This is a genomic window from Pseudomonas sp. W2-17 (genome assembly GCF_041060445.1).
Lineage (GTDB): Bacteria > Pseudomonadota > Gammaproteobacteria > Pseudomonadales > Pseudomonadaceae > Aquipseudomonas.
In genome coordinates this window covers 1-115343 of sequence record NZ_JAUFNS010000011.1, presented here as the reverse complement: position 1 = coordinate 115343, position 115343 = coordinate 1, and the positions used below count along the sequence as shown (strand labels likewise).

The window sequence follows — 115343 nt, the reverse complement described above, 5'->3', positions numbered from 1 at the left end:
CTGCGCGGCTGCGGATCAGTCCGATGATCATCGGCAGCAGCGAGATCAGAATGATCGCCAGCACCAGCAGCGTCAGGTTCTTCTTGATGAACGGGATGTTGCCGAAGAAGAAGCCCAGGGTCACCAGCCCGCCCACCCACAGCACAGAGCCCAGTACGCTGAAGCCGAGAAAGCGCAGGTAAGGCATGCGGCCAAGACCGGCCACGAAGGGTGCGAAGGTGCGAATGATCGGCAGGAAGCGCGCGAGGGTGACGGTCTTGCCGCCGTGGCGACCATAGAATTCCTGGGTTTTGGTCAGGTAATCGCGACGGAAGATTTTCGAATTCGGGTTGCTGAACAGCTTGTCGCCGGCTGTGCGGCCGATGATGTAGTTGGTGCTGTCGCCGAGGATCGCCGCTGCCATCAGCAGGCACGCCAGCAACACCGGGTCCATGGCGCCACCGGCCGCCACGGCGCCCGCGATGAACAGCAGCGAATCGCCGGGCAGGAAAGGCATCACCACCAGGCCGGTTTCGCAAAAGATCACCAGAAACAGAATCGCGTAAACCCAGGTGCCGTATTGGGTCACAAGCAGGTCGAGGTAAACGTCGAGGTGAAGAATCAGATCAAGCGGATTGAAATCCATGTAGGCACCTGGTTTTGAGACCCGATCCGGGTCGTGCGGGGCGAAGAGGGGAAATGTGGGCGCCATTATAGAAGGAAGCGTCGCGATTATGGCGGCCGATATGCCGTCTTCGTGAGCAAGCTCACTCCCACAGGGGTAGCGTCTGTTGCTCGCCATTGCGGCGTCTGGACGGAGGCGTGCCCTATTGAAAGCCCATCGCCACCAACAAAAACGGCCTCCGAAGAGGCCGTTACGTGTCGCCCGATTACGCTAAATCAAAAGAAGCCCAGCGGATTGATGTCGTAGCTCACCAGCAGGTTTTTCGTCTGCTGATAGTGCTCGAGCGCGACCTTGTGGGTTTCGCGGCCGACGCCGGATTTCTTGTAACCGCCAAACGCGGCATGGGCCGGGTACAGGTGGTAGCAGTTGGTCCACACGCGACCGGCCTTGATTGCCCGGCCCACGCGATACGCGCGATTGATGTCGCGGGTCCAGACGCCAGCGCCCAGGCCGAACTCGGTGTCGTTGGCGATGGCCAGGGCTTCAGCTTCGTCCTTGAAGGTGGTCACGCTCACCACCGGGCCGAAGATTTCTTCCTGGAAGACGCGCATCTTGTTGTTGCCTTTGAGCAGCGTCGGCTGGATGTAATAACCAGTCGCCAGCGAGCCTTCGAGCTTCTCGACCTTGCCGCCGGTCAGCAGCTCGGCGCCTTCGCCCTGGGCGATTTCAAGGTACGAAAGAATCTTGTCGAACTGCTGCTGCGACGCCTGCGCACCGACCATGGTGTCGGTGTCCAGCGGATCGCCGCGCTGGATCTTCAGGATCTTCTTCATCACCACTTCCATGAACTGCGGGTAGATCGACTCCTGAACCAGGCAGCGGGACGGGCAGGTGCAGACTTCGCCCTGGTTGAAGAACGCCAGCACCACGCCTTCAGCGGCTTTGTCGATGAACTCCGGCTCGGCCTGCATGATGTCTTCGAAGAAGATGTTCGGCGACTTGCCGCCCAGTTCCACGGTGGACGGGATGATGCTGTCGGCGGCCAGTTTCATGATGTGCGAACCCACCGGCGTCGAACCGGTGAAGGCGATCTTGGCGATGCGTTTGCTGCTGGCCAGCGCTTCACCCGCTTCGCGGCCATAACCCTGCACCACGTTGAGCACGCCTTTCGGCAACAGATCGCCGATCAGCTCCATCAGCACGGTAATACCCAGCGGCGTTTGCTCGGCAGGTTTGAGAACGATGCAGTTACCGGCGGCGAGGGCGGGCGCAAGTTTCCAGGCGGCCATCAGCAGTGGGAAGTTCCACGGGATGATCTGCCCGACCACGCCCAGCGGCTCGTGAATGTGATACGCCACGGTGTTGCCGTCGATCTCCGCAGCCGAGCCTTCCTGGGCACGCAGCACGCCGGCGAAATAACGGAAGTGATCGACGGCGAGGGGGATGTCCGCGTTGAGGGTTTCGCGCACGGCTTTGCCGTTGTCCCAAGTCTCGGTGACCGCCAGCAATTCCAGATTCTGTTCGATACGGTCAGCGATTTTCAGCAGGGTCAGCGAGCGTTCCTGCACCGAGGTTTTGCCCCACGCATCGGCCGCGGAATGGGCGGCGTCGAGGGCTTTATCGATGTCTTCGGCGGTCGAGCGAGGGAATGTTGCGATCAGCTTGCCGGTGATCGGCGAGGTGTTTTCGAAGTACTGGCCTTTGACCGGCGGCACGAATTCGCCACCGATGTAATTGCCGTACTGGGTCTTGAAGGTAACGATTGAGCCTTCAGTACCGGGGTGGGCATAACGCATGGTGAATATCTCCTTGCTCTTGTGATTGTCTGGGGATAACGCGTTGCGGCACATGACTAGGTCGCATGGCTAGAGCGTAGAGCAAAGCGCGGGCCACTGCCGTCTGGTGCCCGTTTTACGGGGACTTTGTGGATGGATCGTCTGGTCCTGGCCGAGTGGTGTATCAACGGCGGGGCGGCGGGAGTGACACTTTGTACCCCCGGCGTGACAGTTTGGCGGCCCCCGCCTTTCGCAGCATTGCAATGAATCCGGGCGAGGAGGATGCTGAGTCGCAAATCCTCCGCAGAGCCCCGGCTCAGGATGAAGAATAAAAATGCACAGCAATCACCTGACGCGCCACGCCGAACAAGTGCTGACCGTTACCCAAGGCAAAACACCCCATCACCTTGCTACCGACCCCTCCATTGCCCGGTCATGGTTGCGGTGTCTGGAGGACTATCACCTCGACCCCGCGCAAGCCATGGCGCCGACCGTGCTTGAGCACGCGCGGGTGCTGGAAAGTCGCGAGCAGTTGCAGCAGGTCCTGACCATCGCCGGCGACGAGATGAACAGCTTGCACCGCCAGCTTGCCGGTGGCAGCGCGGTGCTGCTGACGGATGCCCGCGGGATCATCCTCAACTGCGTGACCGAGCCGGGCGATCGTCGGATTTTCGAGCGCGCCGGTCTGTGGCTGGGCGCCGACTGGAGCGAGGCGCGGGAGGGCACCAACGGCATCGGCACCTGCCTGGTCGAGCGTCAGTCGGTGACGATCCATCGCGATGAGCATTTTCGCGGGCGCCACACCGGGCTGACCTGTTCGGCGAGCCCGGTGTTCGATCCCCATGGCGATCTGCTTGCGGTGCTGGACGTGTCGTCGGCCCGTCACGACGTGTCCCGGCAGAGCCAGTTTCACACCATGGCCCTGGTGAATCTGTCGGCGAAGATGATCGAAAGCAGTTATTTCCTGCGCCATTTCGATGACCAGTGGCTGCTGCGTTTTCACCTTCAGGCCGGCGCGGTCGGTTTGTTCAGCGAAGGGCTGCTGGCGTTCGACGGCGAGGGCCGCGTCAGTGCGCTGAACCAGAGCGCGCTGAATCTGCTCGGCTTGAGCCGTGGCGATCTGGTCGGGCAGGGCGTGGAAACGTTGTTTGACTGCTCGCTGGATGAACTGCTGAGCCGCGCTTCGCCGGACGCCGCCGCCAGTTGGCCGCTGCGCACGCGTGACGGACGGGGATTCTTCGCCGTGCTGCGTGGGCAATCCCGCGCCGAGTTGAAGGGCCTTGCTACGCCGGTGGTCAGCAAGAAGGCGGTGCCGCTCGCCTCGAGTGATATCTGCCTGGGCGATGCGTCGCTGCAAACTGATTTCCGTCGCGCGCTGAAGGTATTCGAGCGCGACGTGCCGTTGCTGATCAACGGTGAAACGGGCTCTGGCAAGGAGGCGTTTGCCAAGGCAGTGCATCAGGCGAGTCAGCGCTCCACCAAGCCATTCGTGGCGCTGAACTGCGCGGCCATTCCGGAAAGCCTGATCGAGAGCGAGCTGTTCGGTTATCGCGGCGGCAGCTTTACCGGCGCGCGTAAAGAAGGCATGCGCGGCAAGCTGCAACAGGCCGATGGCGGCACGTTGTTTCTGGATGAGATCGGCGACATGCCGGTGGCGTTGCAGACCCGTTTACTGCGAGTGCTGGAAGACCGGCTGGTGGTACCGATTGGCGGCGAGCCGCAAGCGGTGGATGTACGACTGATCAGCGCGACCCACCGGAATCTGCTGGAGCGGGTGGAGGACGGCAGCTTTCGCGAGGATTTGTTTTATCGGCTCAACGGGCTGGAAATCGCTTTGCCGCCATTGAGAGAGCGGAGTGATAGGGCGCAGTTGCTGGAGTTGTTGCTGAAGCAGGAGGCGGGTGGGCTTCCGATTGTGATTGAAACGAAGGCGAGGCAAGCGCTGCTCGACTTCAGCTGGCCCGGCAACGTGCGGCAGATGCGCAACGTGCTGCGTACTTTGGCGGCACTGTGTGATGAAGGGCGAATTGGTTTTGATGACCTGCCGGTGACGATTCGGCAGGGGAGTGCGCAGACCAATTCCGATGTGGCCCATTCCCCATTGGACGACGCCGAACGCGCAGCGCTCATCGCCACCCTGGAAACCCAGCGCTGGCACATGACCCACGCCGCCCGGGAGCTGGGGGTGAGCCGGAATACGCTGTACAGAAAGCTGCGCAAGCATGGGATTAATCGCTAAGGCCCCTCGGTGGATGAAGCCGGTGTGAGTTCTCTTGATACTGCGGCGTGGCACCTGACGCCTTCCCGGCTAAAGCCGGTCCCACTAGGGCGTCGCGTTCAGCCAGTATGACCGGCTTTAGCCGGGAAGAGGCCGGCATGAACACCATCAATTCTGCAGTGTGCACGCGGTCTTTTAGTGGGACCGGCTTCAGCCGGGAAGGGGCCGGTGGGAGCACCAGCAATTCCCCCGTGCGCATCCACTGCCTTCTACGCTAACCTGCGGCCCATGTTCTAAGAGGTCGGTCATGCACATTCATATTCTGGGTATCTGCGGCACATTCATGGGTTCGCTGGCGGTGCTCGCCAAGGATCTGGGCCATAAAGTCACGGGCTCCGATGCCAACGTCTACCCGCCGATGAGCACACAGCTCGAAGCGCAGGGCATTCAGTTGATGCAGGGTTACGACCCTTCGCACCTCGAACCGGCACCGGATCTGGTGGTGGTCGGCAACGCCATGTCGCGCGGCAATCCGGCGGTCGAGTATGTCCTGAACAAGGGCCTGCCCTACGTTTCCGGGCCGCAGTGGCTGGCCGATCACGTCCTGCGCGGTCGTTGGGTGCTCGCCGTCGCAGGCACCCACGGCAAAACCACCACCAGCAGCATGCTCGCCTGGGTGCTGGAACACGCCGGAATGGCCCCGGGCTTCCTGATCGGCGGCGTGCCGCAGAACTTCGATGTCTCGGCGCGTCTCGGTGATACCCCGTTCTTCGTCGTCGAGGCGGATGAATACGACAGCGCCTTCTTCGACAAGCGCTCCAAGTTCGTCCATTACGGCCCGCGCACCGCCATCCTCAACAACCTGGAATTCGATCACGCCGACATCTTCCCCGATCTCCCGGCCATTGAACGACAGTTCCACCACCTCGTGCGCACCATTCCGAGCGAAGGCCTGGTCATTCACCCGACCACCGAGCCCGCACTGGAGCGCGTGATTCAAATGGGCTGCTGGACGCCGGTGCAAACCACGGGCGAGGGCGGTCAATGGCAGGCGAACCTGCTCAGCGAGGACGGCTCGACATTCGAAGTGCTGTTCGAAGGTGCGGTCCAGGGCGTCGTCGATTGGGGCATGACCGGCCAGCACAACGTTGCGAATGCCTTGGCGACCCTCGCCGCCGCCCGCCACGTTGGCGTTGTGCCGCAGCAGGGCGTTGAAGCGCTGAGTGCGTTCAAGAGCGTGAAGCGGCGCATGGAAAAGGTCGCCGACGTGCGCGGTATCACCATCTACGATGACTTCGCCCACCACCCGACCGCCATCGCTACCACGCTGGACGGTCTGCGCAAGAAGGTCGGCGATGCGCCGATCATCGCCATCGTCGAGCCGCGGTCCAACTCCATGAAGCTCGGCGCCCACCGCGACGGTCTGCCGGAAAGCGTTGTTCAGGCCGATCAGGTGGTCTGGTATGCGCCGGCCAATCTGGGCTGGGATCTGGCGGCAACAGCGGCCCAGTGCACCATTCCATCGTTGGTCTGCGACAGCCTCGACGGCATCATCGAGTGTGTGAAAAATCAGGCTGTGCCCGGCACCCACGTGGTGATCATGAGCAACGGCGGCTTCGGCGGCCTGCACGGCAAACTCGCGGAGGCTCTGAAATGAGCGGCCCGGAACGCATCACCCTGGCGATGACCGGCGCGTCCGGCGCGCAATACGGCCTGCGCCTGCTGGACTGCCTGGTACGCGAAGACCGCGAAGTGCATTTCCTCATCTCCAAGGCCGCGCAGTTGGTCATGGCCACGGAAACCGACGTCAACCTGCCGCCCAAACCGCAGATGATGCAGGCGTTCCTAAACGAATACACCGGCGCGACCGCAGGCCAGATTCGCGTGTACGGCAAGGAAGACTGGATGTCGCCGGTGGCGTCCGGTTCCGGTTCGCCGAGTGCGATGGTCGTGGTGCCGTGTTCGACCGGGACGCTGTCGGCAATCGCCACGGGCGCCTGCAACAACCTGATCGAGCGCGCCGCGGACGTGACGTTGAAGGAGCGTCGGCAGTTGATTCTGGTGCCCCGCGAGGCGCCGTTTTCCAGCATTCATCTGGAGAACATGCTCAAGCTGTCGAACATGGGCGCGGTGATTCTGCCGGCATCGCCTGGTTTCTATCACCAGCCGCAGACGATCGACGATCTGGTGGATTTCGTCGTCGCGCGGATTCTCAATCTGCTTAACATCCCCCAGGACATGCTGCCGCGCTGGGGCGAGCATCACTTTGGTGCTGATGAATAAGCTCGTCGTCATTGCCCTGGGCCTGTTGCTGACGACGGGCTGCTCGACCGTGCGCACCCTCGACGCCAATCAGCCCGGCGCGCCGGTGGTTTACGCCGGTACGCGACTGGATCTGTACGCCATTGAAGGCGGCTGCTGCGAGAAGGATCGCTTCGGCACCGAGGCGCCGAAATACCCGATGCTTGACCTGCCCGGCAGCGCGCTGCTCGACACGCTGCTGCTGCCGCTGTCGATCCTCACCGCGCTGGGTGTGGGATTTCAGGCTACGGGCGGGATGTAACTCAGAACGGCGATCCCTGTAGGAGTGAGCTTGCTCGCGAAAGCGGTCTATGTCCTGTCGGAGATACGTCGGATGTGATGGCCTCTTCGCGAGCAAGCTCACTCCTACAATATGCTGCGGTGTCCGGGCCGAATGCATTCCATGTAGGAGTGAGCTTGCTCGCGATTGCAGTGTTACCGGCCCTTTAAGGGTGACTGTCAGAGCGCGTTCGTGAGCAAGCTCACGCCTACACAGTTTTTGCTGTCAGCTTGAGCAGTGCTCAGTCATTTCCCCAACCGCCGCAAATCATCCGACTCAACCACCCGCACCCCCTCCTGCTCTTCCAGCGCCAGGCGCCACAACGCGCGGGCGAGGTTGCAGGCTTCGATGCCGCCATATTTGCCGGGAATCAGCTTGGCAATCGGCGCGGCCAGCTGTTCCACAAATCGCTGATCCTGCCGCTCGCCAATCAACAACGACGGCTGGGCGATGGTCAGTTGTGGCCAGCCCTGAAGCTTCAGCGCTTCTTCCATCTCGCCTTTGACGCGGCTATAAAAGATGCTCGATTGCGGGTCGGCGTTTACCGCGCTGATCACCAGCAGATGACGCGCACCCAACTCGCGGGCGCGTTTGCCGAACGCGACGACCATGTCCAGATCGACGGCCCGGAACGCTTCCTGGGAACCGGCCTGTTTGATCGTGGTGCCCAGGCAGCAGAAAGCGATGTCGACAGGACCTTCTAGGGTGGGCAGCAAACTCTGGAGATCGCCGACCGGGTTTTCCAGCCGTGGATGTTCAGCCAGAGGACGACGGCTGGGGGCGAGGAGGCGGGTGACAGTGGGTTCGTTAAGCAGGCGGTCGAGCAAGTGCTCGCCAGTCAATCCGGTAGCTCCGGCAAGCAAAATGTGCTGAGGCGTCAAGTACATGATCTTTCTCCCTTGATACGCCACAAGCATAGGCGCTGTACCGGAACAGACTGCGAGCGAAGCGGGAGGGTTTCACAAAAACACATGAAATGTTCGCGCATCCCGCATTTGAGCTTGGATCAATCTGTGGGAGCCGGTTTGCAGGCGAACCCGCCCGGCCCCTTCCCGGCTGAAGCCGGTCCTACATTGGGTGCGATGGCACTCAGCGCCGCACCGTATTCAACGCGCGCTCCGCCTGGCTCTTGCGCAGCTGCCGCCAGTGGGCGACCACGCCTTTCGGCGCCCACATCTGCGGCTCGGAGGCTTCGAAGCTTTCGTCCGTCTCACGCTGGGCGACGATGTCTTTTGCCTCATTGAACGCTTGCACCAGGTCGTCGGTTTCCACCAGCGCCTTGCCGAACAGCGCCTCGCCGAAGTAGGTGAAATCAGCTTCCTCGGAGCAGCCAAACGACACTCGATCTTCACGTGAAGCGGTAATCACCATCGTCCGCTCGTCCTTGATCGCCGGAATGAAACCGCCCGAATAGCACGCGGATATCACCACCACCTTGTCGCGATTCTTCAGCGGCGCCAGCACGCCGGCCATCTCGTTGGCGGGCAAGTCGGACAGCTCCAGACGCGGCTGATCCAGCACCAGCTCGTGTTCATGGGTGCCGTGGCTGGTCAGGTAAATGAAGATCAAATCTTCCGGACCACTGCGTTTGGCCAATGTCTGCACGGCGCGGCTGATGGTCTCGCGGGTTGCCATCGGGCGATCAGCCATGTGATCGCGGTGATTGACCAGCGTGATCTGGCCGAACGCACCGAAGCGCGTCGCGAGCAGTTTGTTGACGTAATCGGCCTCGCGCAGAAAAACGCTCTGCTTGCCATCGCCGCCCACGACGAGGCTGTAGAGCTCAATGGCCGGCGTGGAGGCAGGCACGGCGGCGAGGGCTTTATCAACAAGGGCACCCTGGGCGAGCAGGCCGATTTCCAAGGGATCGGGCAGCAGTTTGCCGGCGGCGTCGCGCACCCGCTGGCCGTTCGACCAGGTGCCGCTCTGTACTTCGCCTTCCGCCGTGGTCAGCACGCCGCTGCCTTGATAGTTGTCGTTCTCGAACTGCCCGATGTACACGCTGCCGTCCGGGAGCTTCAGGCTGCCTGATCCGGAGAAGCGCCAGTTCTTGAAGTCGCCTTGGTAGCGCGTGCCGTCGGCGCCGATCAACTCGCCCTTGCCGGTGAACGCGCCATCCTTGAACTGCCCCGACCAGACATCGCCATCGGCGTTTTCGTAGCGACCACGACCGTTGAGCTGATTGTTGTGAAAGCCGCCGACATATTGATCGCCATCGGCGCTGTTGAAATTGCCCGTGCCTTCAAGCTGCCCGTCGACGAACTTGCCGCTGAACTGGTTGCCCGCCGAATCGTTGCGCTGGCCTTCGCCGTTGGGTTTGCCGTGGGCGAACTGGCCTTGATACTCGCTGCCGTCGTCCAGTTCCAGATGCCCGGCGCCGTCGTACAGGTCGGCCTTGAACTCGCCGCGATAACTCATGCCGTGCTCTTTCAGCGTGCCTTCGCCGTCGCGCCGCCCCAGCTTGTAGCCGCCGACGTAACTGCCGGCGCTGGTGGTCAGCGAGCCCTGCCCATGGAAAAGCCCGTCCTGAAAACCGCCCTTGTACACGTCGCCATTGCTGGCGTGCCACTCGCCCTGGCCGTTCCATTGACCGTTCTTGAATTCCCCGGCGTACCAGCTGCCATTGGGGTAATCGATCCGGCCCTTGCCTTGCAGCACGCCATTGATCACGTCGCCGCGATAGCGTCCGCCGTCGGGCAGGCGAGCGTCCGGGGGCAACAGCGATTCGCCGTCGCCGCAAGCGGTAAGAAGGAGGGTCAGGGCCAAAGGAGCAAACGCGCGCATGGTAAATCCCGAAAAAAAGATGTTTCGGCGTGATCTGATCGCGTACGTGTATCGAGTCGCTCACACAGCCGCAGCGAGTATGCCGCAGCGAGGAACGCTCATGAAACAGTCTGTTACGACTGTTTCATGTTTCTGGAAGGTTTGCGCAGGCGTTATGGAGGGGCGGCGGGGGTTACACGAAGCACAGCGAAAGCGGTTCAGCAACGAACGCAGGCTTGTCCTGGCCTTCGATTTCAAGGGTCGCGGTGGCCTTGAGCAGCCACTGGCCGGGCTTCTTTTCGCTGACCTCTGCCAGCGTGACTTTTAGACGAACGCGCGAATTCACTTTCACCGGCTGAATGAATCGCACGCTGTCCAGGCCGTAGTTGATCGCCATCGTCATACCTTCGGGCACGACCAGCAGAGACTCCATGAGCTTGGGCATCAGCGACAGCGACAGAAAGCCATGGGCGATGGTCGAACCGAACGGGGTTTGCGCTGCTTTGACCGGATCGACGTGGATGAACTGGAAGTCGCCGGTGGCTTCGGCGAACAGATTAATGCGTGCCTGATCAATGGTCAGCCACTCGGAGCATCCCAGGTCCTTGCCTTCATAGCTCTTGAGTTCTGCAACGGGTACGTGGGGCATCGCTACTCTCCTTGTGGGTGATTGTTTTCGCGCGGGATCTTCGCAGGCGCATTGGCGTCGGCGCTGTTATTGCTTGGCATTAAAGATCAGCACGCTGCACTGCGCGGGTCAACGTGACCTCAACTGGCGAATACCGCCCCATAGGCAGCGCGGGTGGCGTGCCTATAATGTCGCCGCGAATCTGCTGGAGTTTTCTATGTTGCTAAGAGGCCTGACCTGGCTTGTGCTGTTCCAACTGATCGGAACCGCGCTCAATCACCTGTTTCTGTCGATCCTGCCCGGCCCGATCATCGGGCTGGTGCTGCTGATGATTTACCTGATGACCCGCGGCGAAGTCAGCGAACCCATCAGCCTGGCGGCCAGCAGTCTGCTGCGTTATCTGCCGCTGCTGCTGGTGCCGCCCGCCGTCGGTGTGATGGTGTATGCCGACCAGATCGCCGAGGACTTCTGGGCGATTGTCGGCTCGCTGGTGATTTCCCTGATGGTCTCGCTGACCTTCGCCGGCTGGCTGATGCAGAAACTCATCGACCGTCAGGCCAATCGCCGGGAGCCCTCATGAGTCTGGACTGGCACGGCGCCTGGCTGTCGGTGATTCATCACCCCTTGTTCGGTATCGCCATCACGCTGGGCGCGTATCAACTGGTGCTGGCCGGTTACGAGAAAACCCGCTGGGTGTTTTTGCAACCGGTGCTGATTTCCATGCTGGTGGTGATAGGCGTACTGGTGAGCTGCGGGCTGTCCTACGTTGAGTACCGCAAAAGCACCGAGATCCTCAGCATTCTGTTGGGCCCGGCAACGGTTGCGCTGGCCGTGCCGCTTTATCTGAACCTGCGGCGCATCCGGCAGCTGTTCTGGCCGGTATTGACTACGCTGGTGGTGGGCGGCGTGCTGGCCACCGGGCTGTGCGTCGGGCTGGGGTGGATGCTCGGCGCCGATCACATGATCCTGATGACCATGGCGCCCAAGTCCGTGACCTCGCCGATCGCCATGCTGGTCGCCGAGCAGATTGGCGGTGTGGCGGCGCTGGCCGCCGTGTTTGTGTTGATAACCGGGGTGATCGGCGGCATATTCGGCCCCGGCCTGCTGACGCTGGCGCGGGTCACCAGCCCGGAAGCCCGCGGCATGGCCCTGGGGCTGACGGCCCACGCGGTGGGTACGTCGGCGGCCCTGCAGGAAAGTGAGGAATGCGGCGCCTTTGCGGCGTTGGCGATGAGTTTGATGGGTGTCGCCACGGCCTTGTTCCTGCCGTTGGCGGTGTCTCTGGTTGCTTGAGGATAGGTTTATGTCGTTGCCGTTGTTTACGCTGCCGCTGTTTCCACTGAACGCCGTGCTGTTCCCGGGGTGCGTGCTCGATCTGCAGCTATTCGAGGCGCGCTACCTCGACATGATTAGCCGCTGCATGAAGCAGGGCGAAGGCTTTGGCGTCGTCTGCATCACTGAAGGCAGTGAGACGGGCGAGGTGCCGGACGGTTTCTCGATGATCGGCTGCGAAGCGCGGGTCACCGATTTCCAGAAGCAGGACAACGGCCTGCTGGGCATTCGGGTAGTGGGCGCCCGACGCTTTCGGGTGAAGGACTACAGCACCCAGCGCGACAACCTGTTGGTCGGCGAGGTCGAGTGGCTCGACGATCCCGAGGAACAACCGCTGCAAGAGGAGGACGACGACCTGGTCGCGTTACTCGCCGCGCTGGCCGAGCACCCGATGGTGGCCGCGCTGAACATGGGCCTCACCGCCAGCGGTCAGCACTCGCTGGCCAATCAACTGGCCTACCTCTTGCCGTTCGCCGAAGAAGACAAGATCGAGCTGCTGGAAATCGAAGACGCCGAACAACGGCTCGATGCGATTCAGGACCTGCTCGACGAAATGCAGGGCGACATGCAGGCCTGAATGCTGCTGTTTTGCGCGGCGCGGGCCGGGTCGTTCTTCCGGCAGGCCGCGCCTGAGCTGTTTCAGTACTGGTAGCGGATCAAACCGTGGGGGAACGAATGCAGCCCGAATCCGCCGAACAGCGCCACCATCGCCGGCAGCACCAGCCACCACACCTTGATCGGCAGTGCCTCCAGCGGCTTTTTGTTCTGCACGAACGCTAGGCTCGCGGCACAGGTGAAAAACGCCAGCAGCATCCCCGCGGTGACATCCGTTGGCCAATGCACGCCCAGATACACCCGTGACATTGCGATCGCCAGCGCCGGAATCCCGCCCAGCAGCAGCCAGGTCAGTCGCAGCCTCACCGGCTGACCGCGGCCGGCAAGCACCGCCAGCGACATGAACAGCGCAAACGAGGCAGACGCATGTCCGCTCGGCATGCTGTAAGTCCCCAGGGCCTCCGTCAGTACCTCAGGCCGTGCGCGAGCGAAGGTGTATTTCATGCTCTGATTGATCAGCGCCGCGCCCAGGGTGGTGCCGATCACGAAGATCGCATGGCGCCATTTGCGCGTGACGATCAGCAGAATGGTCAGCAGGGCGGCGGCGCAGAACTGAGTCCGGAAATCCCCCAGCCCCGTCACCATCACCACGAAGTCTTCGGCCGCAGCACTTCGGCTGGCCTGCACCACGGTCATGATGCCCTGATCGAAATCGGCCAGGTACGGCCAGCCGAGAAACACACTGCCCAGCAGAATGAAGCAGGTCAGGGCGATGACCTTGGTCGCGTAAGGCTTTTGCCGAAGGCTGCTCTGGACGCTGATGCCCAGCAAAAGCGCCAGCCCGCCGCCCACCACGGCGGCCTGGGGCCAGAAGTTTTCCGGCAGCGGCAGGCGGATGGCCGCACCGGTTGCCCAGCCCGGCAGTATGTAGGCCACTGACCAGCCGGCAGCGGCAATCAAGCTGACACCGGCAAAGCGCACGAACGGCATGTCGCACATCCCGGCCACCATCGGCAGCATCGGGCGCAGCGGGCCGATGAAGCGGCCGACCAGCAGGCTGGCGATGCCGTAGCGCTGGAAGTAGGTCTCGGCGCCGCCGATCCACTCCGGGTGATTGCGCAGGCCGGGCAATTGACGAATCTTCTGATGAAAGCGCCGGCCGAGGAAGTACGAGACCAGATCGCCCACTATCCCTCCGAGGAAACCCAGCAAAAGCGCTTCACTCAACGGGAGTATGCCGCTGCCGGCCAGTGCGGCAATCGCGAACAGCACAACGGTGCCGGGGACGACGATGCCGGCTATCGCCAGGCACTCGATGAACGCGACGATGAAAATCGCCGCGCCGAGCCAGGAGGGGTTGGCGCTTAGCCAGGAGGTGATGCTGTCGAGCCACGCGCCCATGGGTTCAGTTTCCTTGCTCGATGAAAATATAGTCGCGTCCTTCGACTTGCCCGCGTCTGACCGGGTTCCGTGTGCAGAAGCGGGCATAGGCGGCGTCAACGAACCGGTACATCAGGTGCTCGTCGCGTCCGGTGGGGATGCCGAGGCGCGTCGTTTGGATAATGCGCGGCGGTCGTTGGCCCACGTCCTCGACGAGAAGCTGTTCTTCATCGAAGCGCTTGGCGTCCCACATCGGCACTTTCAGGCCCAGCGCCTTGCACAGCAACGTCTGCCCGGCGCACAGCCGCTCTGGCGTGCGCACGCTTCCACTGGCGTCGGGGTTGTTGAGCAGCATGCGGGCGAGGGCGTTCTCATCGGACACCGCATCGACCCACGGATAGGCCGATTTGATCAACACGGCATTGCCCGGGCCCTCCGCACTGAAGTTCAACGAGTCACCGCCACGGGCGTAGTACATATATATGTGCCCGCCTTCCAGAAACAAAGCCTTACGTTTTTCTGTGTAACCGAGGGACGCATGACTGCCTTTCTCGGCCACGTAGTACGCCTCCGTCTCAATAATCCGCGCCGACAACCACAACCCGTCGACCTTGTGACGGATCACCTTGCCCAGCAAATCCCGGGCAAGCGTCTGAGCATCGCGATGAAAGAAACTGTCCGGCAGGGCGCGTGGCGATTGGTCAGGCATAAACAACGGCAGTCAGAGAATGGACCGCGATCATATCAACATCGGGCTTAATTGGAGCTGAATGGGTGAGAGCGGCCGCGAAGCCGGGGACAGATTTATTTACGGTGAAGCGTTGTAAATAAATCAGTCCCCTACCAACACCAGCGCCCACACGGACGCCTTCCCGGCTAAAGCCGGTCCCACTGAAAAGCACGACCGCCGCTCCGCTCCGAGAACAACAAAACCCCCTTATTCTGACCATCCGCCCGTCGCCGCTGTCGTTCAGCACGCCCGACAGCTATAATCCGCCGCTTTCCCATTTGCCAAGACCCCCGAGACCATGACTGAGTCCGTTCTTGACTACATGACCCGCCTGGGTCGCGCCGCCCGCGAAGCCTCCCGCGTGATCGGCCGTGCCAGCACCGCACAGAAGAACCGCGCCCTTGCAGCCACCGCTGCCGCGCTGGACGCTTCCCGTGCCGAGCTGACCGCCGCCAACGAACAAGACCTCGCTGCTGGCCGCGCCAATGGACTCGAACCCGCTCTGCTCGAACGCCTCTCCCTGACCCCGGCCCGCATCGACAGCATGATCGCCGGCCTGCGTCAGGTCGCCAGCCTGCCAGACCCCATCGGCACCCTGCGTGACATGAACTTCCAGCCGTCCGGCATACAAGTCGGCAAAATGCGCGTGCCACTCGGCGTCGTCGGCATCATCTACGAGTCGCGCCCCAACGTAACCATCGACGCCGCCAGCCTCTGCCTCAAATCCGGCAACGCCACCATCCTCCGTGGCGGTTCCGAAGCCATCAATTCCAACCGCGCCATCGCCGCCTGCATCCAGCGCGGCCTCGACGAAGCCGGCTTGCCTGCGGCCGTCGTACAAGTCGTCGAAACCACCGACCGCGCCGCCGTGGGTGCGTTGATCACTATGCCCGAGTACGTGGACGTCATCGTTCCCCGTGGCGGCAAGGGCCTGATCGAGCGCGTCAGCCGCGACGCCAAAGTCCCGGTCATCAAACATCTGGACGGCATCTGCCACGTCTACGTCAGTGCCCACGCCGACCTGGCCGCCGCCCAACGCATCAGCTTCAACGCCAAGACCTATCGGTATGGCATCTGCGGCGCGATGGAAACCCTGCTGGTCGATCAAACCATCGCCGCAGACTTCCTGCCGCCCATGGCCGCCCAGTTCCGCGAAAAAGGCGTCGAACTGCGCGGCTGCGAGCGCACCCGCGACCTGATCGACGTCTTGCCGGCCACCGAAGAGGACTGGCACACCGAGTACCTCGCGCCGATCCTGTCGATCCGCATCGTGACCGGTCTGGATCAAGCCATCGAACACATCAATCATTACGGCTCGCATCACAGCGACGCCATCATCTCCGACTCGCAAGCCCAGACTCGCCGCTTCATGGCTGAAGTCGACTCGAGTTCGGTGATGGTCAACGCGCCCACCAGCTTTGCCGACGGATTCGAATACGGCCTGGGTGCGGAAATCGGCATTTCGACCGACAAGATTCACGCGCGGGGTCCCGTGGGGCTCGAAGGCCTGACCTGCGAGAAATACATCGTCGTCGGCGATGGCACACAATTGCGCGGGCAGGGGCCGGTCTGACTTGGCCGACGTCGGTCAGGCTTCAGTGAGCGGCGCCCAGGCAGTGGCCGATCCGATTGCGGTTCCACTTAACACTGCCCGGGTGCCCCAGCGCATCGGCATACTCGGCGGCACGTTCGACCCGGTGCACATTGGCCATTTGCGTGGCGCACTGGAAGTCGCCGAGCTGCTGAAACTCGATGAGCTGCGTCTGACGCCCAGCGCCCGACCGCCTCATCGCGACACGCCGAGCGTGTCGGCGCAGGACCGTCTGGCGATGGTCCAGTGCGCGGTGGCCGGTGTGCCGCCATTGACGGTGGATGATCGCGAGCTGTTGCGCGACAAGCCGTCTTACACGATCGACACGCTGGAATCGATGCGCGCGGAACTCGCCGCCGATGACCAGCTATTTTTATTGCTGGGTTGGGACGCCTTTTGCGGGCTGCCTTCCTGGCATCGGTGGGAAGAGTTGCTGGAGCACTGCCATATTGTGGTGCTGCAACGCCCGGACGCCGACAGCGAGTCCCCTGATGCGATGCGAAATCTGCTCGCGGGACGTGCCGTCAGTGATCCGAAGGCCCTTAAAGGGCCCGGCGGAAAGATTACGTTCGTCTGGCAGACGCCGCTTTCGGTGTCTGCCACCCAGATCCGTCAACTGCTGGCCAGCGGTAAGTCGGTACGTTTTCTGGTGCCAGACGCGGTACTGGCCTATATCGATACGCACGGGCTGTACCGTGCGTCGAACTGAAGGTGTGTTGCTACGCAGCCAAGTGCGCGAAGAAACGCCCAAACATACGAGTTGAAAGAGTTTTTTATGACTGACAAACGCGCTGTAAACCCAATCATCGAAGTGATCAGGGCTGCCCTGGAAGACGTCAAGGCCCAAGATATCCAGGTGCTGGACGTTCGTGACAAACAAAGCATCACCGACTACATGGTCATCGCGACCGGTACGTCCAATCGCCAGATCAACGCGATGCTCGACAAGGTCCGCGAAGAAGTCAAAAAGCAGGGTCTCAAGCCGCTGGGCGAAGAAGGCAAGGGCGACAGCGACTGGGTGCTGCTGGACCTGGACATCGCCATCGTCCACATGATGACCGCCTCCGCTCGCCAGTTTTACGACCTCGAGCGTCTGTGGGCCGGTGCCGAGCAGAGCCGTTCGGCCAGCGCTGCACACCACAGCCCGGAAAACGCTCACGAGCATTTCGACAAGCTGAACAAAGACCAGGCCTAAGGCTTCGTCGTGCGTCTGCGTCTGATCGCCGTTGGTTCCCGGATGCCCAAGTGGGTGGAAGAAGGTTGGCATGAATATGCCAAGCGTCTGCCGTCCGAACTGGCGCTGGAACTGGTGGAAATTCCGCTCAACACTCGTGGCAAGAACGCCGACGTGGCACGCCTCATCCGTCAGGAAGGCGAGGCCATGCTGGCGAAAGTGCAGCCGGGCGAGCGGATCGTCACGCTTGAAGTGCATGGCAAGCCATGGAGCACCGAGCAACTGGCGGGCGAGCTTGATCGCTGGCGCCTGGATTCGCGCACGGTCAACCTGATGGTCGGCGGCCCGGAAGGGCTGGCGCCGGAAGTCTGTGCCCGGGCCGAGCAGCGTTGGTCGTTGTCGCCGCTGACGTTGCCGCACCCGCTGGTGCGCATTCTCATCGGTGAGCAGATTTATCGTGCCTGGACCGTGCTGTCCGGTCACCCTTATCACAAGTAGCGCCGCTGCCTTCACTGTGAACCTGCCCTAAATGTCTCAGCCGATTCGCCTGAAAGACCACGAAAAGGACGCACGCCTGGTGCGCAGCCGAGTCGTGGTCGGCGCAGTCGCGGTCGTCGTGCTGATCTGCGTGCTGGTCGCGCGGCTGTATTTCCTGCAGGTCATCCAGTACGAGTACCACTCGACGCTGTCCGAGAACAATCGCGTTCACGTGCAGCCGATCCCGCCGAGTCGCGGGCTGATCTACGACCGTAACGGCGTGGTCATTGCCGACAACCGGCCCAGTTTCAGCCTGAGCATGACCCGCGAACGCTCGGGTGACTGGACCCAGGTGTTGGACACCATCGTCCAGGTCCTTGAGTTGACGCCTGACGACCGGATCATCTTCGAAAAACGCATGAAGCAGGGCCGTCGGCCGTTTGAGCCGGTGCCCATCCTGTTCGAACTCACCGAAGAACAGATCGCCCGCATCGCCGTCAACCAGTTCCGCCTGCCGGGGGTTGAAGTGGTGGCGCAGCTGGTTCGCCACTACCCACAGGGCGAGCACTTCGCCCACTCGGTGGGTTACATGGGGCGGATCAACGAGAAAGAGCTGAAAAGCCTCGATCCCGTGAACTACAGCGGCACCCACCACATGGGCAAAACCGGGATCGAACGTTTCTACGAGCCCGAGTTGCACGGTCAGGTCGGTTACGAAGAAGTCGAAACCAATGCCCGCGGCCGCGTGCTGCGCGTGCTCAAACGAACCGATCCGGTGCCCGGCAAGGACATCGTCCTGAGCCTCGACATCCAGCTGCAGGAAGCCGCCGAAGCCGCGCTGGCCGGGCGTCGCGGCGCGGTGGTGGCGCTGGACCCGAGCACTGGCGAGGTGCTGGCGATGGTCAGTCAGCCGAGCTTCGACCCGAACCTGTTCGTCACCGGCATCAGCTTCAAGGCGTACTCCGAGCTGCGCGATTCGGTCGACCGCCCTCTGTTCAACCGCATTCTGCGGGGCCTGTATCCACCGGGTTCGACCATTAAACCGGCCGTGGCGATTGCCGGCCTCGACACCGGCGTGATCACCGCCAGCACGCGGGTCTTCGACCCCGGCTACTACATGCTGCCGAACTACGACCACAAATACCGTAACTGGAACCGCACCGGCGATGGCTGGGTGGATCTGGACACAGCGATCATGCGTTCCAACGACACCTACTTTTATGATCTGGCCCACAAGGTCGGGATCGATCGGCTGTCGGCGTACCTGAACAAGTTCGGCATCGGCCAGAAAGTCTCGCTGGACATGTTTGAAGAATCCCCCGGTCTGATGCCGTCCCGTGACTGGAAGCGCGTGACCCGGCGGCAGGCGTGGTTCCCGGGCGAAACACTGATTTTGGGGATCGGTCAGGGCTACATGCAGGCCACCCCGTTGCAGTTGGCCCAGGCCACGGCGCTGGTGGCGAACAAGGGCAAGTGGAACCGTCCGCACCTGGCCAAGACCGTCGAAGGGCAGAAGCCGGTGGACGAAAACCCGATGCCGGACATTGTCCTGCGTGATCCGTCGGACTGGGGCAAGGTCAACCACGGCATGCAGCAAGTGATGCACGGCGCTCGCGGCACCGCGCGCAAAGCCGCCATTGGTGCCCAATACAGAATCGCCGGCAAGAGTGGTACGGCGCAGGTCGTGGCCATTCGGCAGGGCGAGAAATACGACCGCTCGAAAGTCCAGGAACGCCACCGCGACCACGCTTTGTTCGTTGGCTTCGCGCCGGCCGACAGCCCGAAGATCGTCGTCGCGGTGATGATCGAAAACGGCGAGTCCGGGTCGGGCGTGGCCGCGCCGGTGGTGCGGCAGGTCATGGACGCTTGGCTGCTTGATCCGCAGGGCCATCTGAAACCCGAATACGCCAGCAATGCACAGCCTCCGGAGACCGCGGCCCGTGAAGAGTAATTTCGACCGCATCCTGTCCAGCGAAGATGTGATGCGCCGTCGCGCCACGTTCCTGCAGAAAATCCACGTTGATGGCCCGCTGCTGATCCTGCTGCTGACGCTCGCGGCGGGCAGTCTGTTTGTCTTGTATTCGGCCAGCGGCAAGAGCTGGGACCTGCTGATCAAGCAAGCGACCTCCTTCGGTATCGGTCTGGTGTCGATGTTCGTCATCGCCCAGCTCGAACCCAGGTTCATGGCCCGCTGGGTGCCTGCCGCCTACGTGATCGGGGTTTTGTTGCTGGTGGCGGTGGACGTCATGGGCCATAACGCCATGGGCGCCACGCGCTGGATCAACATTCCCGGGGTCATCCGCTTTCAGCCCTCGGAATTCATGAAGATCATCATGCCGGCGACCATCGCCTGGTACTTGTCCAAACGCACGCTGCCGCCGCACCTCAAGCACGTCGCGGTGAGCCTCGGGTTGATTGGTCTGCCGTTCATTCTGATCGTGCGTCAGCCGGACCTCGGCACCTCGCTGCTGATTCTGGCGTCCGGGACCTTCGTGCTGTTCATGGCCGGCTTGCGCTGGCGCTGGATTATCAGCGTGGTGGCGGCCGCAGTGCCGGTGGCGGTCGGCATGTGGTTCTTCTTCATGCACGACTACCAGAAGCAGCGGATCCTGACCTTCCTCGACCCGGAAAGCGATCCGCTCGGCACCGGCTGGAACATCATTCAGTCCAAGGCAGCGATCGGTTCAGGCGGCGTGTTTGGCAAAGGCTGGCTCATGGGCACGCAGTCGCACCTGGACTTCCTGCCGGAAAGCCATACCGACTTCATCATCGCGGTGCTCGGCGAAGAATTCGGGCTGGTGGGAATTTGCGCGCTGCTGCTGATCTACCTGCTGCTGATTGGCCGCGGGCTGGTGATCACTGCCCAGGCGCAGACGCTCTACGGCAAGCTGCTCGCGGGCAGCCTGACCATGACCTTTTTTGTTTACGTTTTCGTCAATATCGGTATGGTCAGCGGTCTGCTGCCGGTCGTAGGCGTGCCGTTGCCCTTCATTAGCTACGGCGGAACTTCGCTGGTGACGCTGCTGTCAGCGTTTGGTGTTTTGATGTCGATCCACACGCATCGCAAGTGGATCGCTCAGGTTTGATTAAGGTGAAGAACTCAATGCAAGTAGTGCGTGGCTGGGCTGCTCGATATGCGCCGCTGGTCGGTCTGATGGGCATCTTCGGCTCAGTGCAGGAATCACTTGCCGGTGACTATGACGGCTCTCCTCAAGTCGCCCAGTTCGTCAGCGAAATGACCCGCGATTATGGTTTTGCGGGCGAGCAACTGATTGATGTGTTCCGCGATGTGCAGCGCAAGCAGGCGATTCTCGATGCTATTTCGAAGCCTGCCGAGCGTGTGAAACCGTGGAAGGACTATCGCCCGATGTTCCTCACCGACGCGCGTGTTGCCCGCGGTGTCGACTTCTGGCGTCAGCACGAGGCCGCCCTGGCGCGCGCAGAGAAAGAGTATGGCGTGCCTGCTCAGGTCATCGTTTCGATTATCGGCGTCGAGACGTTTTTCGGCCGCAACACCGGGAATTACCGGGTGATGGACGCATTGTCGACGCTGGCGTTCGACTATCCCCAGCGCGCTGATTTCTTCCGCAAGGAGCTCCGTGAATTCCTGCTCCTGTCCCGCGAACAGCAGGTCGATCCGCTGACGCTCAAAGGCTCCTACGCCGGCGCCATGGGTTTGCCCCAGTTCATGCCGAGCAGCTTTCGCGCCTATGCAGTGGATTTCGACGGCGACGGCCACATCAATATCTGGAACGACCCGGACGACGCAATCGGCAGCGTTGCCAGCTACTTTCAGCGTCACGGCTGGGTAGCCGGTCAGCCGGTTGTCAGCCGCGCGGACGTTCGCGGTGACCGTGTTGACGAGGGCTTGAGCCCCGGCATCGATCCGGTGAAAAACGTTGGGGAGTTGCGAGCGTTGGGCTGGGCGAGTCATGATGCGCTGCGCGACGACATGCCGGTCACGGCGTTTCGCCTCGATGGCGACAAAGGCCCTGAATACTGGATGGGTCTGAAAAATTTTTACGCAATCACGCGATACAACCGCAGCGTGATGTACGCCATGGCCGTGCATCAGCTGTCTGAAATGCTTGTTCAAGCCCGGGACGTCAAGTAATGCGGCCACTGCCGATGCAACAACCATTGAAACTGATGGCCTTCACGGCGCTGACTTTGCTGATCGTCAGTTGCTCGACCAGCCGCCCGACGACCACGACGCAGCGGCAGCAGGGCAACATCATTCGCTCGCAGCCCGGGCTGGACATCAACAGGGCGCACAAAGACGGCGCGCCCTGGTGGGACGTTGACGTTTCGCGCATCCCTGACGCCATTCCGACCCTGCACACCGGCCCGTATAAAGCCAACCCGTACACCGTGCTGGGCAAGACCTATTTCCCGCTCAGCGATTCCAAGACCTATTCCCAGACGGGAACGGCGTCCTGGTACGGCACCAAATTCCATGGCCAGAACACCGCCAACGGCGAGGTCTATGACCTGTACGGCATGAGCGCGGCGCACAAGACCTTGCCGCTGCCCAGCTATGTTCGCGTGACCAATCTGGACAACAACCGCACGGTGATCCTGCGGGTCAACGACCGCGGCCCGTTCTATTCCGATCGCATCATCGACCTTTCCTACGCTGCGGCGAAGAAACTCGGTTATGCCGAATCCGGTACGGCACGGGTAAAAGTCGAAGGCATCGACCCTTCTCAGTATTGGGCTCAGCGCGGCAAGCCGGCGCCGCTGATGCTGGATCAGCCTCAAGTGGCCACCAACACGCCCGCGCGTCAGCCGCAACCGAGCGCTCCGGTGATTACCGCATCAGCGGGTACGATCGAACAATGGACGCCGCCGCCGCAGCAACACGCCGCCCCGGTCACGCCCGTGCCGATCGACGCAAAAAAAAACGCTTCCGGACAAGCGTCTGGGCTGTTTCTCCAAGTGGGAGCCTTCGCCAACCCGGACGCTGCGGAACTCCTGAGGTCGAAATTGAGCGGGATGGTCCGGGCGCCGGTGTTCGTGAGTTCGATCGCACGCAATCAACAGACGCTCTATCGGGTGCGGATGGGACCGGTCGACACGCCGGGTGAAGCCCAGCAACTGCAAAACAGCGTAAGGTCGGCCAATCTCGGCTCGCCAAGCGTCGTCACGTCAGACCAGTAACGCTTTTATCAGCGATACCCGCCCCGGAAACGGAGGCGAGTTTCGCTGCCTGACCGACGACGTGCCGACCGGGTGTGTCGTTGTCAGCAGCTTTTCACGGCACGTTCTGTAGAATGTGAGCCCGTTTGCCGGGGTAGCCCGGCACCCGCTTTGCCCGCAAGGGCATGTTTGCCCATTAGCATTTTCGAGAGACGGATGAACATCACCAGCTTTGCAAAACGCCTTTGCCTGCTAATCCCGCTATTCACCGCGCCTGCCGTGTTTGCGGCAGAACAGATGACGCCATCGCCACCGCAACTGGCTGCCAAGGCTTATGTGCTGATGGACGCCAACAGCGGCAACGTTCTGGTCGAAAACAATGGCGACCAGCGTCTGCCACCGGCCAGTCTGACCAAGCTGATGACCGCCTACATCGCCACGCTGGAAATACGTCGCGGCCAGATTGGCGAAAACGACCCTGTGACCGTCAGCGAAAACGCCTGGCGCACCGGCGGTTCGCGGATGTTCATCAAGGTGGGCAGCCAGGTCACCGTCAGCGATCTGCTGCACGGCATCATCATTCAGTCGGGTAACGACGCCAGCGTTGCGCTTTCCGAGCACATCGCCGGCAGCGAAGACGCCTTCGCCGACCTGATGAACAAGACCGCTGCCGACCTGGGCATGGTCAACAGCCACTTCATGAACCCGACCGGCCTGCCGAACCCTGATCACTACGCCACGGCCCATGACATGGCCCTGCTGGCGCGCGCGATCATCCACGAAGACCCGGCTCACTACGCGATTTACTCGCAGAAAGAGTTCTTCTGGAACGGCATCAAACAGCCGAACCGCAACCTGCTGCTGTGGCGTGACAAGACCGTTGACGGTCTGAAAACCGGTCACACCGAAGAAGCCGGGTACTGCATGGTGTCCTCGGCCGTTCGTGATGGCATGCGTCTGATTGCGGTGGTGTTCGGCACCAACAGCGAGCAAGCTCGTGCTGCCGAGACCCAAAAGCTGCTGACCTACGGTTTCCGCTTCTTCGAAACCCAGACCTTCTATCAGAAGGGCACCGAGCTGGCTCAGGCGCCGGTCTGGAAAGGCACCGAGCGTCAAGTCAAAGCCGGTCTGGCTGAAGACCTGACCATGACCATGCCAAAGGGCGAGCTGAAGAAGCTGGCTGCCAGCATGACCATGAACCCGCAACTGGTTGCACCGATCGCCAAAGGCGACGTCATCGGCAAGGTCGAGGTCAAACTGGACGACAAGGTCGTGCACAGCGCCAACCTGATCGCCCTGGACGCCGTCGACGAAGGTGGTATCTTCCGCCGCCTGTGGGATAGCATCCGCCTGTTCTTCTACGGTCTGTTCAACTGATCAACGATTGATCAAAAACTGACCGTTGCTCCGTACGCCCCCGTCGCTGAACGCGCCGGGGGCCTGTCCGTTTTCCGGCTTACGAGGCCGTTACTGCCATGACAGATACCGAAGTAAAAGCGCCAAAAATCGAATTTCCCTGCGCCGACTATCCCATCAAGATCATCGGCGACACGGGCGTGGGCTTCAAAGACAGGGTCATCGAGATTCTCGAGAAGCACGCCACCGTTGACATGAAAACCCTGGCGGAGCGCCAGAGCAGCAACGGTAAATACACCACTGTTCAGCTGCACATCATCGCCACCGGTCAAGACCAGCTGTACGACATCAACAGCGAACTGCGGGCCACCGGCTTCGTGCACATGGTGCTGTGATGGGCGCGGTATTGGGCTTTCGTGAACTCGGGCTGACCGACTACGAGCCCACCTGGCAGGCCATGAAACGCTTCACCGACGGCCGCGACCGCGAAACCGTCGATGAGGTCTGGCTTGTGCAGCATCCGCCCGTCTTCACCCAGGGCCAGTCCGGCAAGCCCGAGCATTTGCTGCTGCCGGGGGATATCCCGGTGGTGCAGGTCGATCGTGGCGGCCAAGTGACTTATCATGGCCCCGGTCAACTGGTCGCTTACTTGCTGCTGGACGTGCGCCGTCTGGGCTTTGGCGTTCGCGAGCTGGTCACCCGGATCGAGCGCAGCCTTATCGATCTGCTGGCCGGTTACAGTGTCGAGGCCGCAGCCAAGGCTGACGCGCCGGGGGTTTACGTCGATGGCGCCAAGATCGCCTCGCTGGGGCTGCGCATCCGCAACGGCTGTTCGTTTCATGGCCTTGCGTTGAACGTCGATATGGATCTGGACCCTTTTAAACGGATTAATCCCTGCGGGTACGCGGGGCTGGCGATGACCCAGCTGCGCGAACAGGCAGGTCCGATTGAATTTGCCGAGGTTAGTGCCCGGCTGCGTGCGCAGCTCGTTAACCACCTCGACTACGCTGAGCAGACGACCCTAACGGGCGGAATCGATTGATATGACTACTGCGTATGAGGCAGCTGACACTGTCGTGAATACAGAGAATGCCGTACAGACCCTGATCCCGACAGTGAGCGTGACCACGCCCGAGCGTGTAGCGCGTCCCAAAGTGGAGGCCGGCGTGAAGCTGCGCGGCGCGGAAAAAGTCGCGCGCATCCCGGTGAAGATCATTCCGACAGTCGATCTGCCGAAGAAACCGGACTGGATTCGCGTGCGCATCCCGGTCTCGCCGGAAGTCGACCGCATCAAAGCGCTGCTGCGCAAACACAAGCTGCACAGTGTGTGCGAAGAGGCGTCTTGCCCGAACCTGGGCGAGTGCTTCTCCGGCGGCACCGCGACCTTCATGATCATGGGTGACATCTGCACCCGTCGCTGCCCGTTCTGCGACGTCGGTCATGGCCGTCCGAAAGCGCTGGACACCGATGAGCCGAAGAACCTGGCCGTCGCCATCGCCGACCTGAAACTCAAGTACGTCGTGATCACTTCCGTGGACCGTGACGACCTGCGTGACGGCGGTGCCCAGCACTTCGCCGACTGCATTCGCGAGATTCGCCTGCTGTCGCCAAACGTGCAGCTGGAGACCCTGGTCCCGGATTACCGTGGCCGCATGGACATCGCGCTGGAAATCACCGCCGCGACGCCGCCAGACGTCTTCAACCACAACCTGGAAACCGTGCCGCGCCTGTACAAGGCTGCGCGCCCGGGTTCGGATTACCAGTGGTCGCTCACCCTGCTCAAGCGCTTCAAGGAAATGGTCCCTCACGTCCCGACCAAATCCGGGCTGATGCTGGGGTTGGGCGAGACCGACGAAGAAGTCATCGAAGTCATGCAGCGCATGCGCGAGCACAACATCGACATGCTGACCCTGGGTCAGTACCTGCAACCGTCGCGTAACCACTTGCCGGTCCAGCGCTTCGTCCACCCGGACGTCTTCGACTGGTTCGCCGAAGAAGGTTACAAGATGGGCTTCAAGAACGTCGCCTCTGGCCCGCTGGTTCGGTCCTCGTACCACGCGGATGAACAAGCCAAGCTGGTCAAGTCGCTGCTCACGGCGGGTTGATCACAGCGTCGTTGATGCAGAAAGCAAAACGGGCCGGATAGAAATATCCGGCCCGTTTTTTTGCGTTGCGTTTAGCTGTGCCGGAATTTACGGCTGGCGCAGCTGCTGCAGCAGCTCTTGCGTCGGATACCCGTCTGCCGGCCAGCCAAAGGATTGCTGTGCGCTGCGAATCGCCTTACGCGTGTTGGCGCCGATGATTCCGTCCGGTGCGCCTGCGTCGTACTGTCGGGCCGAGAGCAGTGTCTGCAACTCGATGCGCTCGGAGCGGCTCAGCGGACGATCACCCCGTGGCCAGCTGCCCTGCACATAACCGCCGCCACTGAACCGCTCGGACAGCAAACCGATGGCCAGTGCATAGGACGACGAGTTGTTGTACTTGAGGATGGCGCGGAAGTTGTCCATCACTAGAAAGGCCGGGCCCTTGTAGCCCGCAGGCAGCAGCAAGGCCGCCTGCTGTTGCAGCAAGTTGGCCGGCAACGCTGAACCGTTTGGCAGCTTCAGCCCCAGCTGTTGCCATTCGCTGATGGGTTTACGGGTTGAAGCGTCGGCCAGCGCGTAGTCGAAACCCTGAACCAATTGCACTTCAAAGCCCCACGGCTGGCCTTTCTGCCAGCCGGAGCTTTGCAGGTAGTGGGCGGTGGAGGCGAGGGCGTCGGTGGGGGAGTTCCAGATATCACGGCGACCGTCGCCGTCGAAATCCACCGCGTGGGTGTCGTAGGTCGTCGGTATGAACTGCGTCTGGCCCATGGCGCCGGCCCACGAGCCCAGCATGCTCGGCGCATCGATATCGCCGTGCTGGATGATCTGCAGCGCGGCAATCAGCTGGTCCTGGGCAAACTGCGGTCGGCGCCCTTCATAGGCGAGGGTCGCCAGTGAGCGAATCACCGATTGCGTACCCTGGAACTGGCCGAAGCTGCTCTCCATACCCCACACGGCGACCAGTGCCTGGCGATCGACGCCATAACGCTGCTCGATGGCGCTCAGCGCGTCGGCGTATTGGTTGAGCAGGGCCTGACCCTTGCGCACGCGTACAGCCGACATGGCGCCATCGAGGTATTCCCACACAGGGCGGCTGAATTCTGGCTGGCTGCGATCGGCCTTGACCACGCTCATGTCCGGCGTGACGCCGGCAAACGCGCTATCGAACACATCGGGACGCACACCCGCATTCAGCGCCAGAGCCCGAAACTGGCTCTGCCACTCGCTGAAGGTCATTGCAGGCTGGATTTCAAAGTTGCCGTCGTCGGGTTGCGCAACAGCGCCTGAAGGCGTGGGCAGGTTCTTGACGACTTGCGCCGCGGGTGCGGACTGGAGAGGGGTGGCAACGGCAGCGGTAGGCTGCTCGGCACAGGCAACCAGCGCGAAGAGGCTGGAAGCGGCGATCAACTGGCGAAGGTGCCAGCGACGGGGAAAGCTTGGGGGCATTCTGGGGTCCACAGGGCTAAACCGGAAGGTGCAGACCTTAACATGCCGGCCCTGTTGGTGGGGCGTCAGTCAGTAACCTGAGGTTTTCAAGCCGCCATAACGGAAGAAGCCTCCCAGCTTTTAGACTGGAAGGCTTCGCGGCGGTAACTGCCTTTGCCTTTGCCGGGTTGTTCCTGACGGCTGCGGAACAGTGGCTGGGCGATGATGGATTTGGCCTTGTTCGGCCGCTTTTTGGCTTTGCTCATGGCGTTCTCGCTCAAGTGGTGGGATGGAGCAGCGGTGATATTCGGCCACTTCGGCGCCGCTGTCCAATAAACCTGAGCTATCGAAAGGTTACAGATTATTCCGCCGGCAATGCCAGTCGTTGTCCCGCCATCAGCAACGTCAGTCGACTCAGGCTGCTCCAGACCGATCCTTGCGCCTGGCCTTTGATTTGCGCGTCGATGTGTTGGGCGTCCATCAACAGCTGGCCCCAGCGTCGCGCAGAGTGGCGTTGCAGGGCTTTGCTCATCAGCGGTTTGCGCTTGTCCCAGATGGGCGGGCGCGCCTGGCTGAAAGCTTTGTCCAGCGGGATGCCCTGACTGAACTGCAACGCCAGATTGGCCAGCACACGCAGCTCGCGGGACAGCGCCCAGAGAATGACCGGAGGCTCAACGCCTTCGCCGCGCAGGCCTTCAAGCATTCGCAGCGCATGGGCCGCTTCGCCGTTGAGGATGGCGTCAGTCAGACCGAAAACATCGAAGCGCGCGCTGTCAGCCACCGCCGCCTGCACGGTTTCGACCGTGATTTGGCCTTCCTCGGCCATCAGCTTGAGCTTTTCGATTTCCTGCGCAGCGGCGAGCAAGTTGCCTTCCACCCGCGCAGCAATCAGTTCGATGGCGTCCGGCGTTGCTGCCAGACCGGCTTGTGACAGGCGCTGACGAATCCATTGCGGCAGCTGGCTGGCGTCCACCGGCCAGATCTGCACGAACTGGGTCTGCGGCCCTTCAACCAGCGCCTTGCCCCATTTGGTTTTCTGCGCCGAGCCGTCGAGCTTGGGCAGGCTGATCAGCAGCAGCGTGTCTTCGGCGGGACGGCCGCAGTATTCCAGCAGCGCGGCGGCGCCTTTGTCGCCGGGCTTACCAGACGGCAGGCGCAACTCCAGCAGCCGGCGCTCTGCGAACAGCGACATGCTCGCGCCCGCCTGGAGCAGGGTGCCCCAGTCGAAGCTCGAATCGGCGCTGAACACCTGACGCTCGTCATAGCCCTGCTGGCGCGCAGCCGCACGGATGGCATCGCAGGCCTCCTGACACTGCAGCGGATCATCGCCGCTGACGATGTAGACAGGCGCAAGGGTGCCTTGCAGGTGTTTGGAAAGCTGGGCGGGGGCGAGTTTCATGGGTCAGAAAAGGTCAGGGCCGGCGAACCGGCCCCGATGCCGTCACTTGGACGGGATTTCGATAGGCGACTGCTGTGGCGTCTCGTCGCGAATCCGCTGAGCAGCGGCTTCGGCGTCAGCCTGGGCACGGGCGGCGGCGTCGGCTTTGGCTTGCAGCTCGTCAAGGCGCTGAGGTGTCAGTTGCTGCAGACGGGCCAGCACTTTTTGCACGAGGTCGCTTTGCATTTCCTTGCGGATCTGCGCGGCTTCCTGGTCAGAGCCGATCAGGTTGTTGCCGTCATGGACGAAGACTTTCTGCGACTGCACGGAGTCATCGATCAGCAGGACGTCTTTGCTGCCGTGAATTTCGTACTTCAGCACGTTGGTCAGCTCGTATTCGGCGGAGCGGCCGGAACCTGCGTAGCTGGCTGTGCGCTGGGTTTCGTCTTCACGGGCAATGAACAGCTTGTACTGCGCGCCGGTGTAGACGTGGACGCCGCTGCTGGTCAGGGTCTGACGCAGCTGGGTGACGACGTCGCCGTAAGCATCGCGCGCGCTCACGTCCAGTTCCTTGATCGACAGGGCGTTGGTGCCGGTGCCGCGCAGCTGGAAACCGCAGGCGCTCAGCAGAACCGCGAGTCCCATTACCAGCAGATTGCGTTTGATCATCTTGTTGCTCCCTTGAATCCGTTAGAACCCGGCATCCCGGGTTCTTGAAATTGATGCGGCGCCTGCATACAGGCGCCCGATGATTGCGTCAGCTGGCGACGATGTTAACCAGTTTGCCCGGCACCACGATCACTTTGCGGATGGTCAGGCCGTCGATGAAGCGCAGCACGTTTTCGTTGATCCGTGCGGCCGCCTCGACTTCCTCGCGGGTGGCGCTGGCCGGCATCTCGATATGACCACGCAGTTTGCCGTTGACCTGAATCACCAGCTGCAACGTGTCCTGCACCAGTGCCGAGTCATCGACCACAGGCCAGCCGGCGTCGATGATCGGATCGGAGTGGCCCAGTGCCGCCCACAGCTCGTGGCTGATGTGCGGGGTGATCGGCGCCAGCAACAGCGCGACCGTCTCCAGACCTTCCTGCAGCAGCGCGCGGTCCTGAGCCGAGACCTGCGGCGCTTTTTCCAGCACGTTCATCAGCGTCATCACTTGCGCGATAGCGGTGTTGAATTTGTGGTGCTGCCCAACGTCCTGACCGGCCTGCTTGATGGCCAGATGAATCGAGCGGCGAATGACCTTCTGGTCGTCGTTCAGCGCGCTCTTGTCGAGTGCGCTTACAGCGCCCGCCGTCACGTGGGCCTGAGCCAGGCGCCAGACGCGCTTGAGAAAGCGGTGCGAGCCTTCAACGCCGGAGTCAGACCATTCCAGGCTCATGTCAGGTGGCGAGGCAAACATCATGAACAGGCGGCAGGTGTCGGCGCCGTACTGGTCGATCATCGACTGAGGGTCGACGCCGTTGTTTTTTGATTTCGCCATCTTTTCGATGCCGCCGATTTCAACCGGCTGTCCATCGGCAATCAGCTTGGCGCCGATGATCTTGGCCTTGCTGTCACGTTCGAACTCAACGTCCGCCGGGTTGAACCAGGTTTTGCTGCCGTTGGCTTCCAGACGGTAGAACGTCTCGGCCACGACCATGCCTTGGGTGAGCAGGTTCTTGAACGGCTCGTTGGAGCTGACCAGGCCTTCGTCGCGCATCAGTTTGTGGAAGAAGCGCGCGTACAGCAGGTGCAGGATCGCGTGTTCGATACCGCCGATGTATTGATCGACCGGCAGCCAGTGATTCGCGGCCTTCGGGTCGACCATGCCGCCTTCGTAGTGAGGCGAGGCGTAGCGGGCGAAGTACCACGAGGACTCGACGAAGGTGTCCATGGTGTCGGTTTCGCGCTTGGCCGGCGCGCCGCAGGTCGGGCAGCTGCACTCGTAGAACTCGGGCATGCGCGCCAGCGGTGAGCCCGCGCCGTCCGGTACCACGTCTTCAGGCAGCTTGACCGGCAGTTGATCTTCCGGGACAGGCACATCGCCGCACGTGTCGCAGTGGATGATCGGGATCGGGCAGCCCCAGTAGCGCTGGCGGCTGATGCCCCAGTCGCGCAGGCGGAACTGGGTGCGTGACTTGCCCAGTTCTTTCTTCAGCAGCGCGGCTTCCATGGCGTCGAATGCGCCGGCGAAATCCAGGCCGTCGAACTCACCGGAGTTGATCAGTTGACCGTGCTCGCCGTATGCGTCCTGCCAGGGCGCAGGGGTTTCATCGCCCGCGCTGGTGCGCACAACGGCTTTGATCGGCAGGCTGTACTTGGTCGCGAACTCGAAATCGCGTTCGTCGTGGGCCGGAACGGCCATAACCGCGCCGTCGCCGTAATGCATCAGCACGTAGTTGGCGACCCACACCGGCAGCTTCTCGCCGGTCAGCGGGTGCTCGACGAACAGCGAGGTCGGCAGGCCTTTCTTTTCCTGAGTGGCGACGTCGGCTTCGGCGACGCTGCCGCTTTTGCATTCGTTAATGAACGCTTGCAGCTCGGGATTGTTCTGCGCAGCCAGGGTCGCCAGCGGGTGCTCGGCGGCAACGGCCACGTAGGTCGCGCCCATCAGGGTATCGGGGCGGGTGGTGAAGACTTTCAGGGTGCCGGCTTCGCCGATGGACGCCTGGTCGTACGGGAACTGCACTTCCATGCCGCGGGATTTGCCGATCCAGTTGCGCTGCATGGTCTTGACCTGTTCAGGCCAGCCCGGCAACTCGTCGAGGCTCTCCAGCAGCTCATCCGCGTAGGCGGTGATCTTGAAGTAATACATCGGAATTTCGCGTTTTTCGATCACCGCGCCCGAACGCCAGCCGCGCCCGTCGATGACTTGCTCGTTGGCCAGAACGGTCTGGTCGACCGGGTCCCAGTTCACGGTGCCGTTCTTGCGGTAGATCACGCCTTTTTCGAACAGGCGAGTGAACAGCCATTGTTCCCAGCGGTAGTAATCGGGTTTGCAGGTGGTGATTTCGCGGGACCAGTCGATCGCCAGACCCAGGCTCTTGAGCTGGTTCTTCATGTAGGCGATGTTTTCGTAGGTCCACTTGGCAGGGGCGACGTTGTTCTTCATCGCGGCGTTTTCCGCCGGCATGCCGAACGCGTCCCAGCCCATCGGCTGCAGCACGTTTTTGCCTTGCATGCGCTGGTAGCGGGCGATCACGTCGCCGATGGTGTAGTTGCGCACGTGACCCATGTGTAGCTTGCCGCTGGGGTAAGGGAACATCGACAGGCAGTAGAAGGTGTCCTTGCCTGGCTGTTCACTGACTTCAAAAGACTTTTGCTCGTCCCAGAAGGTCTGGGCGGCGGCTTCGATTTCGCGGGGCTGGTAGAGTTCGTGCATGGCTACTTTTGGCTGAAATGAGTGACCCTTGACCGCTTCTCGGCGTGACCGGATCAAGAAGCCTTCGCATGCCAGACGAGGCCGTCCGCATTGCGATGCATCCATGCCCGGTTGGGCGGAAGTGGATTTACAGGAAGCGCCGTAGCATACATGAGGCTACCAAGCCGAGGGAAACCCTGATTGCGTGCTCAAGACTCGGCATCTGCGGCATCCGCCGTTGGTCGCGGCACCGCGCCGGTTTTTGCAGTGGCGCTAAGCTCACTGACGGGGGTAAGTGTTTATCTTCAGTGAGGTGAGCGGATGGCAGAGCTGCAGCATGAAGTAGAGCAACCTGATGTGTATGACCGTTTGATCGATCGTCTGGGCCTGGCTCTGGACACAGCAAAAACGGCGGTGCGGCTTCGAAACGAATCCCCCGCCGAGCTTGAGTTGCGTGGATTGAGTCACGCCGAGTTTCAGTTGATCGAGGCTTATCTGGGCAGGACCGAAGTCGTTATCAAGGAAGATTCTTCGATCATTACGAGGGGAAATTCCAGCACCTCACGGGAGCCTTCCGAGTCGATGCGAGCGCCGCATCCTCAAGCCAATGTCATCTGGCTCAAGGATCAGCGCCGAGCCAAGGTGTCGGCAAAGTTGAGTCGCTACAGTTCCACCAAACATTTCAAGCGTTAACTTCTGCGGGGGCTGACCCCGGCCAATCGAGCATTGCTGCTTAGCGTCATTGCTTCTAGGCTTCGGGCATCTTTGGAGATGCCCGATGCCCTTTCGTTATTTCATCAAAAACCTGCTACTGCCTCCGGGCCTTTTCCTGCTGTTGTTGGTGCTCGCCTGGTGGTTGAAAAATCGCCGGCCGGTGTTGGCGCGGGTGCTGTTCGTGATCGGCGTTGGCGGCATGACCGCAATGAGTCTGCCCATTGTGGTGGAGTGGTCGGCGAAGGGCATCGAAAGTGTCCCGCCGCTGCCGCAAAGCGAGTGGGCGACGTTGGCTCAACGTGCGGACGCGATCGTGATTCTGGGCTCGGGCCGCGAGCGCAATGACCCCAGCTGGGGCACTGACATCCCGACGGGCGTGGCGCTGGAGCGGATGCGATACGCCGCGCGTTTGTCGAAGGCGTCCGGTTTGCCGATCCTCACCACCGGCGGGCTGCATTACGGCGAGCCGCCAAGCGAGGCGGCGATCATGGCCGACTCCCTGCGTGACGACTTTGGCGTGACTGTCCGTTGGCAGGAAGGGGAAAGCCGCACGACATGGGAAAACGCCAACATGACCGCCGCGATCTTATTGCCCCAGGGCATCAAGCGCGTGGTCGTGGTCACCCAGGCGTGGCACATGCCGCGTTCGGTCTGGAGTTTCGAGAAGGCCGGATTTGATGTGGTTCCGGCGCCGGTCGGATTCCTCAGCGTGGACAACGCCCGCCCGTTCGGAGGCTGGACGCCGGAGGCGAGGGCGGTGTGGCAGAACGGGCAATTGATCAACGAAGCGGCGGGACTGGTGGGCTATCGGTTGTTTTACCGGTGACCTGAGCAGCAGGCGCCTCGCGGCCCAACTGTGGAACCGTACGCAGTCAGCGAGACTGGCTGCGGTTTAATGTGGGACCGGCTTTAGCCGGGAAGGCGTCGGGTGTCACACCGCATATTTGATGGTGTTCATGCGGGCCTCTTCCCGGCTGAAGCCGGTCCCACTAATGGACCGCATGCGTTCAGTTGGGCTGGTGCAGCCCAATTGTTGGACCGTACACAGTCATCGGGACTGGCCGCGATTTATTGTGGGACCGGCTTTAGCCGGGAAGGCGTCGGGTGTCACACCGCATATTTGATGGTGTTCATGCGGGCCTCTTACCGGCTGAGAGCCGGTCCCACTAATAGACCGCATGCACCCAGTCAGGCTGGTGCCCAATTGTAAGATCGTGCGCAGTCAGCGGGACTGGCTGCGATTTATTGTGGGACCGGCTTTAGCCGGGAAGGCGTCGGGCGTCACACCACATATTTGATGGTGTTCATGCGGGCCTCTTCCCGGCTGAAGCCGGTCCCATAGGGATGTCATCATCTATCAGAAATCTCTCGATACCCACTCGCTATAGGTAAAGGGGTTCACTGCTTTTACTGTTCGCCTTCACAACGACGGAGAGCGGCAGGATGCATGGAAGCAAACATGAACGGTCTTTGCGTATCGGTCGTTATTCCCAACAGGGGAACGCCTATCTCGTAACCTCCGTGGTGAAGGATCGCGCCCCTCTGTTCAGTAATATTCAAATAGGCCGCCTGGCGGTTCAGGAAATGAAACGTTTGCACGACTCTGGCGTTGTGCACTCATTCGCATGGGTGATTATGCCTGATCATCTGCATTGGCTGCTTGAACTCAAGTCAGGATCACTGCCTGCGCTCATGCAAGCGCTGAAGGGCAGAACCGCTTTTGCAGTGAACAAGGCACATGGCGCAAAAAAAATGACATGGCAGAAGGGTTATCACGATCACGGGGTTAGGGCCGATGAGGATCTCGTTGAAATAGCTCGCTATGTCATTAACAACCCAATCCGGGCAGGGCTGGTGATGCACCGGGGTGACTATCCACTGTGGGACTGCGAATGGATGCTTGGGTGGGACTGCCTCTAGCTGTCCCACTGCACGCCTCGTGCTCTTAGTTGGACCCGTTTTAGCCGGGGAAGCGTCGGGTGTCACACCGCAAATCTGATGGTGCGCAAGCTGGCGTCTTCCCGGCTGAAGCCGGTCCCACTAATGGATTGCATGCATTCAGTCAGGCTGGTGCTGCCCAATTGTAGGATCGTCCGCAGTCAGCGGGACTGGCTGCGATTTATTGTGGGACCGGCTTTAGCCGGGAAGGCGTCGGGCGTAACACTGCAGATCTGATGGTGCGCAAGCTGGCGTCTTCCCGGCTGAAGCCGGTCCCACTAATGGACCGCATGCGTTCAGTTGGGCTGGTGCTGCCCAATTGTAGGATCGTCCGCAGTCAGCGGGACTGGCTGCGATTTATTGTGGGACCGGCTTTAGCCGGGAAGGCGTCGGGCAGTAACACTGCAGATCTGATGGTGCGCAAACTGACCTCTTCCCGGCTGAAGCCGGTCCCACTAGTGGACCGCATGCATTCAGTTGGGCTGGTGCAGCCCAATTGTAGGGTCGTGCGCAGTCAGCGGGACTGGCGATGGCTCAATTGTGGGACCGGCTTTAGCCGGGAAGGCGTCGGGTGTCACACCGCAAATCTGATGGTGCGCAAACTGGCCTCTTCCCGGCTGAAGCCGGTCCCACTAATGACCGCATGCATTCAGTCAGGCTGGTGGAGGCCAATTGTGATCGAGCGCAGTCAGCGGGGCTGGCTGCGCTCGAGGGCTCACACCGCCTTCGCTATCCTGCCCGCGAAGAACGCCCAGCCGATCAGCAGCAGCGACAACACGATCAGCGGCCATGAGCGCCAGTGCAGGTAGGGCGTGAGGTTTTGCATCGGGGTGACTTCGCCGTACATCACGGCGCGCTCGAACTGCGGCACGGTGGTGGTGATTTCGCCGAACGGGTTGATCAGCGCGCTGACGCCGTTGTTGGTGGCGCGGATCATCCAGCGGCCGGCTTCCAGTGCGCGCATCTGTGCCATCTGCAAATGCTGCAGCGGACCGATCGAGGTGCCGAACCAGGTGTCGTTGCTCACCGTCAGCAGCAGATCGCTTTGCGCGGACAGACCGGCGGCGAACTCCGGATACACCACTTCGTAACAAATGAACGGCGCGATCTCATAACCCTTCGCCTGCAACAACGACTGCCCGGACGGGCCGCGCGCAAAGTCAGACATCGGCAGGTTGAAGAAGGTAATCAGCCCACGCAGCAGGTCCTGCAACGGCACGTACTCACCAAATGGCACGAGCTTCTGCTTGAGGTAAGTGCCGTCGCCTTCGCCCGTTACGGTAATGGCGTTGTAGTAACGATATTCCCCATGGGTGCCTTTCTCACGCAGCGGCACGCCGGTGATCAGCGCCGAGTCGCGCTCGGCCGCAAACTTGCCCATCACCGACAGGTAGCCTTCAACCGACTCCTTAAGCACCGGCACCGCCGTTTCCGGCCAGATGATCAGGTCCGCTTTTTTCGAGGTGAAGGTCATGTCGCGGTACAGCGCGAGTTGCGCGTTGAGCGCCGCCGGGTCCCACTTCATGCTCTGCTCGACGTTGCCCTGCATGGCTGCGACGCTCAGCGGCTTGCCCGAAGGCTCGGTCCAGGCGTGATGCTTCAGCGCCAGCCCGGCAACCCATGGCGCCAGCAGCAACACAATGCCAGCCGCCAACTTCGGCGCGCGTGTCCGTAAACGGGGCAGGTTGCACAGCAACGCAGCACTCAGCGCGAGGACAAAAGAGATCAGCCACATGCCGCCCAATGGCGCGAGCCCTTTGAGGGGGCCGTCCAATTGGCTGTAGCCGGAATACAGCCAGGGGAAGCCGGTGAGGAACCAGCCGCGAAACATCTCCTGGCCGAACCACAGCGCTGCGAAGGCCAGTGAGTCTGCCAGCGGGGCTTCGTTGCGACGGATCCAGCGGGCCCAGATCCACGCCGGAAGGGCGAAAAAGAACGCCACCGCCGCGCAGAACAGCACCATCAGGAACGCCGCCAGCCACACCGGCGCCTCGCCGTAGGTGTGAATGCTGACGTAAATCCAGCTGGTGCCGCCGCCGAACAGGCCAAACCCGTAGGACCAGCCGCGCCAGAGGGCCTGGCGGGGTGTGAGGTCACGCAGACCGAGATAGAAAACCACCAGCGCGACAATCGCCAGCGGCCAGATATCGAAGGGTGCCAGGGCCAGGGTAATCAACGCGCCGGCCACCATGGCCAGCAGGTTACCGGGCCAGCCGGGGCGGGTGATCCAGCGCATTTACATTCCTTAAAGCGGTAGGGCCTTACGAGCGGTTGATCGGGCTCAGGCGCAGCAAGTGAATACGACGGCTGTCGGCATTCAGGATGCGGAAACGGTACGCGCCGATTTCGGTGATTTCATTACGCTTGGGCAGGTGCCCGAACGCGTTCATCACCAGACCGCCGACGGTGTCGAATTCGTCATCGGAGAACCCGCTGTCGAAAAACTCGTTGAAGCTCTCGATCGGGGTCAGCGCCTTGACCAGGAAGTCGCCACTGGGCAGCGGCTTGATGTAGCTGTCTTCCTCGACGTCGTGCTCGTCTTCGATGTCGCCGACGATTTGTTCGAGCACGTCTTCGATGGTCACAAGGCCCGCTACGCCGCCGTATTCGTCGATGACGATGGCCATGTGATTGTGGTTGGCGCGGAATTCCCGCAGCAGCACGTTCAAACGCTTGGATTCAGGGACGAAGGTCGCCGGGCGCAGCAGGCTTTTCACGTCACCGCTGCCACCGTCTTCCTTGAGGATCAGCGGCAGCAGGTCCTTGGCGAGCAAGACGCCCAGCACGTCATCGTGGCTTTCACCGATGACCGGGTAGCGCGAGTGCGCCGAATCGATCACGGCAGGCAGGAATTCGCGTGGGGTCTGGCTGGCCTTGATGCTGATCATCTGCGAGCGCGGCACCATGATGTCGCGGACCTGCAGGTCGGCGACCTGAATGGCGCCTTCGACGATGGCCAGCGCTTCACTGTCCAACAGCTTGTTCTGATGGGCTTCGCGCAGCAGCTCCAGCAGCTCCTGGCGGTTTTTCGGCTCATGGGCAAATGCCTGGGTCAGTTTGCCCAACCATGACTTTTGCCCGTTGCTCGATCGGTCTTCGCTCATAGCCCTTACTCGTGGTCCTTGGCTGATGTTTCTAAATGGGGTGTGTCGGAATGCGGACTGTCGTCGGATTCGTCGTCGGCGTAGGGATCCGCATAGCCAAGCTCTGCAAGCAACTCCCGTTCCAGCGCTTCCATCTCTTCGGCTTCGTCGTCATCGATGTGATCGTAGCCCAACAGATGCAGACAGCCATGAATCACCAGATGCGCCCAATGAGCGTCCGATGACTTGCCCTGTTCAGCGGCTTCACGGGTGACGACCGGCACGCAGATGACCAGATCGCCCAGCAGCGGAATGTCCAGCATCTCGTCGGGGACGTCGGCAGGAAACGACAACACATTGGTGGCGTAATCCTTGTGCCGCCAGGTGTTGTTCAGCTCTCGGCCTTCGGCTTCGTCGACGAGGCGAATGGTCAGTTCCGAGTCAGCCGAACGCTGGCGCAGGCCCATTTCACACCAGAGGCGGAACTGGGCTTCGCTCGGCGCACTGGCCTGACTCGCAAGTTGCAGATCCAGCTCAAGCATCGCGGCGAATGTCCCGTGAACCCTGTGGAACGGCCGCGTTGTCGTTGCGTTCTTCGTAGCGCTCGTAGGCTTCGACGATGCGCTGCACCAGCGGATGGCGCACGACGTCCTTGGGCTTGAAGTGGGTGAAGCTGATGCCCGGCACATCCTTGAGCACTTCGATGACGTGGTTCAAACCGGATTTAGTGCCCTTGGGCAAGTCGATCTGGGTGACGTCACCGGTGATCACGGCGGTGGAGCCGAAGCCGATACGGGTCAGGAACATTTTCATCTGCTCGACGGTGGTGTTCTGACTCTCGTCGAGAATGATGAAGCTGTTATTAAGGGTACGACCGCGCATGTACGCCAGAGGCGCGACTTCGATCACCTGCTTCTCGATCAGCTTGGCGACGTATTCGAAGCCGAGCATCTCGTACAACGCGTCATACAGCGGGCGCAGGTACGGGTCGATCTTCTGGGAAAGGTCACCGGGCAGGAAACCGAGCTTTTCGCCCGCTTCTACGGCAGGACGCACCAGCAGGATGCGGCGGATGGTCTCGCGCTCAAGGGCATCGACCGCTGCGGCCACGGCCAGATAAGTCTTGCCGGTACCGGCCGGACCGATACCGAAGTTGATGTCGTTGGCGAGGATTTCCTTCACGTACCGCTGCTGATTCAAGCCACGGGGGCGAATCATGCCTTTCTTGGTACGCAGAGCGACGCCGACTTCGGCAGCAGGGTGGTTATCCAACTCTTCAACGCCGGATTCCTGCAGGAACAGATGAACCATGTCCGGTGACAGTTCGGTCGCTTTCGTTTCCCGATACAGCCGGCGCAGCAGGTTCTCTGCCGAGGTGGTTTGTTTGCGCTCGCCGATCATCTCGAACTGGCCTCCGCGATTGCGGATCTCGATGTCCAGGCGCTGTTCGATCAAGCGCAGATGCTCGTCGAATTGCCCGCACAGATTGGCGAAGCGGTGAGCCTCGATAGGTTCGAGGCTGAAGCGATGTGGTTCGATAGGTGCGTTCAAAGTGGTTTTGGGCCGCCCGACGGCAATGTGAAGTGACGTGAAGGATAACCCCTGCAGGCAGTGTCAGGAAGGGTTCACTCACGAATGGATAAATGAGCTGCGCCGACGCCCGGCGGGGCAGCCGATAACAGACAGCCCGCCGTGCCTGCGAGCGGAATCGTGCGCCGGTGCAGCCGACGTATGGCGGCCGTCCGACAGCAGATTCAGCGCCCGGTCCTGCGCATAAACATCATGCGTGGCGATTAGATTGGGGCGCTTCGGCTTATTGCAACAATGACCCGCGCAGGGAGTGGGGTTGGGCGCTGTCGATATAGACATCGGCGAACTGGCCGATCAGTCGGGGGTTGTCGCAGCGGAAATTGACGATCCGGTTATTCTCGGTGCGGCCCTGCAGTTCACCGGGGTCCTTCTTCGAATAGTCGGTCACCAGAATGCGCTGCACGGTGCCGGCCATCTTGCGGCTGATGTCCAGGCCCTGGCGGTTGATCAGGTCCTGCAGCTGTTTCAGGCGTTCTTTCTTCACTTCTTCCGCCGTGTCGTCGGGCAAATCGGCTGCGGGTGTGCCAGGACGCGCGCTGTAGACGAAGGAGTAGGAGAAATCCATGCCGACGTCTTCCACCAGTTTCATGGTTTGCAGGTGATCCTTCTCGGTTTCGCCCGGGAAGCCGACGATGAAGTCGGAGCTGATGCAGATGTCCGGCACCGCCGCGCGCAGCTTGCGCAGGCGTGACTTGTATTCGAGCACCGTGTGATTGCGTTTCATCGCCGCGAGAATCCGGTCGGAACCTGATTGCACGGGCAGGTGCAGATGCTTCACCAGCTCCGGGACTTCGGCATGGGCCTGAATCAGGCTGTCGGAGAACTCCAGCGGGTGCGAAGTGGTGTAGCGAATGCGGTCGATGCCGTCGATGGCGGCAACGACGCGGATCAGTTCGGCCAGGTCAGCGAGCCGCCCGTCGTGGGTGGTGCCGCGATAACCGTTGACGTTCTGGCCCAGCAGGGTCACTTCACGCACGCCGTTCTCGGCCAGATGAAGCACCTCATTGATGACATCGTCGAACGGCCGGCTGACTTCTTCGCCACGAGTGTAAGGCACCACGCAGAACGTGCAGTACTTGCTGCAGCCTTCCATGACCGACACATAAGCGCTCGGGCCATCGACACGGGGCTCGGGCAGGTGATCGAATTTTTCGATTTCGGGGAACGAGACGTCGACCTGGGGCAGGCGGGTGATGCGCGCGGCGTCGATCATTTCCGGCAGACGGTGCAGGGTCTGCGGGCCGAACACGACATCGACGTACGGCGCGCGATCGCGGATGGCGGCGCCTTCCTGACTCGCCACGCAGCCGCCGACGGCGATGACCATTTCCGGATTTGCCAGCTTCAATTCGCGCCAGCGGCCAAGCTGGGAGTACACCCGATCCTGCGCCCGCTCGCGGATCGAGCAGGTGTTGAGCAGGATGACGTCAGCGTCTTCCGCCCGTGCGGTGACTTCCAGTGCTTGATGTTCGCCCAGCAGATCGACCATGCGCGAGCTGTCGTACTCGTTCATCTGGCAGCCGTGGGTTTCGATGTAAAGCTTCTTGGCCATGCGGGGGTTCATCAGGTGATTCAAAGAACCGCGCATTATAAGGATGCGGGCCCCGGCTTCCTAGCGTCGTCTAACCAGCGGCATGCTATAGTTCGCGCCCTTTTCAAAACGCTGATCACTGCCTGCCTGTTATGACCAAACGCGAAGCTCCAATCTACAAGGTGATTTTTCTCAACCAGGGACAGGTGTTCGAGATGTACGCCAAACAGATCTATCAGAGTGATCTGTGGGGTTTTCTGGAAGTGGAAGAATTCGTCTTCGGCGAGCGCACCACCGTTGTGGTCGACCCCAGCGAAGAGAAGCTCAAGGCGCAGTTCGATGGCGTAGTGCGCAGCTTCGTGCCGATGCACTCGATCGTGCGAATCGATGAAGTGGAGCGGATGGGCACAGCGAAGATCACCGAGGCGCGTCACACCGGCAACGTCATGCCGTTTCCAATGCCCATGCCGGACAAGTAATTCCGGTCAAGGCTTGTCGCTGTCGGCAGGGAAGGGCGCAAACGGCGTGCGTCCTTCAGCGGTCTGCAGCTCCAGCAGGTATTTGCGGAAGATCTGCCCGAGCACTTGGGTGGCCACTTCGAGGTCTTCGCGCTTCATTTGCGCGGACACTTCGTCCGCTTGATCCAGCGCATCTTCCGAACCGTTGACCGCCGCCATCTTCAGCACGATGTACGCCTGAATGTTGTTGGCCTGCACCCCTTCGCCACGAAAGAACATCAAGCCCAGTTGGTACTGCGCCTGGGCGTGCCCCTGCAACGAAGCTTTTTCGAAGTAATTGAGTGCCTGGGTCAAGTCACGTGGCGCACTTTTGCCCTCGTAGTAGAACTCCCCCAACTCGTATTGCGCCTGCGCATCCCCATCCTGAGCCGCCTGCTGACAAGCGGACAACGCTGCTGGCAGGTTGTCTGGCTGGGTATTGAGGGTGCAACGACCCACCGCCGGGATCAACAACGAGTTGCCACCTGCATTAGCCAGCAGGGGATGAAGAAGCAACAGGCAGCCCAATGCAAGGGTGCGGCCGGTGCGATTCATGGAAGTCGACTTACCTCTGAAAAAGGTGCGGGCATGCCCGTCCAGCGAAACGTGCTGGCTGCGCATTATGAAATAAGCGAGGGCAACCTTACAAAGTCTTTACTGATTTTCTGCTGCGCGGGCTTGATTGGCCTGAATTCAGGGAGGTTGAACGAGCTATGGATACGCGGGCGGATTCCGTTCCGCCCGGTCTGCCCGTCATTTCAGTTGGGCGAATGCCTTTTCCGCCGCGTCCAGCGTCTGTTGCAGCTCTGCGTCGCCGTGGGCGATCGAGGTGAAGCCGGCTTCGAACGCGCTCGGCGCCAGGTACACGCCGCCTTCCAGCATCAGGTGGAAGAACTGTTTGAAGCGATTGGCGTCGCTGGTCATTACGTCCTGGAAGGTGACGATTTCCCTGGCGTCGCTGAAGTACAGGCCGAACATGCCGCCGGCCTGGGTGGTCACGAACGGGATGCCGGCGGCGTCGGCGCGCTGTTGCAGGCCTTCCAGCAGGCGCGTGGTGAACGCACTCAGTTCGTCGTGAAAACCCGGGCGGCTGATCAGGCGCAGGGTGGTCAGACCCGCCGCCATCGCCAACGGGTTACCCGACAGCGTGCCGGCCTGATACACCGGGCCCAGCGGTGCGATGTGCGACATGATTTCGCGCTTGCCGCCGAAACAGCCGACCGGCATGCCACCGCCGATGATCTTGCCGAACGTGCTCAGGTCCGGTTTCACGCCGTAGTACGCCTGCGCCCCACCGAGGGCGACGCGGAAACCGGTCATCACTTCGTCGAAAATCAGCACCACGCCGTGCTCGTCGCAGGCCTCGCGCAGGCCTTGCAGGAAGCCCGGCGCAGGCGGCACGCAATTCATGTTGCCGGCCACCGGCTCGACGATGATGCACGCCACTTCCTGACCGACGTCAGCGAGCATCGTCTTGACCGCGTCGATGTCGTTGAACGGCAGGGTCAGCGTGTGCTTGGCGAACGCCGCCGGCACGCCGGGCGAACTCGGTACGCCCAGGGTCAGTGCGCCCGAACCGGCTTTCACCAGCAGGCTGTCGGAGTGGCCGTGGTAGCAGCCTTCGAACTTGATGATGCTGTCCCGGCCAGTGAAACCGCGCGCCAGACGGATCGCGCTCATGGTTGCCTCAGTGCCGGAACTGACCATGCGCACCATTTCCATCGACGGCACAATCGAGCAGACCAGATCGGCCATCTCGGTTTCCATCGCGGTCGGTGCGCCGTACGACAGCCCGTGTTCCAGCTGCTTGCGCACGGCATCCAGCACGTCCGGATGACTGTGGCCCAGAATCATCGGGCCCCACGAGCCAACGTAATCGACGTAACGCTTGTCGTCTTCATCGGTGACGTAGGCGCCGACGGCGTGTTTGAAGAACAGCGGCGTGCCACCGACGCTTTTGAACGCGCGGACCGGCGAGTTGACGCCGCCGGGGATGTGTTTCTGGGCGTTGGCGAACAGGGTTTCAGAACGGGACATGATGAGGTCTCTGTTTGAATCGGGAATGAATGAGTGCGTAACCGGCCTGATGCAGAATCAGGCGGGCTTGAACAAATCGTTGAAAGCCCGGGCGCGGCGCGTGACTTCCTGAGTGGTTTCAGCGCCGAACAGCCCGTGCACGACGGCCAGCAGATCGGCGCCGTGGGCCACCAGCGGCGCGGCGTTTTCCAGGGTGATGCCGCCGATCACCGCAATGGGCAGCTTGATGCGTTTGCGCGCCTGGCTGAGCAGGTCGAGGCTGCAGGTTGGCGCGCCGGGTTTGGTCTGGGAATTGAAGAAGCGTCCGAAGGCGACATAAGAGGCGCCGTCGGTCTTGGCCTTGTCGGCCAGTTCCAGCTGTGCGTGGCAGGTCGCGCCGACAATGGCTTTGTGACCAAGCAGGGCGCGGGCGTCCGGCAGCGAGCCGTCGGTTTGCCCCAGATGCACGCCAACGCCCAGGCGCGCGGCCACTTCGGCGTCGTCGTTGATGATCAGGCGGGTCTTGTAGCGCTCGCACAGCTTGAGCAGCGCCGAGGCTTCGCGCAGGCGGCGGGTCTCGTCGCCGGATTTGTCGCGGTATTGCAGCAGGGTCACGCCGCCATCGAGGGCGGCTTCGACGTAAGACAGGAATTTGCCGGCCAACAGCTGGCTGTCGGTCACGGCATACAAGCCACGTAATCTCATCAGGGTGCCTCTTTTTCGTGGCTTTACGAGCAGAAATCCAGCGGCAGGCGGCGCGGTACGAACTGTCCCCGGCCCAGCTGTTCGGCATCGCGCAGCGTGCGCCAAGTGTAGTCCAGCGCCATTTGCACAGCGCCGATCAGGTCCTGGCCCTGCGCCAGTCTTCCCGCCAGGGCGCTGGCCAGTGTGCAGCCGGAGCCGTGATAGCTGCCCGGCAAACGCTGACAGGTGAAGGTGCGTGACTGACCGCCGCGGATGTACAGACGGTTGTGAACTTCGTGCTCATCGCCATGGCCGCCGGTGATCAACAGGTGCTCACAGAACGGCAGCAGCTTTTCGGCACATTCATCGGCGGTGCCTTCAGGCAGTTCGGCGAGGATACGGGCTTCCGGCAGGTTTGGCGTGGCGATGGTGGCCAGTGGCAACAGACGCTCGCGCATGGCGTAACCCACTTCGTCCTTGCCCAGCCGACCGCCGCCACCGGCACGCAACACCGGATCGCAGACCATGGGCAGATGCGGATGCGCGGCCAGCAGTTCAACGACGGTGTCGACCATCTCCAGCGAACCCAACATCCCCAGCTTCACTGCCGCGACGGTGGAATCGTTGAGCACGGCATTGGCTTGCGCCAGCACCCACTCGCGGTCCAGCACGCGAAAGTCAGTGACATTCACGGTGTCCTGAACGGTCAGGGCGGTGACAGCGGGAGCGGCGTGGCAACCCTGGGCGAGCAGGGCTTCGATATCTGCCTGCAAGCCGGCGCCGCCACTGGGGTCGTGACCGGAGAGACAGAGGACAACAGGGCGGGAGCTATAGATATTCATGGTGCGCGAGCTTACCACTAAACTTTTTGCCAGTGGGACCGGCTTCAGCCCGGAAGGGGTCGGTGCAAACACCATCATTTCTGCGGCAGGACGCCTGCTGTTAGTGGGACCGGCTTTAGCCGGGAAGAGGCCAGTGCGTACGCCATCAATTTAGCGGTGAGACATCCGACGCCTTCCCGGCTAAAGCCGGTCCCACTAGGTGCATTGCGATCAGCCTGTACTGCTTGGCAATCTGGCCAAAGCCACTCCTGCATGTGAACGAACCCGTCTCACCCAATGCACAGATTTAGATGGTGTCATCGAGCTATCGGTCGCTATCCTGTGGCGCTTCATCTGTTCCGCCAAAAGAGTAAATGCAAGTGCGTTGCCCGCTGACCGTTTCGACCCATACAGCGATCGCTCGCAGAATTGCGAAGCCGTCCCACGATTTCACGGCGGCTTGTGCCCGTCACCAGTGCCAAGGCGGTGCCCCATGCGTCTGGTGCTGATTGCGCTGTTCTGCCTGTTTCCTGTGTTCGCCAGCGCCGTGGATTTCGACGAAAACACCCGCACCCTTGCATTGGGGCGCGACACCCAGGTGTTCGAAGACCCCACCGGCGATGCGACCATCCAGCAAGTCTCATCCCCCGAGGGCGCTGCTCGCTTCCAACCGCTTGCCGGTCCGTCGCTCAACGCCGGGTATTCGCGCTCGGCGTTCTGGCTGAAGGTGCGTCTGACCTATCGTCCCGCCAACCCGCTGGCGTCCGCCGACTGGTTGCTCGAACTCGCTTATCCGCCGATGGACCACGTCGATCTGTACCTCGGCAACGGCGACGCGCGCCCCAGTCTGGCCTGGCAGACCGGCGACATGCTGCCATTTGCCAGCCGGCAGATTAAGCAGAACAACTACTTATTCGATCTCAACCTGAACGCCCACGAGACCAAGACCGTTTACCTGCGCGTCGCCAGTCACGGCTCGGTGCAGGCGCCGCTCAATCTGTGGGCCAGTCATGCGTATATAGAAGAGCAGCCGTCGCGGCTGTACATCCTCGGCATGATTTACGGCGTGCTGGCGGTGATGCTGGTCTACAACCTGTTCATCTACCTGAGCGTGCGCGACACCGCGTATTTGCATTACATCCTCTACATCACCTTCTTCGGCCTCTACCAGGTGTCGGTCAACGGCGCGGCGATCGAGTATTTCTGGCCCGACAACCCGTGGTGGGCCAATACCTCGACCACTTTCCTGATTGCTGCCGCAATCCTGTTTGCCAGCCAGTTCACCCGTAAATTCCTGCAGACGCCGAGCCTCGGTCGCTGGCTGGATGTGCCATTGCTGGTGATGATGGTCTGCGCGGCGGTGATCATGGCCCTCGCGTTGAGCATGGATTACGGCGTTGCCCTGCGCCTGGTGACCGGGCTGGTCTTGCTGTTCACGCCGGTAGTGCTGCTGATCGGTCTGGCGGCGTGGTTCAAGGGCCGGCGGGTCGCGCGGTATTTCATTATCGGCTGGTCGGCGTTTCTGATCGGCGGAGTGGTCAACGCGACCATGCTCCTCGGGCATCTGCCCAACAACTTCTGGACCATGTACGCCAGCCAGATCGGTTCTGTAATCGAGGTGGCGTTGCTCTCGCTGGCGCTGGCCGACCGCATCAATGCCATGCGTGAGCGCGAGGCGCAGATCATGGCGGAATCGCAGCAGGGGCTTGAAACCCTTAACCAGCAATTGGCCGTGAGCAACCGGTTGAAGGACGAGTTTCTCGCCACGCTGACCCATGAACTGCGCACGCCCATGAACGGCGTGATCGGTTCGCTGGAGTTGATGCAGATGGACGTGGCCGACAGCGAGATCGAACTGTATCGCCAGACCGCCGCCGACTCGGCGCAAAATATGATGGGCATCGTCAACGGCATCCTCACGCTGACTGAACTGCAAGCGGGCCGCATCACCGTGCGCCACGAGCCATTCAGCCTGCGGCATGTGCTGTTTCAGCTGCGCAGTGGCTTCGAACCGCTCGCCCGCCGCAAGGCGCTGGCACTCAGTGTGGAACTGGACGAAACACTGCCGGACAGCCTCGAAGGGGATGGCGTGAAATTGCGCCAGTGCCTGGAGTGCCTGCTGGACAACGCGATCAAGTTCACCAAGACCGGTTCGATCAGGATCCGCATCAACGGCCAGCGCCCAGACGCCGAACACGTGCGGCTGGTAATCGACGTCATCGACACCGGCATCGGCTTCAGCCGTCTTGATGAAGAAACGCTGTACGCCAACTTCTTCCAGGTGGATGGCTCGACGACGCGGGAATACGGCGGGCTGGGCATCGGCCTGGCGATTTGCCGACAGTTGATTGAATTGCAGGGCGGGCGCCTGAGCCACCAATCCGAGCCGGGCAATGGCAGCCAGTTCCGCCTGAGCTTGGATGTGAAGATCGCGACGCAAATGGTGTAGGAGTGACCGGGGTGGTGCTCCACCTTGCTCGCGATTGCGGTGTGTCAGACCACATATCCGTCACAGGTCCACCGCGTTCGCGAGCAAGCTCACTCCTACAGTTAATCTGCGTTTGTTCAGGTAGATCCGGGGCAGGTCGCGGCACTTTATGCTTCAACACGCTGGCACTATGACGGCTGATCCTTGTAGGAGTGAGCTTGCTCGCGATTGCGGTGTGTCTGTGGCGGATGTGCCAGTTGACCTACCGCAATCGCGAGCAAGGTGGAGCGCCACCCCGGTCACTCCTACATGGGCCGTGCATCCCGCGGGATGTGCATCAACTCTGATGCCAGCCATCGACAAGGCAAAACCGCCGTGATTTCGTCTTTTATGGCGCTGTCGCCGGAGCGGGGTGCGTGATTCACTAGGTCATCTGCACGACCGCCGCGTGCTGCCCGGACCGGAGTCGCCTCATGGACCAGCGCATCAATCTGCATCAGTTCGCCGAGACCCACGAGGTCACCAATCAGCCGCCTTCCCTGGACGGCACTAACCTGTACCGCATCGACCTGCCGCTGCAAGAGTGGTCGCAGCGTTTCGGCGCGGGCTGGGCAAAGGACCGAATCGACGTCTATGGCGCCCTCGCTGGCGGCCCGTTGATGGAAGCGGGTTTCCTCGCCAATCAGAACAAACCAGTGTTCGCCAGCCACGATCGCTACGGCCATCGCATCGATCTGGTGGAATTTCATCCTGCGTATCACCAACTGATGCAGACGGCGGTCGAGCACGGCATCCCGTCGCTGCCGTGGACCGATCCCCGGGAAGGCGCCCATGTCGCCCGCGCGGCGATGAGCTATCTGCACACCCAGGCCGAAGCGGGCAGCGGTTGTCCGCTGACCATGACCTTCGCCAGCGTGCCGGTCCTGCGTCTGCAACCGGACTTGGCCAAAACCTGGCTGCCGAAGATCCTCGCCACCCACTACGACCCGCGCAACGTCGGCATCGCGCATAAGGCCGGCGCGACCATCGGCATGGCCATGACCGAGAAGCAGGGCGGCACCGACGTGCGCGCTAACACCACCCGGGCCTATCCGGTCGGTCAGCCCGGGCCCGGTCAGGCCTATGAGCTGGTCGGGCACAAATGGTTCTGTTCGGCGCCCATGTGCGACGCCTTTCTCACCCTGGCGCAGACCGACAAGGGCCTGACCTGTTTCCTGCTGCCGCGCCATCGCCCGGACGACACCCGCAACGCGTTCTACATACAGCGGCTGAAGAACAAACTCGGCAACTGGTCCAACGCCTCCAGCGAAGTGGAATTCCGCGGCGCCCTGGCCTGGATGGTGGGCGAGGAGGGTCGCGGCGTGCCGACCATCATCGAAATGGTGGGCATGACTCGCTTCGACTGCATGACCGGTTCCAGCGCGCTGATGCGTCAGGCCCTGACCCAGGCCGCGCACCATTGCGCCCACCGCAGCGTCAGCGGTCGTGTGCTGAGCGAGCAGCCGCTCATGCAAAACGTGCTCGCCGATCTGGCGCTGGAAAGCGAAGCGGCCCTCGCACTGACCTTGCGCATGGGACGCTCGCTGGAGCGTCTGGATGACGGCCACGAAGCCCGTTTCGCACGACTCGTAACGGCGGTGGGCAAGTACTGGATCTGCAAGCGCGCGCCGGCCATGATCAACGAAGCGGCGGAATGCATGGGTGGCGCAGGCTATGTCGAGGACAGCATCCTGCCGCGCCTTTATCGTGAGGCGCCGGTCAATTCGACGTGGGAAGGTTCCGGCAATGTGCAGTGCCTCGACGTCCTGCGGGCGTTGTCCAAAGAGCCCGGCGTGCTGGATGCTTTGTTCGATGAGCTGGGCGACGGTCGTGGCGACACGCGTCTGGCCGCGCATATTCATGGCTTGAAGGAGGCGTTTCAGGACACCGCTGACATCCAGTACCGCGCCCGGCAGCTGACCGAAGACATCGCCGTGGCGCTGCAGGCAAAACTGCTGCTGGAAGCGGGCAATGCCGTGGTCAGCGACGGGTTTATCGCCGGGCGGCTGGACCGGCCGGGGCGCGTCTACGGCGCCTTGCCGCGCGGGGTGGATGTTCAGGCGCTGGTTGCGCGGTCGTCGCCGCAGGTATAACGCGTCCATTGCCGCGTCGGCCGCAGGCAAATCGTGCCTTCGTCATCTGTTGCAGGCAAGATATGCGCTTGCAAGATAAGAAGGATATGCATCGTGACCGAAGCTTTCATTGTCGTAGAAACTGCCGAACACGCCGTTGACCGGCTCGCTGAGCTGCACGCACGGGCAACCACTGCCTTGAGCCAGGCGCTCAAGCGCTACCTGAAAGACCGCGTCGAACCTACTGCCGCCGAGCGTCTGACGTTCCGCTACCCCGAGCTGCGCCTGACCTACCACTGTCAGGGCGAAGTGCCGCTGACCACCCGCGCCTACGCCAAGGTTCAGTTGCCGGGCACTTACAGTGTCACCGTCACCCACCCGGCGGCGTTCCGCAAATACCTGCTCGAACAACTTGTGCCGTTGATGAACGACTTCACCGTGACGGTGGAAGTGGGCGTCAGCGAGCAGAACATTCCGTACCCTTACGTGGTCGAGCAGGGCGATGAACTGGCCGGGACCGGCGTGACCGCTGCGACCCTGGCCCGCGTCTTCCCGAGCACGGATTTGTCGGCCGCCACCGATGGCATCGCCGACGGTCTGTACGACTGGGCCAACACCGATCCGCTGCCGCTCGCGTTGTTCGACGCCGCCCGTGTGGATTTCTCGCTGCGCCGTCTGGTGCATTACACCGGCAGCGACTGGCGCCATGTCCAGCCGTGGATCCTGCTAACCAACTACCACCGCTATGTCGACCAGTTCATCGTGCATGGCCTGGAAAAACTGCGCGATGACCCGCGCTTCGTGAAGATGGTCCTGCCCGGCAATGTCGTCGTCGACAAGAGTATGGATTACGGCGAAGCCCAGGCCATTGTCTCCGGCGTGGTCTGGCACCGCTACCAGATGCCGGCCTATCACCTGATTGCCGAAGACGGCCATGGCGTGACATTGGTCAACATCGGCGTCGGCCCGTCCAACGCCAAGAACATCACCGACCACCTCGCGGTATTGCGTCCGCATTGCTGGTTGATGATCGGGCACTGCGGCGGTTTGCGTCAGTCCCAGACCATCGGCGACTACGTGCTCGCCCACGCCTACATGCGCCGCGACGGTATTCTTGATCGCGTGCTGCCGCCGAACATTCCGATCCCGGCGCTGGCCGAAGTGCAGCTGGCGCTGCAGGAATCAGCCGCTCAGGTCACCGGCGAGCGCGGCGACGACCTGAAGAAGCGCCTGCGCACCGGCACGGTCCTGACCTACGACGATCGCAACTGGGAACTGCGCTGGGCTCAGGAACGGCCGCTGATCAACCTGTCTCGCGCCGTGGCGGTGGACATGGAAAGCGGCACCATCGCCGCTCAGGGTTATCGCCTTCGGGTGCCCTACGGGACCTTGCTCTGCGTGTCGGACAAACCGCTGCACAGCGAGATCAAGCTGCCGGGTTCGGCCAACGCGTTTTACGAGCGGGCGGTCACCCAGCACTTGAAGATCGGCATCGCCGCGCTGGACCTGATGCGCACGCAGCTCAACTCGCTGCATTCGCGCAAACTGCGCAGCTTCGACGAGCCGCCGTTCCGATAAGGGCTCCGCTAAGGCGCTAGGCGTTCAACGAAAGGGCCACTAGAGTGGCCCTTTCTGTCTCTGTCATTTTTCTACCGGTTTCCCATGCCCCGCAACCAACGTCCCGATTCCCGCCGTCCTCCGCCTGATCGCACGGGCGCCCCCCGGCGTGTCACCAAAGTGCCGCCTGCCGAACCTCGGTTGGTTCTGTTCAACAAACCCTTCGACGTGCTGACCCAGTTCAGTGATGGCGAAGGCCGGGCGACGCTCAAGGATTTCATCGACATCCCCGGCATCTACCCGGCCGGGCGCCTGGACCGCGACAGCGAGGGCTTGCTGCTGCTGACCAACGACGGCCAATTGCAGGCGCGCATCGCCGACCCCAAGCACAAGCTGGCGAAAACCTACTGGGTGCAGGTTGAGGGTGAGCCGACGGAAGAGCAACTGCAGAAGCTGCGCAACGGCGTCGAATTGAACGACGGCCCGACATTGCCCGCACAGGCCCGGCAACTGGACGAACCGGAACTGTGGCCGCGCAACCCGCCGGTGCGGTTTCGCAAAAGCGTGCCGACGAGCTGGCTGGAGCTGGTGATCAAGGAAGGCCGAAACCGCCAGGTGCGCAGAATGACCGCGGCAGTCGGCCTGCCGACGTTGCGACTGGTGCGCGTGCGGATCGGCGACTGGAGCCTTGAAGGGTTGGATCAGGGGCAGTGGCGGGAAGTGCCGGCGAAGCTTTGAGTAAAAACGACAGGCCGTCGCGAAGCAAACGCAACCCCTGTGGGAGTCGAGCTTGCTCGCGAAGACTGCGTTGCAGCCGCTGAAGACTTAGCGGCTGTACCGCCTCTTCGCGAGCAAGGTGGATCGCCACCCCGGTCGCTCCCACAAAAACCCTGTACCTGCGCGGACGCGCTTCACCCACGCAAATGCACCAGCGGCAGTTCGGTGCTCGCCAGTACCTGATTGAGCACGAAGCTGGAGCGCACGCTGGTCACGCCGTCGATGCGGGTCAGATGGCCAAGCAGAAATTTCTGATAGTGATCCATGTCCGGGACGACGACCTTCAGTTGGTAATCGGCGTCGATGCCGGTCACCAGGCTGCATTCCAGCACCTGCGGCAGGTTTCGGATGTGCTGCTCGAAATTCTCGAAGCGGTCGGGCGTGTGGCGATCCATGCCGATCAGCACGTAGGCCGTCAGGCTAAGGCCCAGTTTTTTACGGTCCAGCAGCGCGACCTGGCCCACGATATAACCGTCGTCTTCCAGCTGTTTGACGCGGCGCGAGCAGGGTGAAGGCGACAGGCCAATGCGCTCGGCCAGCTCCTGATTGGAGATGCGCGCGTCCTTTTGCAGTTCGGCCAAAATACTCAAGTCATATCTGTCGAGCTTGCTCACGATAAGCGCCTTTATTGATTGGATTGCGCAGGATTATTTATCTGAAGTGAATTATTGCGCAAGTGGTGTTTTCACCAGCAACATTCGCAATCCTCTGTCGTCCGGTAAGGCCTATTCTTTTAACCAGAATCACTGCCCGGACACAGCGTCCAGCGCGGCCCGCCGAATCAGGCCAGCCGCGGCCTCCAGCCCGACAGGGTTGAGCAGGCCACCGGGCTACGCACTGTCCAGAAGACGATGCGAGGTGAGCCGATGCCACAAGCGTCGAGCCAGGACGAAGTATTCCAGAGAGGGCCATCGAGCCCTCTTTTTTTGTGCCCGGCTTTTGTCCAGCGCCGTAGCAAGCGCTTCTATAGTTTCATCTGCCACGCTGATAGAGTGCGGCGAACGGCGCACCCGACTCGCAGTCCTATCCCATAGGTATCCGCGCCGCAGTGAGGAAAGCATGAACACGCGCATCTGGCGTTTGGCAGGTGTCAGTCTCTTGGCCTTGAGCATCAGTGCTCAGGTGTTGGCCGACGACAATAATCAACAGCAGCAACAGCAGCGCAACGAGCAGCAGCAGCGCCAACAGCAGCAACGTGGGTTCGAGATGCAGCGCCAGCAGCAGGAAAACCAGCGCGGCTTCAACGACAACCAGCAGCGTGAACAGCAGCAACAACGCCAGCAACAGCAGAATCAGCAACAACAGCAGCGCCAGCAGGAACAGGTGCAGCAACAGCGCCAGATCCAGCAGAACCAGCAGGAGCGCGCCAATCAGCAGCGCCAGCAACAGGATCGCGAGCGCAATCAGCAGCGTGACGATCAGCGCCAGCAGCAACGCCAGCAACAGCAGGATCAGCAACGACGCCAGCAAGAACAGCAGCAACAACAGCGTCAGTTGCAAGACCGTCAGGGCGGTCTGCCGATTCAGGGACGGCCGGACACGGTGGTTCAGACCCAGGAGCCGCGTCAGGGCTTCTACCGCGACCAGCCCCGAGACAACCGCTGGCGCGACGGCGACCGTCGTCCCGATAACGGCAACTGGCAGGCCGGCCGCCCCGGTGGTCATGGCGACGGCTGGGGATCGGGCCCGCGCTATCGGCCGGGTTACGAGATCGATCGCATGCCGGGTGGTTACTCGCGGGTGCCTTATCGCGGCGGGGATTACTTCTACTCCGGCGGTTACTGGTATCGCCCACAGGGCCCGCGTTATGTGGTCGTCCAGCCTCCACGGGGCGTTCGTGTCCGCTATCTGCCCGACTACGCGCAACAGGTCTGGCTCGGCAGCGCGCTGTTTTTTGTCGCCGCCGGGACCTATTACACCTACGAGCAGAACACCCAGGAATACGTAGTCGCCGAGCCTCCTCAGAACGTCGAGCCGGTGTATTCGCCTCAGCAGCCGCAACCCGTTCAGCAGGCAGCGAATCCCTACGATGTTGTTGCCTACCCGCCTGAAGGCAAGCCGCAACAGGAAATCGAACAGGACCGCTACGACTGCTACCGCTACGCCGTGCAGCAAAGCAATTTCGACCCGGCAGGCGCAGCGTATCAGCCGGCACCGGAAGTGCTCGGCGTGTACCGTCAGGCGATGGCCAGTTGTTATGCAGGGCGGGGATATAGCATTCAGCAGTAAAGGCGCGGGCACGCAGGCCGGAATGCGGAATGCCTTAGTGGGACCGGCTTCAGCCGGGAAGAGGCCGGTGTGTACGCCATCAGATTTGCGGTGTGACAACCGACGCCTTCCCGGCTAAAGCCAGTCCCACTAAGCGCACGCCGATAGTAGGACCGGCTTCAGCCGGGAAGAGGCCGGTGTGAACGCCATCAGATTTGCGGCGTGACACCCGACGCCTTCCCGGCTAAAGCCGGTCCTACCGAGCGCACGTGGTGTGTCAGTGGGACCGGCTTCAGCCGGGAAGGGGCCGGTTTGGGCGCCATCAGATTCGCGGCGTGACACCCGACGCCTTCAATTCAAAACCGGTCCATCCCCACGACCCACCACTTCCTGCGGATCTGCGTGCACCAGCACTTCGGCCTTGGGGAATTCGTCCTGAATCGCCGCTTCCACCCGCTCGCACAAATCATGGGCCACCGACAGCGTCAGCGTGCCCGGCAGTTCCAGGTGCAACTGCACAAACCAATGATTGCCCGAAATCCGCGTGCGCAGGTCGTGTGCGCCCAGTACGCCGGGCACGCCTTCTGCCAGTTCGAGCATCTTGGCGCTGACATCCACAGGCAGTTCAGCGTCCATCAGCACCGACACTGTCTCCCGGGCGATGGAAATCGCGCTCCACAAAATGTAGAACGCGATCGCCAGACCAAAATAAGCGTCCAGCTGGGAGTAGCCGAAATAGGCTAGCCCCAGCGCCAGCATGATGCTGAAGTTGAGCAGCAGGTCAGAGCGGTAATGCAGGGAATCCGCGCGAATCGCCGCTGAACCCGTTGCCTTCACCACGCGGTGCTGCAACATCAGCAACGCGATCGTCAGGCCAATCGACAACACCATTACCAGCAAGCCCAGTCCTGGATCGCCGAGGGGTTGCGGGTGTTGGATGCGGTCGACCGCCTGAAAACCAATCAGAAACGCACTCACCGCGATGAACAACGCCTGGGCCATGCCTGACAACGCCTCGGCTTTACCGTGGCCATAGCGATGATCGTCATCGGCCGGGCGTAGCGCGTAATGCACGGCCAGCAGATTAAGGAACGATGCGGCGCCATCGAGCATTGAGTCCGTCAGGCCGGCCAGCAGACTCACCGAGCCGCTGAGCCACCACGCGACGGCTTTGGCAACAATCAAAATGCTCGCCACGGCAAGTGAGGCGCGGGTTGCCAGACGCAATAAGCGGGCGTGTTCGGGGCTGGTGCTCATGGCGCTTCCTTTAGATCATGAATCTCAAGCGGACGGGACAAGGCCCAGAGCAGCGAGCTGCTGCACGCTGCCTTTGTGCTGGATCAGACGTGGGTCATCCAGCGGCAATGTGCGGCCGAGCTCGGTCTGAATGATGGCTTGCAGCTTGAGGTTGTCGACCGTGCCGTCAGCGCGCACCGCCGGTTCAAGTTTCTGCGGATCGATCTGCGCCTGATTGCCGCTTGGCAAGTAAATCGCGCCTGTGGCGAAGTCCACGCCGAACGCGATCACGCCAGGGATGATGTAGAACAACAGGCCGATGGCGTCGAGTATCACGATGGCCGGGTCCATTCGACCGCTGCCCTGAATCTGGCCACGACGATCCGGGTAAAAAATACTGCCGCACGCCGTGAGCTGCGTCAGCAGCGTGGCAACCAGAACACCGCCAATCAAACGGGATGGAATGCGCATGGGGATCTCCTCATAAGAAGTCGCAACTATACAAGGCAAATGCCTAATCAATAAGAGTATCCGTGGGGGAAGACAGTTCGTTGGCAGGGTGAACAAAGCCGCAGCGGCTCGCCGTATAATCGTCGCCCTGTTTCTGGAGCTCTCATGAATTCGCTGCCCATCGACGCCGTTCTCCCCGCCCTGCGCCAGGCCCTTGCCGATCGGGACGAGGCCGTGCTCGAAGCGCCGCCGGGCGCGGGCAAGACCACCCGTGTGCCGCTGGCGCTTTTGCACGAGTCGTGGCTCGCAGGGCAGACGATCCTGATGCTCGAGCCCCGGCGTCTGGCTGCTCGCGCTGCTGCCGAACGATTGGCGAGCGAGTTGGGGGAGGGCGTCGGCGAGACGGTGGGTTATCGGATTCGTCTGGACAGCAAGGTCGGTCCCAACACGCGCATTGAAGTGGTCACCGAAGGCATTCTCACCCGGCGCTTGCAGGAAGACCCTTCGCTGGAAGGTGTCGGTCTGCTGATCTTCGACGAATTTCATGAGCGGAGCCTCGACGCTGATCTCGCACTGGCCCTGAGCCTCAACGGTCGCGCGCTGTTTCGTGACGAGCAGCCGCTGAAAATTTTGCTGATGTCGGCGACGCTCGAAGGCGCGCGGCTGTCGAGCTTGCTCAACGACGCGCCGGTCATCAGCAGCGAAGGGCGCATGTTCCCGGTATCGATGCAGTGGGGGCGGCCGTTTCAGCCGGGGGAATTCATCGAGCCGCGCGTCGTGCAGACCGTGCTCGACGCGCTGGGCAACGAGTCCGGCAGCGTGCTGGTTTTTCTGCCGGGGCAGGCTGAAATCCGTAGGGTGAATCAGCAGTTGGCCGATGCCATTGGTGATCGCGCCGACGTGCTGCTGTGCCCGCTGCATGGCGAGCTCGACCTGAGCGCCCAGCGCGCGGCGATCGAACCCTCGCCCAAGGGCAAACGCAAAGTGGTGCTGGCCACCAATATCGCGGAGACCAGCCTGACAATCGATGGCGTGCGGGTGGTCATCGACGCGGGGCTGTCGCGGGTGCCGCGTTTCGATCCCGGCAGTGGCATGACACGCCTCGACACCCAGCGGATTTCCCGGGCCAGCGCGACTCAGCGGGCCGGTCGGGCAGGGCGGCTCGAGCCGGGCGTGTGTTATCGACTGTGGTCCGAAGCGCAGCACGATCAATTGGGGGCGTACGGCGCGGCGGAGATTCTTCAGGCCGACCTTGCCGGCCTGGCACTGCAACTGGCGCGTTGGGGCGTCGAACCGGCGCAACTGACCTGGCTGGATCTGCCGCCCGCCGCCGCATATGCCCAGGCACAGGACCTGCTGGCGCGGCTGGGCGCTCTGACGCGCACACCGGGCGAAGCCTGGAAACTCACGGCTCACGGCCAATCGATGGCAGAGGTGCCCGCCCATCCCCGCATCGCTCATCTGCTGCTGCGCGGTCATGAACTGGGTCTGGGCCCGCTGGCCTGCGACGTCGCAGCGTTGCTGGGCGAGCGCGATATTCTGCGCGGCGCCGGTGCCGATCTGCACAGCAGGGTCACATTGCTGGCAGGCGCTGAGCGCGCAGCCAAAGGCGCGCAGGGCAGCGTGCAGCGAGCGCGGCAATTGTCGCGGCAATATCGTGGTTATTTGCGTGGCACGGCCCGGAAACCGGTCGCCGATCCAGATCACCCCCGCTGGCTAGGCGCGCTGCTGGCGCTGGCTTATCCCGATCGCGTCGCGCAACAACGCCGTGCCGGCGGAGCGGAGTATCGACTCGCCAACGGCCGCGCTGCCCTTTTCGCCGAGCCTGACGCGCTGATGAAACAGCCGTGGCTAGTGGTGGCCGATTTGGGCAGCCGCCAGGGCCAGCGCGAGGAGCGTGTTTATCTGGCCGCCGAGTTCGATCCCGAGCTGTTCGACTCGGTACTCGCCGAACAGGTGACGCAGTTCGATCAACTGGATTGGGACGAGCGCGAAGGCGTGTTCCGCGCCGAACGTCAGCGCAAGGCCGGGGAGCTGATCATCAGCCGCGAGCCGCTCACCGGGCTGGACGATTCCGCACGAGGTCAGGCGCTGCTGGCGCTGGTGCGGCGCAAGGGGCTGGAACTGCTGCCATGGACGCCCGAGCTGCGCCAGTGGCAGGCGAGAGTCGGTTTGCTGCGTCAGATGGAGCTGCAAACGCTGAGCGAAAGCCAGTGGCCGGATGTGAGCAACGACGGGTTGCTGACGACGCTGGAGCACTGGCTGCTGCCGTATCTGGGCAAGGTCACGCGACTGAGCCACTTCGGCAATCTGGACCTGTCATCAATCCTCCACAACGTGCTGCCATGGCCCTTGCCCCAGCGGCTGGACGAGCTGGCGCCGCATCACCTGACTGTGCCGTCGGGTTCGTGGGTGCGCCTGGATTACAGCGAATCGCCGCCCATTCTCGCGGTGCGGCTACAGGAACTCTTCGGCCTGGCCGACACCCCGCGCATCGCCAACGGCCGGCAGATCGTCAAGCTGCACCTGCTGTCCCCCGCACGCCGCCCGGTGCAAGTCACCCAAGACCTCGCCAACTTCTGGCGCAGCACCTATGCCGAGGTGAAGAAGGATCTGAAGGGGCGGTATCCGAAGCACTATTGGCCGGACGATCCGTTGATTGCCGAGCCGACTGCGAGGGTGAAGCCGAGGAAGTGATGGGCAGCCGTATGGGGTTGCAGGTCGCTTGTGCGCGCCTAGTGGGGTTCGGGCGATACGATGCATCAGATGTCCTGGGCATCCGTTCCCTATATGGTTCAGACCAACATGCCTGCGCGAAATTTGCATCCAGTTATGTCTGGTTGATCAGCCGACACGGCCCTTGATTCTGGTCACCACCCGTGGGCGTTGGGTTTGCTCGGGACCTAGCGCGAATCGGCAGCCAACCGGACGTTTTCACCATACCGGTCAGGCTCCTCGTGTTCGCTTCGAGGGGTGGCATAATACGGCTCGGCCTGTCACTGCCTCGGCTCGGGATTTCGGTTGTCAGAACTGCTCAAACTAAAAAAGAATGCATTGATACTCCACCCCTCGGGGTCAGAAAGCTTCGGCACCATCCCAGATATGCCTAATTTCGATCTGCCCGGCGGGGAGATTTATCTGCGGATGGGCGAGCATTTTAGAGATAACAGCGGTTTTGGAGTTCGACACATTTGGGACGCTCACAAGGCCGATCTTGCAAAGTTTGGGTGCCTTGCCATTGAGCAAGTCGCTCGTCACATTGCGAGCATGATTGTGAATAGGGCGTCTATCTATTGCGAGTTTCGCGCTATGCGGGGAAACCACAGGTTGGCAGTGATGAAGACCCCGGCGGGCTCACTGATTCTTGAACCGAGGCAAGAGCGCCGTGGTTTTGGTTATTACGTGGTGACTTGGTATCCAAAGCGCAGTCCTAGCGGGACGCTTGTTGGCCAAGTGGTGAGAGTACCTGCGCGGGCACTTGCACCGACATCAGGCTCATCGCAGGTTTGAGGGGCTGGGGCGAGATTCAAATCGCGGAAACCTGAACGAAAAAGGCGCCCAATGGGCGCCTTTTTATTGTCATTAGAGGAGTAGTCGCAGCAATTCTTTAGCTCCAGGTTTCTCAACCTTGGGTTCAGAATCCGACGGCGAAGCCGTCGTCACTACTTCAGAGATTGCCAGCTTCTCTGCTGCCTCAATTGCGGGGGGGCGAACACTGGAGCCCAAGCCCGACGAATGCGCATTGCAGCCCTCTGTGGTCCATTTTTGAGCAAGGCGTTACGTGCGTCAACCACTAAAAATGTAACTCCCGTCGGCTTAGCGATTACTCACCGGCACCAAAAAACGCGCAATCACCGGCATGTGATCAGAAATCAACAACGTATCCGCCTGCCTCACCCGTGCCTCGAGCCGTTTCAGCTTCGGGCTGTAGAACAGGAAATCCTGCGTCCGGTCCGGGCCGCTGATGCGGGGATCGTTAGGGAAGCGGGTGTACCACGTGCGACGGTCCTCACCGGCTACGTCTTCATTGCTCGGAATCATCGGGAAGCTTTCCCACAGGCTTTGGAGCTCACTCTCTGCCGCAAACGGCGCGCGCTGTTCGGCGGGTAGCCGCTGATATTGCCCCTGTGGCAGCAGATTGAAATCTCCGCCGGTTATCCACAGCGTGCCGTTTTGCTCGAAGGTTTGTTGCAACTGACGAACCGACGCCACTTGCCGCTTTCGCAGGTCGCCGCCCGGCTCCGAGTCGCCCAAGTGCGTGTTTGTCATCGCCAGATGTCGGCCATCGCTCATCGGCAGGTAGCTGACCAGCAGCGCAGGTTGAGGTTGAAACAGGCGGCTGATGAAATGGCTGGACGGCGAGGGCAGGTGCAGACGTTCGGCGCTGTCCAGTTGGTAGCGGCTCAGTGTCGCCAGTTTGCGGCCGACGCTGCCGAAGATGTGGCGATCCGGCACGAAGTCGGATTTCCAGTCAAACGCCTCGCTGCTGCAGGGGTACAGGTCGGCGACCCGCCCTGGAGCAGGGCGAGTTGATTGCCGTAATCGGTGTTCTTCGCACCATCGTCGACTTCCTGCAGCAAGACGATGTCCGGCTGCTCATCGCGGATAACCCGCGCGACTTCATCGAGGTTGTACGCCAGATCTTCCGGGGTCGGGCGCTCGTCAGGGCCGCTGCCGTCGGGCAGATCGTACCAGAAGACATAACGCTTGCCGGCCAGGTATTGAATGTTCCAGGTCATCACCTTGAGCGTCTGACCCGGCGCCAAAACCGGTGGCTTTCCGTCCTTCGCGTTGCAGGATACCGCCACCTTCTCGCGTCGGGCGGGGTGCCAGGTCACGTCATAAAGCAGTATCACGAACAGCCCGGCACACACCGCGAGGTAAAGCAGATACCGCATCGGGCGTGCCATCTTTTCAGACCGACTGAGCGGGCGGGTCAATGAGCATGAACAACCGGAACATCATCACGCTGATAAGCAGCTGCAGGAAGCTGGAAACACTGTCCACCGCAATCGACAGCATCGGGCTTTGCTGGTCGGGCAGCACGTAATAACTCAGCGCCTCAAGCAGCGACAGCGGGATGTAAACGCACAGCACGCAGACGAAAATCCGCACCACGTGGCCCTGAGTCATTCTGAAGCTTTCGCGCATCGCCTCCAGCGGCCCCATCCCGCGCAGTACCAGCAAGTATTCCGACAGCTGCAGTTTGATCATCACCCACACGCCCGGCAGGATGAACAGCGACATGCCGGCCATGATCAGCAGGGTGCTCAGCGCCGTCAGCACCGCGAACGTGGGCCACATGCGCAACGCAACGGCCCACAGGCTGGATTTGACCGGCTCTTCGCCCCGGGTTTTCGCATCCAGGAAAAGGATCAGCGCGCCGGTGTAGAGCGGATAAAAAAGCAGCCCGACCAACAGTGGCGCGACGCCGTTGCCCTGCCCGAAGCCGATGAGCTGTTTGGTCAGGGCCTCCAGCACTACCAGGGGCAGGCACAACGTAAGAATGCCGCCGAAGTTGCGTCGGAAGAAGTAAAACGAGTCTTGCAGGATGGTCAGCGGATTCATGAACGGATCACAGGGATAAGCAGGCCGACACTGTAACGTAGCACCGCAGAACCGGCCAACCGGCGGCGGCAGGCCCGCCTTCTTAACTTTTTTTACATCCTATTGAAACGCTCTTGAACAGCCCCATTACTGGCTATGTCCGAGCAATGGCCCGGAACAGAATTCCTACGGCAATCTAACGAGGTCGCCATGAACAGCGAAGAACAAACCCTGATCGATGGCTTGTTTGGCAAGCTCAAGCAAGCAGAAACCGAATCGGCCCCCCGTGATGCGCAGGCCGAAGCGCTGATCAAGGAGCACCTGACTCGCCAGCCGGCCGCGCCTTATTACATGGCTCAGTCGATTCTCGTGCAGGAAGTCGCGATCAAGCAGCTGGAGGCTCAGAGCCGTCAGCGCGACGAGCAGATTCAACAGCTGCGGGCTGAGCTGGAGCGGGCAAAATCCGCGGCGCCTGCCCAGTCCGGCAGCGGCGGTGGATTTCTGTCGAGCATTTTCGGCGGCGGCTCCCGTGAGCCACAGGCTCAGCAGCCAGCTTCGTCGTTCTCGCGTCCATCGAACCCGCAGCCTTCCTCGGGCGGTTGGCGTGAAAGCGGTCCTGCAAGCGCACCGCAGCAGAACTATGCTCAGCCACAGCAAAGCTTTGCCCAGCCGCAACAGGCACCGGCGGCCCCGGTCGGCAGTGGTTTTTTGGGCGGCGCCCTGAAAACCGCAGCAGGCGTGGCCGGTGGCGTGATGCTGGCGGAAGGCATCAGCAGCCTGTTCCACCACAACAGCCAACCGCAGGAAATCGTCGAGATCATCCAGGAGCAGCCGGCCCAGCCTGCTGCCGAACATGATCAGGGCGGCAGCGGTGGTTGGGGTGACGACCAGCAGCGCGTTACTGGCAACGACAGTACCGGCAATGACAGTACCGGCAATGACAGCTGGGGCAGTGATTCAAATGGCTTCGCCGATACTGACTACGGCAGTGACACCGGTGGCGGCTTGTTTGACGACGACGATTCGTTCGTCTGATAACCAAAGGCAGCGGCGGCATATCCTCCAAGAATGGCCCGCTGCCCCGACAGCACGCTGCGGCCCTCCACACCCAATCCTTCAATCCCTTTCCCAAACTGGCATACTGAGCGCCGGTCCGGTTTTCGGATCCCTGTCGCTTGTCAGCGCATCGAGGAATTTGGGTGAGAAGAATCGCGGTCTTCGCCGACGTACAGAACCTGTATTACACAGTGCGTCAGGCTCACGGTTGTCACTTCAATTACGCCGCCCTGTGGGCTGACATCAGTCAGCGCGGGCAGATCGTCGAGGCGTACGCATATGCCATCGACCGTGGCGACAGCAAGCAGCAGCAATTCCAGCAGATCCTGCGCAACCTCGGCTTCACCGTCAAACTCAAACCCTACATCCAGCGCAGCGACGGCTCGGCCAAAGGCGACTGGGACGTGGGCATCACCATCGACATCATGGACGTCGCGCCGAATGTCGATGAAGTCGTGCTGGCGTCCGGCGATGGTGATTTTGACCTGTTGCTGGAGCGCATCATCAGCAAGCACGGCGTCGAAGCGATCGCCTACGGCGTGCCGGGGCTGACGGCTAATTCGTTGATCCGCGCGGCCAGTCGTTATGTGCCGATCGAGGGCGGGTTGCTGCTCAAGACCTGATCCACCGCCTCGGTGCAGCAGCGTCTGTGTCGCCTATGCAACTGACGACGAATGACTTGTGGGAGTGAGCTTGCTCACGAAGAGGCAGGTATGCGCACCAGAACTTCCGTGGCTGAAATGCACTATTCGCGAGCAAGCTCGCTCCCACAGGAATTAAGTTTGCTGCAGCACAGTGTGATGTCTGAACATCACGGGTTTTCCGAAAAAAATCGTCACTGTTAAGGCCACCTCTATGCAAGAACGCATCGCCGTCATCGACTTCGAAACCACCGGCATTTCCCCCAGCAGCTACTGCCGCGCCACCGAAATCGCCGTGGTGATCGTGGAGCAGGGCGTCATCGTCGAGCGCTATCAAAGCCTGATGAACGCCGGCGTGCGCATCCCGTCTTTCATCGAATCCCTGACCGGCATCAGCAACAGCATGCTGCGCACGGCGCCGCCGGCTGACCGCGTCATGAATGAAGTTGCCGAGTTCGTCGGCCTGACGCCGCTGGTGGCGCACAACGCCTCGTTCGACCAGAAGTTCTGGGACTTCGAGCTGGCCCGCGTCAAGCGCAATCGCGTGCAAAGCTTCGCCTGCTCGATGCTGCTGGCGCGACGTCTTCTGCCACACGCGCCGAACCACAAGCTCGGCACGCTCACCAGTTGGGCCGGCTTGCCCCACACCGGCAAGGCTCACCGGGCCATGGCCGATGCCGAAATGGCCGCTAACCTCACGCTGCACCTGGGCCACCAACTGCGCGACACCCACGGCCTCGCGGGGGTATCCCATCAGTTGCTGTGCACGCTGCAAAAAGTCCCGGCGAAGAAGATTGCCGATGCCATCAGCAAGCACCGGGGTCTCTAGCCAGCGTCTTCACTTGTAGCGCAGTGCCTCAAACCCAATCAGCATGCCCTATCAGGTGAATGAAGCCGGCATCGCCTTGAGTCAGTGCAGCAGACTCCGCGGAGTTGGCGATATTGAATGCGACCTGCCCACGGCTTGTGCCGCCGTCCAGCGATTGGACCCAATAGGCAAGGCCGGCAGCGTCGTTGCCTCGGCCCAGGACGTTTTGATACAGATTTTCTACAAAGGCTGCGTTGCTGCCATCGGGCAGGCGTTGGGAAAATTCTGCAGATTGCACAAAACCATCCGCAATCTGGGCACCGGTTTCGCCTGCTGCGGCGTGAGACAGCCAGAACTTAAGGCCTCCGATATCGGGAGCACGATCCAGAATGGAATACAGACGACCAATGCTTGCCTGCGCCGAGTCGAGAACGAATAGCTCGCGATCTGTGAAATCGAGCAGATTGAAGCCACTCAGTTCGAATGTCGCCGCAGCTCCTGTGGAACGACTGACTGACAGCGTGTTGGTATCGAGCGCGTTGATCGTGTAGGCGGATGCAGCGTCGTTGAACATAAAGGTGTCGATACCGGCGTTGCCGGCCAGATGCGAAACCCCATTGCCGTCAAGCCTGACTTCCTGCTCACTGATCTGATCGTCGCCCGCCGTGCCGGTGGCCACGCCCTTGCCCACCACCATGTCCAAATTGTTCCAGGCGTTGTGATCCACGATCCTTACGTAGCCTGTCTCGCCCTCCGAGAGGTCATGGCTCTCGCGCGAATTCAGGAAGCCATCGGCAACCGCAGTTCGACTCAAACCCTCCTGCAGCAGCGTGCTCCAGTACGACACACCTGAATCATCGCCTGTGCGATGCAGTACGGTCTGATAGAGCTCAAGGACAAAGTCCCGACTACCCAGCACGCTGTAGCGCTGTATCCCCTCAGCGGAATTCAGAAAGCCATCGCGAATCTCTGCATCCGAGCTGCCCATCGCTTGATGCGTCAGCCAGTAATTCAAGCCCTGATAATCGGGCGTCCGACCGAACAGTGAGTAGAGCCTGGCAACGTAAGCCTGATCCTCAGTGAGCGCGACGTGATGAAGATCTCTGCCAAAGCTCAACGAAACAGTGGCATCACTCTCGGCGTTGAAGGCGCCATACTGGCTGCGAAAAGCCATGAGCAGTTCGTCAAGACTGGCATCGTGGTCGCTGAAAGCCAGCTTTTCGACGCCTAGAAGCGTGTCCACATCGGACGTTTGCGCATCATGAACCCTGAGGGTGGCATTGCTCACAAGCGCGGCATCGTAGGTTGCAAAGTAGCGAGCACCGGCCTCGGTATACAAAGCGGTGTCGAAGCCGTTGCCACCATCGAGCACGTCCGAGCCCGCCCCACCCATCAGCCGATCGTTGCCATCGCCCCCTTGCAACAGGTCATTGCCCGCATTCGCATTGAGAAAGTTGTCACTGGCATTGCCGATCAGCGTATCCGCGCCCGCACCCGTAACGGCGTTCTCGATAACCGTACCGCGCGCGATGGCGATATTAGATAGACCGCCGTATACGCTGGAAAACGCTTCACTTCTCAGATCGACTGTCTGAGCGCCGACGTAGGTGCTGACGTTGATCGTGTCGTTGCCGTCCGAGTCATAGAGCGTGGCCACCAGGCCGGTCACGAAGTCGGTTCCGGTGTTTATGGAAGCCTTGTTAAAACTGTAGGTGTCGTCGCCCGTGCGGGTGACGGCGGTGCCGTACAGTGCCTGGATGGCCACGATGTCCGCCAGCATGGGGGTAGCGACATAGCCGAAAGAGGCATTGGAATAGGTATTCTGGTCCTGACTGAAGTAGGACATTATCGAATATTTCCAGCTGTCCTCTTGATAGAAGGCATTGTTGGGGAAGGTCGCGTTCCCGTTGTAATTGCCCGCATGGCCCAACCCCAGCGCGTGGCCAATTTCATGAATGTAGGTCTGCTGATAATACCAACCGTAATTCACCCAATTGGAAGCGATGTTGACGCTGCTGTCCGAGATGATGCTGCCTGCGTAATTGGAGCTGGTGTACGCACCGCTCTTGTTTTCGCTGAAATTGATCGCACCGGCAGCGGTGGTTTCCACAAAGTGGATGCCACTGACGTTGGTCCAGGTTTGCAGCGCATATCGAGCAACAGCCTGAGCGTTTGCGCTCAAGCTGGCCAGATTGACGCTGAGCGAGCCTCCGGCGTGCACGTCAAAGTGGTGCTGGGAACCGCCATAGGCGTCGTGCCAATAGCCATCAGTCAGGTAGTTGGCTTGCTGGTCCAGCGTCAGGTGCTCAAGCGTCGCTTGGCTGGTGGCCGTCTGTTGGCTCCCACCCTGGCTGGTCGCTCCGTCAGCCCAGAGTTGGGTGAGTGAATCGCACATCGAACACATGTAGAAACTCCGGGGCAAGGCAGGCCTGGCGAGGTCAATGACGCAAAAATCGGGTACGGACCGGTGATGAGTTCAATCCGCTGAGCCAGGTTTGAAAGCTGGCTGCATGACCTTCACGCGCGTTGACCCGCCCTGGTCTTAAAGATGGTGAGGCTCTTCGAGAAGGTACGGCAGGGCATGGTCGAAGACTCTCGATGCCCATTCCTGATGAAGTTGTCGGCATGCTTTCAGGCGACTTAAGGCGGTTTTTCCTGGAGCCGATGAAATACAGCTGGAATAGGCCGGAGGAAGCGCTCTGGCTGGGCAGGCTGCTTTGGTGAGCTGCCCGCCGGGCGGTAACGAAACCTCCCCCTTGCTGCGTCCATAGGCTGCAATCACTTCGCCAGCGAAAGTGTATGGGTCGAATAAACCACATTTGTAACTGACGCCTGCGGCCCGGACATTTCTAGAATCAGTCCCACAATAAACGACTGTACTAGAGCCTTTCATGCCTGCCGCCCGCCGTTTTCCCCTGCTGCTCATCGGGGCCTTTTTCGCGCTTTATGTGATCTGGGGCTCAACCTATCTTGCCATTCGTATCGGTATCGAAACCTGGCCTCCGCTGATGATGGCCGGGGTGCGCTTCACCATCGCCGGCTCCATCCTGTTTGCCTTCATGCGCTATCGGGGCGCGCCGATGCCGACCTGGAAGCAGTGGAAATCCGCAGGGATGATCGGCTTTCTCCTACTCGCCTGCGGCAATGGCGGCGTGACCCTGGCGGAACACGCAGGCGTTGCTTCCGGTGTCGCGGCACTCGCCGTCGCTGTGGTGCCGTTGTTCACCTTGTTGTTCGGCCTGATCTGGGGCCATCGCAACACCGGACTGGAATGGGCAGGCATTTTGCTCGGCCTCGTCGGCATCTCCTTGCTCAACCTCGGCTCGAACCTGCAGGCGAGCCCCATGGGCGCCGCGCTGGTGATTTTCGCGGCAGCGACCTGGGCGTTCGGTTCTGTGTGGAGCCGCTACCTGCCATTGCCCTCCGGACCGATGGCCAGCGCCTGCGAAATGCTGGTGGCCGGCGCGGTGCTGTTGCTCGGCAGCTTCGTAAGCGGCGAACGCATGACCCAGTCCCCCGGCCTGTCCGGCTGGCTGGTAATGGCATATCTGGTGGTGTTCGGCTCGATCGTCGCGTTCAGCTCTTACATGTACCTGCTGAAGAACGTGCGACCCGCCGCCGCGACCAGCTATTGCTACGTCAACCCGGCGGTGGCGGTGTTGCTGGGCGTGCTATTCGCCGGCGAACACATCGGCTGGGCGGAAGGTGCGGCGATGGCGGTGATCATCAGCGCCGTCGTGCTCATCGGCCTGCCGCAGTGGCGCAAGCAGAAACCGGTGTAGAAAGGGTAAACTGCGCGCCATTGTCTTCTACAGACTCTTGTGCGCTGACCTTTTTCCAACGGTACTGAAATGACATTCGCCTCCCTCGGCCTGATCGAACCCCTGCTGCGTGCCCTCGAAACACTGGGCTACCAGACTCCCACCCCCGTTCAGGCCCAGGCAATACCGCCCGTGCTCGAAGGCCGCGACCTCATGGCCGCCGCCCAGACCGGCACCGGCAAGACCGCAGGTTTCGCGCTGCCACTGCTGCAACGCCTGACCATGGAAGGCCCGAAAGTCGCCGCCAACTCCGTGCGCGCGCTGGTGCTGGTGCCGACCCGCGAACTGGCCGAGCAGGTTCACGAAGCTATCGCCCAATACGCCGAGCACCTGCCGCTGACCACGTACGCGGCCTACGGCGGCGTCAGCATCAACCCGCAAATGATGAAGCTGCGCCGTGGCGTTGACGTGCTTGTCGCGACCCCTGGCCGTTTGCTCGACCTGTATCGCCAGAACGCCGTGAAGTTTTCCCAGCTGCAGACCCTGATCCTCGACGAAGCGGATCGCATGCTCGACCTCGGCTTCTCCGAAGAGCTGCGCGACATCTACGCCGCGCTGCCGAAGCGCCGCCAGACGCTGCTGTTCTCCGCGACCTTCTCCGATGCGATCCGCGCGCTGGCCGGGCAAATGCTCGACAACCCGCTGACCATCGAAGTCAGCCCGCGCAACGTCGCGGCCTCGTCGGTCAAGCAGTGGATCGTCACCGTCGACAAGAAGCGCAAGAGCGAGCTGTTCATCCATCTGCTCAAGAAGCATCGCTGGGGGCAGGTGCTGGTGTTCGCCAAAACGCGGGTTGGCGTCGACCAGTTGGTGGAGCGCCTGCAAGGCTTGAGCCTCAACGCCGACGGCATCCACGGCGACAAACCCCAGGCCACTCGCCAGCGCGCGCTGGATCGGTTCAAGAGCAGTGACGTGCAGATCCTTGTCGCCACCGACGTTGCGGCCCGTGGTCTGGACATCGACGACCTGCCGACCGTGGTCAACCTTGACCTGCCGATCGTTGCCGAAGACTACATCCACCGCATTGGCCGCACGGGTCGCGCGGGCCAGACCGGCGAGGCGATCTCCCTGGTGTGCGCCGACGAAGTCGACCTGCTCAGCGCCATCGAGATGCTCACCCGCCAGACCCTGCAGCGCCGCGAAGAGCCTGACTTCATCCCGGAACACCGCGTGCCGGCCACCGACGCGACCGGGCAGGTTCTGAAAAAACCGAAAAAGCCGAAGAAACCGAAAAACGGTGGCGGAGGCGGCAAACGCAATCTGGGCAAATGGGTCGATAGCGGCGAAGCCGCGGCAGAAGTGCCGGCCATCAAGCCAGTGCGCAAAGTGCCGGTGTTCAACACCGGACCGCGCAAGCGCAAGCCGTAAGAGGAAGAACTGCAGTACGGTCCGGCCGATTCCATTGCCCGGACCAGCGAGTTTATTGTGGGAGCGAGCTTGCTCGCGAAGCTGTTTGTCCGGCGCAGAAAATCCACCGGATGGACGGGCCTATTCGCGAGCAAGCTCGCTCCCACAGGTTCTGCGTTCAATCCGTAGTGCCCGGTCGACGCAATCAATTGTGGGAGCGAGCTAGCTCGCGAAAGATGGCCCGCCAATCCACGTCCCAATGACACACCCAAAAGGGCCTAACGCCCGCGCAGCACATCCTGATAAAGATCCGCATACCCCTGCACCATCTTCTCTGCCGTAAACATCGCCTCAAATCGCTGCGCCGCCTTCAACCCCATCTGCTTCGCCCGCTCTCGGTCATTCCACAGCGTATTCATCGCGGCCGCCAGCGCGTCCGGATCCCGTGGCGGAACGACCAGCCCGGTCTCGTCCGCGATGTTGATAAAGGTGGTGCCCGTGCCCATCTCGCACGAGATCATCGGCTTGCCATACATCGCCGCTTCCAGCAGCGAAATGCCGAACGATTCCGAACGTTGGTGCGACGGGAACACAAACACTTCACAAAGCATCAGCAGTGCGTTCTTGTCCTCGTCCGGCAGGCTGCCCACAAACACGACATTGCTGAGCCCCAGCGCCTTGGCCTTCGCCTTGAGTTCCAGCTCCTGATGCCCGCCGCCCATGATCACCACCGGCAGGCGATTTTTATGCGCCGCCTCAAGTAGGAAATCGAGGCCCTTGTAGTAACGCAGCGCGCCGACGAACAGAAAGAAGCGCTCGCCCAATTTCTCTTTCCAGTGATCGAGCTTTGCCTGAGAAGGGGCAGGGTAGGTGGCTCGGTCCAGACCAAACGGAATGATCTCGACTTTATCCCTGAACCGGGTCAGCACGTCGCTGCTGGCGGCATAGTTGGGCGAGGACACGACAATCCGATCAACACTCCCCAGAAAGCGGTTCATCAGCGGCGCATACAGCTTGAGCAGCGTCTTCTGCTTGATGATGTCCGAGTGGTAACTCACCACCGTCGGCTTTTTGATCTGCGCGGCGAAGTGCGCGATGTCCATGTAAGGCCACGGGAAGTGGTAATGCACGATGTCAGCTTCGCGCGCGAGCTCTTTGAAGTCCCGGATGCCCGACAGCGAAAAGCCTGTCGACGCGACGTACAAATCCTGTTTGGAGCGGTGTGCGATGTGATTGCCCACCGTCTCGTTACGCGCCGCGCCTTGTTTGCTCAGCGACAGCACCTGAGACTCGATCCCGTGGGCCTGGCAACCTTGTGCCAGCTGGAAGATGACTTGCTCGACGCCACCGCCCTTGCTTTCCGGGAAGTAGGTTTTGAAGAAGTGCAAAACTTTGGTCATCAGGATTCTCTGACGAAACGATAACGTCCGCTGTTCTCGCGATAGGTGCGTTGCGGGCAGAGCGGGGATGTGTGGAGCGGAGGATAAAGGAAAACCCGAAGCACCTCACAGCGCTTCGGGTTGGGTATTGCGGAGTTACGCGTCGGCCAGCATCCAGCCAAGCGTTTCGCTCAGCTCGGGTGTCTGCCACCCCGGGACCAGCGACTTCAGCTTGCTGTTGTCGCCGCACAAGGTCTTGACCTCGTTGGCCCGCACGAAAGCAGGATTCACTTCGACGGTGAGGTCGTGGCCAGTGATGGTGCGGCACATGTCGATCACCTCACGCAACGAGTGCGTCTTGCCCGAGCTGACGTTCACGTACTGACCGAACGGTTTAGCTTCCAGCAGCCCGCGATAAGCGGCCACCAGCGAACGGACGTCGCTGAAATCACGCCAGACGTCCAGGTTGCCCAGTTCGATCTTCCCGGCCTTCTCGCGGAAGTGTTTAACGATCTTCGGTAGCAGGAAGTTATTCGCCTGGCCGACGCCGGTGTAGTTGAACGGGCGCGCGATGATGATCGGCAACCGTCCGAACCACAGACTGGCCATGTATTCCATGGCCAGCTTGCTCACCGCGTAATCGTTGGCCGGCGCCGGCGTGGTGCTCTCATCAAGCAATCCTTCCGACGCATTGCCATACACGTTGGCACTGCTGGCGAGCAAAACGCTTTCCGGCGCCTTGCCGCAGTTGGCGATGGCTTCGAGCAGGTTGCGCGTACCAATCAGGTTGACCTGGTAAAACGCATCTGCCGCGCCATGCCCGACAAAGGCCAACGCCGCGAGATGAACGACGATGTCCGGCTTAAGGTCCGCCAGCAGCTTGCTCAGACCCACCAGATCGGTGAGGTCGGCCTGATAATAATTGGCTTCATCGGACGGATTGCTGCCCAGACCGACAACCTCGCAGCCCTGGGCTGTGAGCTCGGCCGCCATGTAGCGCCCCGTAAATCCATGAATACCCGTTATCAGCGCTCGCTTGCCGGCGATACTCATCAGAACGAGAACCCTTTTTCGTTACGACGCAGGTCCGCTTCGACCATCATGCGGCACAGCTCTTCCAGGTTGGTCTTAGGCTCCCAGCCCAGGACTTCCTTGGCTTTGGCCGGGTTGCCGATCAACAGCTCGACTTCGGTCGGACGGTAGAACTTCGGATTAACCGAGACCAGGACCTTGCCAGTGGCAGCGCAGGTACCGATTTCTTCTTCCGCTTCGCCACTCCAGTTGATGGTGATGTCGACAGCCTTGAATGCCATCGCGACGAAGTCACGAACGGTTTCAGTGCGGTTGGTGGCCAGAACGAAGGTGTCCGGCTGATCAGCCTGCAGCATGCGCCACATACCTTCGACGTACTCTTTGGCGAAGCCCCAGTCGCGCTTGGCGTCCATGTTGCCCAGTACCAGCGAGTCCTGCAGACCCAGCTTGATCTTGGCAACGGTATCAGTGATTTTGCGCGTCACGAACTCACGGCCGCGCAGTGGCGACTCGTGGTTGAACAGGATGCCGCTGGTCGCAAAAATGCCGTACGACTCGCGGTAGTTGATGGTCATCCAGTGAGCGTACAGCTTGGCAACGCCGTAAGGGCTGCGCGGATAGAACGGAGTGTCTTCAACCTGAGGAATGGCCTGAACCTTACCGAACATCTCGGAAGTCGACGCCTGGTAGAAGCGGACTTTCGGGTTAACGATACGGATGGCTTCCAGCAGATTCACAGCGCCCAGGCCGGTGATTTCGGCAGTGGTGATCGGCTGTTCGAAGGAGACGCCCACGAAGCTCTGCGCGGCGAGGTTGTACACCTCGGTGGCTTCGGTGGTCTGCAGCAGGCGGATGCTGGCCGACAGGTCGGTCAGGTCGTACTCGACCAGGTGCAGGTTTGGATTGTTCTGGATGCCCAGTTCTTCGATCCGCCAGAAATTGACAGAACTGGTACGACGATAGGTGCCGTAGACGGTGTAGCCCTTGCCAAGCAGCAGTTCAGCCAGGTAGGCGCCGTCTTGACCAGTGATGCCGGTAACAATTGCTTTCATGCGGGGATCAAACTCCGTTCATATAGACGTATAGGTGGCAGAAACCGACAGCGTCGCATTGGTCGCTGGCGTGCGCGAAATATTTGCCGGGAAATATACACGGAACCAGCGATAGGCTCGAGTAGGGAGGGTGAAATATGCGTCCCATAATTGACCAGAGCATTGGACTATTCCGCTTATCGGTCCTTCGCCCAATCCAAGGCGTTAGAGGGTCACCTGGACTAGGGCAGCATGCTGCGTACCCTACGCGGCACGTCTTGGGGGAAAATCCTTCCCCCCGCTGCGTCGCAAAATCCTGCACCTAACAGGGTATCAGAGTGTAAACTCCGTCCCCCGAAGCATCTTCAGAAGCACCCTATGTGTGCGTCGTACCGGGTAGATTCGCGCCCCGGTCATGAAGCATCTTCCGCACGCAGCTTTTGTTATGTTCATCGTCTCAAAGTCCTTGTCACAGGCGTCAGCAAGCAGCAATGACTGCAGCCTTTCAGTATTCAGATCCGGTAAAACCATGGTTTCAGTAAAGCTCCACAACGGGCAGGCATTCATTTCCGAGCCCGGCGCCTCACTGCTTGATAGCGCCAAAGCAGCCGGCATCACCCTTGAATACAGCTGTCGTACGGGTCGTTGTGGCGTTTGCAAAACCAACGTGCTCAGCGGTGAAACAGAGGTCATCAAAGGCGAAACATCTTTGACTGAGGAGGAGCTCGCGGCCGGCATGATTCTCACCTGCTGCCGCCGCGCTGTGACCGATGTAGAGATTGATGCCGAAGACATAGGTGCTTTGGGCGGGATAGAGGTCAAAACTCTCCCATGCCGGATCGATACGATTACTCGTCTGGCGGGGAACGTTGTTCAAGTGATTCTGCGCGTGCCGCCTGCAAGCAAGCTTCAGTATCTTCCAGGTCAGTACCTCGATGTCATTGGCGAGGGTGGCCTGCGCCGCAGTTACTCAGTAGCTAATGCCCCGCGTGACGATGGCAAGCTGGAGCTTCAGATTCGTGAGGTCGAGCAGGGAGCGATGTCGCGCTACTGGTTTGGTGGCGCCAAACCTAATGATCTTTTACGTCTGGAGGGTCCGCTGGGTACTTTTTGCTTGCGTGACAAAAAAGCCAGCACGCTGGTGTTCCTAGCCACTGGGACCGGTATTGCGCCGGTCAAGGCCATCCTGGAGCAGTTGCAGGGCAATCCTGATTTGGTTACGGGCAAAAAGATTTTTGTTTATTGGGGCGGGCGGGCAGTTACCGATTTTTACTGGGCACCCCGGCTTGATGAACTGAACGCAGCATTTATTCCTGTGTTGTCTCGACCTGATGCCACTTGGCAGGGGCGAACCGGCTACGTACAGGCGGCCCTGCTTGATGACGGCATCGACCTCACTCATGCGGTGGTTTATGCCTGTGGTTCGGAAACCATGATTCATTCTGCCCGTGAGGCCCTGACGAGCGCCGGGCTGCCTGTAAAACACTTTTACTCCGATGCATTCGTGAGTTCGAATTAACAAGGGAGCGGTTATGAAAGCAGTCATTCTGGCAGGCGGACTGGGCACGCGCTTGAGCGAAGAGACAGGTACTCGCCCCAAGCCAATGGTTGAAATCGGTGGCAAGCCGATTCTGTGGCACATCATGAAAATGTATTCCTCCCACGGCATCAATGATTTCATCATTTGCTGTGGCTACAAGGGCTACATGATCAAGGAATACTTCGCCAACTACTTCCTGCACACGTCGGACATCACGTTCAACATGCGCGAAAACACTATGAAAGTTCACGATCAGCGTGCTGAAGACTGGAATGTGACGTTGGTCGATACTGGCGAGACATCCATGACCGGTGGCCGTCTGCGTCGGGTTGCGGACTATGTGCGCAACGATGAGGCTTTTTGCTTCACATACGGTGATGGTGTCGGAAGCATGGACATCAGCGCTGCGGTCGCTTTCCACAAGAGCCACGGCAAAGCTGCCACGCTCACCGCTACCTTCCCGCCAGGCCGCTTTGGCGCTCTGGACATCGCCGAAGGCCGGGTCCTGAACTTCAAGGAAAAGCCTAAAGGCGACGGCGCCATGATCAATGGCGGCTTCTTCGTGCTTTCTCCACAAGTGCTGGATTACCTGGAAGACGACAATACGGTCTGGGAACAGGGCCCGTTGATGAGCCTCGCCGAGCAGGGCCAACTGATGGCCTTCGAACATCCGGGCTTCTGGCAGCCGATGGATACCCTGCACGATAAAAATCTGCTTGAGAAGTTGTGGCAGAGCGGCGACGCGCCTTGGAAATTCTGGGACTGAGAACGACTATGAAAGCTTCTGTCTCCGCTGATTTCTGGAAAGGCAAAAAGGTTTTTCTCACTGGCCATACTGGCTTCAAGGGAAGCTGGCTGGCGCTGTGGCTGCAGGGCATGGGCGCCCAGGTGAAGGGCTTTGCCTTGGCCCCGCCGACCAAGCCTTCACTGTTCGAGCAGGCGCAGGTGGAGCAGGGTATGGAGTCGCAAATCGGCGACATCCGCGACCTGCAGGCCGTGACTGAGAGCATGGTTGCCTTCAATCCGGACATCCTGATTCACATGGCGGCTCAACCGCTGGTCAGGCTGTCGTATCGCGAGCCTGTCGAAACCTACGCGACCAACGTCATGGGCACTGTTCATGTGTTGGAGGCCGCGCGCAAGTGCCCTGGTCTGCGTGCCATCGTCAATGTCACCACCGACAAATGTTACGAGAACCAGGAATGGGAATGGGGCTATCGCGAGAACGAGCCCATGGGTGGCCACGATCCGTACAGCAACAGTAAAGGCTGTGTGGAATTAGTTACCAGCGCTTACCGCAACTCGTTCTTTAACACCGAGCACTCCGCTGCACTGGCGTCGGCGCGCGCCGGCAATGTCATCGGCGGTGGCGACTGGGCCGACGACCGGTTGATTCCGGACATCCTGCGCGCTGTCGAACAGGGCAAGCCCGTGATAGTCCGCAATCCCAAGGCCACCCGCCCTTGGCAGCACGTACTTGAGCCGCTCAGCGGTTACCTTGTTCTGGCCCAACACCTATGGGAGCATGGCCCGTCATTCGCTCAGGGCTGGAACTTCGGTCCTCGCGACGAAGACGCCCAACCTGTCGAATGGATACTCGATCACATGGTGCAGGCGTGGGGAGCTGGCGCTAGCTGGCAGCTTGACAGTGACCCGCAGCCGCATGAAGCACGCTACTTGAAGCTGGACATATCCAAGGCTCGCGCTCACCTGAAGTGGGAACCAACTTGGGGCCTGGAGACAACGCTGACTCGCATCGTCAACTGGCACAGAGCCTGGATGGAGAGTGCCGACATGCATGCCCGTTGCGTAGAAGAAATCAATAGCTACATGGCAGCCATGCCACTGGCGCCTAACCGATAATTAGCTTGAGCAGGAAATACTATGACCCCCGATATGCTCCGTCAGGAAATCAGCCAGCTCGTTGAGCGCTACGCCCAGACTGCCTTGGCGGCCAAACCTTTTGTCGGGGGCGAAACCGTCATCCCTCCGTCGGGCAAGGTAATCGGCGCGCGTGAACTGCAGCTGATGGTTGAGGCTTCGCTAGACGGCTGGCTGACCACTGGTCGCTTCAACGCTGAGTTCGAGAAGAAACTCGCTGCGTTCCTTGGCGTGAACTACTTGCTGACCGTGAACTCCGGTTCTTCGGCCAATCTGGTTGCGTTCAGCACCCTCACTTCACCGAAACTGGGCGATCGCGCAATCAAAAAGGGCGACGAAGTCATTGGCGTTGCGGCGGGTTTCCCGACCACCGTCAACCCGATCGTTCAGTTCGGCGCGATTCCTGTTTTCGTCGACGTGGAAATGAACACCCACAACATCAATGCAGACTTGATCGAAGCGGCCATCACCCCGAAGACCAAGGCCATCATGCTCGCTCACACCTTGGGCAACCCGTTCAATCTGGGCAAGGTGAAGGCGCTATGCGAAAAGTACAACCTGTGGCTGGTCGAAGATTGCTGTGACGCGCTGGGTGCGACTTACGACGGCAAGATGGTCGGCACTTTTGGCGACATCGGCACACTCAGCTTCTACCCGGCCCACCACATCACCATGGGCGAAGGCGGGGCGGTGTTCACCAACGACGCTCAATTGCGAATGATCGCTGAATCGTTCCGTGACTGGGGCCGCGATTGCTACTGCGCGCCAGGCTGCGATGACACGTGCGGCAACCGTTTCGGGCAGCAATTCGGCAGCCTGCCACAAGGTTACGATCACAAGTACGTGTACGCCCACCTGGGCTACAACCTGAAGATTACCGACATGCAGGCTGCGTGCGGCCTGGCCCAACTCGACCGCGCCCCGGAGTTCATCGCAACCCGCAAGCGCAACTTCCAGCTGCTGAAAGAGCGTTTGTCCAGCCTGAGCGACTTCCTGGAAATCGCCGAGCCTACGCCTAACAGTGATCCTTCCTGGTTCGGCTTCCCGGTCACTCTCAAAGAGACTGCCGGCGTCAAGCGTGTAGACCTGTTGAAGTTCCTCGATCAGAACAAGATCGGCACTCGTTTGCTGTTCGCAGGCAACTTGACCCGTCAGCCTTACTTCCATGGCGTTGAGCACCGCGTCGTGGGCGAACTGACCAATACCGACCGCACCATGAACCAGACCTTCTGGCTGGGCGTGCAACCGTCGCTGGGTCAGGAGCAGTTCGACTACGTTGGTGAAAAACTGGAAGAGTTCTTCGGGATCGGTTTCTAACTTATGAAAGCATCGGATGCAGTAGCCAAGGTTCTGGCGGACGCTCAAGTCCTATACGGTTTCGAGCTCATCGGTGGAATGATTGCCCACCTGGTGGACAGTATCAACTTGCTCGGCAAGACCAAGTTGGTTTCCATGCACCATGAGCAAGGCGCCGCCTTCGCTGCATCCGCCGTCGCGCGCGCGACGAGTCACAAAGTGATGGGCGTGGCACTGGGCACAAGCGGCCCGGGCGCCACTAACCTGATCACCGGAATTGCCGACTGCTGGTTGGACAGCCATCCGTGCCTGTTCCTGACCGGCCAAGTCAACACCCATGAGCAGAAGGGCGATCGGGCTATTCGCCAACAGGGTTTTCAGGAGCTCGACAGCGTTGCCTTGGTGAGCAGCATCACCAAGTACGCTCACCAGGTTACCCATGTTGACGAACTGATTCCTTGTCTGCTCAAAGCGATCACCATCGCCCGCGAAGGCCGACCAGGGCCCGTGCTTCTGGACATTCCCATGGACGTCCAGCGGGCCGAAGTCGACGACGCCGTGCTTGATGAATTGCTGAGCGCCTGGGCCCGCGAGTCGGACCGAGCGCCTGCGCAGAAAGCCTCTCATGAAGACGTCTGGGCATTGTTGGAGAAAGCTCAGAAGCCGCTGTTCCTGATCGGTGGCGGCGCTGTGAACACGCCCGGGTTCGGCCAGTGGTTGAGCGAGGTCCGCAGGCTGGGCATCCCTCACGTTGCGAGCCTGAAGGGCGCCGAGAAGGTGCCCGCCAGCGAGCACTACATCGGGATGCTGGGTGCTTACGGGACGAGGGCGGCCAACTACGCCGTGCAGCATTGCGACCTGCTGATTGTTCTCGGCAGCCGCATGGACGTACGCCAAACCGGCGCCAAGCCCGAAACCTTCGCCCAAAACGCGCACATAGTGCAGTTCGACCTGGACGCCGCTCAGCTGGATAACAGGGTAAAGGCGCAGCAGTCGATCCACGCCGACCTTGAAGGGGTGTTCGCCTCCTTCATTGCTAGAGCTCCGATGCTGCCATCCGCGCCGCCGTACTGGCATGCAAGTTTGGCGCAGGTATTTGAGCAATCGTTCAAGGACGAGTACACCGACTTGGGTTTCAGCCCTTTCGCTCTGTTCGGTGCCCTCAACGAATTGACCGAAGGCCGCGCGCTCGATTACGTGGCCGATGTAGGCAATAACCAGATGTGGGCCGCGCACACGTTGCGCCTGAACTCCGAACAAGCCATGCATCACTCCGGCGGTCTGGGCACGATGGGCTTTGCCATTCCGGCGGCCGTGGGTGCCTGCATCGCCGGGCACAAGCCAGTTGTGGTGATTACCGGTGACGGCGGGGCCCAGCTGAATATCCAGGAGCTGGACATCATTGCCCGTGAGCGGCTGCCTATCCTGACGGTGGTGCTGAACAACCACTCGTTGGGCATGGTACGCGGCTTTCAGGAAATGTATTTCGAGGGGCGTAACTCCTCGACGTACTGGGATGGCTATACCTCGCAGTTCAAAGCCCTGGGCGAAGCCTACGGCATTGATTCGCGCAGCGTGATCGACCTGGAGACGTTCAAGTCTGCGGTCGTGGAGTTTCTGGCGGCAGGTAAGCCGATGCTTATCGAAGTATTAATGCCAGACGCCCGCGAATGCCGACCGCGCCTTGAGTTCGGCCGTCCTATCCACGAGCAGTCGCCGTTGCTGGACCTGGGTCAATGAAGGTTGCCATTCTTGGAGCCAGCAGTCATATCGCCAAGGACCTGATAGCCAGTATCGCTCAAGCCACAGCGTACAAATGCAGCCTGTTTGTGCGTACGCCGGCGACACTGAACGCAGAACTTCAAGCGATCGCGGCACGTGAGGGCTTTCCGGTTCTCGACTACGCCGCTTTCGGTGACAGCTGCGAATTTGATGCGATCATCAACTTCGTTGGCGTAGGCGATCCGGCCCGTGCCGTAGAGATGGGCCAGGCGATTTTCAGCGTCACGGAGCAGTACGACCATCTGGCCTTGTCCTACTTGCGTAGTCACCCTGCCTGCAAATACATCTACCTGAGCAGCGGCGCCGCCTATGGCACCAACTTCTCAGCGCCAATCACTGACGAATCGGCGGCCGTGTTTCCCATCAACGCGCTGCAGCCACAGCACTGGTACGGGGCGGCCAAGTTTCAGGCTGAATGTCGCCACCGAGCGTTGCCAGAGGCGGCCATCACCGATGTGCGAGTCTTCAGCTACTTCAGCCATCGCCAGTCGTGCGAGGCGCGGTTCTTCCTGAGTGACATCCTGAGGTCCCTGCACACGGGCGCGGTGCTGGAAGTTGCTCCCGATGACATGCTTCGCGATTACCTCACACCTGCCGACTTCATGCAGTTGATCGACCGGGTATTGCAGACGCCTCCCGGTAACGCTGCAGTGGACTGTTACAGCCTTGCGCCCGTGGGGAAGTTTGAATTGCTGGCAGCGGTCAGCGATGAGTTTGGCCTCAAGTTCACGGTTGCCGGTGAACAGGCTCGGGTGAATGCTACCGGGCCCAAGGCCCATTACTATTCGCACAATCGCAGGGCTGAGCAATTGTTCGGCTATGTGCCCGGCGACTCATCGCTAAGCGGTGTATTGCGTGAGATCAGGCAGGCGCTGCATGCAAGAGACTGAAAAAACGTGGCCACGGGTTCGCGCCCTTCTTCAAATTAAACTGGTCCGGTTTGCGTTGGTAGGGATGTTGAACGCGGCGTTCGGCTATGGCTGTTTTGCCGGCTTTCTCTATCTTGGCCTTCATTACAGCCTGGCGCTGCTGCTCGCCACCATTCTGGGCGTATTGTTCAACTTCAAGAGCACTGGCGCCCTGGTGTTTGGTTCGAACAACAACAAACTCATCTTTCGTTTCGTGGCCGGCTATGCCGTTGTCTACGCTGCCAACGTGGCCGGGATTGCAGGGCTGAAGTTGCTGGGCGTAAACCCCTATTTAGCCGGCATCGCGCTAATCGTGCCCATGGCTTTACTCTCATTCGTCATTAATAACAGGTATGTTTTCAATTATGCGTAAGCTCATCAGCATAGTGACCCCTTGCTACAACGAAGAAGCCAATATTGATGAGCTGTACCAGCGCATCGGCGAGGTGATGTCCCGCCTTGACTACGATTACGAACATATCTTCATTGATAACTGCTCGACCGACAGCAGCATCGTCAAGTTGCGCGCGCTGGCTGCGCAGGACAGTCGCGTAAAACTGATCCTGAACGCCCGAAACTTCGGTCACATTCGCTCGCCCTATCACGCTCTGCTCCAGGCTCGGGGCGACGCTGCGGTACTGATTGCCTCTGACCTGCAAGATCCGCCTGAGATGATCGAAGAGTTCGTCAAGAAGTGGGAGGAGGGTTTCAAGACCGTGATGGCAGTGAAGCCTGAGAGCGAAGAGTCGCGCTTGATGTTCATCGCTCGCCGCGCTTACTACCGCTTCGTCACCCGCATCTCAGAAGTCCCGTTGGTGCAGAACGCAACAGGTGCAGGTCTTTTCGACCGGGCCGTTCTGGACATACTTAAAAAGATTGATGATCCGTACCCGTACTTCCGTGGCCTGCTGTGTGAAATCGGCTTCCCGATTGCCACCGTGCCGTTCAAGCAACCACGACGCATGCGCGGCATCACCAGCAACAACTTCTATACCTTGTATGACATTGCCATGCTGGGTATCACCAACCATTCGAAAGTGCCTTTGCGTCTGATGGTGATGGGGGGAGCCTTGCTTGCAGGGTTAAGCCTGTTGGCAGCGTTTGGTTTCCTGATCGCCAAGCTGGTGTTCTGGAACTCCTTTCAGATGGGTATCGCTCCGTTGCTCATTTCGCTGTTCTTTTTCAGCTCGGTGCAGATTTTGTTCTTGGGAATGCTCGGGGAGTATCTAGGTTCAGTTCACACTAAGATCCGCAACATGCCGCTGGTCGTCGAACTCGAGCGCGTAAATTTTGATTAACTGTCCGAGCCTAATACTTTGAAGCCTTTGATCAAACCCAGCCTGTATCGCCCTGCCGATGTGAATGTTTTTCGAACGTGGCAGATGACCGTTGCCTCTGAGTGGAAGCTGATACTCATCGGTGCGGTCGTGACGTTCTTCCTTGCCAGCATTCTCATGAGCGGGTTGCGTGACGGTTTGACGCCGGACTTAACGCGACCTTTTGGGTACAAGGGCGACGGTTTGTTCCACGCCTGGATGGCGCAACGAGTCGCGGAAGGCTGGTTATTCGATAACCTCAGAAGTGGTTATCCGTTCGGCTCCAACTTCCTTGATTTTCCGGGTTCGGACGGTGCCGACCATTTACTGATCAAGGTATTCTCGCTGATTAGCGGGGGGTGGCCGGGTGGAGTAAAGCTGTTCTATCTGCTTGGATTCCCTTCTTGTTTCGTCGCAACTTACGTGACCGCTCGGGCTTTCGGCCTGAGTAGCAGTTTTGCTGTGACAGCCAGCGTGCTGTATACATTTGCGCCCTTCCACTTTCTGCGGTTGCAGCATCTTTTTTACACCTGGTATTTAGTGGCACCGGTGTTTTTCTACTTGGCGTTGGACATCTATCAGACCCAGAATCCTCCGCATCCGTTGGGGCTCAGACCGACGCTGCGTAGAATCGTGGTGGCGGCCGCAGGCATGCTCGTTCTCGCCTCATTCGGCGTTTATTACGCCCTGTTTGGGATAATCATTCTTGCATCGGCCGGTGTGATGAGTGCTCTGACATCGCGCAATTCCCACGGCGCGACAAAAGCTGCACTGCTCATTGCTGCGACCGTCTTTGGTGTAGCCGTTAATATCGCGCCCAACGTGATTGGGACGTTCAAAGATGGCCCTAATCCAGAAGTCGCTCAGCGTTCGCCGGGCGAGTCGGAGCTCTATGGGCTGAAGATGATGCAGTTGTTGATGCCCCGGACAGACCACCGAGTTGCGAAATTAGGCGAGGGGGCTCAGCTCTATAACCAGATAACCCCGCTGATCAACGAGAATTCCACTTCATCGCTCGGTGTGATCGGTGCTGTCGGCTTCATGATGGCGTTGCTGTACCTGATCTTCGCTCCGGCCCGAACTGAATCCAGCCACAGGCTGCGCCTATTGGCGGTCACGACATTTGTGTTGTTCCTGTTTGCGACGGTGGGAGGCTTGGGCTCCTTGTTCGCCATGGTGGTCTCGCCCTCCATACGTGGATGGAACAGAGACAGTATTTTCATAGCGTGCGGCGCGTTGTTGTTCTTCTTCATTTCGCTCCAGCTTTTGCTACAGAAAAGAGCGCCTTTGTTTTCCAAGTACTCGATGCCTATTGCGATCGTTCTGCTGCTGGCAGGGCTGTACGACCAGACGGCTCCACCTTGCAAGGACTGCAATACCACTAATGATGCAGCGTTCGATAGCGACAGAGACTTTGTTCACTCTGTCGAACAAGCGCTTCCTGCGGGTGGTGCGGTCTATCAGCTGCCTTATATAGGCTTTCCTGAAGTGCCAGTGATGCATCGTCTGATCAACTATCAGATGATGACCGGCGTGCTGCATTCGACGGCGCTTCACTGGAGCTTTGGTGGCATGAAAGGTCGGCCGGGTGATTTGTTCTACCGTGCTCTGGCCCAAGAGCCTATGGAGCGCCAGATTGAGGTGATCCGCAGACTTGGCTTTGATGGTATTTACATCGACCGCCGTGGGTATGCTGATAACGCTGAGGCGCTCATTCAGGAATTATCGCAGTTGCTAAAGCAGCCTCCACTGCTTCAGAGCGGCGACAAAGAACTGGTTTTATTTAAGCTGGATAACAGCGCGCATCCAGATCTGGCAGGCCTTTCTGCAAATCAGATCGGGAGGGTGGCCGGCTACTACGTTGACGCTCTTGGGCCGCGTTACAAAGCCGACCTGGCCAGCGGCATAGACTTTACCCGAGGCGGCTTCCCCGACTTCATCAGCGATGCCCAGGGTCTGTCGGCTTTGGAGCCGTGGGGGCGATGGTCCTCCCAGCAGGCGTCCTTCACATTTACCGATCCCCTGCCGCAGAAATTTACTCTCGTGCTGACGGCCCAGCTCTACGGTGCCAAGGGGCAAGAGCGGACCCTCGTCAAAATTGGCAATCGTGAATACGACATCCGGCTGACCGCAGGTGTCTCGCAAGTCAGTCTTGACGTTGATCTCGCAGGCGTAAGCGCCGACAGCATAACGTTCGTGCCGCCGAATCCTGTTTCGCCCAAGCAGTTCTCTGGAAGCGCGGACAATCGGGTGCTTGGGATAGGCTTCGTGTCGATGCGGATCATTCCGTGACACAAGGTCAACGCTGGCGTCCTTAATAGGACGCCTCAGGGCCATCTCTTCAAGCTCAGTGGTGCGGCTCTTCAGCTGCACCTCAGGCTGCATGACAGGCTGGTGGCGTTCCTTGCCACCTTTGGCCGGTCCAGTATCAGGCGATCAGCACTTGCTTCAACTGCTCAGCACTTTGTTTCCACGTCAGCCACGGCATTGAATCCGATGACGGGTGATGCCCGGTTTCCCTTTGCGTCAGCCAGGTAGTAATTGAGTCTGCAAGTGCCTGAGGCTCCAGGCCGCTGAAGTAGAACGCATGCAAGCCGGCCACTTCCCGAAAAACCGGGATGTCACGAATGATCATCGGGACTTTGTGCTGCGCTGCTTCAATGAGCGGCAAGCCAAACCCTTCACCCTCGGATGCCGCGATCAGGCACGAGCACGTTGAATACACCTGCTCTAGATATTCGTCACTGATACCTTCCAGCCAGAACAGCTTTTTGTGCATCTGCGGGTGGGTTTCCAGTCGAGCAACAAGCTCATCCACCAGCCAACCGCGCTTGCCCACAATAACCAGATTGATCTCATGGCCTTGCTCCCACAGCAGCTCAAATGCCGAGAGTGTCTGTGCATGCCCTTTGCGAGGCTCGATGGTGCTGACCATGAGGAAGGAAGGATGCTGCGAGATCAGATCTAGCGTCTGGGCCGCCTCATCAGGCATCCCTCCGCTTGGCAAACTGTTATCGATGTCGGCACCAAGGTGGAAGCTTTCAATAACGGGGCCGCTGTCGATTCGGCCCGGAGGGTTCTCCGCGAGCCAGCTACGCAGTTCTACCGCTACCGCCTCAGAGATACAGATCAGTCTGTCCCCGACAAGGCAGATTTTCTCAAGCCAGTTTCTGAAAAAATCAGGGTTCGGCGCATGCCACCAGTCTGGGCGGTGAATCAATAGCAAGTCGTAAACCAGGTAGTTGATCTGCACACCCACGTTCTGCATGTGGGTGTGTAATGGCAGTAGCTGACTGGCGAGGTGCATATTCAGATCAAGGGATAAGTAGATATCCCCTTGAGTGACATCGATAAGCGAATCTATGGAGACCACTTGGTCGGATGTCACCGCTGAAGTGAATTTCTCTGCGTAGTAGTAGGAGCCTTCCTGATAGTAAATCGGACGCACGTCGTAGCCGGCAGGTGCGGAGTTCAAGAACTCGTGCAGCAAGCTTCGCACGACCCGCTGAATGCCGGACTTGGCATCCGAATGCACAATGCTGGAGACATCCAGCAGCAGTTGGTTTCCCTCACTGCCTTTGAAGTTATAGGCAATGCTTTTCGCGACCCTTTGCATCGCCTCGTCAGACTCCGGAGCAGCGTCAATAGCGACCAGCTCAACAATCAGCGAGTGCTTGTCGATACAGGAGGAGGCCACCGGAGACCTTAGGCCAAGGGACTCGATAGCCGCGATCGCTTTGGTTGCCGACGCGTCCCACGAGAAACGTTTTGACTGCTCAAGAGCGTTCTCAAGCAGGCGCTCGCGGAATGAGTAGTCCTGAAGGCCTTGTTCGATCTTTTCGGCGATGGAGCTGATCGAGAAGGGATCGAACAGCGCTTCTTCCATCCCGATGACTTCAGGGACGCTGCTGCAATTGGACCCGATGACGGCGGCACCGCACGCCATGGCTTCCAGCACTGGCAGGCCGAAGCCCTCGTGGGTCGACGGGAAAACAAAAAGCGTCGCCATCGAGTACAGGGCAACGAGCTCGTCATCCTCGACATACCCAGTCAGTACCAGTTGGTTGTCCTGAAGGTTGAAGGTCTGTGCGTATTGCTCGAGTTCGGCGCGCTGCGGCGGATGAAGTTTGCTGGCAATCACGAGCTGGTGAGAGAACTTCAACTCAGGCGAGAGCGTGCTGTACGCTTCTATCAGCCGGGCAAAGTTCTTCCTTGGATCAAAGCCGCCTGGCGCAAACAGAATGTATTTGCCGGTGATTCCTACCCGCCCAAACAACAGCGCAGAAGCAGCAGCATCAAGCTGCGTCGGCGTGAACTGGTCTCCAATGGCCGCAGAAATATTCGCAATCTTGCCTTCAGGTATCGAGAGGTGCTCGGCGCCTTCATTGCTGGACGAATTGGAGATCGCCAGCAGCATGTCAGCATTTTTGAGCCACTGGATTTTTCTGAAGTAATAGTCACGCAATGCCGGATTCGGCAAATAGACGTCCGGATCCAGCAATGGGATCAGGTCATAGAAAATGACCGCCGTTTTGTGCCGGGTCTCACAGGCGCCGATAGACGTAACAGCGCCAGCCCAAGGTCCTTCGAAAACGCTGCTTACCAAGACGACGTCCGGCTCCAGTGCATCAAGAAAGCGCTCGCGGAGGACTTCCGATGCGTGAGCCGTCCAGGGGCCCGGCGCTCGGTCATCGGGCACGTCGAAAATACGAATGCGGTTGGCGGGAATCAGCGGAGCGAAGGCCGCTTTGATGCTGGCGATACTCTCTGTCAGCTTCCCGTTCAGAGCGATCCAGATCTCATGATCCTGCGCGAGTTTGGCAATTGCCAGGCTCAGAGAAAGCGAATATCTACCTATTCCACGAAACCGGCTCTCGGATTGCGCGCCTTGCAGGTCTATTACTATTCGCATCACTTACTTTCCTTGCGCTCAAAAGCCTGTTTGAGCTCCATATAAATTTCGGCCTCCCGCAAACTAAGAGATGAGGCGTTGGCAGGCGTGGACTGGCTTGTGGCAACGGGTGCTACCGAGTGAACAGACAGCGCCCAGAGTTTCGCCCGCAATGATGCGGGTAAAAATTTGATGCCGGTCCGCGCATAAGGCTTGAGAAACGGGCGGGCCGAGACAAAGCTGATTGCCTTCAGGGCCAGCGCTCTCTTCCTGCTTGCTTTTCGAGCAACTGGTTCAGTGCGTGATACGAAACTGGAGAGTCTTCTGAGCGGCTGCGTAATTTTCCACGAGGTGCTCTGCACAACCGCGTTCAAATTGGCAGCCATGCTGTGCCTGTCCGAGGCGATACTGTCCAGTTGGGCCTGGAGCTGATGCATGTTGGCATGCAGGTGGTGTGTGCCATCCTCAAGGTTCTGCATGACAGATCGCAGATCCTGAATCACGGCCTCAAGTTCAGCGTGCTTGGCCTTAAGCTTTTTGTTTTCATCGCTGACGGTGAGGTGTTCATCAACCAGCGCGAAGTTTTGCTGCTCCAAAGCTTCATTTCGTGAAGTCAGCAGACCATTGTGATACTCCAGATAGCCATTCTTGTACTTCGCGTCACCTAGTTCCGCTGTTATTTCCGAGATGGTTTCCAGAACTTTTTCAGTGGTTGATGATAGTTCCGCCATTTGTGTCCCTACTTCCTGGAATCTTTGTTCAATATTCGTATCTGCCAGGAATTTCTCGGTAGTCGACGACAGTTCCGCCATCTGCGTCCCAACAGCCTGAAATCGCTGTTCAATACTTTGATCGTAACGGGCAGCCAACTCGCCAGGGGTTATCCCGAAGGTCTGGGCAAAGGGTTCGTCAAAAAGCGACATTACGGAATCAGCCGCTTTTTTCTGCGCGACAATTGCGTAATCAGGGCTGGAGCTGCCGAGCGCTGTGATCAGGTCAATCGACGTGGCAGGGTCATGCAGGCGGGCTTCTTCCTGGAGGCGCAGCAGCTTGCTTCGTTCAAAACCGGAGAACTCGGTCAGGAAGGACAGTAACAAGTGCGGAATCGGTCGCTCGTGGGTCGGATCCATATAGAAACCGTTGGATCCGACAAAAAGGTTTTCTGCGTTAGGCGTCTCAAGAATCAATAGCCCCCCGGGCTTCAGCACCCGCAGCGCCTCGCTGACCAGCTCTTGCAACGCCGGAAATGGAATGTGCTCCACCAGATGAAATGCGCTGATGACCGACACACTCTCGGCAGCACGCGCTTTAAGCGCGCCTACGGCATCACCCAGATCGGCCGGCAGGCCGCGCGTTCGGCAACCTTCAAGCATGCCCTCATCCAGGTCTACGCCACGCGCAGCGAACCCGGCGCCGATGACCATCTCAAGCCATTCACCCCGACCGCAGCCGAGGTCAATAGCAACTGGCCCGTTTTCCAGTTGGAGAAACGGTTCAAGAAACGGCATGTAGGCCAGGAGACGTTCGAGGATCAGTTCCCTAGAGCCACGATGACGATCCTCAAAGGCCCTGTAAAAACGAGCAACCATCAATCACACTCCACGGTAGGAGGTATCCATGCCATACCGATAAATTTATGTTCTGAAATGTTCACAACGTTGAACACCAACGCCAAGTCCCGCCATTCAAAGTTTTCAGCAATGTGCGTATCGGAGGAGTGGAGGGCGACTGCAACTGAGTACGATCCAATCCCAAGATTTGCCGTAAAGCTAAACTTGTACGAGAGACGGGTGCCTGCTTTGACAGCGTGCAGCTTGCACTCAAGATGATGGGTGTTAGTCCCGAACACATCCTGGCCCAGCCGGTCCTTGATCACGTACCCCACTACTAACTCAGGGAGGTCGACGTTGGCCTGTACGTTGATCGTCAGGCAAACTTCAGCGCCGACGCCGACGTATTCAACCGGAGCGCCCCGCTCGTACAGCGTCACGCTTTCTATGGACGCTTCGCCTGTGCCAGATCGCGTCTGCACGCCTTTCCCTTCAAGGGAAACCACTTCGACGGTGCTGTTTTCTTTCTGAGCGATAATTGCGTTGTAGTAGTCCATTACCTGTTCGGGAGGACCGTCTTTGATGACCGTGCCGTTGTCGATCAGGATGGCGCGGTTACACAGCGCCTGGATCGAGGCTCGATCGTGGGACACGATCAATAGCGTCGTTCCCGCTTGTTGAAATTCTTTGATGCGGCTGAAGCTTTTGTGCTGGAAATAACTGTCGCCAACCGACAGGGCTTCATCGACGATCAGAATGTCGGGGCGGAACGCAGTGGCGACTGCGAACGCGACTCGCATCTGCATCCCGCTGGAGTAAGTCCTGACAGGCTCATTGAAATACTCACCGATCTCGGCAAATGCTTCGATGTCCTCGATAACCTCATCGATCTGGGGGGTGTTGAAGCCCATGAGACCGGCTGCATGGTAGACGTTCTGGCGCCCTGTCAGCTCCGGACTGAAACCCATCCCAAGTTCAAGAATGGCGGCAATCCGACCGTTGACATGGATCTTGCCCTCCGTCGGGCGGAGTGTGCCGGTGATCATTTTCAGAAGCGTCGACTTGCCCGCCCCGTTCTGACCCACGATACCGATTGCTTCCCCTGCCTCGATAGAAAAGTCGATATGGCGCAGCACCCAGTGCTCATGGCTGGGTTTGACAGGCAGATAAAACCAGTTCGCGAAGCGTTGCCATTCTGATGTGTACGTGCGGTAGGCCTTACCCACATGGCTGATGGATAGCAGGGTCATAGTGAGTCCACCATTTCAGGAGCGGCGCGTCGGAACAGAAACAGTCCCAGGACCAGCAAAGCTGCGGAGAGGCCAATCGCCATGCCGAGGTGAGCGAGGTTAGGCGCAACCTGATAAACCAGTACGTCGTGGTAGGCCGTGACCACTGGGAACATGGGGTTAAACTCCAGCGCTCCCCGCATGTTTTCTGGAATGATGTTCAGCGAGTAAACGATAGGCGTGAACCAGAACCAGACTTGCAGCACGATCGGCACTACCTGCCCGATGTCCCGGACAAAGACGTTAAGCACGCCCAGCACCAGGCCAAGGCCGACTGCCAGGGCGGTGACAGTCAACGTCAACGGAATCAACCAGAGCATCTGAAGGGTGGGCATATGACCCAGCAGCGCGAATACGATGAAAACGGCGACGAACAGCAGCAGGTTATTGAGCAGGCACGAACCTACGACGATCACCGGCAGCGCAATCCTCGGGAAGCGCATCTTCTTCATCAAATTGCCTTGCTCGATGAATACAGTCAGGCATCGCCCCACAATCTCGGCGAACAGGTTCCATGCCAGGATGCCCGCCATCAGGTAGAGGGCGTACGCATATTTGTTGTCAATGCCCGGCAGCTTGGCGGCGAGGACGTTGGACAGAATGAGGGCGTAGATCGCGACTTGGGAGAGGGGGTGGATGATCATCCAAAGCCCGCCTAGTTTGCTCCTTGCAAAGCGTGCGATGAACTCATTGCGGATGGATGTGATGATGAAGCTTCGGTATTCCCAAAGCCCTTGCAACATACCGTACATTCTAAAACCTCAATGACCTGTTCTGTAACGCCTGAGTTGTGCGAAATCGGTGGGGCGTCCTGGCTCATGAACCGCTTGCGATCTTATGCTGTGCATAAAACCTTGCCGCAGATGATCGGCTCCCCTCCACCAGCGCCTGATGACGGCATGGGTGCCGGCACCATACCAGAAGCGGCGGATCGCCGCCCGCACGGAGGCAGCTTGCTTCGAGCAAACGGGGGTTGATCATGAGGGTGCAGAATCGAGGGTAGAGGCGCCCGAATGATCCATGCGCTTTTACCGGCTGCGGAGACGCCCGAGGCGACCCCGCAACCAGGCCCGCAGACGCGGGCGAAAGGCTACGCTTCAGCTACCGGCCCGACCGTACACGTCTTCAAAGCGCACGATATCGTCCTCGCCCAGATAATCACCGCTCTGGACTTCAATCAGCACCAGGTCGATCACGCCCGGGTTGGTGAGGCGATGCTGATGCCCTGCACGAATAAAGGTCGATTCATTGGTGTTCAGCATCAGCTCCTGATCATCGTTGACCACGACCGCCATGCCGCTCACCACAATCCAGTGTTCACTGCGGTGATGGTGCATCTGCAGGGACAGAGACGCTTTCGGCTTTACCACGATGCGCTTGATCTTGAAACGCTCACCGTTCTCGAGCGTGGTGTACGTGCCCCACGGACGATGCACCGTCTGGTGCAGTTGGTGAAGCGTGTGCCCGGATTTTTTCAGCTGAGTGACGATGTGTTTCACGTCCTGAGCATGATCCTTGTGCGCGATCAGCAGTGCGTCTGCGGTATCAATCACAAGCAGATCTTCAACGCCAACCAGCGCGGTGAGACGCTCTTCGCTGTGGACGTAGTTGTTGCGAGCGCCGTGAGAAAGCACTTCACCTTCACAGCGATTGCCGTGGTCGTCCTGAGGGGTCAACTCGCTCACTGCGTTCCACGAGCCGATGTCGCTCCAGCCAATGTCGCAAGGGACAGTGGCGACGCGATCAGAGCGTTCCATCAGGGCGTAGTCGATGGAGATATCCGGCACCTTGGCGAACGAGTCCGCGTCCAGTGCCAGGCAGTGGTAGCCCGCCGACTGGGTCAAGCGAGAGCTTGCAATCGACTCGACTGCCGCGTCCAGAACGTCAGGTGCGTGTTTGGCGAACTCTTCGAGCACGGTGCCCACTTTGAAGCAGAACATGCCCGAGTTCCAAAAGTAGTTGCCGGCGGCAACGTACGTCTCGGCCGTCTTGAGGTCCGGCTTTTCAACGAAGCGGGAGACCTTCAAGCCGCCTGCCTCGCCTGCGGAGCCACCGGCCTCGATATAGCCGAAGCCTGTCTCGGGATATTGCGGCTGAATGCCAAAAGTGACCAACCAGCCCTTTTCGGAAAGGCGCACCGCGTTTTCAACTGCCGCCGCGAAAGCGCGCTCATCCTGGATCAGGTGATCAGCGGCCAGGACCAGCATGTGGGCGTCAGCGCCATTGAGTTCTTTGATCTGCAGTGCCGCCATCGCAACGGCAGCCGCGGTGTTGCGGCCGAATGGCTCAAGAATGAACGCCTGAGCCAGCTCGGCCTTGTTAACGGTCCGGTATTCGTCTTCGGTTTTGAAGAGCAGCTCACGATTCGTGACGGTGAGGATTTGCGAAACGCCTTCCAGTGCCGCGGCCCGAAGGAACGTCTTCTGGATCAAATTCTGGCCGTCGGGAAGCGTCATGAACGGCTTCGGATGGGCCTCGCGGGACACGGGCCACAACCGGCTGCCGACGCCGCCTGACAAAATTACGGGTATTAAATCCATTTCTGGCTATCCTCACTCATACAAAATGCTGTCAGACGGAATATGCCGCTCGGGGAAGTCATCCAGCTCTCAGATCCATCATACAAACGCTAACGAGTGAAGAGGGTGCAGGTTGAGGGAAGCCAGGACGAGGTGAAGGAGCGGCTACGGTCGCAAGATTACCAGAGAACGGGATTCCGCCCAAAGCCAAGGTTATCGTGCAAAGGCGTCTTTTCAGCGTGCGGCCTTGCGGCTGACGACTCCCATGTCCGAATTGGTACTAATGCGGTCGGACGTCCATGGGATCAGCAGTGCGACGTAGCACACCACATTCACGTTTGGCCTACAGCTTCACGGATGGACCTGAGTTGTGCTCTACTGAGGATCGAAGACGACGTCACTATGTCGTCAGATTTGAATTAGGCGCAGACGGTTCATCTGATGCAATGTCATGAAGAAAGTGTTGTTAAGAACCTAATTGCAGACGAGGTAGGCTTCAGGATCGTTCACTACAGCCACGCGGAAAAGTCGAAGAAACTTATCATCACGTTTGATGCGCACGGGCATGATCTTCGTGACGCTGGGTTTGCTACGGATGTCTGTATTGAAGCGGGCTTCGATCATATCTTCGTATCCCATCTTCAGCACAGTCAGTATCAACTTTTAAGCCTTGACGCGTTTAAAGGTTTTGTTGAGCCCTTGCTCGAAGGTTATGAGGTCTATACCTATGGCTCAAGTTTGGGAGGTTATTGCGCAATCTATTATGCTGGTGGGATTGATGCTCGAGCAATTGCGCTAAGTCCAAGGAACTCGGCTCATCCATCGATAAATGATGAGTTCTTTGCACATGTTACGTTTGCTCATTCAGATATTGCCGAGACAAAGCGATCTAGGTTTGCGCCCATTGTTGTCTTCGATCCAATGCAATCCGTAGATCGCGAATTTATTCATCGTTATATCGTGCCGGCTTATCCGGACGTTCGCCTGCAGGAAATGAATTACGCAGGTCACTTGATCGCAGAGGCATTGCTAGAAGTTGGCCTGTTGAAAGAGTTTTTTCTCAACATCGTTAATCACGACGTCTTGATGTCAGTGGACTTTAGTCAATACGAAAGTTCCTACTGGTGTGCGGAAATTGCGTACGAGGAAATAAAATACGAAAACCCCATGCTGGCGGCCTCTTATTTGTTGAGGTCGCTTCGCATCAGACATGATCCCGCCCATCTTGACGCGCTTATGAACCTAGTAAGAGAAGAGAGCTTGCCATCTTCATTTTTAAGTGGCGTTCTTGATCCCTATGTGGATGCGATCAGGCAGAGCGGGATGTTTGATGAGAACTGGTATCTCGCATTTTACGAAGACGTTGCGAGTGACCCGGCTTTTTCACAGGACCCGCTGGCTCACTATCTGTTGCATGGCGGATACGAGGGTCGAAATCCTTGCGCGGATTTTAATTCGGCCGCTTATTTAAATGCTTTCCAAGATGTTCGCGACTCCGGCATAAACCCTCTTCTGCACTACATCCTTTATGGAAAGGCCGAGGACAGAACCTTTTAATCGTTCAGGCTTCGTCCATCAGTCCATCGTAGCGCGAGACTGTCAGCAGCCTGCGAACGTCGACTCGATGGCGAAACCACTCGCTGAAGTGGTTTCGCCTACACTGTCGTCAAGCGTGTTACTCGCCCAAAAACGGAATACGGCCAACACCGCTTACTAAAGCGCCCCACTTATGAATATGTCCCTCATCTAAAGCCGATTCACCACTAAGGACGTCCGCGAATCCTAGCGCTCGCCACTTATCCATAGGATGGAGGATGTGAATAGTTGACAAGCCGAGGTCCCCGGGAATCTGAGAATCAGCGACAACGTTGTCGCCTACATGTACATGGTTAGTGATGCCTTCGTTCTGCAAGTCTGCTTTGATCATGTGCCACATACTGCCGTTATCTTTACGCTTTTGCTCTTCGCTAGAGACCAGGAGTCGATAAGGTGCGGCGATGCCAGCTTTTCGCAACATAAGGCTCACTTGAGCGCCGGTGTAATAAGAGTCCGAGATGACCCATAGTATATGGCCGGCAGCTCCTAGGCCATTGAAGATATCGACCATCTCGTTTTTGGATTGGATCAAATCCAGGTCGAGTTCAAACTCCCGTCGCATGAGCCTGTCGGCGTACGTTTCGTCGATGTCCAACACTGTGGCGATTTCAGAGTAAATTCCGCTGATTTTTACGTCGCCTTGAAAGCTCATTCTCTGACGCAGCGTAAATTCCGCCTTATTTCTCAGAGCGACAAACTCGTGGGCGCTGCTAACCAGGCCTGCCTGCGTAAGCTCTTTTCCAAGCTTTAATTTGGCATGGTCGGACACGGTGTACTTTCGTCTCATCAATGTGTCAAACGCATCGAAGCTGATGTGACTATATGTCTTAAGGTCATTCTGTACGGACTGCAGTGCATTGTGGTAATTCATCGTAATGAATGACTGGTCCGTGGTGAACGTGTCCGAGGCAGGGTAGTAAAACAACTGCCGCTGACCGTTTGCCTCGGCAAGCGTCCCTATGACCCGTTCAAGCGCGTGCAGAGATGAGCCATCGTTGGGTAATGGTTCCGCTGGGAAGTCGTCGTAAGTCAGACTAAGGTCGAGCAATTTACGGACGGCGTTAGACCTTGCCCAGAACATCCCTCCAGCTGGATAGGCTAGAAAATCGCTGGTTTTAGTGTTGATTTCAAACTTTTCAAGCCACTCCCTCATGAATCCTTTGTTCATCGTTACATGGTTGACCCAAGATGGCATCATCCAGAATGTAGTCGGGTAGTAAAGCCCTATGCTACTGTCTTCGGCGAATGTATTTAACAGCCTGGTAGTGACAGAAGTGTCGCGGAGCAGGTACTCGGTCAAGTACTCCGCCCACTGATTCTGCTCGCGGCCTGAGTACAAGGATTTCTTCGAGTGTAGATGGCAGAAAAGATCGTAGTTTGCTAACTGGTCTCCATACTCGACGAGCAACGGACCAAAGTTTCTTCCTCTATTCGGCACGGGCCGTATCTTCAAGTTCTTAACGGCGGGATGAGAGGAAAACTGCTTTTTGACAGCGGCCTCAAAGCTAGCGCTTGATACCGTTACCAGCACATCTACCGGCATTGGGAAGTTGTCGAGGGCTCGGGCGAATCGCTCAATGTAATCCTCATAGAAAATATGAAGGCAGATTGCAATTTTCAACTTTTTCGCTTTTCCCGTTAGCTGTGTCGTACATTCCACAGTACTCCCAGGCTGCCATTTTATGTGTGCGGGCTGATATTCCCTGCCTTCAGCTTCTCCACACAGCAGATAATGAGTCAAAGGACTCATCTGAGCATGGTAGACGTCTGAGTACATCCGATGATAAGTTTCATTGTTGAAGCTGGGTGACGGATTGACCGGTGAAAATCTTGACTTGTGCAGGTAATCTTTAAACGCTGAAAGTGGCGTGAGGAAGTGAGCGCCATACATTTCCCTGTACCACTCGAAATTGAAAAGCCCTGCCTGCTGAGCCTGTTCGAGCAGGTGAGCGTCGTCGAGATCGTACGCTTCTGGAAGTGTGGCGAACTCAGGCGTGGACACCGGCCGCTTTATACTCGTGGGTTTTGTTTGGCCATAGTTCAGGGTGAAGTGCCTGAGCGGATTGATCTTGTCAAATTGCACTTCTGGATGAAGTCTGCGGTAGTCGGTGAGGTTGAAGTTCTCGCTAGTGCTGCGATCTTCAAGGTGACCGAATATAATAAAATGCAAAAAGGGATGTACGTTCAGTTTCTGAACGTCTTCATTGGTTTTTAGGTAATAGTCTGTATCAAAGCAGGGGTGTGGATTGAATCCGATTTTCCAGCCTTCTTTGAGATAGTGCGCTATGGGATCGCTGTGTTTTTTGGCGGCGCCATTCAGCTGGGATCGATAGAATATCTTGTCGAAAGCACCGCAGGCGTTAATGATCGCTGTCAGGGTCTTGAGTTTCTTTTCTTGGAGCTTATGTTTGGTTTTCATATTGAGTATTCGCTGGATGTGCCGGTCAGTTCAGAAATCTATAGCCCAAAAAGCAACATAGGATTTATCTCCCCACCGCCCGAAAAGTCATCGTCAATGCTAAACAGATGCCTGACAGCCCTCGGTATCGCGCTGGGCGGCGTGGCAAAAGCAGCGTACATAGACTCAATTTCCTCAATCGAATACTCGACGTTAAATCTCAGACTCTCCTCAACCCCTTTTATGGCGCCTTCGAGCACAGCGTCCAAATCTTGGTAAAAGCGTTGGGGGGCCGCAGTTCTGCCATAAAAGAAATCGATTTCGCCGTCCGTTCTGATACGTAGGTCCACTACGCTTCCGTGCGGCGCAGTCATCAGGCTTTCCAGCAGTAAGGATTTCTCCAGCATTACATAGCCTTCCTGCCATTTGGTGTTCTCTCTGAACACCCCAGACATGGAGGCAATGTGATCTTCAACTTTCGTGTCGCCCGCGTCCGTGGCAATAAAATATAAACCTGAGGTGTCCCTTCCGATCATCTCTGTGAGGATTTTTTGTATGGTTCCTGCATAACCGAGGTCAAGCATAAGCGGCTTGGGGCCGTCGGCAAGGCCGACGTTGAGCAAGTAGCCTTCCAGCGCAAGTCTGGTGGGGGCGACCACCTCTGCCAGCCTTGAGTTGTGTGGATTTAGCCAGCTTTTGACCTTTTCAGCATCCTCCGGCAATTTCAGGTCGAAACCGAGCAGTTCTGCCGGCAGGGCGCTGTAGGCTTCATAAAGCTTGAGCCCGAAGCGTTTAATCATTAAATCCAGAACGGTGCCTTCAAATTTATTTGTCAGCCCTAACTTCCATCCGAGTTCACCGCCAAGCTGGCTGCGAAATAGCACGGTTCTTGATACCTTCAGATACAACGGTTCGTGCTGCAGATCCATCAGGTCACAGTCTTGCAGATGTTTGATCAGCTTGTAAAAGACCCAGCCCTCTCTTGCTAGGCATACCACTCTATGATCATTGGATTTGTCAATCAGTCGTCGAGTGTAGTGATTGAGCATCGGCGATAAAAAACTGTAGCCAAACTCGTATAGCGCTTGATAGGAACTTCTCATATTTTCGCTATTGCTCTGCCATGAACGCTTGATTGATAGACGCCAGCGTATCCGCTGGCCTTGGCTGCACGAAGCGGTTCTAGCGTGACTGATGTGACAAGCGGCTGGGCGGCAGCGCTATCAACGTCCAGTCTACCGTCCCACCACCGTAAGCATTTTTGTGACCCATTCATAAAAACGGAAATCATCCTCTGTTAGCCGGTTCGCGTGGCGACATGTTTGGGAGGCAAAGCCAAACCCCCATAGCATCCGCTCAAGTAGTCATTACTCAAACCTGGGTGATAATGCGGATCAACCTGCCCATCAAGTGACCACCGCTCAATAAACCCCTGCTGCTCCCGGTGCGCCCGCGCTCGCTTCTCGGCGCTGATATCCTTCCCGCGGCTCGCCGATTCAGCATGAATCAACTTGGCAAAAGCAGTCCAGATCACGTTCCGTCCGGTTGCCTGAATGCGAAGACAAAAGTCGACATCGTTGAAGGCAACGGGAAACGCTTCTTCGTCCAGCCCACCGACTTCATCAAAACTGGATCTGCGCACCAATAAACAAGCCGCGGTCACTGCGCTCTGGCGACGGGTGATTTGGTTCGTCGCGAGATAGCCCGCATCATTTTCTTCCAGGTTATTACCTGTGTGCGCCGCCAAGCCATTGATGCCCACCACAACGCCGCCATGCTGCACCATGCGGTTGGGCCATAGAAGTTTGGCACCCACGGCGCCGACCTTTTCACGCAACAGCTGGCTGAGCATTTCCTTCAACCAGCCGGGATCTATGATTTCGATGTCGTTGTTAACCAGACCAATGATGTTTCCCGTCGAGTGTTCAACTGCCCGATTATTAATCGTCGAGTAGTTGAACGGGAACGGATGCGGCAGCACTTGCACGCCATGCTTCGGCAGCTCATTCAGATAGGCGAGTGTCTCCGGATCGCTCGACTGGTTGTCGACCACGATGATTTCGAGGTCGGGGTAATCCGTGTTATTCAGCAGGCCTTCGATGCAGGTCCTCAGCAGGCCAACCTGATCCCGAGTCGGGACGATGAGGCTGACGCGGGGGAGGGTGGACGGAAGCGGCCAGTGTGCACGCAGCAAGGCTGGAAACTGAGGGACTGCGCTCACCGTTGATGCTGGCGTCAAGGCGTCGCAAAGCCAGGCAATGGCATGCTGGCGAGCATCTGACGGCGAAGCCTTTTCCGGGCTCGCCGGCGCTTGGTAATGCCGGTGATAAACCACATGGGGCAAGTGGACCACGCGAGCGTTCAGCTTCTCTGTGGCGAGCGCGACGCCGGCGATCAGATGGTCCCAACTGCACGAATGCAACAGGTTGGACGCTGCCAGGAGAGTCAGCGCTTCGTGGATGATTGTGGCGCCGAAAATCGCTCCAGGCGTAAAAATATCCGCGCCGATGAACAGATCGATGTCCCACACAGGCTTCAGCCACGGAAGGGAGCGTTCACCCTCTGGCCCATCGCGGTCGCAGTCACCATAACCCCACGCAGCTCCGTCACTAAGCAATTGAGTCAAGTGATTCAGCGCGAAACTGGTCAAGTAATCCCCAGCCTTGATCGGGATAATGGCTTCGCAACCGGTCTCAAGCAGTTCTTTCAACGCAGACAGTACGTCAGCACTTTGCGTCTCTACGATATGAAAAGGCTGTGAGCCTTGGACGTTTAGGCTTTTGGCGATTGCCCCGTCAGAGGTATTGTCACTTTCTGCGATCAGCAGCAGGCCGATCTTGACGCCTACCGATCCACCTGACGCGGGAACGTCGCGCTGGAATGCCTCGAACCACTGCGGGTAGTGGTGAAAACCTGCGCTTTTCGGCAGGCGCATTCCATGATCTTTGGCGACCTCGCTGAGCAACGCCAGGGTCTTTTTATCCGGACTTTGTTGCTCGTGATTCCTGAGCAGGCCTTCAAGACCCTCCGGCCAGCAACACAGGTGTATCGGGCTCCCGGATAGCGGGTGGCCGAGGTCGTTTTCGATGTGAAGCACATGGGGCTTGCCGTCGGCCAGTTCCCATGGGAGGTCGAGCGTAAAACCGTGGTTGCTGGTGGCCCTGTAAACCAGTGCCTGATGGTGTTCCTCGCAAGAAATCTGCGCCAGCACCCGATCGTTCTCGCGGGCAATCACCTGAACGTGACGTTGTGGTGCGTCAGGATCCCAAGCCCAGCCGCCCAGGCGCAGACCACCGCTGTGCCAGACTTGAGTGGCTACAGGTAACGGCGCTTTATTGGGTGTAGCAGGCAGATTTATCTCACCCGCCAGGCTGTGATCGGTATTCGCGACACGGGCGCTGATGTGCCGCGCTTCGTCCAGCCATCTCTGCCTTAGCTGCACGGTGAACCCGTGAAAATCATCCCCGGCATTTGCGTCGGGGTAAAACTGATCGGCGCGGGCGAGTGCGACGCAGGCGCCGTCGACAAGAATCTCCACGACCAGTGTCTGTTCCGGCCGTGTGCTGTCCAGCGCCCAGCCTTGAAGCACGTCGCCATACAGCCCGACGATTGCGCCTTGGATCGGGGCGTCAAGATGCGTTGGATCGCTGAGCGCGAGGGTGGTTAAAACTTCAAGTGACATCAGACTCGGCTCGGGTAAGGGGTAAATGATTTACGGGCAATGCACCTGCCTCCACGGCGAGCGCGCTCGGGACCGCGTAAAGCCCGATCCCAAGCGAGTCAGCGAGATCAGGGGCGGTCCAGTCGGCGCCAGGGTTTGTGTCCAGGCTGAGCACCCCTTCGCAACCTGCAAGCTGCGCGCAGTCTTCGAGTGTCAGGCCAAACAGCAGTGGCAGTGCATGAACCACGCCAGAGGTCAGCAGCGCTTTACGCCAGGGGCTGTCAACGTGGGTCAGCAATTTGATCGGGAGCTGGTCTCGCCGGATGCGTTTGGCGAGTGCCAGCCACTCATTGCCGATGTCTTGATCATGCAGCGCATCGCCAATCAGTAAGCATGAAGGGCGTGATGCATGGACGCGTCGAACGTGTGGCCTGGATTCAACAGCCAGTCTGGCGCCAAGGAACGCGTTGGCGTAATGCGGCTGCAGTGCCTGCCACGGCAGATGAATGCTGTTTGCCTGAACCGCAAATGTGGCCCAACTCTCGACGCTTGCGTGGCGCAACAATGCGTCATCGCGGCAGACAACCCGGTACGGTTTGTCGAGCCGGGCAGGCAAGGTGCACAGCCACTCGGGCCCGCCCTCGATGTTCTGAAAGATCAATTCATCTACTGCAAACCTGGCCAGATCGTTGAACAGTTGCTCGGTTTGTGCGGGCAGTTCGTATTCAAGGCTGAATAGTAGCGGCTTCACTTGCGCTTGCAGCGTCACTATCGTGCGCGAGTGCTGGTAGCGCCAAGTCATGCTGAGCGGGGCGTCGAATGCGCCCGCTTTCCCTATGTGCAGTTGCTTGAGTCCAGGCTCGGGCCAGCTGCGCAAAGGGCTTTTCGCTATCTGCGCCGCCACGTCGTCAAGGCGCGCGCGCTGCAGCGCCTGGCGTGCAGGCTTGATGGGATCACGCAGGCAAAAATCGTCAAACCGCGCAGAGGCGTCCGGGTAGCGTCGCCTGAGGATCGCGTTGTTGTGTGCGACGCGCAGGGTCTTCTCTTCACCGAAGGAGATTCCGCCCTGATGCGCGACAAACACGGAGGGCGCGCCCATGTGGCGCCAGCCCAGAGCCCGTGCACGCATGCACCAGTCGGTTTCCTCTCCATAGCCCCGTGACAGTCCCACTTCATCGAGGTAGCCGACTTCGTCGATGGCTGCGCGCTTGATGTACAGACAAAAGCCGCATCCGGTCTCGATTTCCATCGCCGGGGTGTTGGCAAGCCGAGCCAGATCATCCAGCCGGCTCTGTTCTAACGCACTGGGCATAGGGTGGCTGAAGCGACTTTCGGGAAAGCTCATCAGCTCGCCGTTGTTGGTAAACGGCGTCACTGAGGCAACAGATGCATCGCTGAAGGCGACGTCACGCAAGCGATCAAGCCAGTTGCCGTGAACCCGCGTGTCGGCATTCAGCCAGACGACGTCCTGCCTGGGGCTGAGAGCCATCGCACGGTTCATGCTGCGAATGAAGCCCAGATTCACCGGATTCTGAATGAGGGTTATTTTGCCTTTGCCTGCCAGGACCTTGAGCGCCTTGCGCAGGACCGCCACTGGCGTCATGTCCTCGATCACCACAAGACGATGAGGCGTGCGGTTCGACTTGCGGGCGTCAATTGCGCTTTGAATGCACGCCAATGTTTCATCGAGTCCGTCAAACACAGGAATCAGCACGTCCACTGGCTGCTTCTCGCCCACAGTGCTTGAGACCGGTGGTGGGCTGAAAACAGGCATCGCATACACAGGGCTGCCTTGCAGCGCTTCGCCTGTCGCGAAGCGGACATTTACGGCTGCCATGGCGTTCGGCACTTTAATGCGCACGCCGCCATGGGCTATTGGCAGACCGGCGGCAGCGAGAACAGCACTGGGCGAGTTGGCGACCATCTCAATCTGATGCCCGTTCGCCGCCAGCAGGAGCCGAACAGGATTTTGCAGGTCATGCAGATTGATCGCCCAACCCCGGATTTCCTGCTGGTCAGGCAGGTAACTCACCACCCCGACGCAGCCCGTCAGCTCTTTCTGAGCCGCCAACAGTTTAAGTACGAAAGACAGTTCAGCTGGTGCGGTGATGTCAGGCAACTGCGCGAGTATCAAACGCCTGAGTTTCTCGGGGGGCTCACCTAGACTGCGCGCCTGCCAGAGCATCATTCGCAGCGCAGATTCATCAGGGAGCTTTTGCCAGGCACTACTCGTAAAGCGGCTGGCCAGGGCAGGTTGCCCTTGCGCCAGAATGCTGCGCCCGACCAACGCCTGAACATCCGCGCGCAAGGGAAAGGCGTGGGTGGCGTTGTTTAAAAAAACAAATGCAAGCTTGGGATCCAGGGGCAGCGCTTCGATACCTTTCCAGATGCAAGCCTCTGGGTAGTATTCGGGCGTCTGCAATGCGCGCTCAAGTGCTGAAGCGGCGAGCCCACCTTCACCGGTTTGCCGGTGACGATGAAAAGTGTCCATGAGCGTTTCTTGCCCACGGTCAGGTTGTCTGGACATAAGCTGGCGGGATCACTTAAAAAATAAAAGAGGGGCGACCCGAAAGTCGCCCCTTTTTTTGCACACTACCCGGCCTCGCGGCCGGGAGTATCCATCGCTACTACAGGGCTAGTTAGACTGCGCCGTGCAGTACAACAACGTTGTCGTTGTGTGCGACTGCTTCTGGCGAACCAACGATACCGATGGCGACGTCAGCGTGAGTGCCGCCGTTAGCCAGGATATCGGTCCAGGTAGCTTTGCCACCTTCGTCCGAAGCACGACCGGTAGCGGTCAGGTACAGGTTATCGATGAAGGTGCTGTCAGCTTTAGCGGAAGCTTCAGCCGAACCAACGATACCTGCAGCAACTTCGCCACGGCTGGTGCCGTTGAACAGTTGCGATACCCACGAGTCCAGACCGGCGTCGTCAGCAGGGCGGCCCAGAACGTTGGTGTACAGGTCACGAACGAAGGTGCCGTTCGACTGATCGAGCTGTTGAGCTTCAACCGAGCCTGCGATACCCGCTGCAACCTGTGCGAGGGTGCCGCCGCCTGCGATGATGGCTTCCCACGTGTCAGAACCGCCTGCGTCAGCAGCACGACCCAGGATCGAGGTGTAGAGGGTGTTGATTTCACCTTCAGTTACCGCGCCGCCGAATTCTTGAGAATTCAAGAACTGATTGGCGATATCGGTAAGGGAAGTACCCGAATCCACTTGTGTGGTGAAGTGTTGAGCGCCAGTTGCATCGGCGTCGCGACCCAGCAGGCCTTCGTACAGACGCAGAGCAGATGCTTCAGCATCGCTGTGTGCCAATGCAATCGTGCTGCCATTGGTGAAGGTCAGGAACTCAGCGTCTGTGATCGCTGCAGTTTGGCCGACGCCAGTTGCTGCAGAGGTCAATGTCACGTTGTTGCTGTTGCCAGCAGTGACGTTGAAGTCAGCAGACGAACCGTCCAGTTGAACAACGTCGTAACCGCCGCCAGCGTTGACGATGTCAGCGTGGGCAATGCCGCTCAAGATGATGGTGTCGTTACCGGTACCGGTGGTGATGGTGTTGTTGCCAGCACCAGCCACAACGGTGTTGTTGCCGTTGCCAGTGGTGACGGTGTCGTTGCCGTTGCCAGCGTCGATGTAAGTGTTCTGATCGCCTTTGACGTTGACGATGTCATCGCCATTGCCGGTGGTAACGGCCAGTGCGATAGCTGTAGATGCATCTGCAGCAGCAAAGGCGCGAGCGGAGGATGCAGTCTCAGCGACGGCTGGGGCATCAATGGTCACGGACAGGTTGGCGTCGCTCTGGAATACCAACGCTTTGGCCGAGCTCAACGAGGCAGGGACGTCGAGAACAACCAGATCACCGTGCGCGCCAGCGATATTGGCTACTACAACGTCTGCAGTCTGACCAGCCGGTACCTGAGGAGCGTTGACGCCGTCCCACGTGCCTACGTTGACAGTCTGAGCAGTGTCCAGGCTCAGCAAGCTGCTGATGGTCGCCGCTGTTGTGTCGGAGAACGCTGGAGCGTCCAGGAATGCTTGAATATTTGCAGCTGAAACCGGGCTGTCGTATTGCATGGGGAAGTCCTGTTACTTCAAGCCATCTGGCTTGTATTACTAAGTTTCTGCGTCAATGCAGAGTTTTCCCACGGAGACTTATAGCGGGCAGCGTTCATCTTCGTCACGGGTGTAATGCAGATGTGCAGCGCCACCAAGGGCTCGGTGCCGGTGGGGCCATGCATCATCTGATTGGGCACAATGGATCGCGGCGCAGAGCCGGTAAACACAATGTGGCCAGATAATTCGTATAGATGTCGATTCGGGCCTACGAGGCTGAAGCCTGCTGACACCAACGGAAGACGTTTGCCACGGGTACCGGTGAAGGTCCCCGCAGGCACGTTTGAACTCGGGCCGGAGCCTGCCACTGTAGAGGTGTAAACCAGGTCGACACCCACGGGCTTGTCATTCCAGATGACTTCGAAACCTTCGAGGCGCTTTTTGCTGTCATGCATCCCGGCCCAGCATTCGTGCGACTTTACATCGCCGATACCTTGCAGGTGGGCGATCAATGTCAAAGAAGCAGGTGCAGTATTCGATGTGATGGCCGGACTGGGTTCAGCAGCGCTGATCACGCTGTAGTCGCGCATGATGGCGGGGGACGTGTCGATACGGTCGATGCGCAGATCGATGGGATCAATGCTTTCATCGAACATGTGATATTCGGTAATCAGGACTGTCGCGATGCCGCCCTTGACCCGGGCCACAATGGTGTCGCCCAGCTTGGCCAGCATATTCTTGCTGATGCCTTCAGCCGGGAAGAAATCGATGGCGCCTTTGCCAAGCGGAGCTTGCTGCAACGCAATGCAGACGGGCTTGTCTGCGGAGGACTGTGAGGCGTAACGAAAGATATACATTCCCGGTTCTAGCAATGTGACGCGGGAACTAATCTTCAAGCCATCTAATGTTTGCGACTGCACTCAATAAGTTTCCTTCTTATCCCGAGCTCACAGCCGTTGACAGCAACAATATTGGTCCATCAACGCTGCAATCGTACTGCTTAACTTAGTGGCGCACTGGTGGCATCTGCCGAGGGCCGAGGTTAATCGATCCCTCAGAAATGTCAATTCGGAATGTAGGAATCTTCCGGATCGCCAGTGCGAAACGAGTGCGGAACATAGTGATCCGGATTCACCCGTTTGTGGGAACCGTTGGTCCGATGCGTCCAGGTAGAGTATGTCGGCAGGGCTCTCATTATCTTGAGAGCAACGGCTGCCGGGGCATGGTGCTTGAAGTGCATCGCGAGAGCAGCCGCGGGAAGGAGCAGCGGGCCGTCGTGCAGCAATTTTACGGAGGGTGTCAGAGCGCGCGTCTGGAGGTATGAAAATTTCGACCGCTCTAGCGCGGGCATTCGAGGGATGTGACGGTCAGGGTGGTGAATTTTTCGGGGTTATGTTGCACGCTGTGCATGGGCATGACTGGGGCGCCCGCTCAACTCCTCCCTACAGGCGAACCTGCAACGGTAGATCCAGCGCTTTGCCCGATTCGTTCTCGCCGGCTTTGCGACCGTTGATGCTGCATGCAAATCGAGGAGTGGCCAGTGCGGGGTAAATCGAGCAACGGTAGTGGCGGGATGTGAGCAATGCCTGCAACATTGCCCCTCATATTCATGACATGTCATCCGGTTGAGTATCAAATCTTTGAACTTTTTGAATTGTACGTACCGCTCCGGAGCTACTGAAATTGTCCAGTATTGAAACATTAAGAAAACTTAATCTGAAACGACCACCCTTGCAGCAGTTGATGGCCTTTTAATGCTGTCTGTCTGATCTGCCGCTGGTACACTCTCGGCTTTGCAGCCTTTTTCTCATCAGTAATGGATTCTATGAGTCGTTCACACGAAAACAACCTGCAAGCAGCGCTCAAGGCTTGTCGCGGAAGCTTCCTCTCCGTCGGGTTCTTCAGTTTTTTCGTCAACACGTTAATGCTGGTTCCTACGTTCTACATGATTCAGATTTCAGGTCGGGTGGTGCCCAGCAGCAGCACCTCCACCCTGATCATGCTTACCCTCATTCTCACCATCCTGATGATCACGATGGGCTCCCTCGAATGGGTGAGGTCGCGCATCATGGTGCGCATCAGTAATCGGCTGGACGTCCTGCTCAGTCGCGACGTGTATCGCGCGAGTTTCAAGAAGGCGTTGAACAGCGGTGGTATGGACGCTTCGGCGCAGTCGCTCAATGACCTGACCTCGTTACGCCAATTTCTCACCGGTAACGGGCTGTTTGCATTCTTCGATGCGCCGTGGCTCCCGGCGTACACCGCTGTGATGTTTATGTTTCACCCCTGGTTTGGATGGATGACGGTCATAGCTGCTGTGGTGCTGGTGGTATTGGCTTACCTCAATCACCGCTACACCGGCAAGGCGCTGACAGAAGCCAACAAGCAAAGTCTTACCGCCAATCTGCACACCACCAAAAGCCTGCGCAATGCTGAAGTCATCGAATCCATGGGCATGCTCGACACGCTGATGGGCAAATGGGCTGTTCGTCAGCGGCGCGTCCTGGTGCTGCAGTCCGATGCCAGCGACAAAAGCGGCGTCATCACGTCCATTTCCAAGACGTTCCGCAACTGGGCGCAGTCGATGATGCTGGCGGCCGGCGCGTACCTGGTGGTCACTCACGATATAAATCCCGGCTTGATGATGGCCGGTTCCCTCTTGCTGGGCCGCGCACTTGCACCTATCGATCTGATGATCGGCAGCTGGAAAGGCTTCGTTGCGGCTCGCGTGCAGTACCAGCGTTTGAATGACACGCTGGACAAACTCAACGCCGAGCCGGAGCGGATGTCTCTGCCGGACCCGGAAGGCCATCTGCAGGTCGAAAACCTCGTTGTGGCGCCACCTGGTGCGAAAGCGGCGGTGATCAGAAACATCAGTTTCGTGACGCCCGCCGGCAGCATCGTGGGCATCGTTGGGCCAAGCGCGGCAGGCAAGTCGACGCTGGCCCGTGCGTTGCTCGGCATCTGGCCGCCACAGCACGGCGTGGTCAGGCTCGACGGCGCCGACATCAGCACGTGGGACAAGCAAAAGCTCGGTCCGCACCTGGGTTACCTCCCGCAGGACATCGAGCTGTTCGAAGGGAGCATCAGCGATAACATCGCGCGCTTCACCAAGGTCGACCCCGAGAAAACCGTGTTGGCGGCACGCATCGCTGGCGTTCATGAAATGATCCTACAATTGCCGGACGGCTACGACACGGTGATCGGCAGCGAAGGCGTCAACCTGTCGGGCGGCCAGCGGCAGCGCATTGGTCTGGCGCGTGCGGTATATGGCAACCCACGGTTGATCGTGCTGGATGAGCCCAACTCCAACCTCGACGAAGTTGGCGAACGTGCATTGGGCGTGGCGCTGCAAAAGATGAAAGAGACAGGAGCGACGGTGTTCATTATTTCGCACCGCCCCAATGTCCTTTCGCGGTTGGACCGGATCATGGTCCTGAACAGCGGCGCGATGACGATGTATGGCCCGCGTGATCAAGTGATCGCCGAACTGGCTCAGCAACAGGCCAAAGCTCAAGCCCAGGCGCAGGGTCAAACCCCGCCTCGGGTTGCTCCAGCTCCAGCTGCGACCGGCGCAATTCAGCCCAGCGCCTGAAAGGAATTCTTGAATGACCAGTAACGCGATTACCGTGCTCGACGAGCCGTCTGATGATATGCCGACTTCTGACCGCGGCATCCGCCGGGTCGGGATGACGATTGTTCTGGTGACCTTCGGCTTGTTCGGCACTTGGGCAGCTTTCGCCCCGCTGGGCAACGCTGTTTACGGTTCTGGTGTTGTCACCGTGCAGAGTTACCGCAAAACCGTCCAGCACCTGGAAGGCGGGATCGTAAAAGAGCTGCGCGCTCGTGATGGCGACACGGTGCACAAGGGCGATCCGTTGATCATCCTTGACGATGGCCAGCTCAGTTCCGAATACGAATCCACCCGCAACCAGCTCATCACGGCTCGCGCCAAAGAGGCCCGTCTTCGCGCTGAACGTGACAATCTGCCGGCTATCCCGGCGTTGAAGATCGATGGCGTAGAAAGCGATCGTGCCCGCGAAGCCATTGATGGTGAAGCCCAGGTCTTCAGGTCGCGGCATGACGCGCGTCTCGGCGAGATCTCGGTGCAGCAAGAGCGCATCGGCCAGTTGAAGCAGCAAATCATTGGCCTCAACGACATGATCGGCACCAAGGTCAATCTTGAGAAATCCTATACCCGCGAGATCACCGAGCTTAAGGATCTGCTGCGCCAGGGCTTCGTCGACAACCAGCGTCTGCTTGAGCAGGAGCGCAAGCTGGACATGCTCAAGTCTGAGGTCGCCGACCACCAGTCGACCATCACCAAGACGCGTCTGCAGATCAACGAAACCGAAATGCAGATTGTCCAGACCAACCAGAAATTCAGCTCCGATGTCGCCAAGGATCTGAGCGATGTGCAGGCGCAGGTCTTCGACTTGCAGGAGAAGGCCAGCGCGCTCAAGGACAGGCTGTCGCGCATCGTCATCCGGGCGCCGGAAGACGGCATGGTGCTGGACATGAAAGTGCACACCATCGGCGGTGTTGTCAGCGCGGGAACACCGTTGCTGGACATCGTGCCGGAGTCGTCGGATCTGGTAGTTGAAGCGCACGTCTCGACGAATGACATCGACCGCATCACCCTTGGCAAACTCACCGACGTCCGCTTCAGCGCGTTCAATAGCGCTACCACCCCGGTCATTCAGGGGGAGGTCACGCGAATCTCGGCGGACCGTCTTACCGACGAGAAAACCGGAGAGGGCTACTACCTTGTGCGGGTGAAAATCACTGATGACGGCCTGAAGCGCCTGGGCGACCGCAAACTGCAGCCGGGTATGCCGGCGGAAGTGCTGATCAACGCGGGCGAACGCACCATGCTGCAATACCTGCTCAAGCCTGCGCGCAACATGTTCGCCAAGTCGATGATCGAGGAATGACAGTGGTACGTTTTCTTCCCGGTTTGCTGTTTGGTTTGTTTGCACTTAACGCCAATGCGGCGCAGCCCGCCGCCCCGCAACAGGTCAGCGCTTCGACCTATTCGCTTGATCTGATGACGCTCTATAAAGAGTCGCGGCTTGAAGATCCGCGCATCCTTTCGGCCTATGCACACGCGCGGTCTGCCAAACAGCAGGAGCGCGAAGCCTTCGGCGGGTTGTTGCCCCAAGTGTCGGTGGACAGCAACTTCAACAGGATTTTGCGCAAAGACGCCGAGTCGCGGGAAATCTACGACAACAAAAGCTATGGGCTGAATCTCAGCCAATTCATCTACAACAAGGAAGCGTGGGAGCGTTATCAGAAGGCCAAGAGCGTTACGCTGCAGAAAGCATCGCAGTCCGAGGACTCCCAGGCCGAAGCGACGGTGGATCTGGCCAAGCGGTACTTTGCGGCGCTCGCTGCTGATGATGCACTGGAACTGGTCTCGGCCGAGCGGCGCGCCACCCAGGGCAGCCTTGATCGCGTCAACGCGATGTACGCCAAGCAGATGGCCAAGATTACGGACATGCTGGATCTCAAAGCCCGGGTAGACTCATTGCTGGCCCAAGAGATTGAAGCGCGCAATCAGGTGCGTCTGTCACGGGAAGGGCTATCGGAGATTGTCGGTCGCCCGATCACTGATCGCTTGAGCCGGATCCGTAACGACATTGCACTGGAAGCGCCTACTCTGCCGCTGGACGCCTGGATTGCCCAGGCGCTCGACAGCAACCCCCGACTCAAAGCCTACGAAAACAATCTGGCTGCGGCGGATGCGGCGGTACGTGAAGGGAAGGGCGGTCACTACCCATCGCTCAGCTTCAACCTGGGCGCTCAGCAGAGTGACGTCGGTTACGACAACACGCTGACCCCGCGCAGCGACAGCTACGTCGCAACCATTGGCCTGAAAGTGCCGATCTACAGCGGCGGCTCGACTTCCGCGCGGGTGAGTGGGCTGTATGACGAGCAATATGCGGCCGAGCAGGATCTTGAAGGGGTTCGCCGGCAAGTGGTGAAGGAAACCACCAACGCGTATCTCACTGCTCAGTCTGCCGTGGACAAGATTCGCGCGGGGCAGAATGCATTGTCCTCGGCCAAGCAATCGAGCATCGCCGCGCAGAAGGCATTCACCTATGGCGTCGTTAACGCCGTCGACGTCCTGACTGCTGTGCAGAATGAATTCAAGGCGCGCAGTGATCTGCTGAAATCGCAGTACGACTTCATCACTAACCTGTTCATCCTGAATCGCTGGGCCGGCAAGCTGTCGCAAGAGAGCGTTGCCAGCGTGAACGTGTGGCTGGGCGGTGATGATTCGGAAGCGCTAAAGGACTTGAATAATTCAGCCCCCAGTAACACCAAAGTAACCCCTAAGTAGCTGCGGCGACTTACGCCTTGGCGTGTGCCGCCAACACTTTGCGATACACCGCCAGCGTCTGCCGCGCGCATTCCTCCCAGGTGAACTGACGGGCGCGTTCCAGCCCGATTTCAACCCGTTCGGTCCTGAGTGCTTCGTTACTCAAGACATCGAGCATGGACGCGGAAATGCTTTCAGCATCCAGCGGGTCGACCGCCCAGGCGGCATTGCCGGTGACTTCCGGCAGCGACGTGGTGTTCGACGCAATGACCGGGCACTGCGCCGCGAATGCTTCGATCACCGGCAAGCCAAACCCTTCGTACAAAGACGCAAACACCATGGCGCTCGCGCTTTGCAGCAGCGCCATGACTTCGTCTTGGGGCAAATAGCACAGCCATTTGCCCTCGCCGTGCTCCTCCAGCTTTTTCAGTTGGGGGATGAGATCCTCGCTTGCCCAACCTTCGCGGCCAACAACGACAAGCGGGTGATCTTGTCGCACCGAAGCCGGCAAGGCTTGAAATGCTTCCAGCACGCGGTGAAGATTTTTGCGCGGTTGCAGCGTCCCGACAAAAAGGAAAAAGCCCGGCTTGAGGCCGTGTTTGGTGATGACCGATTCTTTGCGGGGCGCGGAGATACGCTCGAAATAAACAGGGTTTACCCCAAGTGGGGTAACGCTGATCTTGGAGGGAGGAATGCCCAGCAGACGGATCAGATCCTGTCTGCTGTGTTCTGAAATAGTGATCACGTGGTCGGCTTTGCTGACGCTTCTCGCAAAGAGAGCGCTCTTCAGGCCTCTGAAGCTTTTCCTCATCCACTCGGGATGGATAAGCGGTATGGCGTCCATGACCGTTGCGACCACGGGAAGGCCTGCAATGTTTGGAATCTGGTGATCGGTGGCATGCAGCAGAGACACGTCGTTTCGAATGGCGGCTGAGTTCGGCAAGGAAAGATTGAACAGCCCGCTGAGAAGAGCATGAAGTTTGAATCGTTCAGCTAGTACTTCAGGCGTACCGCATTCCAGGGTCGGGAGCTGACGTCCAAATGCGTAGGGCTTGAAGTTCATTCCGGCGGCTTCGGTCAGTTTGAGATCGTCCATGGCCTGCCAGAGTGAGCGGGTATAAACGCCTATCCCGTCCAGATGTCCCGTGCGCTCACCCTCAGCCCAAACACTGCAGCTCAAACCAATATCCATACGCGCTTCCAAACCATCCCAGCCAGTCATGAAATCAAGGAGCGCGAGCCTACCATGAGTCGCGTTTGCGGGCATTTCCTTCCGTCCATGATCTCACCGCGCCATTGCGTTTCCTCCGTCAACCCCTCACCATCCCTTTCCGTTATCCATGGCCTGATGGACTAGACAAATTGGCGACACGCCCGGCTCAAAAGCGCCCTGGATTATGGATGCTTCTGGCGCTTGCACTGACGTGCACGGCGTGTGTCGGCTATCTGAGCGCGGATTGGGATTTTTCCCTGATCAGCCGTCGTGCCGAAGCCCTGTATGGGCCGTTGGGCGCGGGTAAGCAGCGCATTGATGCCTGGCAGAATTTGCTGGCGACCGAGAAGCAGGTCAGCGAACTGGACAAGCTGAAAGTCGTGAACCTGTTCTTCAACCAGCAAATCCACTATGCCGAGGACATCGACGTCTGGCATGAAGTTGATTACTGGGCGACGCCGGTCGAGTCGCTGATCAAGGGCGCAGGGGATTGTGAGGATTATGCAATCGCCAAGTATTTCAGCCTGCGCCGTTTGGGCGTGCCCAGCGAGAAGCTGCTGATCACCTACGTCAAGGCCCTGCGCCTGAACCGCGCGCACATGGTGCTGACCTATTACTCGAGCCCGAACGCCATGCCGCTGGTGCTCGACAGCCTGATCAACGACATCAAACCCGCCAGCGAACGCACGGACCTGTTGCCGGTGTATGCCTTCAACGCTGAAGGACTGTGGCTGCCGGGTGCGCAGGGCAACAAGAAAGTGAGCGACACCAAACGTCTGTCCCGGTGGCAGGACGTGCTGAAAAAAATGACCGCAGAAGGCTTCCCCACCGAGCCCGAGAATTAGGAGTACTGATGTCTCTGTTCAAACAGCTGTTGATCGCGATCTGTCTGTTCATGGTGGTTGCCTTTGCGGGGAGTTTTGTCGTCAGCCTGGAAAGCTCGCGGGCGCAGTACGTCAATCAGTTGCGCTCCCACGCCCAGGACGCCGCGACCTCGCTGGCGCTCTCGCTGACGTCCAATATCGACGACCCGGCGATGGTCGAGCTGATGGTGGCGTCGATCTTCGACAGCGGTTATTACGCGAGCATCCGGGTGGTGGACCTGGCGAGTGGCGCCGCGATCGTCGAGCGCAGTGCGACGCCGGACAATCAGGGCGTGCCGCAGTGGTTCATCAACGCCATCGGGCTTGAGCCGGCGGGCGGCGAGGCGATTGTCAGCCGTGGCTGGCAGCAGACGGCGCGGGTCGAGGTGGTCAGCCATCCGATGTTCGCGCTCGCGAAGTTGTGGCAGAGCGCGCTGGGCAGCCTTGGCTGGTTGCTGGTGTGTGGCGTGGTCAGTGCGATTCTGGGCGCGATGCTGTTGCGCCGGCAGCTCAGGCCGCTGGATTACATGGTGGCGCAGTCCCAGGCCATTGGTCGTCGCGAGTTCCTCGTTCTGCCCGAACTGCCGCGCACGCCTGAGTTGCGCCGGGTGGTGCAGGCGATGAACCAGATGGTCGAGAAGCTCAAGGCGCTGTTTCAGGAAAGCACCGAACGCAGCGAGAAACTGCGCATCGAGTCGTATCAGGACAGCCTGACCGGGCTGTCCAACCGCCGTTATTTCGACATGCAGCTCAACGCCCACGTCAGCCATCTGGAAGACGGACGCGCGGGGTATCTGATGATGTTGCGCGTCAACGACCTGGCCGGCTTGAACCAGCGTCTGGGCGGCAAGCGCACCGATGCCTTGCTGGTTGCGGTGGCGGAGCAGTTGGTGCGTCACTGCGAGAAGTATCCGGAAACCCGCAACCTCATCAGCCGCAGCCGTGGCGGTGAGTTCGCGGTGCTGGCGCCGGGCATGGTTCACGATGAAGCCGTGCAGTGGGTGCAGAACCTTGAGGCGGCGCTGCAAAGTCTTGAAGCCACCGGCGCTTCCGATGTCTCGCCTGTCGCGCACATGGGGCTGGCGCCGTACAGCCCGGGCGATGCGTCGCTGACCTTGCTGGCGTTGGCGGATCAGGCGCTGTCTCAAGCTGAAAGCGGCGGCGAGCAGTCGTGGTATTGCATCGAGCGCGGCGCGATTGGCGATCTGGGTGAAGATCAACACGCGTGGCACAGGACGCTGGATCATGCCCTTGAGCACGGGCGTTTTCAGCTGTTCTTTCAGCCGGTGGTCGAGTCTCGTGATGGGTCGAAGGTGCTGCATTACAAAGTGCTGTCACGGCTGGTCGATGCTGACGGCGAGACGATTCCGGCCGGGCGCTTTCTGCCGTGGCTGGAACGCTTCGGCTGGTCGAGCCGGCTGGATTTGCTGATGTTGCAGCAGGTGCTGGCGCATCTGGGCACGCACGATGAGCGACTGGCGCTGAACCTGTCGGCGGCCACGCTTAACGATCCGTCGGCGCTGAATGAGGTGTTCACCGCCCTGCGCCAGCACCCGAAACTCGGCGCACGCCTGACCTTCGAGATCGGCGAGGAGCAGGTGCCCGAGCAAGCGGTGCTGGAGAAGTTGACCCGCCGTCTGCAGGAAGCTGGCTATTCCCTGGCGCTGCAGCGGTTTGGTGGACGTTTCAGCATGATCGGCAACCTGGCGCATCTGGGGCTGGCGTATCTGAAGATCGATGGCAGCTACATCCGCACCATTGACCAGGAAAGCCACAAGCGCTTGTTTATCGAAGCGGTACAACGCGCGGCACACAGTATCGACCTGCCGCTGATTGCCGAGCGGGTTGAAACCGAAGGCGAACACCGGGTGATCCTGGAAATGGGCATCGAAGGGGTGCAAGGGCGGCTGTTCGGCGATCCTGCGCCGTGGAAGTAACGAACGAAGGAACGCGCCCGCTGTTTTCTCAATATCGATGGCTGACGCGCTAGTATGGGAGCGCGCTTGCCCGCGAAATCGGCGTGCCAGACGGCATTGATGTCACAGACCCGCCGCCTCGCGACCGTCGTAACCTCCGATTGCTCCTACAGGGGATTTGCGTCCGACGTTGATGTTGAATGCGGGCGCGAACGTGTAGGAGTGCTCGCGAATGCGTCGGTTCATCCGCCCATTTTTCAGGGACTGAAAGGCCTACCGGGCTGTTATTCACATCAAACAATGGAAGCACTTTAATGAAGCGATGGACTGCAGCACTCATGATGGTAACCCTCTCAGGTTGCGGCACCATCAAGACCCTCAACGACGAAAAAGGCGCCGCGGATACACTGGCGCGCCACAGCTCCAATTGCCAGTCCATCCCCCGCGCCTACAGCGGTGCGGTTTACCAGTTCTGCACCTTGAACGCCCCGCCAGTTTCCGGCCCACACTGGTCTGCGCCCACCATCGCACTCGACATGGCCCTTTCTGCGGTGGCCGATACCGTGCTGCTGCCCTACACCGGGTATCAGCAATACCAGCAGGGCGATATCAAGGTCCGACGGAAACAGTACTGATCAGTCGGCGCCGTCACCTGGGGTTGAAAGCTTCGTGAGCAAGCTCACTCCCACAAGTGCACCGTTTGCCGCGGAGTAGCAGCGCATCTGAAAGATGGGCTCTGCTCAATCATGACCACCAGAGATGTATCAGTCGCCGCAAAATCTGTGGGAGCGAGCTTGCTCGCGAAGAGGCCTACACATCCGCCAAATCTCCAGCGGCTGAAATGATGCCTTCGTGAGCAAGCTCACTCCCACAAGTGCATCGTTTGCCGCGGAATAGCAGCGCATCAGAAAGAAGGGCTGTGATCAATCATGACCACACCGAAGATGTCTCTGCCGACGCAGATCCTGTGGGAGCGAGCTTGCTCGCGAAGGGGCCGGTACATCCGCCACATCTTCAGCGGCTGAAACACTGTCTTCGTGAGCAAGGTGGAGCGCCACCCCGGTCACTCCCACAAGTGCATCTTTTGCCGAGCGAAAGCGCTGTGTCAGAACGAGGGGGCTGTGACCAATCATGACCACACCGAAGATGCCTCTGCCGACGCAGATCCTGTGGGAGCGAGCTTGCTCGCGAAGAGGTCGGTACATTCGCCAAATCTTCAGCGGCTCAAACACGGTCTTCGTGAGCAAGGTGGAGCGCCACCCCGGTCACTCCCACAAGTGCATCGTTTGCCGCGGAGTAGCAGCGCATCTGAAAGATGGGCTGTGACCAATCATGACCACACCGAAGATGCCTCTGCCGACGCAGATCCTGTGGGAGCGAGCTTGCTCGCGAAGGCGCCGTGAGCTGGCCTAATGACCCCGGACACCTCAATGGGGGAAACTGTACCCATTGAGGAACGATCATGACCAAGAAATACAGAAAGTTCGATGCAGCCTTCAAGCTTGATGTCT

The 115343-nt window shown here is 59.6% G+C and carries 94 protein-coding genes and 1 pseudogene (1 of these 95 running past the window's edge); 51 read left to right on the top strand and 44 right to left on the bottom strand.

The window, feature by feature from the left end; genetic code table 11:
• Positions 1-625: the 5' portion of a DedA family protein gene (locus QWI20_RS15550; protein WP_369306240.1), read on the bottom strand. Its footprint begins 23 nt before the window's first position; 625 of the gene's 648 nt are visible here — the first part of the coding sequence; the start codon lies at positions 623-625; its stop codon lies beyond the left edge, outside the window.
• A gap of 254 nt (positions 626-879) precedes the next feature.
• A complete protein-coding gene (locus tag QWI20_RS15545; protein WP_369306239.1) occupies positions 880-2400 on the bottom strand; it encodes an aldehyde dehydrogenase family protein in 1521 nt (506 codons plus the stop codon).
• A 313-nt stretch (positions 2401-2713) separates the two neighbouring features.
• Here QWI20_RS15545 and QWI20_RS15540 point away from each other — a divergent pair, with 313 nt between their 5' ends.
• The 4 genes from QWI20_RS15540 (at position 2714) to QWI20_RS15525 (ending at position 7160) form a co-directional block, all read left to right on the top strand.
• Positions 2714-4618 carry a sigma-54-dependent Fis family transcriptional regulator gene (locus QWI20_RS15540; RefSeq protein ID WP_369306238.1) on the top strand — a complete coding sequence of 635 codons (1905 nt, stop codon included), beginning with the start codon at positions 2714-2716 and terminating at the stop codon, positions 4616-4618.
• Between the two features lie 286 nt (positions 4619-4904).
• Positions 4905-6254, top strand: a complete 1350-nt coding sequence (gene mpl / locus QWI20_RS15535) for a UDP-N-acetylmuramate:L-alanyl-gamma-D-glutamyl-meso-diaminopimelate ligase (protein ID WP_369306237.1) — start codon at positions 4905-4907, stop codon at positions 6252-6254.
• The gene (ubiX, locus tag QWI20_RS15530; RefSeq protein ID WP_065988388.1) at positions 6251-6880 is read left to right on the top strand and encodes a flavin prenyltransferase UbiX; all 630 of its coding nucleotides are present in this window, start codon (positions 6251-6253) and stop codon (positions 6878-6880) included. Before mpl ends, ubiX begins: the two co-directional genes overlap by 4 nt.
• Positions 6873-7160, top strand: coding sequence for a YceK/YidQ family lipoprotein (locus QWI20_RS15525; RefSeq protein ID WP_122536988.1), 288 nt, complete (start codon positions 6873-6875; stop codon positions 7158-7160). The genes ubiX and QWI20_RS15525 overlap by 8 nt, the downstream gene beginning before the upstream one ends.
• Before the next feature lie 263 nt (positions 7161-7423).
• On the opposite strand, the gene QWI20_RS15520 is transcribed toward QWI20_RS15525, so the two are convergent.
• The 3 genes from QWI20_RS15520 to QWI20_RS15510 form a co-directional block, all read right to left on the bottom strand.
• A complete protein-coding gene (locus tag QWI20_RS15520; RefSeq protein ID WP_369306236.1) occupies positions 7424-8065 on the bottom strand; it encodes an oxidoreductase in 642 nt (213 codons plus the stop codon).
• A gap of 202 nt (positions 8066-8267) precedes the next feature.
• A complete protein-coding gene (locus QWI20_RS15515; protein ID WP_369306235.1) occupies positions 8268-9962 on the bottom strand; it encodes a C13 family peptidase in 1695 nt (564 codons plus the stop codon).
• A gap of 172 nt (positions 9963-10134) precedes the next feature.
• Positions 10135-10590: a MaoC family dehydratase gene (locus QWI20_RS15510; RefSeq protein ID WP_369306234.1), complete on the bottom strand. Its 456-nt coding sequence runs from the start codon at positions 10588-10590 to the stop codon at positions 10135-10137.
• Positions 10591-10786: 196 nt separating this feature from the next.
• Here QWI20_RS15510 and QWI20_RS15505 point away from each other — a divergent pair, with 196 nt between their 5' ends.
• Genes QWI20_RS15505 through QWI20_RS15495 form a run of 3 tightly spaced genes read left to right on the top strand, consistent with a single transcriptional unit; the run spans position 10787 to position 12478 of the window.
• Positions 10787-11149 carry a CidA/LrgA family protein gene (locus QWI20_RS15505; protein ID WP_065988384.1) on the top strand — a complete coding sequence of 121 codons (363 nt, stop codon included), beginning with the start codon at positions 10787-10789 and terminating at the stop codon, positions 11147-11149.
• A 2-nt stretch (positions 11150-11151) separates the two neighbouring features.
• On the top strand, positions 11152-11862 hold the full coding sequence (locus tag QWI20_RS15500) for an LrgB family protein (RefSeq protein ID WP_192133651.1): 711 nt from the start codon (positions 11152-11154) through the stop codon (positions 11860-11862).
• A gap of 10 nt (positions 11863-11872) precedes the next feature.
• Positions 11873-12478, top strand: coding sequence for an LON peptidase substrate-binding domain-containing protein (locus QWI20_RS15495; RefSeq protein ID WP_369306233.1), 606 nt, complete (start codon positions 11873-11875; stop codon positions 12476-12478).
• A 62-nt stretch (positions 12479-12540) separates the two neighbouring features.
• Here QWI20_RS15495 and QWI20_RS15490 read toward each other — a convergent pair whose 3' ends face one another.
• Entirely contained in the window at positions 12541-13857 is a 1317-nt protein-coding gene (locus QWI20_RS15490; protein ID WP_369306232.1) for a bifunctional DedA family/phosphatase PAP2 family protein, read from the bottom strand.
• Between the two features lie 4 nt (positions 13858-13861).
• Entirely contained in the window at positions 13862-14545 is a 684-nt protein-coding gene (locus tag QWI20_RS15485; RefSeq protein WP_369306231.1) for a DNA-3-methyladenine glycosylase, read from the bottom strand.
• 319 nt (positions 14546-14864) lie between these two features.
• On the opposite strand from QWI20_RS15485, the gene QWI20_RS15480 reads away from it, so the two are divergent.
• From QWI20_RS15480 to lipA, 12 genes are all read left to right on the top strand, one after another.
• Positions 14865-16139 (top strand): glutamate-5-semialdehyde dehydrogenase, encoded by a 1275-nt coding sequence (locus tag QWI20_RS15480; RefSeq protein ID WP_369306230.1) that lies wholly within the window; start codon positions 14865-14867, stop codon positions 16137-16139.
• Positions 16140-16221: 82 nt separating this feature from the next.
• On the top strand, positions 16222-16866 hold the full coding sequence (nadD, locus tag QWI20_RS15475) for a nicotinate-nucleotide adenylyltransferase (RefSeq protein ID WP_108121747.1): 645 nt from the start codon (positions 16222-16224) through the stop codon (positions 16864-16866).
• 66 nt (positions 16867-16932) lie between these two features.
• Positions 16933-17352: a ribosome silencing factor gene (rsfS, locus tag QWI20_RS15470; RefSeq protein ID WP_065988378.1), complete on the top strand. Its 420-nt coding sequence runs from the start codon at positions 16933-16935 to the stop codon at positions 17350-17352.
• A gap of 9 nt (positions 17353-17361) precedes the next feature.
• Complete coding sequence (gene rlmH, locus QWI20_RS15465) at positions 17362-17829, top strand: 23S rRNA (pseudouridine(1915)-N(3))-methyltransferase RlmH (RefSeq protein WP_037017961.1); 468 nt, start codon at positions 17362-17364, stop codon at positions 17827-17829.
• 31 nt (positions 17830-17860) lie between these two features.
• Positions 17861-19759 (top strand): penicillin-binding protein 2, encoded by a 1899-nt coding sequence (gene mrdA, locus QWI20_RS15460; protein ID WP_369306229.1) that lies wholly within the window; start codon positions 17861-17863, stop codon positions 19757-19759.
• Between the two features lie 31 nt (positions 19760-19790).
• On the top strand, positions 19791-20894 hold the full coding sequence (rodA, locus tag QWI20_RS15455; RefSeq protein ID WP_163022102.1) for a rod shape-determining protein RodA: 1104 nt from the start codon (positions 19791-19793) through the stop codon (positions 20892-20894).
• A 17-nt stretch (positions 20895-20911) separates the two neighbouring features.
• On the top strand, positions 20912-21922 hold the full coding sequence (mltB, locus tag QWI20_RS15450; RefSeq protein ID WP_369306228.1) for a lytic murein transglycosylase B: 1011 nt from the start codon (positions 20912-20914) through the stop codon (positions 21920-21922).
• The gene (locus tag QWI20_RS15445) at positions 21922-22968 is read left to right on the top strand and encodes a septal ring lytic transglycosylase RlpA family protein (RefSeq protein ID WP_369306227.1); all 1047 of its coding nucleotides are present in this window, start codon (positions 21922-21924) and stop codon (positions 22966-22968) included. Before mltB ends, QWI20_RS15445 begins: the two co-directional genes overlap by 1 nt.
• Positions 22969-23163: 195 nt before the next feature.
• On the top strand, positions 23164-24324 hold the full coding sequence (locus QWI20_RS15440) for a D-alanyl-D-alanine carboxypeptidase family protein (protein WP_282367192.1): 1161 nt from the start codon (positions 23164-23166) through the stop codon (positions 24322-24324).
• 98 nt (positions 24325-24422) lie between these two features.
• Entirely contained in the window at positions 24423-24698 is a 276-nt protein-coding gene (locus tag QWI20_RS15435) for a DUF493 domain-containing protein (RefSeq protein ID WP_074892711.1), read from the top strand.
• Complete coding sequence (gene lipB / locus QWI20_RS15430; protein WP_369306226.1) at positions 24698-25345, top strand: lipoyl(octanoyl) transferase LipB; 648 nt, start codon at positions 24698-24700, stop codon at positions 25343-25345. The genes QWI20_RS15435 and lipB overlap by 1 nt, the downstream gene beginning before the upstream one ends.
• A 1-nt stretch (position 25346) precedes the next feature.
• The gene (lipA, locus tag QWI20_RS15425; protein WP_244655991.1) at positions 25347-26408 is read left to right on the top strand and encodes a lipoyl synthase; all 1062 of its coding nucleotides are present in this window, start codon (positions 25347-25349) and stop codon (positions 26406-26408) included.
• Between the two features lie 87 nt (positions 26409-26495).
• Here the strand turns inward: lipA and QWI20_RS15420 are convergent, their stop codons facing one another.
• The 5 genes from QWI20_RS15420 to leuS form a co-directional block, all read right to left on the bottom strand.
• The gene (locus QWI20_RS15420) at positions 26496-27833 is read right to left on the bottom strand and encodes a lytic murein transglycosylase (RefSeq protein ID WP_369306225.1); all 1338 of its coding nucleotides are present in this window, start codon (positions 27831-27833) and stop codon (positions 26496-26498) included.
• A gap of 86 nt (positions 27834-27919) precedes the next feature.
• On the bottom strand, positions 27920-28078 hold the full coding sequence (gene arfA, locus QWI20_RS15415) for an alternative ribosome rescue factor ArfA (RefSeq protein ID WP_037017982.1): 159 nt from the start codon (positions 28076-28078) through the stop codon (positions 27920-27922).
• A gap of 95 nt (positions 28079-28173) precedes the next feature.
• A complete protein-coding gene (gene holA / locus QWI20_RS15410; protein ID WP_346627663.1) occupies positions 28174-29211 on the bottom strand; it encodes a DNA polymerase III subunit delta in 1038 nt (345 codons plus the stop codon).
• A gap of 42 nt (positions 29212-29253) precedes the next feature.
• Positions 29254-29859, bottom strand: a complete 606-nt coding sequence (gene lptE / locus QWI20_RS15405; protein WP_369306224.1) for an LPS assembly lipoprotein LptE — start codon at positions 29857-29859, stop codon at positions 29254-29256.
• An 88-nt stretch (positions 29860-29947) separates the two neighbouring features.
• Complete coding sequence (gene leuS, locus QWI20_RS15400; protein ID WP_369306223.1) at positions 29948-32554, bottom strand: leucine--tRNA ligase; 2607 nt, start codon at positions 32552-32554, stop codon at positions 29948-29950.
• 300 nt (positions 32555-32854) lie between these two features.
• On the opposite strand from leuS, the gene QWI20_RS15395 reads away from it, so the two are divergent.
• From QWI20_RS15395 to QWI20_RS15385, 3 genes are all read left to right on the top strand, one after another.
• The gene (locus QWI20_RS15395) at positions 32855-33226 is read left to right on the top strand and encodes a hypothetical protein (RefSeq protein WP_369306222.1); all 372 of its coding nucleotides are present in this window, start codon (positions 32855-32857) and stop codon (positions 33224-33226) included.
• An 85-nt stretch (positions 33227-33311) separates the two neighbouring features.
• Complete coding sequence (locus QWI20_RS15390) at positions 33312-34073, top strand: YdcF family protein (RefSeq protein ID WP_369306221.1); 762 nt, start codon at positions 33312-33314, stop codon at positions 34071-34073.
• A 617-nt stretch (positions 34074-34690) separates the two neighbouring features.
• Complete coding sequence (locus tag QWI20_RS15385; protein ID WP_369306220.1) at positions 34691-35167, top strand: transposase; 477 nt, start codon at positions 34691-34693, stop codon at positions 35165-35167.
• Positions 35168-35900: 733 nt separating this feature from the next.
• Here QWI20_RS15385 and lnt read toward each other — a convergent pair.
• The 5 genes from lnt to miaB form a co-directional block, all read right to left on the bottom strand.
• Positions 35901-37421, bottom strand: coding sequence for an apolipoprotein N-acyltransferase (gene lnt, locus QWI20_RS15380; protein WP_369306219.1), 1521 nt, complete (start codon positions 37419-37421; stop codon positions 35901-35903).
• Between the two features lie 25 nt (positions 37422-37446).
• Positions 37447-38289: an HlyC/CorC family transporter gene (locus QWI20_RS15375; protein WP_037018000.1), complete on the bottom strand. Its 843-nt coding sequence runs from the start codon at positions 38287-38289 to the stop codon at positions 37447-37449.
• Positions 38290-38294: 5 nt separating this feature from the next.
• On the bottom strand, positions 38295-38810 hold the full coding sequence (gene ybeY / locus QWI20_RS15370) for an rRNA maturation RNase YbeY (RefSeq protein ID WP_369306218.1): 516 nt from the start codon (positions 38808-38810) through the stop codon (positions 38295-38297).
• Positions 38803-39819, bottom strand: a complete 1017-nt coding sequence (locus QWI20_RS15365; RefSeq protein ID WP_369306217.1) for a PhoH family protein — start codon at positions 39817-39819, stop codon at positions 38803-38805. The genes ybeY and QWI20_RS15365 overlap by 8 nt, the downstream gene beginning before the upstream one ends.
• A gap of 262 nt (positions 39820-40081) precedes the next feature.
• Positions 40082-41410 carry a tRNA (N6-isopentenyl adenosine(37)-C2)-methylthiotransferase MiaB gene (gene miaB / locus QWI20_RS15360; RefSeq protein ID WP_369306216.1) on the bottom strand — a complete coding sequence of 443 codons (1329 nt, stop codon included), beginning with the start codon at positions 41408-41410 and terminating at the stop codon, positions 40082-40084.
• Positions 41411-41541: 131 nt separating this feature from the next.
• Here miaB and QWI20_RS15355 point away from each other — a divergent pair, with 131 nt between their 5' ends.
• Positions 41542-41868 carry a DUF1820 family protein gene (locus tag QWI20_RS15355; protein WP_065988358.1) on the top strand — a complete coding sequence of 109 codons (327 nt, stop codon included), beginning with the start codon at positions 41542-41544 and terminating at the stop codon, positions 41866-41868.
• Positions 41869-41874: 6 nt separating this feature from the next.
• Here QWI20_RS15355 and QWI20_RS15350 read toward each other — a convergent pair whose 3' ends face one another.
• The 4 genes from QWI20_RS15350 to QWI20_RS15335 all read right to left on the bottom strand — a co-directional run bounded on the left by QWI20_RS15350 (position 41875) and on the right by QWI20_RS15335 (position 45428).
• On the bottom strand, positions 41875-42441 hold the full coding sequence (locus QWI20_RS15350; RefSeq protein ID WP_192173747.1) for a tetratricopeptide repeat protein: 567 nt from the start codon (positions 42439-42441) through the stop codon (positions 41875-41877).
• 198 nt (positions 42442-42639) lie between these two features.
• Positions 42640-43923, bottom strand: coding sequence for a glutamate-1-semialdehyde 2,1-aminomutase (hemL, locus tag QWI20_RS15345; protein WP_369306215.1), 1284 nt, complete (start codon positions 43921-43923; stop codon positions 42640-42642).
• 57 nt (positions 43924-43980) lie between these two features.
• The gene (gene thiE / locus QWI20_RS15340; RefSeq protein ID WP_074892695.1) at positions 43981-44607 is read right to left on the bottom strand and encodes a thiamine phosphate synthase; all 627 of its coding nucleotides are present in this window, start codon (positions 44605-44607) and stop codon (positions 43981-43983) included.
• Between the two features lie 23 nt (positions 44608-44630).
• The gene (locus tag QWI20_RS15335) at positions 44631-45428 is read right to left on the bottom strand and encodes a hydroxymethylpyrimidine/phosphomethylpyrimidine kinase (protein ID WP_192173744.1); all 798 of its coding nucleotides are present in this window, start codon (positions 45426-45428) and stop codon (positions 44631-44633) included.
• A 472-nt stretch (positions 45429-45900) separates the two neighbouring features.
• Here QWI20_RS15335 and QWI20_RS15330 point away from each other — a divergent pair, with 472 nt between their 5' ends.
• The 4 genes from QWI20_RS15330 (at position 45901) to QWI20_RS15315 (ending at position 52241) form a co-directional block, all read left to right on the top strand.
• Positions 45901-47856 carry a 7TM diverse intracellular signaling domain-containing protein gene (locus QWI20_RS15330; RefSeq protein ID WP_369306214.1) on the top strand — a complete coding sequence of 652 codons (1956 nt, stop codon included), beginning with the start codon at positions 45901-45903 and terminating at the stop codon, positions 47854-47856.
• Positions 47857-48320: 464 nt separating this feature from the next.
• Entirely contained in the window at positions 48321-49967 is a 1647-nt protein-coding gene (locus QWI20_RS15325) for an acyl-CoA dehydrogenase family protein (RefSeq protein WP_369306291.1), read from the top strand.
• A gap of 93 nt (positions 49968-50060) precedes the next feature.
• Positions 50061-51524: an AMP nucleosidase gene (gene amn / locus QWI20_RS15320; protein WP_065988354.1), complete on the top strand. Its 1464-nt coding sequence runs from the start codon at positions 50061-50063 to the stop codon at positions 51522-51524.
• Positions 51525-51608: 84 nt separating this feature from the next.
• The gene (locus tag QWI20_RS15315; RefSeq protein WP_369306213.1) at positions 51609-52241 is read left to right on the top strand and encodes a pseudouridine synthase; all 633 of its coding nucleotides are present in this window, start codon (positions 51609-51611) and stop codon (positions 52239-52241) included.
• Positions 52242-52414: 173 nt separating this feature from the next.
• On the opposite strand, the gene QWI20_RS15310 is transcribed toward QWI20_RS15315, so the two are convergent.
• Both QWI20_RS15310 and QWI20_RS15305 read right to left on the bottom strand, forming a co-directional pair.
• Positions 52415-52894 (bottom strand): Lrp/AsnC family transcriptional regulator, encoded by a 480-nt coding sequence (locus tag QWI20_RS15310; protein WP_074893299.1) that lies wholly within the window; start codon positions 52892-52894, stop codon positions 52415-52417.
• A 409-nt stretch (positions 52895-53303) separates the two neighbouring features.
• Positions 53304-53789, bottom strand: coding sequence for a hypothetical protein (locus QWI20_RS15305; protein WP_369306290.1), 486 nt, complete (start codon positions 53787-53789; stop codon positions 53304-53306).
• Here QWI20_RS15305 and QWI20_RS15300 point away from each other — a divergent pair.
• A complete protein-coding gene (locus QWI20_RS15300) occupies positions 53775-54509 on the top strand; it encodes a DUF6515 family protein (RefSeq protein ID WP_192173742.1) in 735 nt (244 codons plus the stop codon). The genes QWI20_RS15305 and QWI20_RS15300 overlap by 15 nt on opposite strands.
• Positions 54510-54839: 330 nt before the next feature.
• Here QWI20_RS15300 and QWI20_RS15295 read toward each other — a convergent pair whose 3' ends face one another.
• Positions 54840-55745, bottom strand: a complete 906-nt coding sequence (locus QWI20_RS15295) for a cation diffusion facilitator family transporter (protein ID WP_369306212.1) — start codon at positions 55743-55745, stop codon at positions 54840-54842.
• Between the two features lie 24 nt (positions 55746-55769).
• Positions 55770-56195 carry a polyribonucleotide nucleotidyltransferase gene (locus tag QWI20_RS15290; protein WP_122536914.1) on the bottom strand — a complete coding sequence of 142 codons (426 nt, stop codon included), beginning with the start codon at positions 56193-56195 and terminating at the stop codon, positions 55770-55772.
• 144 nt (positions 56196-56339) lie between these two features.
• On the opposite strand from QWI20_RS15290, the gene hrpB reads away from it, so the two are divergent.
• Positions 56340-58871 carry an ATP-dependent helicase HrpB gene (hrpB, locus tag QWI20_RS15285; protein WP_369306211.1) on the top strand — a complete coding sequence of 844 codons (2532 nt, stop codon included), beginning with the start codon at positions 56340-56342 and terminating at the stop codon, positions 58869-58871.
• Positions 58872-59195: 324 nt separating this feature from the next.
• Positions 59196-59684: a hypothetical protein gene (locus QWI20_RS15280; protein WP_369306210.1), complete on the top strand. Its 489-nt coding sequence runs from the start codon at positions 59196-59198 to the stop codon at positions 59682-59684.
• 306 nt (positions 59685-59990) lie between these two features.
• Here QWI20_RS15280 and QWI20_RS15275 read toward each other — a convergent pair.
• A pseudogene (locus QWI20_RS15275) lies at positions 59991-61084 on the bottom strand (endonuclease/exonuclease/phosphatase family protein).
• 4 nt (positions 61085-61088) lie between these two features.
• The gene (locus QWI20_RS15270) at positions 61089-61742 is read right to left on the bottom strand and encodes a YciC family protein (protein WP_369306209.1); all 654 of its coding nucleotides are present in this window, start codon (positions 61740-61742) and stop codon (positions 61089-61091) included.
• Between the two features lie 189 nt (positions 61743-61931).
• On the opposite strand from QWI20_RS15270, the gene QWI20_RS15265 reads away from it, so the two are divergent.
• The 3 genes from QWI20_RS15265 to QWI20_RS15255 all read left to right on the top strand — a co-directional run bounded on the left by QWI20_RS15265 (position 61932) and on the right by QWI20_RS15255 (position 64247).
• Entirely contained in the window at positions 61932-62756 is an 825-nt protein-coding gene (locus QWI20_RS15265) for a DUF2076 domain-containing protein (RefSeq protein WP_369306208.1), read from the top strand.
• Between the two features lie 164 nt (positions 62757-62920).
• Positions 62921-63400, top strand: coding sequence for an NYN domain-containing protein (locus tag QWI20_RS15260; protein WP_108121635.1), 480 nt, complete (start codon positions 62921-62923; stop codon positions 63398-63400).
• Between the two features lie 232 nt (positions 63401-63632).
• Entirely contained in the window at positions 63633-64247 is a 615-nt protein-coding gene (locus tag QWI20_RS15255; RefSeq protein ID WP_369306207.1) for a PolC-type DNA polymerase III, read from the top strand.
• 28 nt (positions 64248-64275) lie between these two features.
• Here QWI20_RS15255 and QWI20_RS15250 read toward each other — a convergent pair whose 3' ends face one another.
• Positions 64276-66621: a DUF4214 domain-containing protein gene (locus QWI20_RS15250; RefSeq protein WP_369306206.1), complete on the bottom strand. Its 2346-nt coding sequence runs from the start codon at positions 66619-66621 to the stop codon at positions 64276-64278.
• A 496-nt stretch (positions 66622-67117) separates the two neighbouring features.
• Between QWI20_RS15250 and yedA the strand changes: the two genes are divergently transcribed.
• Together yedA and QWI20_RS15240 are read left to right on the top strand one after the other, a co-directional pair.
• Positions 67118-68008: a drug/metabolite exporter YedA gene (gene yedA / locus QWI20_RS15245; RefSeq protein ID WP_369306205.1), complete on the top strand. Its 891-nt coding sequence runs from the start codon at positions 67118-67120 to the stop codon at positions 68006-68008.
• A 69-nt stretch (positions 68009-68077) separates the two neighbouring features.
• Entirely contained in the window at positions 68078-69415 is a 1338-nt protein-coding gene (locus QWI20_RS15240) for a DEAD/DEAH box helicase (RefSeq protein WP_369306204.1), read from the top strand.
• Between the two features lie 257 nt (positions 69416-69672).
• On the opposite strand, the gene QWI20_RS15235 is transcribed toward QWI20_RS15240, so the two are convergent.
• From QWI20_RS15235 to gmd, 3 genes are all read right to left on the bottom strand, one after another.
• The gene (locus tag QWI20_RS15235) at positions 69673-70794 is read right to left on the bottom strand and encodes a glycosyltransferase family 4 protein (RefSeq protein ID WP_369306203.1); all 1122 of its coding nucleotides are present in this window, start codon (positions 70792-70794) and stop codon (positions 69673-69675) included.
• Between the two features lie 135 nt (positions 70795-70929).
• On the bottom strand, positions 70930-71826 hold the full coding sequence (locus QWI20_RS15230) for a GDP-mannose 4,6-dehydratase (protein ID WP_369306202.1): 897 nt from the start codon (positions 71824-71826) through the stop codon (positions 70930-70932).
• Entirely contained in the window at positions 71826-72857 is a 1032-nt protein-coding gene (gene gmd / locus QWI20_RS15225) for a GDP-mannose 4,6-dehydratase (protein WP_192174574.1), read from the bottom strand. Before gmd ends, QWI20_RS15230 begins: the two co-directional genes overlap by 1 nt.
• A gap of 394 nt (positions 72858-73251) precedes the next feature.
• On the opposite strand from gmd, the gene QWI20_RS15220 reads away from it, so the two are divergent.
• From QWI20_RS15220 to QWI20_RS15180, 9 genes are read left to right on the top strand one after another with little or no spacing between them, the layout of a single operon-like run.
• On the top strand, positions 73252-74355 hold the full coding sequence (locus tag QWI20_RS15220; RefSeq protein ID WP_369306201.1) for an FAD-binding oxidoreductase: 1104 nt from the start codon (positions 73252-73254) through the stop codon (positions 74353-74355).
• Positions 74356-74368: 13 nt separating this feature from the next.
• Positions 74369-75142, top strand: a complete 774-nt coding sequence (rfbF, locus tag QWI20_RS15215) for a glucose-1-phosphate cytidylyltransferase (protein ID WP_369306200.1) — start codon at positions 74369-74371, stop codon at positions 75140-75142.
• Between the two features lie 8 nt (positions 75143-75150).
• Entirely contained in the window at positions 75151-76239 is a 1089-nt protein-coding gene (gene rfbG, locus QWI20_RS15210; protein WP_369306199.1) for a CDP-glucose 4,6-dehydratase, read from the top strand.
• A gap of 21 nt (positions 76240-76260) precedes the next feature.
• Positions 76261-77574 (top strand): lipopolysaccharide biosynthesis protein RfbH, encoded by a 1314-nt coding sequence (gene rfbH / locus QWI20_RS15205; protein WP_369306198.1) that lies wholly within the window; start codon positions 76261-76263, stop codon positions 77572-77574.
• Between the two features lie 3 nt (positions 77575-77577).
• Positions 77578-79293 carry a thiamine pyrophosphate-binding protein gene (locus tag QWI20_RS15200; RefSeq protein WP_369306197.1) on the top strand — a complete coding sequence of 572 codons (1716 nt, stop codon included), beginning with the start codon at positions 77578-77580 and terminating at the stop codon, positions 79291-79293.
• The gene (locus QWI20_RS15195) at positions 79290-80225 is read left to right on the top strand and encodes an NAD-dependent epimerase/dehydratase family protein (protein WP_369306196.1); all 936 of its coding nucleotides are present in this window, start codon (positions 79290-79292) and stop codon (positions 80223-80225) included. Before QWI20_RS15200 ends, QWI20_RS15195 begins: the two co-directional genes overlap by 4 nt.
• Positions 80212-80616: a GtrA family protein gene (locus tag QWI20_RS15190; protein WP_282367273.1), complete on the top strand. Its 405-nt coding sequence runs from the start codon at positions 80212-80214 to the stop codon at positions 80614-80616. Before QWI20_RS15195 ends, QWI20_RS15190 begins: the two co-directional genes overlap by 14 nt.
• Entirely contained in the window at positions 80609-81541 is a 933-nt protein-coding gene (locus QWI20_RS15185; protein WP_369306195.1) for a glycosyltransferase family 2 protein, read from the top strand. The genes QWI20_RS15190 and QWI20_RS15185 overlap by 8 nt, the downstream gene beginning before the upstream one ends.
• A gap of 18 nt (positions 81542-81559) precedes the next feature.
• Complete coding sequence (locus tag QWI20_RS15180; protein ID WP_369306194.1) at positions 81560-83851, top strand: sugar translocase; 2292 nt, start codon at positions 81560-81562, stop codon at positions 83849-83851.
• A gap of 136 nt (positions 83852-83987) precedes the next feature.
• On the opposite strand, the gene QWI20_RS15175 is transcribed toward QWI20_RS15180, so the two are convergent.
• The 5 genes from QWI20_RS15175 to QWI20_RS15155 all read right to left on the bottom strand — a co-directional run bounded on the left by QWI20_RS15175 (position 83988) and on the right by QWI20_RS15155 (position 91829).
• Positions 83988-86471, bottom strand: coding sequence for a glycosyltransferase family 4 protein (locus tag QWI20_RS15175; RefSeq protein WP_369306289.1), 2484 nt, complete (start codon positions 86469-86471; stop codon positions 83988-83990).
• Entirely contained in the window at positions 86471-88039 is a 1569-nt protein-coding gene (locus QWI20_RS15170; protein ID WP_369306193.1) for a methyltransferase domain-containing protein, read from the bottom strand. The genes QWI20_RS15175 and QWI20_RS15170 overlap by 1 nt, the downstream gene beginning before the upstream one ends.
• Positions 88039-89250: an ABC transporter ATP-binding protein gene (locus QWI20_RS15165; RefSeq protein ID WP_369306192.1), complete on the bottom strand. Its 1212-nt coding sequence runs from the start codon at positions 89248-89250 to the stop codon at positions 88039-88041. The genes QWI20_RS15170 and QWI20_RS15165 overlap by 1 nt, the downstream gene beginning before the upstream one ends.
• Entirely contained in the window at positions 89247-90041 is a 795-nt protein-coding gene (locus QWI20_RS15160) for an ABC transporter permease (RefSeq protein ID WP_346627694.1), read from the bottom strand. The genes QWI20_RS15165 and QWI20_RS15160 overlap by 4 nt, the downstream gene beginning before the upstream one ends.
• Before the next feature lie 345 nt (positions 90042-90386).
• A complete protein-coding gene (locus QWI20_RS15155; protein ID WP_369306191.1) occupies positions 90387-91829 on the bottom strand; it encodes a mannose-1-phosphate guanylyltransferase/mannose-6-phosphate isomerase in 1443 nt (480 codons plus the stop codon).
• A 420-nt stretch (positions 91830-92249) separates the two neighbouring features.
• Here QWI20_RS15155 and QWI20_RS15150 point away from each other — a divergent pair, with 420 nt between their 5' ends.
• Positions 92250-93365, top strand: a complete 1116-nt coding sequence (locus tag QWI20_RS15150; protein WP_369306190.1) for a hypothetical protein — start codon at positions 92250-92252, stop codon at positions 93363-93365.
• Between the two features lie 118 nt (positions 93366-93483).
• On the opposite strand, the gene QWI20_RS15145 is transcribed toward QWI20_RS15150, so the two are convergent.
• From QWI20_RS15145 to QWI20_RS15120, 6 genes are all read right to left on the bottom strand, one after another.
• Entirely contained in the window at positions 93484-95823 is a 2340-nt protein-coding gene (locus QWI20_RS15145) for a rhamnan synthesis F family protein (protein WP_369306189.1), read from the bottom strand.
• A 38-nt stretch (positions 95824-95861) separates the two neighbouring features.
• A complete protein-coding gene (locus tag QWI20_RS15140; RefSeq protein ID WP_369306188.1) occupies positions 95862-96905 on the bottom strand; it encodes an HAD family hydrolase in 1044 nt (347 codons plus the stop codon).
• A 194-nt stretch (positions 96906-97099) separates the two neighbouring features.
• Positions 97100-99484 (bottom strand): glycosyltransferase, encoded by a 2385-nt coding sequence (locus tag QWI20_RS15135; RefSeq protein WP_369306187.1) that lies wholly within the window; start codon positions 99482-99484, stop codon positions 97100-97102.
• Positions 99474-101954, bottom strand: a complete 2481-nt coding sequence (locus tag QWI20_RS15130) for a glycosyltransferase family 2 protein (RefSeq protein WP_369306186.1) — start codon at positions 101952-101954, stop codon at positions 99474-99476. The genes QWI20_RS15135 and QWI20_RS15130 overlap by 11 nt, the downstream gene beginning before the upstream one ends.
• Before the next feature lie 148 nt (positions 101955-102102).
• Complete coding sequence (locus tag QWI20_RS15125) at positions 102103-103539, bottom strand: DUF4214 domain-containing protein (RefSeq protein WP_369306185.1); 1437 nt, start codon at positions 103537-103539, stop codon at positions 102103-102105.
• A 17-nt stretch (positions 103540-103556) separates the two neighbouring features.
• Positions 103557-104375: a hypothetical protein gene (locus QWI20_RS15120; protein WP_369306288.1), complete on the bottom strand. Its 819-nt coding sequence runs from the start codon at positions 104373-104375 to the stop codon at positions 103557-103559.
• 968 nt (positions 104376-105343) lie between these two features.
• On the opposite strand from QWI20_RS15120, the gene QWI20_RS15115 reads away from it, so the two are divergent.
• From QWI20_RS15115 to QWI20_RS15105, 3 genes are read left to right on the top strand one after another with little or no spacing between them, the layout of a single operon-like run.
• On the top strand, positions 105344-107113 hold the full coding sequence (locus tag QWI20_RS15115) for a type I secretion system permease/ATPase (protein WP_369306184.1): 1770 nt from the start codon (positions 105344-105346) through the stop codon (positions 107111-107113).
• A 13-nt stretch (positions 107114-107126) separates the two neighbouring features.
• Complete coding sequence (locus QWI20_RS15110; RefSeq protein ID WP_369306183.1) at positions 107127-108452, top strand: HlyD family type I secretion periplasmic adaptor subunit; 1326 nt, start codon at positions 107127-107129, stop codon at positions 108450-108452.
• Entirely contained in the window at positions 108449-109861 is a 1413-nt protein-coding gene (locus QWI20_RS15105; protein ID WP_369306182.1) for a TolC family outer membrane protein, read from the top strand. The genes QWI20_RS15110 and QWI20_RS15105 overlap by 4 nt, the downstream gene beginning before the upstream one ends.
• Positions 109862-109871: 10 nt before the next feature.
• Here the strand turns inward: QWI20_RS15105 and QWI20_RS15100 are convergent, their stop codons facing one another.
• Positions 109872-111032, bottom strand: a complete 1161-nt coding sequence (locus QWI20_RS15100; protein ID WP_369306181.1) for a glycosyltransferase family 4 protein — start codon at positions 111030-111032, stop codon at positions 109872-109874.
• Between the two features lie 209 nt (positions 111033-111241).
• Between QWI20_RS15100 and lapG the strand changes: the two genes are divergently transcribed.
• The 3 genes from lapG to QWI20_RS15085 all read left to right on the top strand — a co-directional run bounded on the left by lapG (position 111242) and on the right by QWI20_RS15085 (position 114467).
• On the top strand, positions 111242-111898 hold the full coding sequence (gene lapG, locus QWI20_RS15095) for a cysteine protease LapG (protein WP_265388231.1): 657 nt from the start codon (positions 111242-111244) through the stop codon (positions 111896-111898).
• An 8-nt stretch (positions 111899-111906) separates the two neighbouring features.
• On the top strand, positions 111907-113853 hold the full coding sequence (lapD, locus tag QWI20_RS15090) for a cyclic di-GMP receptor LapD (RefSeq protein ID WP_369306180.1): 1947 nt from the start codon (positions 111907-111909) through the stop codon (positions 113851-113853).
• Positions 113854-114170: 317 nt separating this feature from the next.
• Positions 114171-114467 (top strand): YceK/YidQ family lipoprotein, encoded by a 297-nt coding sequence (locus QWI20_RS15085; RefSeq protein WP_369306179.1) that lies wholly within the window; start codon positions 114171-114173, stop codon positions 114465-114467.
• A gap of 695 nt (positions 114468-115162) precedes the next feature.
• On the opposite strand, the gene QWI20_RS15080 is transcribed toward QWI20_RS15085, so the two are convergent.
• A partial coding sequence (locus tag QWI20_RS15080; RefSeq protein WP_369306178.1) for a hypothetical protein occupies positions 115163-115343 on the bottom strand: 181 nt, incomplete at its 5' end.

Excerpts from the sequence above, each read along its gene's own strand:
- QWI20_RS15545 (WP_369306239.1), bottom strand. The coding sequence starts at position 2,400 with ATGCGTTATGCCCACCCCGGTACTGAAGGCTCAATCGTTACCTTCAAG.
- QWI20_RS15540 (WP_369306238.1), top strand. The coding sequence starts at position 2,714 with ATGCACAGCAATCACCTGACGCGCCACGCCGAACAAGTGCTGACCGTT.
- mpl (WP_369306237.1), top strand. The coding sequence starts at position 4,905 with ATGCACATTCATATTCTGGGTATCTGCGGCACATTCATGGGTTCGCTG.
- ubiX (WP_065988388.1), top strand. The coding sequence starts at position 6,251 with ATGAGCGGCCCGGAACGCATCACCCTGGCGATGACCGGCGCGTCCGGC.
- QWI20_RS15525 (WP_122536988.1), top strand. The coding sequence starts at position 6,873 with ATGAATAAGCTCGTCGTCATTGCCCTGGGCCTGTTGCTGACGACGGGC.
- QWI20_RS15520 (WP_369306236.1), bottom strand. The coding sequence starts at position 8,065 with ATGTACTTGACGCCTCAGCACATTTTGCTTGCCGGAGCTACCGGATTG.
- QWI20_RS15515 (WP_369306235.1), bottom strand. The coding sequence starts at position 9,962 with ATGCGCGCGTTTGCTCCTTTGGCCCTGACCCTCCTTCTTACCGCTTGC.
- QWI20_RS15510 (WP_369306234.1), bottom strand. The coding sequence starts at position 10,590 with ATGCCCCACGTACCCGTTGCAGAACTCAAGAGCTATGAAGGCAAGGAC.
- QWI20_RS15505 (WP_065988384.1), top strand. The coding sequence starts at position 10,787 with ATGTTGCTAAGAGGCCTGACCTGGCTTGTGCTGTTCCAACTGATCGGA.
- QWI20_RS15495 (WP_369306233.1), top strand. The coding sequence starts at position 11,873 with ATGTCGTTGCCGTTGTTTACGCTGCCGCTGTTTCCACTGAACGCCGTG.
- QWI20_RS15490 (WP_369306232.1), bottom strand. The coding sequence starts at position 13,857 with ATGGGCGCGTGGCTCGACAGCATCACCTCCTGGCTAAGCGCCAACCCC.
- QWI20_RS15485 (WP_369306231.1), bottom strand. The coding sequence starts at position 14,545 with ATGCCTGACCAATCGCCACGCGCCCTGCCGGACAGTTTCTTTCATCGC.
- QWI20_RS15480 (WP_369306230.1), top strand. The coding sequence starts at position 14,865 with ATGACTGAGTCCGTTCTTGACTACATGACCCGCCTGGGTCGCGCCGCC.
- rsfS (WP_065988378.1), top strand. The coding sequence starts at position 16,933 with ATGACTGACAAACGCGCTGTAAACCCAATCATCGAAGTGATCAGGGCT.
- mrdA (WP_369306229.1), top strand. The coding sequence starts at position 17,861 with ATGTCTCAGCCGATTCGCCTGAAAGACCACGAAAAGGACGCACGCCTG.
- rodA (WP_163022102.1), top strand. The coding sequence starts at position 19,791 with ATGCGCCGTCGCGCCACGTTCCTGCAGAAAATCCACGTTGATGGCCCG.
- mltB (WP_369306228.1), top strand. The coding sequence starts at position 20,912 with ATGCAAGTAGTGCGTGGCTGGGCTGCTCGATATGCGCCGCTGGTCGGT.
- QWI20_RS15445 (WP_369306227.1), top strand. The coding sequence starts at position 21,922 with ATGCGGCCACTGCCGATGCAACAACCATTGAAACTGATGGCCTTCACG.
- QWI20_RS15440 (WP_282367192.1), top strand. The coding sequence starts at position 23,164 with ATGAACATCACCAGCTTTGCAAAACGCCTTTGCCTGCTAATCCCGCTA.
- QWI20_RS15435 (WP_074892711.1), top strand. The coding sequence starts at position 24,423 with ATGACAGATACCGAAGTAAAAGCGCCAAAAATCGAATTTCCCTGCGCC.
- lipB (WP_369306226.1), top strand. The coding sequence starts at position 24,698 with ATGGGCGCGGTATTGGGCTTTCGTGAACTCGGGCTGACCGACTACGAG.
- lipA (WP_244655991.1), top strand. The coding sequence starts at position 25,347 with ATGACTACTGCGTATGAGGCAGCTGACACTGTCGTGAATACAGAGAAT.
- QWI20_RS15420 (WP_369306225.1), bottom strand. The coding sequence starts at position 27,833 with ATGCCCCCAAGCTTTCCCCGTCGCTGGCACCTTCGCCAGTTGATCGCC.
- arfA (WP_037017982.1), bottom strand. The coding sequence starts at position 28,078 with ATGAGCAAAGCCAAAAAGCGGCCGAACAAGGCCAAATCCATCATCGCC.
- holA (WP_346627663.1), bottom strand. The coding sequence starts at position 29,211 with ATGAAACTCGCCCCCGCCCAGCTTTCCAAACACCTGCAAGGCACCCTT.
- lptE (WP_369306224.1), bottom strand. The coding sequence starts at position 29,859 with ATGATCAAACGCAATCTGCTGGTAATGGGACTCGCGGTTCTGCTGAGC.
- leuS (WP_369306223.1), bottom strand. The coding sequence starts at position 32,554 with ATGCACGAACTCTACCAGCCCCGCGAAATCGAAGCCGCCGCCCAGACC.
- QWI20_RS15395 (WP_369306222.1), top strand. The coding sequence starts at position 32,855 with ATGGCAGAGCTGCAGCATGAAGTAGAGCAACCTGATGTGTATGACCGT.
- QWI20_RS15390 (WP_369306221.1), top strand. The coding sequence starts at position 33,312 with ATGCCCTTTCGTTATTTCATCAAAAACCTGCTACTGCCTCCGGGCCTT.
- QWI20_RS15385 (WP_369306220.1), top strand. The coding sequence starts at position 34,691 with ATGCATGGAAGCAAACATGAACGGTCTTTGCGTATCGGTCGTTATTCC.
- lnt (WP_369306219.1), bottom strand. The coding sequence starts at position 37,421 with ATGCGCTGGATCACCCGCCCCGGCTGGCCCGGTAACCTGCTGGCCATG.
- QWI20_RS15375 (WP_037018000.1), bottom strand. The coding sequence starts at position 38,289 with ATGAGCGAAGACCGATCGAGCAACGGGCAAAAGTCATGGTTGGGCAAA.
- ybeY (WP_369306218.1), bottom strand. The coding sequence starts at position 38,810 with ATGCTTGAGCTGGATCTGCAACTTGCGAGTCAGGCCAGTGCGCCGAGC.
- miaB (WP_369306216.1), bottom strand. The coding sequence starts at position 41,410 with ATGGCCAAGAAGCTTTACATCGAAACCCACGGCTGCCAGATGAACGAG.
- QWI20_RS15355 (WP_065988358.1), top strand. The coding sequence starts at position 41,542 with ATGACCAAACGCGAAGCTCCAATCTACAAGGTGATTTTTCTCAACCAG.
- QWI20_RS15350 (WP_192173747.1), bottom strand. The coding sequence starts at position 42,441 with ATGAATCGCACCGGCCGCACCCTTGCATTGGGCTGCCTGTTGCTTCTT.
- hemL (WP_369306215.1), bottom strand. The coding sequence starts at position 43,923 with ATGTCCCGTTCTGAAACCCTGTTCGCCAACGCCCAGAAACACATCCCC.
- thiE (WP_074892695.1), bottom strand. The coding sequence starts at position 44,607 with ATGAGATTACGTGGCTTGTATGCCGTGACCGACAGCCAGCTGTTGGCC.
- QWI20_RS15335 (WP_192173744.1), bottom strand. The coding sequence starts at position 45,428 with ATGAATATCTATAGCTCCCGCCCTGTTGTCCTCTGTCTCTCCGGTCAC.
- QWI20_RS15330 (WP_369306214.1), top strand. The coding sequence starts at position 45,901 with ATGCGTCTGGTGCTGATTGCGCTGTTCTGCCTGTTTCCTGTGTTCGCC.
- QWI20_RS15315 (WP_369306213.1), top strand. The coding sequence starts at position 51,609 with ATGCCCCGCAACCAACGTCCCGATTCCCGCCGTCCTCCGCCTGATCGC.
- QWI20_RS15295 (WP_369306212.1), bottom strand. The coding sequence starts at position 55,745 with ATGAGCACCAGCCCCGAACACGCCCGCTTATTGCGTCTGGCAACCCGC.
- QWI20_RS15290 (WP_122536914.1), bottom strand. The coding sequence starts at position 56,195 with ATGCGCATTCCATCCCGTTTGATTGGCGGTGTTCTGGTTGCCACGCTG.
- hrpB (WP_369306211.1), top strand. The coding sequence starts at position 56,340 with ATGAATTCGCTGCCCATCGACGCCGTTCTCCCCGCCCTGCGCCAGGCC.
- QWI20_RS15270 (WP_369306209.1), bottom strand. The coding sequence starts at position 61,742 with ATGAATCCGCTGACCATCCTGCAAGACTCGTTTTACTTCTTCCGACGC.
- QWI20_RS15265 (WP_369306208.1), top strand. The coding sequence starts at position 61,932 with ATGAACAGCGAAGAACAAACCCTGATCGATGGCTTGTTTGGCAAGCTC.
- QWI20_RS15255 (WP_369306207.1), top strand. The coding sequence starts at position 63,633 with ATGCAAGAACGCATCGCCGTCATCGACTTCGAAACCACCGGCATTTCC.
- QWI20_RS15250 (WP_369306206.1), bottom strand. The coding sequence starts at position 66,621 with ATGTGCGATTCACTCACCCAACTCTGGGCTGACGGAGCGACCAGCCAG.
- yedA (WP_369306205.1), top strand. The coding sequence starts at position 67,118 with ATGCCTGCCGCCCGCCGTTTTCCCCTGCTGCTCATCGGGGCCTTTTTC.
- QWI20_RS15240 (WP_369306204.1), top strand. The coding sequence starts at position 68,078 with ATGACATTCGCCTCCCTCGGCCTGATCGAACCCCTGCTGCGTGCCCTC.
- QWI20_RS15235 (WP_369306203.1), bottom strand. The coding sequence starts at position 70,794 with ATGACCAAAGTTTTGCACTTCTTCAAAACCTACTTCCCGGAAAGCAAG.
- QWI20_RS15230 (WP_369306202.1), bottom strand. The coding sequence starts at position 71,826 with ATGAGTATCGCCGGCAAGCGAGCGCTGATAACGGGTATTCATGGATTT.
- gmd (WP_192174574.1), bottom strand. The coding sequence starts at position 72,857 with ATGAAAGCAATTGTTACCGGCATCACTGGTCAAGACGGCGCCTACCTG.
- QWI20_RS15220 (WP_369306201.1), top strand. The coding sequence starts at position 73,252 with ATGAAGCATCTTCCGCACGCAGCTTTTGTTATGTTCATCGTCTCAAAG.
- rfbF (WP_369306200.1), top strand. The coding sequence starts at position 74,369 with ATGAAAGCAGTCATTCTGGCAGGCGGACTGGGCACGCGCTTGAGCGAA.
- rfbG (WP_369306199.1), top strand. The coding sequence starts at position 75,151 with ATGAAAGCTTCTGTCTCCGCTGATTTCTGGAAAGGCAAAAAGGTTTTT.
- rfbH (WP_369306198.1), top strand. The coding sequence starts at position 76,261 with ATGACCCCCGATATGCTCCGTCAGGAAATCAGCCAGCTCGTTGAGCGC.
- QWI20_RS15200 (WP_369306197.1), top strand. The coding sequence starts at position 77,578 with ATGAAAGCATCGGATGCAGTAGCCAAGGTTCTGGCGGACGCTCAAGTC.
- QWI20_RS15195 (WP_369306196.1), top strand. The coding sequence starts at position 79,290 with ATGAAGGTTGCCATTCTTGGAGCCAGCAGTCATATCGCCAAGGACCTG.
- QWI20_RS15190 (WP_282367273.1), top strand. The coding sequence starts at position 80,212 with ATGCAAGAGACTGAAAAAACGTGGCCACGGGTTCGCGCCCTTCTTCAA.
- QWI20_RS15185 (WP_369306195.1), top strand. The coding sequence starts at position 80,609 with ATGCGTAAGCTCATCAGCATAGTGACCCCTTGCTACAACGAAGAAGCC.
- QWI20_RS15175 (WP_369306289.1), bottom strand. The coding sequence starts at position 86,471 with ATGCGAATAGTAATAGACCTGCAAGGCGCGCAATCCGAGAGCCGGTTT.
- QWI20_RS15170 (WP_369306193.1), bottom strand. The coding sequence starts at position 88,039 with ATGGTTGCTCGTTTTTACAGGGCCTTTGAGGATCGTCATCGTGGCTCT.
- QWI20_RS15165 (WP_369306192.1), bottom strand. The coding sequence starts at position 89,250 with ATGACCCTGCTATCCATCAGCCATGTGGGTAAGGCCTACCGCACGTAC.
- QWI20_RS15160 (WP_346627694.1), bottom strand. The coding sequence starts at position 90,041 with ATGTACGGTATGTTGCAAGGGCTTTGGGAATACCGAAGCTTCATCATC.
- QWI20_RS15155 (WP_369306191.1), bottom strand. The coding sequence starts at position 91,829 with ATGGATTTAATACCCGTAATTTTGTCAGGCGGCGTCGGCAGCCGGTTG.
- QWI20_RS15150 (WP_369306190.1), top strand. The coding sequence starts at position 92,250 with ATGCAATGTCATGAAGAAAGTGTTGTTAAGAACCTAATTGCAGACGAG.
- QWI20_RS15145 (WP_369306189.1), bottom strand. The coding sequence starts at position 95,823 with ATGAAAACCAAACATAAGCTCCAAGAAAAGAAACTCAAGACCCTGACA.
- QWI20_RS15140 (WP_369306188.1), bottom strand. The coding sequence starts at position 96,905 with ATGAGAAGTTCCTATCAAGCGCTATACGAGTTTGGCTACAGTTTTTTA.
- QWI20_RS15135 (WP_369306187.1), bottom strand. The coding sequence starts at position 99,484 with ATGTCACTTGAAGTTTTAACCACCCTCGCGCTCAGCGATCCAACGCAT.
- QWI20_RS15130 (WP_369306186.1), bottom strand. The coding sequence starts at position 101,954 with ATGGACACTTTTCATCGTCACCGGCAAACCGGTGAAGGTGGGCTCGCC.
- QWI20_RS15125 (WP_369306185.1), bottom strand. The coding sequence starts at position 103,539 with ATGCAATACGACAGCCCGGTTTCAGCTGCAAATATTCAAGCATTCCTG.
- QWI20_RS15120 (WP_369306288.1), bottom strand. The coding sequence starts at position 104,375 with ATGTATATCTTTCGTTACGCCTCACAGTCCTCCGCAGACAAGCCCGTC.
- QWI20_RS15115 (WP_369306184.1), top strand. The coding sequence starts at position 105,344 with ATGAGTCGTTCACACGAAAACAACCTGCAAGCAGCGCTCAAGGCTTGT.
- QWI20_RS15110 (WP_369306183.1), top strand. The coding sequence starts at position 107,127 with ATGACCAGTAACGCGATTACCGTGCTCGACGAGCCGTCTGATGATATG.
- QWI20_RS15105 (WP_369306182.1), top strand. The coding sequence starts at position 108,449 with ATGACAGTGGTACGTTTTCTTCCCGGTTTGCTGTTTGGTTTGTTTGCA.
- QWI20_RS15100 (WP_369306181.1), bottom strand. The coding sequence starts at position 111,032 with ATGGATATTGGTTTGAGCTGCAGTGTTTGGGCTGAGGGTGAGCGCACG.
- lapG (WP_265388231.1), top strand. The coding sequence starts at position 111,242 with ATGCTTCTGGCGCTTGCACTGACGTGCACGGCGTGTGTCGGCTATCTG.
- lapD (WP_369306180.1), top strand. The coding sequence starts at position 111,907 with ATGTCTCTGTTCAAACAGCTGTTGATCGCGATCTGTCTGTTCATGGTG.
- QWI20_RS15085 (WP_369306179.1), top strand. The coding sequence starts at position 114,171 with ATGATGGTAACCCTCTCAGGTTGCGGCACCATCAAGACCCTCAACGAC.